We start from the raw sequence: 115,343 nt of genomic DNA on the forward strand, positions 1-115,343 counted from the left end.
TGGGAGCTTTTGAATGAAACGTCTGCTCGGCGCCTGCGCCCTGCTCTCTTTGCTGGCCGGTTGCGCCAGCACCGATGTCATCGACCCGCACGGTTACGACCAGACCGGCGTCGCCTCCTATTACGGTGCCAAGCACCACGGTAAACGCACCGCCAGCGGCGAAGCGTTCAACCAGAATTCCCTGACCGCCGCCCACCGCCAGTTGCCGTTCGGCACGCGGGTGAAGGTCACCAACCTGAAAAACGATGAATCCGTCGTGGTCCGCATCAACGACCGTGGCCCGCACACCCGTGGCCGTCTGATCGATGTTTCACGTGCGGCAGCCGAACAGCTCGGTATGCTGCGCAGTGGAACCGCCCGGGTCAGGATCCAGGCCCTCGACGACTGATGGAGCGTCCACCATTTTCGGACTGACCGACTTACCCTTGATCAGCGTGATCGAATTGCTCAGCGGGCTGTTCCTGCTGATCGCCGGCGCCGAGCTGATGGTGCGCGCCGCCGTGCGCCTGGCCGCGCGCCTGCATGTACGACCGCTGATCATCGGCCTGACGATCGTCGCCCTCGGCAGCAGCGCCCCGCAAATGGCCGTCAGCCTGCAAGCCGTGCAGGCGCACACGCCGGACATCGCCGTTAGCAGCGTGATCGGCAGCAGCATTTTCAACATTCTCGTCACCCTCGGCCTGTCGGCGCTGATCATTCCGCTGCGGGTGTCGCGGCAACTGGTGCGTCTCGACATCCCGTTGATGATCGGCGCCAGCCTGCTGGTGTTCGTGCTGGCGTGGAATGAAGAGCTCGGGCGCTTCGACGGCATTCTGTTGCTCGGTGCCCTGACGCTTTACCTCGGATTGTTGCTGCGCCAGTCGCGGCACTCAGCCCGCCCGCATTCCGATCAACCGCATGATCCGCAGGCGCCGTGGTTCACCAGCCTGCTGATGATTGTCGGCGGTCTGGGCATGCTGGTGTTCGCCGGGCACTTGCTGCTGGGTGCAGCCGTGGTCGTCGCCACTGACCTGGGATTCTCCGAGCGGGTGATTGGCCTGACCGTGGTCGCGGTCGGCACCTCGCTGCCGGAACTGGCCACATCGTTGATCGCAGCGCTGCGCGGTCAGCGGGACATTGCAGTCGGCAACGTGATCGGCGCCAACCTGTTCAACCTGCTCGGGGTGCTGGGCCTCACCGCACTGATCGCGCCGACGCCGCTGTCGGTTTCGCCGAACGCGCTGGATTTCGACCTGCCGGTGATGCTCGGCGTCGCCGCGCTGTGCCTGCCGGTGTTCTATTCCGGTTATCGCGTGACCCGGGCCGAAGGTTTGCTGCTGTTGGGTTTGTATCTGGCGTACGGGCTGCACGTGGTGTCGTTCACCACCGGCATGCCACTGGCCGGCAAACTCGAGCGATTGATGCTGTTTTATGTACTGCCGACGCTGCTGACGTTTCTGTTTTTCACGTCCGTACGCGCCTGGCGCCGCCAACACCACAAGAAGGATGTGCCATGACCGAATCGAAGAAATCCGGGGTTGAAGTCCGCCGTCAGGTAATGGGCGACGCGTTTGTCGACCGCGCGCTGGGCAACGCCACCGAGTTCACCCAACCGTTGCAGGATTTCGTCAACGAACACGCCTGGGGCGGCGTGTGGAATCGCGAAGGTTTGCCGCTGAAAACCCGCAGCCTGATCACCCTCGCTGCACTGACTGCGTTGAAGTGCCCGCAGGAATTGAAGGGCCACGTGCGCGGTGCGTTGAACAATGGCTGCACGATCGATGAGATCCGCGAAGCGCTGCTGCATTGCGCGGTGTACGCCGGCGTGCCGGCGGCGATCGATGCGTTCCGCGCGGCGCAGGAAGTGATCGACAGTTACCAGAAGCCCGAGTAACCGCCGGCCTTAGATCCACCCGCCCCACTGCAAGAAGAAGATCCCGATGTTGGTGGTGATCGCCGCCATCAACGTGGTCAGCACGATGATCGCCGCCGCCAATTCATGATTGCCCTGGGCCGCACGGGCCATGACAAAACTGGCGGCGGCGGTCGGGCTGCCGAAGTACAAAAACAGAATCCCCAGCTCCGCCCCGCGAAAGCCCCACAGCCATGCGCCCAGCGTGGCGATCACCGGCAGGCCGACCATCTTCACCAGACTCGAACTGAGCGCCATCTTGCCGCTCTTGCGCAGCGCCGCCAGCGACAGCGTGCCGCCAATGCAGATCAGCGCCAGTGGCAACGTGGTCTGCGCCAGATACTGACCGGAGGTTTCCAGCCAGCCCGGCAGACCGATCTTGAAATAAGCGAACGGCGCTGCCGCGATCACGCTGATGATCAGCGGATTGCTGACCACGCTTTTGCAGATGCTCCACGGGTCCGACTTGATCACTGGGCTGTAGACCGCCAGCACGATGGTCGACAGGGTGTTGTAGAACAGGATCACCAGCGCCGCGAGAATCGCCCCGAGGGAAATCCCGTAGTCGCCATACATGCTCGCCGCCAGCGCCAGGCCGATCACCCCGTTGTTACCGCGAAACGCGCCCTGGGTGTAGATACCGCGATCTTCACGCGGACAACGGAAAATCGCCCAGCCCCAGGCCACGGCAAAACTGACCAGCGTGGCCAGTGCGAAATAGATCAGCAGCGCCGGTTGCAGCGCGGCGTGCAGGTCAGCGTGCAGAATGCCGAGAAACAGCAGCGCCGGCATGGTGACGTTGAACACCAGCGACGATGCCGTGTGGATGAAGTTGTCGTTGATCCAGTCGATGCGCTTGAGCAGCACACCGAGAAACAGCATGGCAAACACCGGCGCGGTGATGTTCAGGGTTTCGAGGAAGATTGCCAGCATGCCGGGGAGCCTTGGAGGTGAGCGTCGTTAGGGAGCTAATGATAAGCCACTTTCACCCTGATCGTTCCCACGCTCTGCGTGGTAACGTCTCCTGTGACGCTCCGCGTCACGCTGTTGGGACGCGGAGCGTCCCCGGCTGCATTCCCACGCGGAGCGTGGGAACGATCAACGGGGTGGTCTCAGGTGATAGGCGCCGGATTGAACAACGTAATGTCGTTATGCAGCTTGTGCTTCTCCGCCCACGTCTGCTGCTTGCCGCTCGCCACATCCAGGTAGTAGTGGAACAACTCCCAGCCCAGTTCCTCGATGGACGCACGCCCGGTAGCAATCCGCCCGGCATCGATGTCGATCAGATCCGGCCAGCGCTGCGCCAGCTCCGTACGGGTCGAAACCTTCACCACCGGCGCCATGGCCAAGCCGTAAGGCGTGCCACGACCGGTAGTGAACACATGCAGGTTCATCCCCGCCGCCAGTTGCAACGTACCGCAGACAAAATCACTCGCCGGCGTTGCACAGAAAATCAAACCCTTCTGCTTGAACCGCTCACCCGGGCCGAGCACACCGCTGATCGCGCTGCTACCGGACTTCACGATCGAGCCCAACGACTTTTCGACAATGTTCGACAACCCGCCCTTCTTGTTGCCCGGCGTGGTGTTGGCGCTGCGATCCGCTTCACCCTTGGCCAGATAACGGTCGTACCAGTCCATCTCGCGCACCAGTTCCTCGGCAACGGTTTTGGACTGCGCCCGTGAAGTCAGCAGGTAAATCGCATCGCGCACTTCGGTGACTTCGGAAAACATCACCGTCGCGCCCGCCCGCAGCAGCAAGTCCGAGGCGTAACCCAGCGCGGGGTTGGCGGTAATGCCGGAAAACGCATCGCTGCCACCGCACTGCATGCCGAGGATCAGCTCCGACGCCGGCACGGTTTCGCGGCGACGCTGGTCGAGTTTCTTCAGGCGGACTTCGGCCAGTTCCATGATCTGCTCGATCATCTCGGTGAAACCGTGACTGGAATCCTGCAAGCGATACAGCCACGGCTCGCTCAGATCCACCGAGGCATCGTCCTCGTGCATCACCTGCCCGGCCTGCAATTTCTCGCAGCCCAGACCGATGACCAGCGCCTCGCCACCGAGGTTCGGGTTGCGCGCCAGATTGCGCACGGTGCGGATCGGGATGTAGGCGTCGGTGGCCGTGATGGCCACGCCGCAACCGTAACTGTGGGTCAGCGCCACCACGTCATCGACGTGCGGGTACCTGGGCAAGAGCTCGTCCTTGATCCGCTTCACCGCGTGATCCAGCACCCCGGTGACGCATTGCACGGTGGTGGTGATCCCGAGGATGTTGCGCGTGCCGACGGTGCCGTCGGCGTTGCGATAACCCTCGAACGTGAAGCCTTCCAGCGGTGCCTGCGCGGCCGGCACATCGGTAGACAGCGGCAGGCTGTCCAGCGGCGGCGCGGTCGGCATGCGCAGTTGATCTTCCTTGACCCAACTGCCACGGGGAATCGGCTGCAACGCGTAGCCAATGATCTGGCCGTAGCGAATCACCGTGCCGCCCTCGGGAATATCCACGAGGCTGACCTTGTGACTTTGCGGCACAAAATCCACCGTCACCAGGCCATCGGCAAATGCGGTGCCGGCCGGCACGCCCTGGTCATTGACCACAACCACTACGTTGTCCCGCTCGTGCAGGCGGATGTAGCGCGGCGAGTCAGAATGTTCAATCAACTGCATGACGCCGCTCCTCAGGAATGCGCTTGAGACAATTTACCAGCTGCTTCGGAACCACCGTTGGTTGGCGGCTCTTTCAGGACCACACGCTTGATCGGGCCGACGATCACCAGATAGCTGAACACCGCCACCAGCGCGTTGGCGCCGACGAACACCAGCGCCCATTTGAACGAACCGGTGGAGCTGATGATGTAGCCGATGACGATCGGGGTGGTGATCGACGCGATGTTGCCGAAGGTGTTGAACAGGCCGCCGCTCAGACCGGCGATCTGTTTCGGCGAGGTGTCGGACACCACCGCCCAGCCCAACGCGCCCACGCCTTTGCCGAAGAACGCCAGGGCCATAAAGCCGACCACCATCCATTCAACGTCGACATAGTTGCAGGCCACGATGCTGCTCGAAACCAGCAGACCGGCAATGATCGGCGCCTTGCGGGCGAAGGTCAGCGAATGGCCCTTGCGCAGCAGGTAATCGGAAATCACCCCGCCGAGGACACCGCCGATAAAGCCGCAGATCGCCGGCAACGAGGCAATGAAACCGGCCTTGAGGATGGTCATGCCGCGATCTTGCACCAGGTACACCGGGAACCAGGTCAGGAAGAAATAAGTGATGCCGTTGATGCAGTACTGGCCCAGGTACACGCCGAGCATCATGCGGTTGGTCAGCAACTGGCGGATGTAATCCCATTTCGGCCCGTCGGATTTTTTGCCTTTCTGGTCCATGTCGACCATGCCGCCGTTGTCAGCGATGTGCTTGAACTCGGCATCGTTGATGCGCGGGTGTTCACGCGGGCTGTAGATCACTTTCAGCCAGACCAGCGAGAAGATGATGCCGAGGATACCCATGACGATGAACACGTGCTCCCAGCCAAAGGAGAACACGATCCAGCCCATCAGCGGTGCGAACAGCACGGTCGCGAAGTATTGCGCGGAGTTGAAGATCGCCGAAGCGGTACCGCGTTCAGCGGTCGGGAACCATGCCGCGACGATACGGGCGTTGCCGGGGAACGATGGCGCCTCGGCCAGACCGACCAGGAAGCGCAACATGAACAGCGCGACGATGGCCGTGGACATGCCGAACTCACCGACGAAGCCTTGCAGCACGGTGAACAGCGACCAGGTGAAAATGCTCAGGGCATAGACTTTTTTCGAGCCGAAGCGATCGAGCAGCCAGCCGCCGGGAATTTGCCCGGCCACGTAGGCCCAACCGAAAGCAGAGAAGATGTAGCCGAGGGTGACCGCGTCGATGCCGAGGTCTTTTTGCAAACTGGAACCGGCGATCGCGATGGTGGCGCGGTCGGCGTAGTTGATCGTGGTCACCAAAAACAGCATGAGCAGGATCAAATAGCGGACGTGAGTCGGCTTGGACGATTGCATGTAGATGTACTCCCACTGATTATTTTTATGCGGGTAAAACATTCTTTGGTCTTGTGCCGCGCAGGGCCTCAGGCGAAGGCCCGGCGCGGGTGCAGCGATTTACGAACCGATGTAGCTGGTCTTCACGACCGTGTAGAACTCTTGCGCATAGCGGCCTTGCTCACGTGAGCCATAGGATGAACCCTTACGGCCACCGAACGGAACGTGGTAATCGACACCGGCGGTCGGCAGGTTGACCATCACCATCCCGGCCTGGGAATGACGCTTGAAGTGGTTGGCGTACTTCAGCGACGTGGTGGCGATACCCGCCGACAGACCGAATTCGGTGTCATTGGCCATGGCCAGTGCAGCGTCGTAATCGGCTACGCGGACGATGTTGGCCACCGGGCCGAAGATCTCTTCGCGGCTGATGCGCATCGACGCCTCGCTGTCGGCAAACAGGGTCGGCGCGAGGAAGTAACCCTCGGTGTCACAGGTCACCAGACCGCCGCCGCTGACAACACGTGCACCTTCGGACTGACCGATGTCGATGTATTTCAGGTCCTGTTCAAGCTGCGCTTGCGAGACCACCGGACCGATGTCGGTACCGGCCTTCAGCGCGTGGCCGACCTTGATCGACTTCATGCGCTCGGCCATGGCTTCGACGAACTTGTCGTGAATCCCGGCGGTAACGATCAAGCGGCTCGACGCGGTGCAACGCTGGCCGGTGGAGTAGAACGCGCTCTGCACCGACAGCTCGACCGCCTGCTTGAGGTCGGCGTCGTCGAGAATGATCTGCGGGTTCTTGCCGCCCATTTCCAGCTGAACCTTGGCCTGGCGCGACACGCAGTTGACCGCGATCTGACGCCCCACACCGACGGAACCGGTGAAACTGATGCCGTCGACTTTCGGGCTGTTGACCAGCGCTTCACCGACCACGCGGCCACTGCCCATCACCAGGTTGAACACGCCGGCCGGGAAGCCTGCGCGGGAGATGATTTCGGCCAGCGCCCAGGCGCAACCCGGCACCAGATCCGCCGGCTTCAACACCACGCAGTTGCCGTAGGCCAGGGCCGGGGCGATTTTCCACGACGGGATGGCAATCGGGAAATTCCACGGGGTGATCAGGCCGACTACGCCGAGGGCTTCGCGGGTGACTTCAACGTTGACGCCCGGGCGCACCGACGGCACGTAGTCGCCGGACAGACGCAGGCATTCACCGGCGAAGAACTTGAAGATGTTGCCGGCGCGGGTCACTTCGCCGATGGCTTCGGGCAGGGTCTTGCCCTCTTCCCGGGCCAGCAGGGTGCCGAGTTCTTCGCGGCGGGCGAGGATTTCAGTACCGACTTTGTCCAGCGAGTCGTGACGGGCCTGAATGCCCGAAGTCGACCACGCCGGGAACGCGGCGCGCGCGGCGTCGATGGCGGCGTTGACCTGAGCCAGGTCAGCCTTGGCGTAATCGCCGATGGTGTCGCTCAGCTCGGACGGGTTGATGTTGACCGAGTAATCGTTGCCGGCGACCCATTCACCGTTGATGTAGTTGTCATAGCGCTTGGTCACGAATCATTCTCCTGACGCAAAAGGCCGCTGATCGCTCAGCGGCCTTGTTTATAGAGTTGTGTTACTGCGCACCTTGCTTGTCGATCAGCGCGGCGAGCATTTCGTACTCTTCGCGGGTCAGGTCGGTCAGCGGCGCCCGCACCGGGCCTGCGTCATAGCCGGCGATCTTGGCGCCTGCCTTGACGATGCTCACGGCGTAACCGGCCTTGCGGTTGCGGATGTCCAGGTACGGCAGGAAGAAGTCGTCGATGATCTTGCCGACAGTGGCGTGATCTTCGCGGGCAATCGCGTGGTAGAAGTCCATCGCGGTTTTCGGGATGAAGTTGAACACCGCCGACGAGTAGACCGGCACGCCCAGGGCCTTGTAGGCCGCGGCGTAGACTTCGGCGGTCGGCAGACCACCGAGGTAGCTGAAGCGATCGCCGAGACGACGACGGATCGACACCATCAGTTCGATGTCGCCCAGACCGTCCTTGTAACCGATCAGGTTCGGGCAGCGCTCGGCCAAACGTTCCAGCAGCGGCGCGGTCAGGCGGCAGACGTTGCGGTTGTAGACCACCACGCCGATGTTGACCGATTTGCACACCGCTTCAACGTGGGCGGCAACGCCGTCCTGGCTGGCTTCGGTCAGGTAGTGCGGCAGCAGCAACAGACCTTTGGCGCCCAGACGCTCGGCTTCCTGAGCGTATTCGATGGCCTGGCGGGTCGAACCGCCGACACCGGCGAGGATCGGCACGCTGCTGGCGCAGGTGTCGACGGCAGTCTTGATGATTTCCGAGTATTCGCTGGCAGCCAGGGAGAAGAATTCACCGGTGCCACCGGCGGCGAACAGGGCTGAAGCACCGTACGGGGCCAGCCATTCCAGGCGTTTGATGTAGCCAGCGCGGTTGAAATCGCCCTGAGCATTGAAATCGGTCACCGGGAACGACAGCAGGCCGGCGGAGAGGATGGACTTCAGTTCTTGTGGATTCATTATTCGAACACCCTGGTAGCAACGTTTTTTTGTGAGTGGACCGTTCAGCCTTCGCCGAAGTTGTAGGTCATCGTACAACTTAAAAGATAACCGTCAACTGCATTTCATCGCTGGAGGGCATTTTTTGTCGGACAAGATTTCTTTTTGACGTAGGAGATTTCTCGACTAGGCTCGATTTAACTGTATATGCATACAGCTAAATAAGAATCCACCGACGACATATCAAGGAGAAAGAAATGTCCGGTCTACAAACAAAATGCCTTGAAAAACCCTCACCGGTCATCGCCCGATTCGATGATCTTTTTACTCCCGGCGGCATCACCTTCAGCGCCGAAAATCCACACCTGTTGCTGCACATCGCCGACTCGCACAGCGATGTCGAACCCGTGACCACTCCGCCCGCTCAAGCCTTGAAAGGCAAACCGCAGTTACGCTTCGAGGGCGCGGAACACACGGCTATCGGCGATAACACCCGGCTGCGCTTTGTTGAAAATGCCGAGCCGGTGCTTGCGCAAAACGTAGCGCTGCATCTGCCGAACGGGTTGGCGCTGACCTACGGCCAGGTGCTGGCGCTGGGTGGTGATTTCTATGGAATCGTCGACCGCCCGATCAACGAAGGGTCGACCCCGGCTGATCGCCTTCAGCGCTTCACGGCGGCCTTCGACACTCTCGCCACGCTGTCGGCCTCGAAGATCGAGGCGACGCAAATTCTCGCGATCATGCAAAAAGAGATCGACGCGGTTAAACAGGCGATCAAGGACGGCAAGCAACCTCATGAGGCTTACGACGCTTTGGGAGATACGTTGTCGGAAGAGTGGAACAAAATCACCGGCGGCGGCAGTTTTGTTTCGGCGCTGTTCCCGCTCGGTCGCTACCTGAAACTGGCAGCAAACAACGCCGACCACTTCGGCGAATGGGCCCGTCAGGCCTACATCGCCGGGCACACCGCCGCCCTGCAAACCGCCGCTGCCGCCCACGCCAGTCAGGACGAACTGCAATTGGAACGGGCCTACGCGATGAACGCGTTCGCCGACCACTACCTCACCGACCTGTTCTCTTCCGGGCATTTGCGAGTGCCGCGCAAGGCCATGGCCGCCGCCGTGACGCCGAGTGACCTGGGCTCGCTCATCACACGTTTCATGCATGACGAAGACAGCAAGTTCGGCCTCAAGGTGCGCAACGGCCATGGCGAGCAATGGCGGGCGTTCGGTGACAAGCGCTACTTCGACGCCACGGACGCCGACAACCGCAATCAGGTGACTCTCGCGGTGCAGGATTCGGCAGACGAGGTGTATGCCGCGTATTCAAGCGGCAATGTGCCGGCCACCTTCAACGCGCTGCAACGGCTGCCGGATCTGACGGCCGTGCTGGATCCGGCCAACAACTTCTCGCCACTGTTCCGCCTTCAGGGCAACAAAGTCCTGCGGCGCAAGGACGTCAACAACCTCAACGACACCGCCACCGTCGACGACTGGTGGGGCTGGAGCACTTACTTGCTGCTCAAGGACTATCACCCGACCGGCAACACGAATTAAGGAGCGATTCGATGACGATTAAATTGAAACTGGACCTGGCCTCGGGCCAATCGATGAAAGGTGCGCCGCTGCAATTGCTGCGCGACGGCGTGGCCATCGCCCGGGCGTCGGTGGACGCTCAGGGCCAGGCAACGTTCGACGTCAGGCCCGGCCCGGGCAAACTCGCGGTCAGGGTAGATCGTTCGATTCTGCCCAAGAGCTGAAATGCCCGGACAAGATTGCCCCGGCGCGCCTCATCGATTCGCCGGGTAAAGTGCGACGACTGCCGCGAAGGATCGCGGCAGATCTTTCAAGGAGAACGAAGCATGACGTTTGCCGCTGCACACCTTCCGCAATTCCCCGATCACGCCAGCGACTCGATCATCCTGCGGTTATCGACTCTGGATGACGACCTGATCGTTCAGGTACCCGATGGCCAGAACACACCGCCGAACTGGGATGTGTACCCGATCCTCGGCGATGATCCGGAAGAGCCTGAATGGCTGGGTTTGTCGGAGCCGACCGGCGTCTGGGATGACGCACTGGATGACATGGTCGGCATGACGGGAATTGAACTGAGCATCCCCAGATTCGAACTGGAAAAGTACCTGAACAGTACCGTTGAGCTGCGCTACAAGTTCGCCGATGAGTCCAGTCTGGAGCCGTGTTCCGAACCGTTGAAACTGTACATCGAAGCTTGATCGTCACGCATGACGGGATCAATGACGACCGTTTGTCGCCACTGTCATTTCTGACAGTGGCGCACCGGCACACAAAGAAGCTCAACTGGCGGGGTGCAATAAGATTGCACTCACCCCGGCTCAAGGAGAGTTTGTCATGCAGACACTGCAAGTATCACCTTTAAATCTACTTGCCCCAGCGGAAGCACCTCAGGCGCCAAATGGAGTGCTGGACACCCAAAAACTGGATGGCGTTTTTCTGCTCGATTTCTTTTATGAGGGGAAAGCAGCAAACCAACAGATCGACATAACAATTGAAGTCAAGCCCGACCGCTTTAGCCCCCCTATTCCATGGGGCACCAGATTTACGACCTCGACAGCCGGAAAGGAACAGGTCTCTCTGAATTCAAGAAGCCTTTTCGGCTATCAATTCAAAAGTGGGTCCGTAGTAATCAGCTACCTCGTAACGATAGACGGCCCCCCGCAACCATCAAAGGCATTACCGTTATCTATCGTCGACACCGCATGACGTTTTCCCGCCCTTCCAGAGTTCAACCCTGCGCCTGCGCCTCTTCATGCGCCTGACGCAGCCGTTCGCGGCTGTTGGTCAGGTGCAGGCGCATGGCCGCGCGGGCGGCATCGGAATCCTGGCGGGCGATGGCCTCGTAGATTTCCTCGTGCTCGCGGCTCAGGCGATTCATGTAGTGCTGCTGATCGTCATGGGCCAGACGCGCCGAGTTCAGGCGCGTGCGCGGAATGATGCTGGTGCCCAGGTGGGTCATGATGTCGGTGAAGTAGCGGTTGCCGGTGGACAGCGCGATTTGCAGGTGGAACTGGAAGTCCGACGCCACCGCATCACTGGCGTGGGCGACGCTTTCGTTCAGCGCATCGAGGGCAGCACGCATGGCGGCCAGTTGTTCGGCACTGCGACGCTGCGCGGCGAGGCCGGCGGATTCGGTTTCGAGGCTGATGCGGAGTTCGAGAATCGCCAGCACGTCACGCAGGGTGACCACGGTGGCGGGGTCGATCCGGAAGCCACTCGGGCTCGGTGTATCGAGCACGAAAGTGCCGATGCCGTGGCGGGTTTCAACCTGACCTGCGGCCTGTAGCCGGGAGATTGCCTCGCGCACCACGGTGCGGCTGACGCCATGGGCTTCCATGATTGCCGACTCGGTGGGCAATTTGTCGCCACGCTTGAGCAGACCATCGCGGATCTGCTCGGTCAGCACCGTCACCAGTTCCTGAGCCAGGCTGCGGCGCTTGCGAGGGAGGCGCGGGGTGTCGATCGGGTTTTCCATGGTCTGCGTTTGTCTCGAAATATCGGCTTGAGGGGCATCATAGCGCAAGCGGGTTGTACGATCACCGTCCTCTGTGGGAGCAAACTCCCACAGAGTCAGAGCCTGTCACGCGGTCACGGTCTGTTCCACCAAGTGCCCGCCATCGATCCGCACATGCCGTGGATGGAAGCGCTTGAGGCTGCTGCGATGGCCGACGCTGACGATGCTCAGGCCCGGCAACTGGTCGATCAGCGCCTGATACAGCGTGGCTTCGTCTTCTTCATCCATCGCCGATGTCGCTTCGTCCATGTACAGCCATTGCGGTGCATAGAGCAGCGCGCGGGCGAAGGCCAGACGTTGCTGTTCTCCCGGCGAGAGCATGCGCTGCCAGTGGTTGGCCTCGTCCAGTCGAGCCACCAGATGCGGCAGACGGCAGGTTTCCAGCACTTGTGCATAACGCTCAGGCGCGTAGGTGTCGCCCGGTTGTGGATAACTCAAGGCGTCGCGCAGGGTGCCGATCGGCAGATACGGTTTTTGTGGCAGGAACAGATAACGCGAGGCCGGCAAGCGAATACTGCCGTGCCCGGCTGGCCACAAATGGCCCATCGCCCGCAGCAGCGTGGATTTACCGCTGCCGGAGCGGCCACTGAGCATCACGCGGTCGCCCTGCTCCACGGTCATGTCGGCGCTGGTCAGCAGATGACGACCGTCGGCTAGATCTAGGCCCAGGTTATGAACCTTCAACTCATCGCCCTGATTCTGCACGTCGATGGCCGGTGCACGTTCTTCGTTGTCGGTCATGGCCTGGCGGAAACTCAGCAGACGATCACACGTGGCGCGCCACGCGGCGAGATCCGCATAAGCGTTGATGAACCAGCTGAAGTTCTCCTGCACGTTGCCGAATGCCGAGTTGATCTGCATCAGCTCACCCAGTTCGATCTTGCCGGTCAGGTAACGCGGGGCCGCGACGATGAACGGGAAGATGATTGCGATCTGGCCGTAACCCGAGGTGAAGAACGTCAGGCGCTTGGACACCCGCATGATGTCCCAGAAGTTGTGCCAGACCAGACCGAAGCGGTTGCTCAGGCGACGATTCTCGTTCGGCTCGCCGTTGTACAGCGCAATGCTCTCGGCGTTTTCACGCACCCGCACCATGGAGAAACGCAGGTCAGCTTCGAAGCGTTGTTGTTGGTTGTTCAGGCCGATCAGGCGTCGACCGATCAGGTGCGTCAGCCAGCTGCCGACCGCCGCGTACAGCAGCGCACACCAGAACATGTAGCCGGGAATCTCGATGCCGAACACCTCGATGCTGCCGGAGACGCCCCACAAAATGATCGAGAACGACACCAGGCTGACCACCGTGCGAATCAGGCCCAACGCAAGACTCAAGGTGTTGCTGGTGAAGGTATTGAGGTCTTCGGAAATCCGCTGGTCAGGGTTGTCGGTGTAGCCGCCCTGCTCCAGCTGGTAATAGTTTTTGTGCCCGAGCCAGCGCTTGAAATGGTTCTCGGTGAGCCAAGCCCGCCAGCGGATGGTCAGCATCTGCGTCAGGTACAGGCGATACACTGCGCCGAGGATCGCCACCGCCGCAATGCCGCAGAAATACAGGATTAACTGCCAGAACGCCGCCTCGTCTTTCTTTTGCAGGGCGTTATAGAAATCCTTGTACCAACTGTTGATCCACACCGAGATCGCCACGCTGAACAACGTCAGCGCGATCACGGCGATCAGCAACGTCCAGGCCTTGCCCTTCTCTTCGCTGCGCCAGTAAGGCGTGGTCATGGCCCACACCTTGCGAAAAAACTGCCCGCGCACAGTATCGTTGACCGCGGAATATTCAGCGTTCTGATTCATGGAAAAGGCTCGATAAAGAAAAGAACAGACACGCACCGATCATAGATGATCGGTGCGCTTTATCGCGAGGACTGGCGATGGTCGTTCAGCGCAGGTTCAGCGACGAACCGGGCGCTTCTGCAGTTTGCGCTGCAGGGTGCGGCGGTGCATGCCCAGGGCGCGGGCAGTGGCTGAGATGTTGCCTTCGTGCTCGGTCAGCACACGCTGGATGTGCTCCCACTGCAGGCGATCCACAGACATCGGGTTTTCCGGCACCAGGCTGTCGAGGTCGGCGTGTTCGGACAGCAGCGCTGCCAGCACATCGTCGGCGTCGGCCGGTTTGCACAGGTAGTTGCAGGCGCCGCGCTTGATCGCTTCAACCGCGGTGGCAATGCTCGAGTAACCGGTGAGGATCACCACGCGCATTTCCGGGTCCAGCTCCAGCAGTTTCGGCAGCAGGACCAGACCGGAGTCGCCGTCCATTTTCAGGTCCAGCGCGGCGTAGTCCGGCAGATCGGCCTGGGCGATGGTCAGGCCTTCCTCGGCGGAACCGGCGGTGCTGACGCGGAAACCACGGCGAGCCATGGCGCGGGCCATCACCCGGGTGAAGGTCGCGTCGTCATCGACCAGCAGCAAATGCGGCAGTTCTTCGCCTTCGACTTGGATTTCGTCACTCATGTTGCTCTCCTCGGGCGCCGTGGGGCAGGCGCAGCTCGGTGAGCGTGCCGCCTTCCTCATGACTATAGAGTTTCACTGAGCCGCCGGCACGTGTCACGCTGGCCTTGCTCAAAAACAGGCCCAGGCCGAAACCTTTGCCCTTGGTGGTAAAAAACGGTTTGCCGATCTGCTCGGCGATGGCCAGCGGCACACCGGCGCCATGATCGCGGATGCTGATGGTCAGGTCTTCGGCGGTCCAGTCCAGGGTCACCTGAAGGTTTTCCGGGCAGGCGTCGGCGGCGTTGTTCAACAGATTCAACAGGGCCTGGGTCAGATCCGGTGGCGGCGCCACGCGCGGCAACGGGCCCTGGCCCAGACGCTGGAAGCGATAACTGGCCTCCGGGCGCATCAGGTGCCAGCGGTTGAGCGCCTCGTCGAGCCATTCGGTGACGTCCTGCATCTCCACCGCCATCCGGCGATTGGCTTCGGCGGCGCGCACCAGTTGTTGCAGGGTCTCCTTGCAGAGCTTCACCTGATCCTTCAGCACCTTCAGGTCTTCCTGAAGCATTGGATCGTGATGATCCTGCTGCATTTCGTTGAGCAACACGCTCATGGTCGCCAGCGGTGTACCCAGTTCATGAGCGGCGCCAGCGGCCTGAGTCGCAACGGCCAGCAACTGCTGATCGCGCAGGCCTTCTTCACGGCGGATCGCCCGTAACTCCTCCTGCCGGCGCAGCTCTTCGGCCATGCGCGCGGCAAAGAAGGTGATCACCGCTGCCGCGAGGGCAAAACTCAGCCACATGCCGTAAATCTGCAGGTTCTCCCGGGCGACCGGCAGGGTTTCCAGCGGATAGAAATGCGTCAGCATCAGCGTATACAAGGCCAGCGCAATACCCGACAGCACCACCGAATACCGCCATGGCAGCGTCACCGCAGCGATGGTCAGCGGCACCAGATAATACGAAACGAACGGGTTGGTCGAACCACCGGAGAAATACAGCAAGGCACTGTGGATAACCAGATCGCAGGCCAGTTGCAACGCGTATTCGAGCTCGGTGACCGGCCACGAAGTACGCAGACGCACAGCGGTGAACACACACAGCAGAATCGAACAGCCGAGGGTCATCACCAGTTGCACCCACGGCAACGGCAACAGATCCAGCCAGTAGGCCAGGCCCACGGAACCGGCCTGCGCGGCGAGCACCAGGGTGCGGATGAAAGTCAGCCGCCAGAGGTTCTGGCGAGTGGCGGAAGTCAGTTGTACGGGGGCGAGCATGAGCTCTCCTGATGAGCGCTCCAGGCGGATCGCACGGAGTATAACCAAGGCGCGGGCTTGAGAGGCGAAAGTGCGGCAAACGACCACATGGCGCAAAGATTTTCTGCGGCTATAAGGGCGTCTTCGCGAGCAAGCTCGCTCCCACAGGGGAACGCGTCCCAAATGTGGGAGCGAGCTTGCTCGCGATTGGCTGCGCAGCAGCCACCAGCCATCTGTATAGAAGTTGTAACTGGGCGAACCGGATCATAAAAGCTAGAGTCTGATGGTTTCACGCAGGCCCCCGAACCATCACCTGCGCCCTCATCAAGGAGCTTTCATGCACACATTTCGCCGCAGCGCCGCCCTTCTCGCCCTGACCGTCGGCAGCGTCGCCAGCCTTCCGGCCCTGGCCGCCGATGAGCTGCACTACAACCAGATTTCCCTGCGCGCCGAAGTCAGCCAGGAAGTGGCCCGCGACCTGATGATCGTGACCCTCTACACCGAAGAACAAAACACTGACCCTGCCAAACTCGCCGCCGACGTCAGCACCACCATGAACAAGGCCCTGGCCCAGGCCAAGCAGGTCAAAGACATCACCCTGCGCCAGGGCAGCCGCAACAGCTACCCGATCTACGACACCAAGGGCCAGAAAATCACCGGCTGGCGCGAACGCGCCGAACTGCGCCTGGAAAGCGCCGACTTCGCCGCCCTGTCCAAACTCACCGGCGAGTTGCTGACCGACCTGAAAATGGGCGGCATGGACTTCGCCATCGCCGACCCGACCCGCAAGGCCAGCGAAGACAAACTGCTGAAAGAAGCCGTCACCGCCTTCAAGGCCCGCGCACAACTGGCCACCGACGCTCTGGGCGGCAAGGGCTACAAAATCGTCAACCTGAACCTCAACAGCAACGGCTTCCCACAACCGTACATGCGCGCCCCGATGATGATGAAAGCGGCTGGCATGGATTCCGCACCCGTGACGCCTGAAGTCGAAGCCGGCACCAGCCAGGTCAGCCTGACCGCTGATGGCTCGATTGAAGTGTTGATGCAGTGATTGAATGACGGCTGAATGAAAAACCGGCGATCAGTGATGAGCGCCGGTTTTTTTATGCCCGGGATTTGGGTTATCAGGTTTGCGGATCAACCCGATCCAGCGCGCGGCTCACTGCAAGCTCGGCCAGCATGATGATCTGCTGGATACCGAGCGCCGTACTGCGCTGCGGGCCCGAAAGCTCATTGGCGAAATTGCTGGCGATGGTATTGGCCGAGGCCAGGGATTCGCAGGCATTGGCCAGCAGGCTTTCGGTGTCGACGTTGGGCGTGACCATATACATCGTGCTCGGGCGCGGTTTGGAAGGGTTGGGGCAAAGATAGAAATCGAGGGCGCGTTTGATGGCTTCGCGGTTGCGAGCGAGGTCTTCGGCGCGCATGGCTTCTTCGAGGGGCGTGGGTGATTCGAGGGGTGGGTCGGGGACAACCTTGTTCATTGATTAACTCCTTGCTGACTTGAAGCCACCAAATGCCGTTCTCACGCGGCGAAGAGGTGGCAGCTATGTGCGGGGTGAGAAACCGGGCAAGGAGATTCCGGCCAGACCGAGGTCTGCCCGCACACGGCCGCCATAAATCAATTACAGGCAGCAAAAGCTGGCGGCAATTATGGTCGGACTGACGTTTTAATAACACTCACTTGCCAGGGTTCTCACACCCAATCACAGAGTTTTCTGCGACAACCAAAGACTAGGGATCGTGCTTCCGACGGACAACCTGAAAACCTTGTGGGAAGGTTCGGTGAATCCCACACATCTTTAAACATTCGAAAATGGAACGTGGAGCGTCCCGGGCTGCATTCCCACGCGGAGCGTGGGAACGATCAAACAGTCCGTAGTTGCCTTCAGCTTTCTGCTTTCCGCTTCTCGCTTCTCGCTTCCCACCACTCAACACGATGAGCGTTAGCTCGAGTACCGCTTTTGACGTGCCGGCCCCATCGGAAGGCTGAGTGGAGGGATTCATCCGGGGGGGGGAGCGCAGCGACCGTGCGGCGAAGCCGCATGCATCGAGAGGAGGTGCAGCGAAGCAAACCGTAGGCGATGCCCCCGGATGAATACCGGAACGAAGGAACCCCGAGCCCCAGCGAGGGGCCGAACGCCGGGGCCCAAGACCTTTGGTTACTTTGGGGCGTTTGCCAAAGTGACCCGCCGTAAGGGCGGAACCATAAGAAGCCGTTACCGCAGCAACGGATATGCCCCCAACCACCCCAGATATACCGAGACAGACACCTCACCTAGAAAAACGATATTTCCGCGTCCCCCAGCACCCCAGCTACCCTCCCCCACCACAACCACCTCAAAACCCACGGGCCAGACATGCAAAGACTCACCCTGAAACCACTCCTGATCACCCTCGCCCTGGCAACTACCGCACCCTTCGCAAACGCAGCAACAACCCTGGTGTACTGCTCCGAAGCCAGCCCCGCAGGCTTCGACCCCAGTCAATACACCAGCGGCACCGACTTCGACGCCTCCGCAGAAACCGTCTTCAACCGCCTAACCCAATTCAAACGCGGCGGCACCGAAATCGAACCCGGCCTGGCGACGAATTGGGACGTAACCCCGGACGGCCTCCAATACACCTTCCACCTACGCCAAAACGTAAAATTCCACACCACCGACTACTTCACCCCGACCCGAACCTTCAACGCCGACGACGTCCTGTTCACCTTCCAGCGCCTGCTCGATCCGGAGAACGCCTTCCGCAAGGCCTACCCCGCCGAATCCCCGTACTTCACCGACATGGGCCTGAACACCACGATCAAATCCGTGGAAAAGCTCGACGAAAACACCGTGCGCTTCAACCTGAACAACGTCGACGCCGCCTTCGTGCAAAACCTCGCCATGAGCTTCGCCTCGGTGCAATCGGCCGAATACGCCGCCCAACTGTTGAAAGAAGGTCACGCCGCCGACCTCAACCAGAAACCGGTCGGCACCGGCCCGTTCGTGTTCAAGCGCTACCAGAAAGACGCGCAGATCCGCTACGCGGCAAACAGGGATTACTGGAAACCCGAGGACGTGAAGCTCGACAACCTGGTGTTCTCGATCACTCCGGACGCCGCCGTACGCCTGCAAAAGCTCAAGACCGGCGAATGCCAGGTCAGCGGCTACCCGCGCCCGGCCGACATCGAAGTGATGGAAAAAGACCCGAATCTGCGAGTGTTGAAGCAGGCCGGTTTCAACCTCGGCTTCCTCGCCTACAACACTACCCACCCGCCGCTGGACCAGCTCAAAGTGCGCCAGGCACTCGACATGGCCATCGACAAACCGGCGATCATCAAGGCGGTTTACCAGAGTGCCGGGCAGCTGGCGCAAAACGCCTTGCCGCCAGCGCAATGGTCGTTCGATCCGAACATAAAAGACGCGCCGCACGACCCTGTCAAAGCCAAGGCGCTACTCAAGGAAGCCGGGGTTGCACCCGGTACAACCATCAACCTCTGGGCCATGACCGTGCAGCGCGCTTCGAACCCGAATGCGCGGATGTCGGCACAGATGATCCAGCAGGATTGGGAGAAGATCGGTATCAAGGCCAACATCGTCAGCTATGAATGGGGCGAGTACATCAAGCGCGCCAAGAACGGCGAACACGACGCGATGATCTACGGCTGGACCGGTGACAACGGCGACCCGGACAACTGGCTGGGCGTGCTTTACAGCTGCGCGGCGGTAAAGGGCAGCAACTACGCCAAATGGTGCGATCCGGTTTACGACAAGCTGGTTCAGCAGGCCAAGGTATCCACCGATAAATCGCAACGGGTAAAACTGTATCAACAGGCGCAACTGATCCTTAAACAGCAAGTGCCGATCACGCCGATCGCCAACTCCACGGTGTTCCAGCCGCTGCGCAAGGAAGTCACTGAATTCAAGATCAGCCCATTCGGTCTAACCCCCTTCTATGGCGTGGGTATAAATAAGTAACACCCGGCCCCAATCCGGCGCGCACAACGTGACCAGTGCACCGTTTTGGGGCTTCGTTTGCACCGTAAAAACCGTCCGCAAACGGTCAAATGCGTCAGAAGTTATACGGATGCGACATTAAGGTACGTTCGTGCCACGCTTTGACGCCGCCGAGCGCTCTGGATCTTGCATTGGGTATGGGCCCTGCATAAGTATCCGCAGGCACGACTCACGAGGTCGTACCTCACAACTAAAAAATGACAACAAATCATGAGGCCAACATGCTTAAACACGCGGTCATTCCGTTTTTAGTCGGCGCAGGCTTGTTAGCCTCCGCACCTTTCGCCACCGCTGCGACTAACCTGGTGTTCTGCTCCGAAGGCAGCCCGGCCGGTTTCGATCCAGGCCAATACACCACCGGAACCGACTTCGACGCCTCAGCCGAAACCATGTTCAACCGTCTGACCCAGTTCGAGCGTGGCGGTACCGCCGTGATTCCTGGTCTGGCGACCAAGTGGGACATCTCGGATGACGGCCTGACTTACACCTTCCACCTGCGCGAAGGCGTCAAGTTCCACACCACCCCGTATTTCAAGCCGACTCGTGAGTTCAACGCCGACGACGTGCTGTTCACCTTTAATCGCATGATTAACAAGGATGACCCGTTCCGTAAGGCGTACCCGACCGAATTCCCGTACTTCACCGACATGGGGATGGACACAAACATCACCAAGATCGATAAAGTCGACGACCACACCGTCAAGTTCACCCTGAAAGAAGTCGACGCCGCGTTCATCCAGAACATGGCCATGAGCTTCGCTTCGGTTCAGTCCGCCGAGTACGCAGCCCAGCTGCTGAAGGAAGGCAAGGCTGCCGACATCAACCAGAAGCCGATCGGCACTGGTCCATTCGTGTTCAAGAGCTACCAGAAAGACTCCAACATCCGCTACACCGGGAACAAGGACTACTGGAAGCCTGAAGACGTGAAGATCGACAACCTGATCTTCGCCATCACCACCGACCCGTCGGTACGTATCCAGAAGCTGAAAAAGAACGAATGCCAGGTCACCCTGTTCCCTCGTCCGGCCGACCTCGCGGCACTGAAAGCCGATCCTACGCTGAAGATGCCTGACCAGGCTGGTTTCAACCTGGGCTACATCGCCTACAACGTGATGGACAAGGTCAAGGGCAGCAACGAGCCTAACCCGCTGGCCGACCTGCGCGTTCGTCAGGCGCTGGACATGGCTGTGAACAAGCCACAGATCATCGACTCGGTTTACCAGGGCGCAGGCCAACTGGCTGTCAACGCCATGCCGCCGACCCAGTGGTCCTACGACACCACCATCAAGGACGCCAAGTACGATCCTGAGAAAGCCAAGCAGCTGCTCAAGGAAGCCGGCGTCAAGGAAGGTACCGAGATCGTCCTGTGGGCGATGCCCGTTCAGCGTCCGTACAACCCGAACGCCAAACTGATGGCTGAAATGCTTCAGTCCGACTGGGCGAAGATCGGCCTGAAAGTGAAGATTCAAAGCTACGAATGGGGCGAGTACATCAAGCGCTCCAAAGGTGGCGAGAACCAGGGCATGCTGATTGGCTGGAGCGGTGACAATGGTGATCCGGACAACTGGCTCAACGTGTTGTTTGGTTGCGACTCCCTGAGTGGCAACAACTTCTCCAAATGGTGCGACAAGAAATTCGACGGCCTCGTGAAAGAAGCCAAGCGCACCACTGACCAGGCCAAGCGCACCGAACTCTACAAAGAGGCGCAACACGTCCTCAAAGATGCAGTCCCTATGACACCTATCGCTCACTCGACGGTGTATCAACCCATGCGCGCCAACGTGCAGGACTTCAAGATCAGCCCATTCGGCTTGAACTCCTTCTACGGCGTCAGCGTCAGCAAATAAAGAAGCAGCGGCGACGTTTTCAGCGTCGCCGCTGTTTTTTTTGCCGAGAAGTCAGGAATTTGCCTACAGCCTTTTCCAACCGGTCTTACCAGATTGGTTTAGGACGTGTTGCCTTTTCCTACGAGTCTTTAGGACTCAGCGCATTTACTGCCAGACCCACGGCCCCTACCGTCGGGTTCTGACCAGTGACTGCGTGGGCTATCGGTTTTGCTGCCGTATTGGTTTGAGCTCAATGTCGCCACAACTTCCCTGGACGGGATCGCGGCGCATTGAAAAACACTAAGAAAAGAGGGAGCGTCATGCGCCATACCTTGGTTTTTTCCGCATTGCTGGGCGCCGGCCTGTTGGCCGCCACGTCCGCCAGTTACGCCGCCAGCAACAGCCTGGTGTTCTGCTCCGAAGGCAGTCCGGCCGGTTTCGATACCGCGCAGTACACGACGGCGACCGATAACGACGCCGCCGAGCCGCTGTACAACCGACTGGCCGAGTTCGAAAAAGGCGCGACCAATGTCGTACCGGGCCTGGCAACCAGCTGGGATATTTCCGAGGATGGTCTCAAGTACACCTTTCACCTGCGTGAAGGTGTGAAGTTTCATACAACGCCGTACTTCAAACCTACGCGCGATCTCAACGCCGACGACGTGCTGTTCACGTTTAACCGCATGCTCGATCCGCAACAGCCTTTCCGTAAGGCTTATCCGACCGAGTTTCCGTATTTCAACGGGATGAGCCTCAACAAGAACATCGCCAAGGTCGAAAAGACCGGGCCGCTGACCGTGCAGTTCACGCTCAACAGCGTCGACGCCGCGTTCATCCAGAACATCGCCATGAGCTTCGCCGCCATCCTGTCTGCCGAATACGCCGACAAGCTGCTGGCCGAAGGCAAGCCGAGCGACATCAACCAGAAGCCGATCGGCACTGGTCCGTTCGTGTTCAAGAGCTACCAGAAAGACTCGAACATCCGTTACACCGGCAACCCGCACTACTGGGATCAGAGCCGGGTGAAGCTGAAGAACCTGATTTTCGCGATCAATACCGACGCTTCGGTACGTGTGCAGAAGCTCAAGGCCGGCGAATGCCAGATCACCCTGCACCCGCGCCCTGCCGATGTGCCGGCACTGAAGAACGATCCGACACTGCAATTGATCGAGAAGCCGGGCTTCAACCTCGGCTACATCGCCTACAACGTGCGCCACAAGCCGTTCGATCAGCTCGAAGTGCGTCAGGCGCTGGACATGGCAGTGAATAAACAGGGGATTCTCAACGCTGTTTATCAAGGCGCCGGCCAACTGGCCGTCAACGCCATGCCGCCAACCCAATGGTCCTACGACGACACCATCAAGGACGCCGCCTACAACCCGGAAAAAGCCAAAGAGCTGCTCAAGGCTGCCGGCGTCAAGGAAGGCACCGAGATCACCCTGTGGGCGATGCCGGTACAACGGCCGTACAACCCGAACGCCAAACTGATGGCCGAGATGCTCCAGGCGGACTGGGCCAAGATCGGTCTGAAAGTGAAGATCGTCAGCTACGAATGGGGCGAGTACATCAAGCGCACCAAAAATGGCGAGCACGACATCAGCCTGATCGGCTGGACCGGTGACAACGGGGATCCGGACAACTGGCTCGGCACGCTGTACAGCTGCGACGCCATCGGCGGCAACAACTACTCCATGTGGTGCGATCCGGCTTACGACAAGCTGATCAAACAGGCCAAGGTCGTCACCGACCGTGACCAGCGCACCGTGCTCTACAAACAGGCCCAGCAACTGCTCAAGCAGCAAGTGCCGATCACGCCTGTCGCTCACTCGACGGTCAACCAGCCACTGAGCACCAAAGTCGAAGGGTTCAAAGTGAGCCCGTTTGGTCGCAACGTGTTTTCGGGTGTCAGCATCGATTAAACACAAAACCGATTAGCCGCAATGCTGAGGGGGCCGTCTACCCCCTCACGCAAGCGCTTTGCCGAAATTCGCCAATCAGGCCTTTTGCAAACGTTTGCGATGTGTGAATGAGTTCTAAACCAATAACCGGCCAACCCAAAAAAGCCGGCATAAAAAGAAAGTAAAGGAGCTTCACCCATGAAACTGAGCAATACCGCGATATTGGCCTTGGCCATCAGCAGCATCACCGCCACGGCTTACGCGGAAACCCAAAGCCAGGCGTTCACCCCGGTGACCGTCAACGAGAAGAGCGCCCAGGCTGAAGCCACCGGCTTCCTCGAAGGTCAGTCGATCAGCGGCTCGACCCGTAACTGGTACGCCAACGAACAACTGAAACGCGGCGGCAAATTCACCTATCGCAAGGATGGCGTGGCCACCCCGACCGACCGCCGTATCAACTGGGTGCAAGGCACCATCGTCAAGTACAACTCGGGCTTCACCGAAGGCACCGTCGGTTTCAGCACCGAAGTGGCGGCGTACAATGCCATCGCGCTGGAGCGTGATCGCGAGAACCTGGCGTCCAACAACGGTGGCGCACCGGGCACCCGTCCAGGCGCGGGCAACAACCGTACCCTGACCCGTGAAGGCGGCGAAGCCCAGGGCCAGTGGAGCAAAGTCGGCCTGGCCAACGTCAAGGCGCGCATCTCCAACACCACCCTGACCGCCGGCCGCATGAACTTCAGCAGCCCGCAGGTCGACGTGATCGGCAACCGTCCGCTGCCATCGAGCTTCGAAGGTGTTGCGATCCACAGCGAAGAGCTGAACAACCTGTCCTTCGACCTGGCCTCGTTCGACCGCGTTTCGCCGCGTACCGAAGAAAGCCTGAGCAAGTTCCGCTCCGAATACGGCGCGATCGATGCCGAAGCCGACCACGTCCACACCGGCGGCATCTCGTACCAGCCGTTCGCCAGCCTGACCACCAGCCTGTGGGGCACCCAGGCCGAAGACCTGTGGAACCAGTACTACTTCGGCGCCACCCACGTGCTGGGTGACAGCTCGGTTCTGGCTCTGACCACCGGTCTGAACTACTACAAGACCGTGGACGAAGGTAAGAAAAAACTGGGTGAAATCGACAACGATACCTACTCCCTGTCGTTCGGTCTGACTCACCAGGCGCATACCCTGACCTTCTCCTACCAGGAAGTGAACGGTAACGAGTACTTCGACTACCTGCACGAAACCAACGGCATCTACCTGGCCAACTCCCTGCTGTCGGACTTCAACGGCCCGAACGAGAAATCCTTCCAGGTGGCCTACGGTCTGAACATGGCCGAATACGGCGTGCCAGGCCTGAAGTTCAACATCTACCAGGCCCGCGGCTGGGGCATCGACGGCACTCACTACAAGGGTGGCGGCTACGATGGCGTGCAGTCGATGGACGGCGAGCACCACTATGAATACGGCATCGGTGCCGCTTATGCGGTACAGAGCGGTCCTCTGAAAGCCACCACCGTTCGTGCGACCTACACCGCGCACCGCGCGAGCGAGAACCAGGCTGACGGCAGCATCAACGAGTTCCGTCTGGTGACCACCGTTCCATTCAACATCCTGTAAAAACGCCAGCCGACGGCTGACTCAGTGACGAGTCGGCCGTTCGGCTTTTTGTCTTCAACCGATTGCAGAGGGTTCTTGATGAAAATGCTTCCCCTACGTGCGGCCATCGCGGCTGCGTTGCTGAGTGTCGCTGTCGGCGTCTCGGCCAAACCCTTGGTGGTCTGCACCGAAGCCAGCCCGGAAGGCTTCGATATGGTCCAGTACACGACTGCAGTCACTGCCGACGCGGTGGCCGAAACCATCTTCAACCGCCTGGCGGACTTCAAGCCCGGCACCACCGAAGTGATTCCGGCGCTGGCCGAGTCCTGGGACATCAGCGAAGACGGCCTGACCTACACGTTCCACCTGCGCAAAGGCGTCAAGTTTCACACCACCGAATATTTCAAGCCGACCCGCGACATGAATGCCGACGACGTGGTCTGGAGTTTCCAGCGTCAGCTGGACCCGAATCACCCGTGGCACAAGCTGTCGAGCGTGGGCTTCCCGTACTTTGAAAGCATGGGCTTCAAGGAACTGCTGAAAAGCGTCGAGAAAGTCGACGACAATACCGTCAAGTTCACCCTGACCCGTCGCGAAGCTCCGTTCCTGGCCGACATCGCCATGGCGTTCTCCTCGATCTACCCGGCCGAATACGCCGACCAGTTGCTCAAGGCCAACAAGACCGGCGACCTGAACAACAAACCGGTCGGCACCGGCCCGTTCATCTTCCAGCGTTACGCCAAGGACGCCCAGGTACGCTTCAAGGCCAACCCGGACTACTTCCGTGGCAAGGCGCCAGCTGACGCGCTGATCCTGGCGATAGCCACCGACAACAACGTGCGTTTGCAGAAGCTCAAGGCCAATGAGTGCCAGATCGCGTTGTATCCGAAACCGGATGACATCCCGAGCATCAAGAAAGACAGCAACCTGAAAGTCGATGAAATGGACGCAATGACCGTCTCGTACATCGCCATGAACACCACGCACAAGTACATCAGCGACGTGCGGGTGCGCAAAGCGATCGACATCGCCTTCGACAAGGAAGCCTACGTCAACGCCCTGTTCGGCAAAGGCAACGCCTCGGTCGCGGTCAACCCGTACCCGCCGACCCTGCTGGGCTACAACCACGACCTGAAGAACCCGCCACGTGACCTCGACGCCGCCCGCAAGCTGCTCAAGGAAGCCGGCGTACCGGAAGGCACCGTGTTTACCCTGTTTACCCGCAACGGCGGCGGCCCGACCAACCCGAACCCGATGCTCGGCGCGCAGATGATGCAGGCTGACCTGGCGAAAGTCGGGATCAAGATCGACATCCGCGTCATGGAATGGGGCGAGATGCTTAAACGCGCCAAGGCCGGCGAACACGACATGGTTTCGGCCGGATGGGCGGGCGACAACGGCGACCCGGATAACTTCCTGACGCCTATGCTCAGTTGCGAAGCCGCCAAGAACGGCGAAAACTACGCTCGCTGGTGCAACGAGAAATTCCAGGCCCTGCTCGACGAAGCACGGGCTAAAGTAGATCCGGCCGAACGCGCCAAACTGTATGAAGAAGCGCAAGTCATCTTCAATCAGGACCAACCGTGGATCAGCATGGCCCACACCCGCATGTTCACCGCAATGCGCAACAACGTAGAGGGTTATCACATCAGCCCTCTGACAACCAATAACTTCGCCACCACCCAGGTGAAGTAGATAAGAAACTCCCGGCGCCCCTGACCCCAGGGTCGCCGGGCACGCCTAACCGGCTGATGAGGTACCACACACGATGTTTAGTTTTATTGCCCGCCGACTGGGGTTATTGATCCCCACGTTTTTCGGCATCACCTTGCTGACTTTCGCGTTGATTCGCATGATTCCCGGCGACCCCGTGGAAGTGATGATGGGCGAACGTCGGGTCGACCCCGAAATGCACGCTCAGGCAATGGAACGCCTCGGTCTGAACAAACCGCTGTACGCCCAGTACCTGGACTACATCGGCAAACTGGCCCATGGCGACCTCGGCGAATCCCTGCGCACCCGTGAGAGCGTATGGACCGAGTTCACCTCCCTCTTCCCGGCGACCCTGGAACTGTCCATGGCCGCCCTGCTGTTCGCCGGCATCCTGGGCCTTCTGGCCGGGGTGATCGCGGCACTCAAGCGAGGATCCCTGTTCGACCACGGGGTGATGGGCATCTCCCTCGCGGGTTATTCGATGCCGATCTTCTGGTGGGGCCTGATCCTCATCATGTTCTTCTCGGTGAGCCTGGGCTGGACCCCGGTGTCCGGGAGGATCGACCTGCTTTACGACATCGAGCCGCGCACCGGCTTCATGCTGATCGACACCCTGCTGGCCGATGACATGGGCGCGTTCCTCGATGCCCTGCACCACCTGATCCTGCCGGCCATCGTGCTCGGCACCATCCCGCTGGCGGTGATCGCGCGGATGACCCGGTCGTCGATGCTCGAAGTACTGCGTGAAGACTACATCCGCACCGCCAAGGCCAAAGGCCTGTCGCCGTCGCGCGTGGTGTTCGTACACGGCCTGCGCAACGCGCTGATCCCGGTACTGACCGTGGTCGGCCTGCAAGTCGGCACCCTGCTGGCCGGTGCGGTCCTGACCGAAACCATCTTCTCCTGGCCCGGCATCGGTAAATGGCTGATCGAAGCCATTGGCGCCCGGGACTACCCGGTTGTGCAAAACGGCATCCTGTTAATCGCCTGCCTGGTGATTCTGGTCAACTTCGTGGTGGATATCCTCTACGGCTTTGCCAACCCACGCATCCGTCATCAGCGCTGAGGTCAATACCCATGAGCACTCCAACTTCCTCAGTAGTCACCGCCGCCACCGCCGTGGATCAAAGTCTGCTGTACCCGTCACCGTACAAAGAGTTCTGGCAGGCTTTCGCCAAGAACAAGGGCGCCGTCGCCGGCCTGCTGTTCATGCTGCTGGTAATTTTCTGCGCGATCTTCGCGCCGTGGGTCGCCCCGCATAACCCGAGCGAGCAATACCGCGACTTCCTGCTGACGCCGCCGGCGTGGCTCGAAGGCGGGCAGATGCAATTCCTGCTCGGCACCGATGAACTGGGTCGCGACCTGCTGTCGCGTCTGATCCAGGGTTCGCGCCTGTCGCTGCTGATCGGTCTGTCGTCGGTGGTGATGTCGCTGATCCCGGGGATCCTGCTGGGTCTGTTTGCCGGTTTCTTCCCGAAAATGGTCGGCCCGACCATCATGCGTCTGATGGACATCATGCTGGCCCTGCCATCGCTGCTGCTGGCCGTGGCGATCGTCGCCATCCTCGGCCCTGGCCTGATCAACACCGTGATCGCGATTGCCGTGGTTTCGCTGCCGTCCTACGTGCGTCTGACCCGTGCCGCCGTGATGGGTGAGCTGAACCGCGACTACGTGACCGCCGCGCGCCTGGCCGGTGCCGGTCTGCCGCGCCTGATGTTCATCACCGTGCTGCCGAACTGCATGGCACCGCTGATCGTTCAGGCGACCCTGAGCTTCTCCTCGGCGATCCTCGATGCCGCCGCCCTGGGCTTCCTCGGCCTCGGCGTCCAGCCGCCAACCCCTGAGTGGGGCACCATGCTGGCTTCGGCCCGCGACTACATCGAACGCGCCTGGTGGGTGGTGAGTCTGCCTGGTTTGACCATTTTGCTCAGCGTGCTGGCAATCAACTTGATGGGCGACGGCCTGCGCGATGCGCTGGACCCGAAACTCAAGAACGCCGCCTGAGGAGATTCCCATGTCACTGTTAGAAATCAAGAATCTCAACGTTCGCTTCGGCGACAAGAACGCCACCCCGGTCGTCGACGGCCTCGACCTGAAAGTCGACAAGGGCGAAGTTCTGGCGATCGTGGGCGAGTCGGGTTCCGGCAAGTCCGTGACCATGATGGCGCTGATGGGCCTGATCGAGCACCCGGGGATCGTCACCGCCGACTCGCTGAGCTTCGACGGCAAGAACATGCTCAAGCTGAACAACCGCCAGCGTCGGCAGATCGTCGGCAAAGACCTGGCGATGGTGTTCCAGGACCCGATGACCGCGCTGAACCCGAGCTACACCGTCGGTTTCCAGATCGAAGAAGTGCTGCGCCTGCACCTGAAAATGTCCGGCAAGCAAGCGCGCAAACGTGCGATCGAGCTGCTGGAAAAAGTCGAAATCCCGGGCGCCGCCAGCCGTATGGACGCCTACCCGCACCAACTGTCCGGCGGTATGAGCCAGCGTGTGGCGATTGCCATGGCGATTGCCGGCGAGCCGAAACTGCTGATCGCGGACGAGCCGACCACCGCACTCGACGTGACGATTCAGGCACAGATCATGGACCTGCTGCTGGCGTTGCAGAAAGAGCAGAACATGGGCCTGGTGCTGATCACCCACGACCTCGCCGTGGTGGCCGAAACCGCCCAGCGCGTGTGCGTGATGTACGCCGGTCAAGCCGTTGAAGTCGGTCAGGTGCCGCAACTGTTCGACATCCCGGCCCACCCGTACAGCGAAGCGCTGCTCAAGGCGATTCCGGAACACAGCCAGGGTGCCGAGCGTCTGGCCACTCTGCCGGGCATCGTTCCCGGCCGTTACGACCGCCCGCAAGGCTGTCTGCTGTCGCCGCGCTGCCCGTACGTGCAGGACAGCTGCCGCGCGCAGCGTCCGACCCTTGACCCGAAAAGCAACAGCCTCGCCCGCTGCTTCTATCCGTTGAACCAGGAGGTGGCGTAATGGCCGTCGTACTTACCGCCCGCGACCTGACCCGTCACTACGAAGTCTCCCGTGGCCTGTTCAAGGGCCATGCGACCGTACGCGCCCTGAACGGCGTGTCGTTCGAGCTGGAAGCCGGCAAGACCCTCGCCGTCGTCGGTGAATCGGGCTGCGGCAAATCCACCCTCGCCCGCGCCCTGACCTTGATCGAAGAGCCATCGTCCGGTTCCCTGAAAATCGCAGGCCAGGAAGTGGCCGGCGCCGACAAGGCTCAGCGCAAACAACTGCGCAAAGACGTGCAGATGGTGTTCCAGAGCCCGTACGCTTCGTTGAACCCACGGCAGAAAATCGGCGATCAACTGGCCGAACCGCTGTTGATCAACACCAACCTGTCGGCCGCCGAGCGTCGCGAGAAAGTCCAGGCGATGATGAAGCAGGTCGGCTTGCGTCCCGAGCACTACCAGCGTTATCCGCACATGTTCTCCGGCGGTCAGCGTCAGCGTATCGCGCTGGCCCGCGCCATGATGTTGCAACCGAAAGTGCTGGTGGCGGACGAACCTACTTCCGCACTGGACGTGTCGATCCAGGCGCAGGTGCTGAACCTGTTCATGGACATGCAGCAGGAGTTCAACACCGGTTACGTGTTCATCTCGCACAACCTGGCGGTGGTGCAGCACGTGGCGGATGACGTGATGGTGATGTACCTCGGTCGCCCGGTGGAAATCGGTCCGAAGCACGACATCTACGCCCGTCCTCTGCACCCGTACACCCAGGCGCTGCTGTCGGCGACTCCGACCATCCACCCGGATCCGGACAAGCCGAAAATCAAGATCGTCGGCGAGCTGCCCAACCCGCTGAACCCACCGCCTGGCTGCGCGTTCCACAAGCGCTGCCCGTACGCCACCGCGCGTTGCAGCAGCGAAGAGCCGGCCCTGCGCCAGCTCGACACGCGTCAGGTCGCGTGCCACTACGCCGAGCAATTCCTCGACGGCGCGGCATGAAAAAACCCGCCCCGTTTCCCGGGGCGGGTTGTTGATGAGTTGACCAAACCCCTTCTGCCCCGATTGCGCATCGATCGGGAAAGAAGGGGTTTTCTTTCGCCCGGAATCTACGTCTGGCTATCGCCTTCGTCCGGATCGTCGGTGTCCGGCTCATCGGTGGTCGAGTCGTCATCGTCGGCGCTGCCACCCTGACCCTGATCGCCCGGCTCGGACGCGGACTTGGCCAGCATCAGCGCGCTGTGCCCCACCTGCCCGCTGGAAGCCTGGGTATCGTGATCCTCGCACTCGGCCCAGGCCGTCGCGGTGCCGAGGGACAGCATCACCATCACTTTCAACAGCAGCAAAACGCGTAGCAACCTGTTTTTCATAGCCGAGTCCATCCTGTTCCAGGTGAGAAATTCATGCTGACCTGACGCTGATTGAAATCTAGTTCCGATCCGCCGGGTTCACCAGATAGGACGCTAACCACTGCCCGGAAATGCCATGCGTGGACAGACCGCTTTCGAATAACGCCCATAACCGGATCGGCTAAGCGAGGTCGTCTATCTGGAGCGCTTGATGAGCAGCCACTAAAAAGCCCCCGAGGCTTACGCAACGGGGGCTTTGGAGGGAACAGCTCAATGCTTAGTGGTGCTCACGGGTGGCACGGAATTTCACGTCCGGCCAGCGCTCTTCCATCAGGGCCAGGTTGACGCGGGTCGGTGCGAGGTAGGTCAGGTGACCGCCGCCGTCCAGTGCCAGGTTTTCCACGGCCTTGTTGGAGAATTCCTCGAGCTTCTTCTTGTCGCTGCATTCGATCCAGCGCGCGGAGTACACGGTGATCGGCTCGTAGGAGCACTCGACCTTGTATTCCTCTTTCAGGCGGCTGGCGACCACATCGAACTGCAGCACACCGACGGCGCCGAGGATGATGTCGTTGCTGCGCTCTGGGAAGAACACCTGGGTCGCGCCTTCTTCGGCCAGCTGTTGCAGGCCCTGGCGCAATTGCTTGGATTTCAACGGATCGCGCAGGCGTACGCGGCGGAAAAGTTCCGGGGCGAAGTGCGGGATACCGGTGAAACCCAGGGTTTCGCCTTCGCTGAAGGTGTCGCCGATCTGGATCGTGCCGTGGTTGTGCAGACCGATGATGTCGCCGGCGTACGCTTCTTCCAGTTGTTCACGCTCGGAGGAGAAGAACGTCAGGGCGTCGCCGATGCGCACGTCCTTGCCGGTACGCACGTGGCGCATCTTCATGCCTTTCTCGTACTTGCCGGAGCAGATACGCATGAAAGCGATGCGGTCGCGGTGTTTCGGGTCCATGTTCGCCTGGATCTTGAAGATGAAGCCCGAGAACTTCTCTTCCACCGGCTCCACGGTGCGCTCGTTGGCCACACGGGCCAGCGGGCGCGGCGCCCAGTCGACCACGGCGTCGAGCACGTGATCGACACCGAAGTTGCCCAGTGCCGTACCGAAGAACACCGGAGTCAGCTGACCGTCGAGGAACTCCTGCTGGTTGAACTCGTGGCAGGCGCCCTGCACCAGTTCCAGCTGCTCGAGGAAACGGTCGTACTCGTCGCCCAGATGCGCGCGGGCTTCGTCGGAGTCGAGCTTCTCGATGATCTTGGTTTCGGTGCGTTCGTGACCGTGACCGGCGGTGTAGACAATGATGTAGTCGTCGGCCAGGTGGTACACGCCCTTGAAGTCGCGGTAGCAACCGATCGGCCAGGTGATCGGCGCAGCCTTGATCTTCAGGACGGCTTCGATCTCGTCGAGCAGTTCGATCGGGTCGCGGATGTCACGGTCGAGTTTGTTGATGAAGCTGACGATCGGCGTGTCACGCAGACGGCAGACGTCCATCAGGGCAATCGTACGTGGCTCAACACCTTTACCGCCGTCGAGAACCATCAGGGCCGAGTCCACCGCCGTCAGGGTGCGATAGGTGTCTTCGGAGAAGTCTTCGTGGCCCGGGGTGTCGAGCAGGTTGATCATGTGTTCGCGATACGGGAACTGCATGACCGACGTAGTAATCGAGATGCCCCGCTGCTTTTCCATCTCCATCCAGTCGGATGTCGCGTGGCGGTCGGATTTACGGGATTTCACCGTACCGGCCACGGCAATCGCCTTGCCCATCAGCAAGAGCTTTTCGGTGATGGTGGTTTTACCGGCATCGGGGTGGGAAATAATGGCGAAAGTGCGGCGTTTCGCGACTTCGGCGGCCTGTCTGGTCATGGGAAATCGCCTGGCGGTGATTCAAAAAAGGGCGGCGATTATAGCCCAACTCGATTCAATAACCGAACCGTTGAGCACATTAAGGGTGGCCAAATGCTGCCTCAGATGGGAACCTTTTAAAGCACGGAGACGTCCATCCCCTGTTACGACAATTCGTCAGGGGCTGAAAAATCAGCAAGTTAGCCTGACGAGGCTGCGCTCATGGCTCGCTTTCAGACCGCTTTTGCCGGACTGAAAAAAAGCTGCTTCTCGCGAACGCTGACTTCGGCAGCCAGGAATGGCCTTGCCACACGGAGCAGCGCTCGCCGACTAAAAAAAAGGAGTCCGCCTGTGGCTATCCGCTATGGCAAAGGGCTGATGGGAGGTGCGGTGGTGATCGCGCTCCTGGCCCTGCTGGTCCACTGGATCGGCATCAACACGATCGAACACTACCGCGACGATTTGTTGTTTTACCTGCAAGCTCATCTGATTCTCGTCCTCGCTTCAATGCTGGCCGCCCTGGTCGTGGGCATCCCCGCCGGTATCTTCCTGAGCCGTCCGACCATGGTCGGACGCGCCGAACGCTTCATGCAGATCTTCAACATCGGCAACACCGTGCCGCCGCTGGCCGTGCTCGCAATTGCCCTGGGGATTCTCGGCATCGGCAGCGGTCCGGCGATCTTCGCTCTGTTCCTCGCCTCGCTTTTGCCGATTGTGCGCAACACCTATGAAGGCCTGAAAAACGTCCAGGGCTCGCTGAAAGAAGCCGCCGTCGGCATCGGCATGACGCCGCGCCAGGTGCTGTGGAAAGTCGAATTGCCCAACGCCGTGCCGATCATCGTCGGCGGTGTGCGGGTGGCGCTGGCGATCAACGTCGGTACGGCGCCGCTGGCCTTCCTGATCGGCGCCAACAGCCTCGGCAGCCTGATCTTCCCCGGCATCGCCCTGAACAATCAGCCGCAACTGCTGCTCGGCGCCGCGTGCACCGCGCTGCTGGCCCTGCTGCTCGATGGCGTGGTCACCCTCGCCAGCCGCCTCTGGCTGGAACGCGGTTTGCGCCCGTCTTAAGGCCTTGCGAAGGAATATTTATGAAAAGACTTAGTTTGATTCTGGGCTGCGTGCTGCTCTTCGCAGGCATCGCCCAAGCCGCCGACAAACCGGTGATTCGCCTTGGCGCCCGGGTATTCACCGAGCAGACCCTGCTCGCGGAAATCACCGCGCAATACCTGCGCAGCAAAGGCTACGACGCGCAGATCACCGGCGGCCTGGGCAGCAACCTGGCCCGCAGCGCCCACGAAACCGGACAGCTGGACATGCTCTGGGAATACACCGGCGTGTCGCTGGTGGCCTACAACCATGTCACCGAAAAACTCGACAGCGAACAGTCCTACGCCCGGGTGAAAGAACTCGACGCGAAAAAAGGCCTGGTCTGGCTCACGCCGTCGAAATTCAGCAACACCTACGCCCTCGCCCTGCCGAAAAAAGTGGCCGAGCAATACCCGCAAATCCACAACATCAGCCAGTTGAACGACGTGTTGAAGGCTGAAGCCAAGACCAATCACCTGGTCGCACTGGACACCGAGTTCGCCAACCGCTCCGACGGCCTGGACGGCATGGTCAAGCTGTACGACATGAACCTGACCCGCCAGAACATCCGGCAGATGGACGCAGGTTTGGTCTACACCGCCCTGCGCAACGGTCAGGTGTTTGCCGGTCTGGTCTACACCACCGACGGTCGCCTCAACGCGTTCGGTCTGAAGCTGCTGGAAGACGACAAGCATTACTTCCCGGACTACACCGCCGCGCCGGTGGTGCGTCAGGCCTATCTCGACGCGCACCCGAAACTGGCGGAGCAACTCAAGCCACTGGCCGAACTGTTCGACGACGAAACCATGCGCCAGCTCAACGCGCGGGTCGATGTCGATCACGAAAGCCCGTCGAAAGTCGCTGCCGATTTCCTGCGCCAGCATCCACTGAATTAAAGGAGGAAAAGTCATGGAATTCCTGAACGCCTTTTCCCACCTCGACTGGCAGCAGGTGATGCACCTGACCTGGCAGCACATCACCCTGGTCGGCATTGCCGTCAGCCTGGCGATTCTCATCGGCGTGCCGCTGGGTATCCTGATGACGCGCTTCCCGAGCCTCGCCGGTCCCTTGCAGGCCAGCGCCACGGTGCTGCTGACCGTGCCGTCGATTGCGCTGTTCGGCCTGCTGCTGCCGTTCTACTCGAAATTCGGCCAGGGCCTCGGCCCGATGCCGGCGATCACCGCCGTGTTCCTTTATTCACTACTGCCGATCATGCGCAACACCTACCTCGCCCTGACCGGCGTCGAACCGGGTATTCGCGAGGCCGCACGCGGCATCGGCATGACCTTCGGCCAGCGCCTGCGCATGGTCGAGTTGCCGATCGCAGTGCCGGTGATCCTCGCCGGCGTGCGCACCGCCGTGGTGATGAACATCGGCGTGATGACCATCGCCGCGACCATCGGCGCCGGCGGCCTCGGTGTACTGATCCTCGCCTCCATCAGCCGCAGTGACATGTCGATGCTCATTGTCGGCGCGCTGCTGGTCAGTCTTCTGGCGATCTTCGCCGACCTCATTTTGCAGTGGCTGCAACGTTCGCTGACTCCAAAAGGACTCCTCAAATGATCGAACTTCAAAACCTCAGCAAGACCTTCCAAAGCAACGGCAAAGATGTGAAAGCCGTGGACTCGGTAAGCCTGACCGTCAATGAAGGCGAAATCTGTGTGTTCCTCGGGCCATCGGGTTGCGGCAAAAGCACCACGCTGAAAATGATCAACCGCCTGATCAAGCCGACCTCGGGCAAGATCCTGATCAACGGCGAAGACACCACCGACCTCGACGAAGTGACCCTGCGCCGCAACATCGGTTACGTGATTCAGCAGATCGGTCTGTTCCCGAACATGACCATCGAAGAGAACATCGTGGTGGTGCCGAAACTGCTCGGCTGGGACAAACAGAAATGCCACGACCGCGCCCGCGAACTGATGAGCATGATCAAGCTTGAGCCCAAGCAGTATCTGCATCGTTACCCGCGTGAACTGTCCGGTGGCCAGCAGCAACGGATCGGCGTGATCCGCGCGCTGGCGGCAGATGCACCGCTGCTGCTGATGGACGAACCGTTCGGCGCGGTCGACCCGATCAACCGCGAGATGATCCAGAACGAATTCTTCGAGATGCAGCGTGCGCTGAACAAGACCGTGATCATGGTCAGCCACGACATCGACGAAGCGATCAAGCTGGGCGACAAGATCGCAATCTTCCGCGCCGGCAAGCTGTTACAGATTGACCACCCGGACACCCTGCTCGCCCATCCGGCGGACGATTTCGTCAGCAACTTCGTCGGCCAGGACAGCACCCTCAAACGCCTGCTGCTGGTGAAAGCCGAAGACGCCGCGGACAACGCGCCGTCGGTGAGCCCGGAAACCCCGGTGGCCGATGCGCTGGAGTTGATGGACGAGCATGACCGTCGCTATGTCGTCGTGACTGACGCGGAGAACAAGGCGCTGGGTTATGTGCGCCGTCGTGACCTGCATCGTCAGACCGGCACCTGTGCGCAATTCCTGCGCGAGTTCAACGCCACGGCCGCTTATGACGAGCATTTGCGCATCCTGTTGTCGCGCATGTACGAGTTCAATCGCGCCTGGTTGCCGGTGATGGATGCAGAGCGAGTGTTCCTCGGCGAGGTTACCCAGGAGTCGATTGCGGCGTACCTGAGTTCGGGTCGATCGCGCGGAATGAAGACCAATATCGTGTCACCGGCCGAGGCGGTGGCCTGATCAAAAGGAAAAGGGCTGTTCGACAGCCCTTTTTTTCGACCGCCGGAACCTGAAAGTCGTGATTTTTTTGCCGACGATGAGCCGGCAAGAAATATCAACACGCAAGAAGGCTGACCTCGTCCGCGAATGTCAGCCTTGACCGGCAACTTCCCCCTCACCTCCCCTTCTCGCCGCCAACGTCGCCGATGTTGAAGTGATCGTACTTATCTGAGACTTGGCACACATCAGCGTCGAACGTGCAGGTATTTTTAACACCTGAAAATTATTGCGGAACATCTGACCGTCATCTCGGTCGGCTACAAAGAGTGATATCCGCGACGCACGTCAGAAGCGTGCAAAAACGCGACATTTTTAGTTGATCTCAGGCCCCTCACGCCCTAAAGTTCGCGCCGAGCGTCCATGCTGGAAACGATCCATCCGGCTCAAGTACTGACGACGAGACAGCAAGGCCAAGGGAAAGAAAGCTTCATTTCCCATGGCCTTTTTGCTTTCGGCGACATGCCTTGGGAAGTAGGCGAACCAAAGTGGGGATACGGAGGACGTTCATTTGCACCCATTGATTAACTTTGTTTGCCAGTAGGAGAGCTCCCAGCATGTCGATCCAGGTCGAAGACTATTTCGCGCGCGAAACCTTTCAGAAAATGAAGGCGTTCGCCGACAAACAGGAAACCCCGTTCGTGGTGATCGACACCGCGATGATCGCCCAGGCCTATGACGACCTGCGCGCCGGTTTCGAATTCGCCAAGGTCTACTACGCGGTCAAGGCCAACCCGGCCGTCGAGATCATCGACCTGCTCAAAGAGAAAGGTTCGAGCTTCGACATCGCCTCGATCTATGAGCTGGACAAAGTGCTGAGCCGTGGCGTCAGCGCGGACCAGATCAGCTACGGCAATACCATCAAGAAATCCAAGGACATTCGCTACTTCTACGAGAAGGGCGTGCGTCTGTTCGCCACCGACTCGGAAGCCGACCTGCGCAACATCGCCAAGGCCGCACCGGGCGCCAAAGTCTATGTGCGCATCCTGACCGAAGGCTCGACCACGGCCGACTGGCCACTGTCGCGCAAATTCGGCTGCCAGACCGACATGGCCATGGACCTGCTGATCCTCGCCCGCGACCTGGGCCTGGTGCCATACGGCATCTCGTTCCACGTTGGTTCGCAACAGCGCGACATCAGCGTCTGGGACGCGGCGATCGCCAAGGTCAAAGTGATCTTCGAACGCCTGAAGGAAGAAGACGGCATCCACCTCAAGCTGATCAACATGGGCGGTGGCTTCCCGGCCAACTACATCACCCGTACCAACAGCCTGGAAACCTACGCCGAAGAAATCATCCGCTTCCTGAAGGAAGACTTCGGTGATGACCTGCCGGAAATCATTCTGGAGCCGGGCCGTTCGCTGATCGCCAACGCCGGCATCCTGGTCAGCGAAGTGGTGCTGGTCGCGCGTAAATCCCGCACCGCCGTCGAGCGTTGGGTTTATACCGATGTGGGCAAATTCTCGGGCCTGATCGAAACCATGGACGAAGCGATCAAGTTCCCGATCTGGACCGAGAAGAAAGGCGAGATGGAAGAAGTCGTGATCGCCGGCCCGACCTGCGACAGCGCCGACATCATGTACGAAAACTACAAGTACGGCCTGCCGCTGAACCTGGCGATCGGTGATCGTCTGTACTGGCTGTCGACCGGTGCGTACACCACCAGTTACAGCGCCGTAGAGTTCAACGGCTTCCCGCCGCTGAAATCGTTCTACGTGTAAGCGACGCTTCAACTGAAAAGGCCCATGCGTGCATGGGCCTTTTTTATTTGCGCAACCAGATCTCAAGATGGTTGAGCATTGTCATGAATTCATCGGCGCCCTCTTGGGTGGCGGCCAGGTGGAAATTCAACTCGCCGAGTTTCGACGCGCGCTCTGCCCTCAATAAGTCATTGAACAGCATGTCTATGCGCAAGCCGGTTTCTTCGAGAAACACGCTGATGGACGAACTCACGGAAGCCAATCCGCTAAACAACCCGGCAATATCAACTTTGTATTCTGCGGCTCTGACGAGCGGATCCGCTGACGAATAAGCCACGTCCCAAACCGGCGTCGTGCGCACTTCACGAAACAACTCCTCGACCACCGTCGGCTGGGTATGACACTGGCACGAGCGATGATCCATTGCTCTGCCAAATACCGACTTGAGACCGAACGACTCGTCATGCACCTCGGCGATGGTGTATTTCAGTTGGCGAATCGCCGCCCTCAGCGAGGAAAAACGAAGCGCCAGTTCGTGAACGAGGTCCGGGACATCGGTTGGGGGAAACAACTTCCAGGTCGGCGACTTGGATAAGCTGTACAACTTGAAATCCACCTGACTGAGAGGCTCGTTCCTTGAAGTATTGCGGGTGATTTCCAGCGTTTCGGCGGTGAACGTAGCGAGATCCGCGACGTAAGTACTGCACAGGCGCCGAACCTCTTCGGTGCGCTGCCAGAACGCCTGCAAGTAGCCTGCATTGAAGCTGGCGTTGTTCAAACGTGAATCGCTGGCCAGTACCGCCAATTGATGACCGCTGGCTCTGCGACGCTCAAACACCAAAGGAATGTTGTTGAAGGTGGGGTGAAGAGAACCGAGGAAACTTGTGTATCGATCCAGCACGCGTCGTTGCGCTGTGGAGAATTCATAGGCAAGTGTTTTCATGAGTGGCAGGGAAGCGGTGGACATGTCGCCCACCGCCTCGACTCCTTACTGCTGAACAGTTTTCAGGTACTGCCTGAAGTCGGCAATTCGGGTGATTGCTTCAGCTGTTCGCTGCTCGACCGGCTGCGACATGTCTTGCTTGAAGTCCCGGGCGAGAGACTCAATCCGGGTTACCAGATTCGAGAACTCATTCACGTATCCCCAGCGCTCGTCGTCGAGTTGGTCGAGGACTCGCACCAGCTGAATCTTTCCATCGATCTGTTCAATCTCGTTGATGAGCTTCTTCAACTGCGCCCTTAGATCAGCCGCTTTTTCCTTGAGCTTGTTGTAAGCCGCCAGCATGTTCAGATAGGAAATGGCCTCACCGATGCCAGAGATCATTTTTTTCAAGGTATCAATGGCGAACAGTGCAATCTGGACCTGCGGTGGCGCCAGCCCCAGGGCTTTCAGGTTATCCAGGGTCAATCGGGCCTCCTGACCGATTTTCTCTACCCCGGCTTTCGCGATCAGCTCAAGCGCTTCAGACACCGAATTCATCTGCTTCTCGAAATCGACGACTTTTTCTTCAGACTTGACCTTCAGTGCCTCCGTGAAAGCCCGATCCTGTTGCAGGGTTACGATCCATTGCGCCGAAGCCGACCGGTCATAGGCGGTACTCAAGCCGTTGTGGGTCATCTTCAAATCGGCCGCGTATTCGGCGACTTTCATCGAAACATTCTTGAGGTCGCTTTCCATTTCCTCGTGGATTTCATTCGCGTCTTCCGGGTAATCGATCAGTTCGATTTGAGCTGTCTTCAGTTTGTTCTGCGCACGTTCCAGATTGATCCCTGTCGTCTGGGCCTGATTACGAATTTCAAATGTGGCTTTCTGGATAGCGACTGTCAGCCCATTCATTGTGCGGACGGTACCCGGCAGATAATTGAACTGTTCGCCCAGCATTTGAGCAGTGACATTACTTGTTTGAACAGCCGCAGCGTAAGCGCGTAACGCAGCGCCATCAAAATCCGAAACGGCTGGATTATTATTTAGCGAGAACATCACTGCTTTACTCCTGAACATCGTGAAACTGCTTCCATACTCTTTATCTGCCGCCGCGAACACGCCCAGCAGTTGATCGGAACTCGCCCTGATCTGCTCCCACGGATCAATAATGCCGAGAATCTGGTTCTTGAACCTCCTCAGGGACGTTGCCTCCTGAAGCAGATCAACTTCTTTGACAGAGGCATATATATAGGTGCTCAGCGCATTCCATACCAGCATCAGGTTTTGCGTAGCGACTTCAGCCTCGATCGCTACATAGCCGAGGTTCTGCAAATCATCGCGCACTTTGTTCAGGGAACTCAGCGTCTGGTTTTTGCTGGCCATTACCTGGTTGGAGGTCTGTTGTTCCGCCTTCAACCGGTTTCGCTCCTTACGGATCTTTTCAGCCTTGACTCCCTGATAAATACCGAGAATCAAACCACCGATATTCAGGGTCGCTGCCGACCTGATCGCTTCTTGAACCAACTGATCATATTGCTTGTTCAGTTCATCGATTTCTTTCGAGCGCTGATCGATTTCGCCCTGCAGGGCCTGGATGTCTGCCTGATAGGTATTGCGCGACACGAACTCCAGTCGCAGCTTGATTTCCGGCAACACGATCTCGCGCATGTCAGCGCCGAAATTGTCGATTTCTGACCTGACATCTTCGGCCTTCGCGTGGCACTTCATGACTTTGTCCAGCATGTCATTGAGGTAGGCCTTGATTTCCGGAACATCGCCGGACGGCAAGCCCAGGTCGGGAAGCCCCGGAATCGTGCGCTTCAGCTGCAGATACTCTTCCGGCGTATTGATATCGAATTCTTCCAGGTATCTGGAGGCTTTCAGGTCATCGTAGATTGCTACGATGCCCTTACCCGTACGAATGATGTTGCCGGCAAAAATCTTCAGATCGGTACCCGTGAGCATGATTTTTTCACGCAGCGGGGACCAGCGCTTCGCGTGGTCGTAGGTGTACGTGAATGTCCGCAGGAAGTCTGTTGCCTTGAGACCAACGCCCCCTGCATCCCCGGCGCCATAGTTCAGATAAGCAACGACGTCCGCCAGCCGAACCGGAAGCGACAGCCCCAGAACCTCATACTTGCGCAGGCTGATAATCTGCTCTTTGGTTAATTGAATACCGGTTTCCCGATTGTATTCTTCACCCTCGCCGAGCGAAGCACTTACAAACATCCGAGGCGCTTTTGCGGCGGCCTCGACAATCTTGCTGTCCATCTTGAACTCCATAAGAGACTCCTTGTCTTCTTCGGATATTTAATAAAAGTCATTTTAGATACGACATCATCGTTCGACTCATTTCAACTTGAGCGCCGACATCGAAAAACAACCTTAGGACAGCAAGACAACAATCAACAAGCATTCAAATATTAGCAATCAAGACAAATAAGCCACTCACCCGAATACTTATCCGAAAACAGCCATATCAACTTGATAAAACCAACTAACCGCAGAATAAATAATTACAAAGCAACTAACTCTGCCAGCCGAAATTTATAAGCGTCGGCCATGGCGCGGATTTGCGGATGTTGTGCATTCAACAAGGACACACTGGCGACTCGCAGGAAATTCACATTGCCCGCGTCCAGTGCCTTGCGTAGCCAGCCAAGTGCGTCATCGATGCGCCCCTCGTCGGCAAGCACCGCGGCGTGGCTGAACTGCCCCCGAAAATCGCCGCCCTCGGCCGCACGCCGATACCAGTCACGTGCCGTTGGCAGATCTTGCGGACAGTGACGCCCCTCTTCCAGATACCGGCCCAACAGGTTCATCGACTTGGCATGTCCCGACTCTGCAGCGCGGCGGTACAGGGCAAGGGCTTGCGGCTGATTCTCGGGTGTTCCACGCCCGGTGGCGTGCAGGTTTGCCAAGTTGTACATCGCCCAATCCAGCCCCGCGTCGGCGGCCGTCTGGTAATGGCGCGCGGCGAGTTCGGCGCTGGCCACACAACCCCATCCGTGTTCATGGCAGCGGCCGAGCATGTTGCGCGCCATCAGATGACCTTGCCCTGCGGCGATTTCAAACCAGCGCAATGCCAGCGGCTGATCCTGAGCAATACCGTGACCATCGAGCAGGATCTGCCCGAGCAGCGCCTGCGCTTCCAGCACCCCCTCACCCGCCGCCAGCAGAATCGCCTGAGCCGCACGAGCCGGGCTTTCTTCGAGCATGGCGGTGAGGCGTTCACCGTCGAGGACTTCTTCGCGGCGTAACCGAAAGTCCGCCACTTACACCTCGACCCAGCGACGCAACAAGTTGTGATAGGTGCCGGTGAGGCGGATCAGCGACGGGTGATCGGGCATGTCGTGGGTGAGTTGCTGGATCGCACCGTCCATCTCGAACAGCAAGGCACGCTGGCTGTCTTCGCGCACCAGACTTTGCGTCCAGAAGAACGAGGCATAACGCGCCCCGCGAGTGACCGCATTGACCTTGTGCAGGCTGGTGCCGGGGTACAGCACCATGTCGCCGGCGGGCAGTTTCACCCGTTGGGTGCCGAAGGTGTCCTGGATTTCCAGCTCGCCGCCGTCGTAGTCCTCCGGCTCGCTGAAAAACAGCGTGGCCGATAGATCCGTACGTACGCGCTCGATGCTGCCCTTTGGCTGGCGCACCGCGTTGTCGATGTGGAAATCGAAACTGCCGCCCGCCGTGTAGCAGTTGAGTAACGGCGGAAATACTTTGTGCGGCAGTGCAGCCGACATGAACAGCGGGTTTTTCCACAGGCGTTCAAGCATCGCGGCGCCGATTTCCTTGGCCAGCGGATGGCCTTCCGGCAGCTGCAGATTGTGCTTGGCCTTGGCCGATTGATAGCCGGCGGTGATCTTGCCATCGGCCCAGTCAGCCTGTTCCAGAGCCTCGCGGATGCGCTGCACTTCTTCTTTCGCGAACAGCCCGGGGATGTGCAGCAGCATGGCAATGTCACCTGATGGCAAAGAGGCGGCAATGGTATTGATTCTTATTGGCTGTGTAAAACCCGCTAGACGAATGAACTGGCAAAAACCGTAAGGTTAAATTGTAAAGAATGTAAATTCAGTGCGAATAACAATGTTTCGCAATTGATACGAATACCTGTTTACCCTATATTCCGCCGCCTCAAATCCTTGGGGAGGGGAATAAAAATGGCACGTCAACAAGCACAATTACCGGTCAGCTCACCACGTCTGCTCGCTTCCGCCATCGGCGTGGCAATCACCGCCGGCTCCGCAGGCCACATGGTGTTCGCCGCCGAAAAAACCGACAGCAAAGCCACCGGCAATGCCATCGCCCTGGACGCCACCGCCATCACCGGCGAAGCCCAGGACTCGACGTCCTACCAGGTCGAGAAAGCCTCCTCGCCCAAGTACACCGCACCGCTGGTTGATACGCCGCGCTCGGTCACCGTTATCCCGCAACAAGTTCTGAAAGACACCGGCGCCCTGAATATGCAGGACGCGCTGCGCACCGTACCGGGCATCACCTTCGGTGCCGGTGAAGGCGGCAACCCGCAGGGCGACCGTCCGTTCATCCGTGGTTTCGACGCCCAGGGCGACACTTACCTCGACGGTGTGCGCGACACCGGCTCCCAGAGCCGCGAGATCTTCGCCGTAGAAAACATCGAAGTCAGCAAGGGCCCGAACTCCGCCATCGGTGGTCGCGGCGCGGCGGGCGGCAGCATCAACCTGGTGAGCAAGAAAGCGCACCTGGGCAACTCGTTCGACGGTGGCTTCACCTGGGGCTCCGACCAGACCCAGCGTTACACGATGGATGGCAACTACCAGTTCAGCGACACCGCTGCCGGCCGTCTGAACCTGATGAGCCACGAGAGCAACGTCGCCGGTCGCGACAAGGTCGACTATGACCGTTGGGGCATCGCGCCGTCCCTGGCCTTCGGCCTGGGCACCGACACCCGCGTCAACCTCGACTACTACCATCTCGAAAGCAACGACACGCCGGATTCGGGCATCCCTTACACGATTCCGGCCGGTGGCTCGGCGGCGCGCACCAAGTCCAACCCGGACAAGCCGTACGCCGGCGGCGATCACAGCAACTTCTACGGTCTGGATCGCGATTTCCGCAAGGGTCGCACCGACACCGCGACCTTCGCCATCGAGCATGACCTGAGCGACTCGCTGACCCTCAAGAACACCCTGCGTCACGGCACCAGCATGCAGGATTACATCCTGACCCAGCCGGACGACAGCAAGGGCAACGTGAACAACGGCAGCGTCTGGCGTCGTGCGAACACTCGCGTGAGCAACACCGAGACCACCACCAACCAGACCGATCTGTTCGGCAACTTCTACGTCGCCGGCTTCAAGAACAGCTTCTCCACCGGTGTCGAATACACTCGTGAGGAAAGCAGCAAATCCTCGTACAACGTCAACACCGACACCACGCCGCGTACCTCGGCCGTGACCACCAACTGCAACCCGGGCCTGATCGGCGCCGCCAGCGGCTACAACTGCACCTCGCTGTCGAACCCGACCCCGAACGATCCGTGGAACGGCGCGATCTCGCGCAACTACGCCGGCACCGACACCCAGTCCGATACCTACGCGCTGTATGTGTTCGACACCCTGGAGCTGTCCCAGCAATGGCTGGTGAACATGGGCCTGCGTTACGACCACTTCGAAACCGGCTACAAGACGTACACCAACGCTGGCCGCACCACCTCCAAGGGTTCGGACACCAGCGAGTTCGTCACCGGCCAGTTCGGCGTCGTCTACAAACCGGCAGAGAACGGCAGCATCTATGCGTCCTACGCCACCTCCGCCACACCGCCGGGCAACACCCTGGGTGAAGGTCAGGAAGGCAACCCGCTGGGCGGCACGCCAGATCGTAACGGCAACCTGCTCAAGAGCGACATGGAGCCGGAAACCACCAAGAACTACGAAATCGGTACCAAGTGGGATCTGCTGAACGATCGCCTGTCGCTGACCGCCGATATCTTCCGCACCGAGAAAGAAAACGCGCGTGTCCAGGTTGATACCACCTCGTACGAAAACGCCGGCAAGACTCGTGTACAAGGTATCGAGTTGTCCGCCAGCGGCAAGATCACCGACAAGTGGCAAGTGTTCGCCGGTTACGCCTACATGGACAGCGAACAGGTTGACGGCGGTGACCTGCCGGCCAACAAGGCCAACAACGGTAACGAGCTGCCTAACACGCCGAAAAACAGCGCCAGCCTGTGGACCACTTACCAGGTCACGCCGAAGCTGACCATCGGTGGCGGTGCGTTCTACGTGGATGACGTGTTCGGCAGCGTGGCCAACACCACCATGGTCGATTCCTACGTTCGCTACGACGCAATGGCGGCGTACAAGCTGAGCAAGAACGTCGACCTGCAACTGAACGTGCAGAACCTGACCAACGAAACCTACTACGACAAGGCCTTCTCGACTCACTTCGCCAACCAGGCGGCGGGCCGTACGGCATTGCTGAGCACCAACTTCCACTTCTGATCGAAGAGGGAAGTATCGAGCCCCGTTCATTCATTTGAGCGGGGCTTTTGTGCGTAATAAAGAACGTTTCTCGATAAGCCACGGCATAATGCACGCCGTGAACACAATTTCCGAACGGACAAGGCAAGCGACGTGTTGAAGAAAACCCTGTTCCAGTTGCACTGGTTTTTTGGCATCACTGCCGGGCTGGTGCTGGCCCTGATGGGCATCACCGGCGCTGCCTATTCGTTTCAGGACGAAATTCTCAAAGCCCTCAACCCCTCCGTGTTGCAGGTCGAGAAACAGGTCGCCGGCGTCCTGCCGCCCGCCGATCTGGTGGCGCAGATCGAAGCAGCCTCGGGCAAGAAAGTCTCGATGCTCTCGGTCGAGACCGAAAGCGGCAGCGCCGGGCGCGTCTGGTTCACCCCGCCCAAAGGCGAGCGCCGGGGCGAGATGCGCTACTTCGATCCCTACACCGCCGAGTTCAAGGGCGAGGCCACCGGCCAGGACTTCTTCGGCCTGATGCTGCAACTGCACCGGTTCCTCGCCATGGGCGATACCGGCCGCAACATCACCGGCGCCTGCACCCTCATGCTGCTGTTCTTCTGCCTGTCCGGCCTGTACCTGCGCTGGCCGCGCCAGTGGAACAGCTGGCGCGTGTGGCTGACCCTCGACTGGAAGAAAAAGGGCCGCAGCTTCAACTGGGACCTGCACTCGGTGTTCGGCACCTGGTGCATGCTGGTTTACCTGCTGCTGGCACTGACCGGACTGTCCTGGTCCTACGAGTGGTACAACAAGGGCCTGACCAAATTGCTTTCCGATGCGCCGCAAAACGAACGCGTGCGCGGCGGACGCGGCCCGGCCCCCGAAGGTCCGGCGCCGACTGCCGATTACGCCGCGATCTGGGTCAGCATCTACAGCACCGCTGGTCCAGGCCTCGCCTCCTACAACATTCGCATGCCGCCAGTGGCCGGCCAACCGGCGACCGTGTTCTATCTGCTCGACAGCTCGCCCCATGACCGCGCGCTGAACCAAATCACCCTCGACCCGGCCACCGGCGTCGTCAAACGCGTCGACCGCTACGCCGACAAAAGCTTCAAGGCGCAGTTGCTGACCAGCATTTATGCGTTGCACGTAGGCAGCTATTTCGGACTGGTCGGGCGGATCATCGTCACCGTCGCGGCCGTCTTGATGCCGCTGTTCTTCATCACCGGCTGGTTGCTGTACCTGGATCGCCGACGCAAGAAAAAGCAGATCAAGGATGCCCGCAAAGGCCTCGACCAACCGGCCGGCGATACACCGGCGTGGCTGATCGGTTTCGCCAGCCAGAGCGGTTTTGCCGAGCAACTGGCATGGCAGACCGCCGGCCAGTTGCAGGCAGCCGGATTGCCGGTGAAGGTGCAGCCGCTGGCGAATGTCAGCGAGCAGGATCTGCGCGAATCGAACAACGCGCTGTTCGTGGTCAGCACCTTCGGCGACGGCGAAGCGCCGGACAGCGCTCGCGGTTTCGAGCGCAAGGTATTGAAGAACGCCTCGACCCTCGACAGCCTCAACTACGCGGTGCTCGGCCTCGGCGACCGTCAGTATCAACATTTCTGCGGCTTCGCCCGACGCCTGCATCAATGGCTGGGCGAGCATGGCGGCAAGACCCTGTTCGCCCCGGTGGAAGTCGACAGCGGCGATCCTTACGCCCTGCGCCACTGGCAGACCCAACTCGGCCTGATCACCGGGCAAGCGCCGGTCGACACCTGGCAAGCGCCGAGCTACGAGAACTGGACGCTGGTGCGCCGCGAGCTGATGAACCCGGACAGCAGCGGATCCCCCGTCTTCCTGCTCGGCCTGACCGCGCCGACCTCCCGCAGCTGGCTGGCCGGCGATCTGGTGGAAGTGCTGCCACGCAACTGCCCGTGGGCGATCGAGCATTTCCTCGACGGCCTCGGCATCCGTGGTGAAACCAGCGTGAAGGTCAACTGCCTGGAAGAGTCGCTGGAAGTCGCCCTCGCCACCCGCCAGTTGCCCGAGCACCGCGCGCATCTGGTGGGCCTGCACGCCCAGGCGCTGGTCGATGCGATGGTGCCGCTGGCGATGCGCGAATACTCGATCGCCTCGATTGCCGCCGACGGTGTGTTGGAGCTGATCGTGCGTCAGGAACAGCATGCCGACGGCAGCCTCGGCATCGGTTCCGGCTGGCTGACCGAGCATGCTCCGGTCGGCGGCAGCATCAGCCTGCGGGTCCGCCGCAACAGCGGTTTCCATCTGCCGAACGCGCCGGTGCCGATGATCCTGCTGGGCAACGGCACCGGCCTCGCCGGGCTGCGCAGCTTGCTCAAGGCACGGATCGCCGACAATCAACAGCGTCACTGGCTGCTGTTTGGCGAACGCAATCGCGAGCACGATTTCCTCTGCCGTGCGGAGCTGGAAGAGTGGTTGATCAATGGCGATCTGGAACGCCTCGATCTGGCGTTCTCACGGGATCAGGCCGAGAAGATTTACGTGCAGGATCGCCTGCGCGAATCGGCCGGCGAGTTGAAGAAATGGCTGGCGGACGGTGCGGTGATCTACATCTGCGGCAGCCTTCAAGGCATGGCGTCGGGCGTGGATCAGGTGCTGAATGAAGTGCTGGGCGCTGACGAAGTCGAACGCCTGATCGAGCAGGGTCGCTATCGCCGCGACGTTTACTGACCACACACAACAAATGTGGGAGCGAGCTTGCTCGCGATGACGGTTTTACATTCAACACATTCGTTGTCTGTTACATCGCTATCGCGAGCAAGCTCGCTCCCACAAATTGTTTGCGGTGAACTCAGGCCGGTGACAGCTTCTGCTCAAACACCGCAACACCCTCCAGATCCCGCAACACCACGCTCATCTCCCCGCTCTGGCCGTCAATGTTCACCTCACCGAAAAACTGAAACCCGGCAAACGGCGAGGCGTTCTGTACCGCCGGCGCCTTCTCGAACACCACTTGCGGGCCAAAGGTCTTGTCCAGCGGATTGGGGCCGAAACTGCCGGCGTTCAACGGCCCTGCGACAAACTCCCAGAACGGTTCGAAATCCTGGAACGCCGCGCGATCCGGGTGGTAGTGATGTGCCGCGCAGTAATGCACGTCCGCCGTCAGGAACACGAAATTGCGCACCTGCTGCGCGCGCAAAAAGCCCAGCAGTTCGGCGATTTCCAGCTCACGTCCCTGCGCCGGACCTGGGTCGCCGTTGGCCACCGCTTCCCAGCGCGCAACACCGGGGCTGACCTCGCCATCCGGCACGCCAAGACCGATCGGCATGTCGGCGGCGATGACTTTCCACTGGGCTTTCGAGGCCTTCAATCCGCGTTTGAGCCAATTCAGTTGCTCGCGTCCGAGGAACGGTTTTTCCGCCCCGAGGTTGTCGTCGTTGGCGCCGCGATAACTGCGCATGTCGAGCACGAACACATCAAGCATCGGCCCGTAGCTCAGCTTGCGATAGATGCGCCCGCCGCCATCGGCGGCCTGCAAACGCATCGGCGAATATTCGAGCCAGGCCTGACGCGCTCGGCCGACCAGGGTGTGGATATTTTTTTCCTGATAGCGCTCGTCGAGCTGCTTGCCCGGCGACCAGTTGTTGACCACTTCATGGTCGTCCCACTGCCAGATCTGCGGCACTTCGGCGTTGAAGCGGCGGACGTTTTCGTCCATCAGGTTGTAGCGATAATTGCCGCGATAATCGTCGAGGGTCTGGGCGACCTTGCTCTTGGCTTCGGTGGTGAGGTTGCGCCAGATCCGGCCACCTTCCGTGGTCAGTTGCGCCGGCACCGGGCCGTCGGCGTAGATGGTGTCGCCGCTGTGGATAAAGAAGTCTGGCAGGCGCATGCGCATGGCTTCATAGATGCGCATACCGCCGATATCGGGGTTGATGCCGAAGCCCTGGCCGACGGTGTCGCCGCTCCACACGAAGCGGATATTGCGCCGCGCCGTCGGTGCGCTGCGCAAATGGCCGAGCCACGGTTCGCTGGCGACGCCGGTGCGGGCGTCCTTGAAATACACGCGGTAGAAAATCGCCTGATCGGCGGGCAACCCGGTGAGTTCGACGCGGGCGGTGAAATCGCTGCGAGCGTCGGCCAGCGCGGAAACGACCCGGCGCGGATGGCGGAACTGGCTGCGGGTGTCCCACTCCACCACCATCTGCGCCGGGCGGTCGGCGCGGCTCCAGATCATCGCGCGGTCGCCCTGCAAGTCGCCGGATTGCACGCCGTCAGTGAGTTGCGGTCGATCCTTGACCGACGCGATCACAGCCGGCGCCAGCCCCGGCATCAGCAGTCCGGCGCCGACGGCTTGCATCACGCGCCGGCGACCGGGATTGAAATCGCTCATGGTGTTCTCCCTGAAAAAAGGAAAACTTAAGCACGGGATCATGAATTGGGGATGACAACCTGTTTCCTGTGGGAGCGGGCTTGCTCGCGAAAGCGTCGTGTCAGCCGACATCGACTGCGCAGATACACCGCATTCGCGAGCAAGCCCGCTCCCACAAAGAATGGTGTCAGGCCTTCGCGGGCTCCAACGCCAGTTCCACGGCCTCCGGCCGCTTGACCAGCGCATACACCACCGCGGTCAGCAGACTGCCCGCGACAATCGCCAGCAGGTACAACAGCGCATGGTTGATCGCATTCGGAATCGCCAGCACGAACAGGCCACCGTGCGGCGCCATCAGCTTGCAGCCGAAGTACATCGACAACGCACCGGTCAGCGCACCGCCGGCAATGCTTGCCGGGATCACCCGCAACGGGTCTTTCGCGGCAAACGGAATCGCCCCTTCAGAGATGAAGCACAACCCGAGCACCAGCGCCGCTTTACCCGCCTCGCGTTCAGTCTGGGCGAACTTGCGCCGGGCGATGAACGTGGCGATACCCAGACCAATCGGCGGCACCATGCCGGCAGCCATGGTCGCGGCCATCGGTGCATAACTCTGCGAGGCCAGCAGCCCCACCGAGAACGCATACGCGGCCTTGTTGATCGGCCCGCCAAGGTCGACGCACATCATGCCGCCCAGCAGCACACCGAGCAGAATCGCGTTGGTGGTGCCCATGCTGTCGAGGAAATGCGTCAGCGCCGCAAGCATCCCGGCCACCGGTTTGCCGACCACGTAAATCATCACCAGCCCGGTGAACAGACTGGCAAACAACGGGATGATCAGAATCGGCTTCAGCGCTTCCAGACTTTGCGGCAGCGCCACATACCGACTGATCGCCTTGGCCGCGTAGCCTGCGATAAAACCGGCAACGATCCCGCCAATGAAACCGGCGCCCAGGGTGCTCGCCAGCAAACCACCGATCATGCCCGGCGCGAGACCGGGACGGTCGGCAATCGACCAGGCGATGTAACCGGCCAACAACGGCACCATCAATTTGAACGCGGTCTCGCCACCGATCTGCATCAGCGCCGCCGCCAGCGTGCCTTCTTCCTTGAACGCAGTGATACCGAACACGAACGACAAGGCGATCATCAGACCGCCCGCCACCACCATCGGCAGCATGAATGACACACCGGTCAGCAAGTGTTTGTAGACGCCGCTTTTCTCTTGTTTGGCCGGGGCCTTGCCGTCGCTCGCAGCGCTTTCCTGCTTGCCTTCGGCCAGGGCTTTTTTCAGCGTGGCTTCGGACTGCTTCAAGGCAATGCCGGTGCCGCAGCGGTAGATTTTTTTGCCGGCGAAACGCTCGGTGGCGACTTCAATGTCGGCCGCCAGCAGCACCACGTCAGCTTCGGCGATGGCTGTCGCGCTCAGCGGATTTCGCGCGCCGACCGAGCCCTGGGTTTCGACTTGCAGATCAAAGCCCAGACGCTTGGCGGCTTGCTGCAAGGCTTCGGCGGCCATGAAGGTATGAGCGACGCCGGTCGGGCACGCAGTGACAGCGACCAGACGTGGTGCTTGAGCACTGGCAACCACGGGCGGCGTTTCGGCAGCGACGTAAACCTCGGCCTCGACGGCGCCACGCCGCAGTACTTCTTCGACATCCTGCAGGGCTTGCGCCGGCGCGATCCGAAAGACTTTCTTGCCGATGAACCGGGTCATGTCCACAGGTCCCGTGGCGACCAGCAACACCCATTCGGCGGCCTCGATGGTGGCCGCCGACAACTCGCGTTCCGGGTGCGCGGCATCCACGACTTCGACGCTGGTGCTCCAGCCCTGACGCTGGGCCGCGGCATCCAGCAGCCGGGCGCACAGCACACTGGTGACCATGCCGTTCGGGCAGGCCGTGACAATGGCTAACTTCATGACAAACCCTCTTATTGTTCTGTCAGGGGGCGCACGCGCACGCCCTGTTCGAGCTGCGCCAGTTGCGCGGCATCGTGAATACCGAAACCGATCTGGGTCACCGCCTGCGCCGCAATCGCGGTGGCCGTGCGCAGGGTTTGTTCCGGCGTGTCGGCGCTGAGCAGACCGTGGAGCATGCCGGCCAGCAACGAATCGCCGGCACCGACCGTGCTGGCGACGCTGACCTTCGGCGGCGTCGCATGCAGCGCCGAGCCGACGCTGAACCAGTTCACACCGTCGGCACCGTGGGAGATCACCACATGCTCGATGCCCTGAGCGTGCAGCCGATTGGCTGCCTCGGCCTGAGACGCGTGGGACACCACTTCACAGCCCAGCGCATCGGCCAGTTCTTCGGTGTTCGGTTTGATCAGCCACGGACCGGCCTTGAGCGCCGCACGCAAGGCGTCGCCGCTGGTGTCCAGGGCGACTTTCAGACCCAACGCTTTCAAGCGCTCGACCAGTTCGCGCAACCACTGTGCAGTGACTCCGCGCGGCAAACTGCCGGCGACCACCACCGCGTCATGCCCCGGCGCGATCTGCACCAGACGCTCCAGCAACGCCTGTTGCGCCACTACGCCGACCACCGGCCCCGGACCGTTGATGTCGGTGATGCGACCGTCCTGTTCCGCGACCTTGATGTTGCTGCGGGTCTCGCCGGGCACCCGGATAAACGCATCGGTGAAGCCACGTTTGGCGAACAGGGTTTCGAAGGCTTGCAGATTGTCTTCGCCGAGGAAGCCGCTGACCGTCAGTTGATGACCGAGGTCGGCCAGCACTTGCGCGACGTTGACGCCCTTGCCGGCGGCGTGGGTGTGCATCTCGTCGCTGCGGTTGACCTGACCGGCCTCAAGACGTGGCAACTGCACCGTGAGGTCCAGCGCCGGGTTGAGGGTCAGGGTGAGAATCTTGGCCATTACAGGGCCTCCACTAATGCGCGCACTTCGTTGGCGCTGCCCACGGCCAGGGCTTGTTGAGCAAGGTTTTGCGTTTGCGTCAGGCTGAGTTCGCGGATGCGCGCCTTGACCTCGGCGATGCTGCGCCCGGAGACGCTCAGTTCATCCACACCAAGGCCAACCAGCACCGGCACCGCCAGCGGATCCGCCGCCAATTCGCCGCACACACCGACCCATTTGCCATGGGCATGGGCCGCGCGCACGGTGATGTCGATCAGTTGCAGCACCGCCGGGTGCAGGCCGTCAGCCTGGGCGGACAGGGTCGGATGACCACGGTCGATCGCCAGCGTGTACTGGGTCAGGTCGTTGGTGCCGACGCTGAAGAAATCCACCTCTTTGGCCAGCACCGGCGCCAGCAGTGCGGCGGACGGCACTTCGATCATGATCCCCAGTTGCAGATCGGCCACCGGGATTTCCAGGCGCAGGCGTTCGGTCATGTCGCGGGCCTGACGCCACTCTTCGACGCTGCCGACCATCGGGAACATGATCCGCAATGGACGGTTGTCCGCCGAACGCAGCAAGGCGCGCAATTGCGCTTCCATGATCTGCGGACGCTGTAAGGTCAGGCGAATCCCGCGTACGCCGAGGAACGGGTTTTCTTCCTTGGCGATCGGCCAATACGGCAGCGGTTTGTCGCCGCCGACATCGAGGGTGCGCACCACCAGCGGCCGACCGGCGAGGCCGTCGAGGACGCGGCGGTACTCGGCTTCCTGAGTCGCCTCGTCCGGTGCCTGTGGATGAGCCATGAAAATCAGTTCGGTGCGCAGCAGGCCGATGCCTTCGGCGCCCTGCTCCACCGCGCTGATCACACCGGCGCTTTCGCCGATGTTGGCGAACACTTCCACGGCGTGGCCGTCGGTGGTGTGCGCCGGTTGATGGCGTTGTTCGGCGGCGGCTTTCAGGCGTTGTTCGCGGGTGTCGCGTTCTTCGCTGGCGCGTTGCAGGGTCGCGGCATCCGCGTCCACATGCAGGCGACCGCGCTGGCCGTCGAGCAGCAACGGCGTGCCCGGTTTCAGCAGCAACACTGCAGCGCCCGCGCCGACCAGCGCCGGAATCCCCAGCGCGCGGGCCACGATGGCGCTGTGCGCTGTAGCGCCGCCACGGGCGGTGAGAATCCCCGCGACCCGTGCCGGATCCAGACGTGCAACGTCGGACGGGCCGACCTCATCCATCACCAGAATGTACGGTTGCTCGGGCTCGGCGGGCGTCTGCACACCACACAGTTGCGCCAACACCCGGCGACCAATGTCGCGCAGATCGGCGGCACGTTCGGCGAGCAACGCGTCCTGCAACGCTTCCTGTTGTTTCGCGGCGGCCTCGATCACGGCCATCCAGGCTGCTTCGGCGCTTTCGCCCTGCTTGAGGCGAGTGTCGACTTCGTCGGTGAGTTCCGGGTCGTCGAGCATTTCCTGGTGGGTGATGAAAATCTCGCGGATGGCCTTGGCCTTGCTGCGTTCGATCAGGCCTTGAATGTCCTGACGCACGTCGGCCAGCGCTTGCTTGAGACGCTCGCGCTCGATGGCGGCAGACTCGCCGCGCAACGGGTAATCGATGGTTTGCTGGACTTGAATGTGCGCCGGGCCGATGGCGATGCCGGGGGCCGCGGGAATCGCTTGCAGCAGGCTGCCGGAAGCCGGAGCGCTCAGAACTTCTGCGATGTCGGCGATCACTTCACGCTGCTGACTCACGGCCGGCAGTGGCTCGACTTCTTCGCCGAGGCCTTCTTCAATGGCAGCCAACAATGCCGGTAACGCATCGGCGGCGATGCTCGGTTCGGCGATGATTTCCAGCACCTGGCCGCGACGGGCGCCAAGGCTCAGCAGTTTGCTCAGGCTCTTCACCGATACGGCGCTGTCCTGACCGTCGACGATGCGCACACGGATTTCACCGTCAAAACTTTTCGCCAGTTGCGCAAGGATTTTCGCTGGCCGCGCGTGCAGACCATGAGCGTTGGCCAGCGCGATCCGCGCGCTCGGCCAGTCGGCCGGCAACTCGCCGCCGAGCACTTCGAGGACTTTTCGGCTGCTGGTGGCGCGGCCCAGTTCATGGCCGCGACCTTCGATCAGCAACGCGCACAACCGCTCGAGCAACGCCTGATGCGCTTCGCCAAGACTGGCCAGACAGAACAGACCGCTGAGCGGCTGGCCGAGGTAGCGCATCGGTTTGTCCGGGGTGACGAACGCCAGGCCCGGACGCTTCACGGTCTGCTCGCTGTGCAGCCACCACAGGCCATCGCCCAGCGGCAACGCTTCGACCTGCTGCAACACGCCGGCGAACCCGTTGCTCACGCAATCGGCCTGGCGCAGCAGACGCGCACCGCGCCAGACCAGCTCTTCGAAATCGTCGGCGGAAACCCCGAGGCCGATCATCTGCGCATCCAGCGCCAGCTCTTGGGGCGCGCCTTGCAGCAGTTTCAGCAGCGCTTCCGGCGAACTCGCGCGGCGCAGGGCCTGGCCCAGATCGGTCTCGCCGAGGGCGCGGGTCAGCAGTTGCAGCAGGCGCAGGTGTTCGTCGGATTTGGCGGCGATGCCGATGGCCAGATAAACGATCTGGCCGTCGCCCCAGTCCACGCCGTCGGGAAACTGCATCAGGCGCACGCCGGTGGCGAACACCTGATCGCGGGTTTCGGGCGTGCCGTGGGGGATCGCAATGCCTTGCCCGAGGAAGGTCGAGCCCTGAGCCTCCCGGGCCTGCAGGCCAGCGAGGTAGCCGTCGGCGACCAGACCATCGGCGACCAGATGACTGGCCAGCAATTGCAAAGCGGCGGGTTTATCCACAGCCGACTGGCCCATGGATATCTGCTCTACAGTGAGCTCGAGCATGCGATCTCCTTTTTGGCGCGGTGGCGCGCCAGGTATTGTTTTGAATGGTTGCAGCTTAGGCGCTATGGGCCATCCTTTTCAGGAGGCAGTTTTGGCGGTTTCACGGCAGAACCGGCCAAAGGCGTCTAAAACGTAGAAAATACGCTTGCTGAAACGTTTAATCTAGATTGATCGGCACGTTACTCGATAATGTCCCATCCTTGAAGTCCAACTTGTCGGATGCGCTGAGACAATGGTCGCCTGCCTGAATCGGGTAGGATTGGCGAAAATGTCGCGGCAAGCTCGAAAAAACAAGGAAATCCCGGGTTGAAACTCAGTGATATCGCGCGGTTGGCCGGAGTGTCCGTGACCACCGCCAGCTACGTCATCAACGGCAAGGCCGAACAGCAACGCATCAGCACCGCCACCGTCGAGCGGGTGCGGGCGGTGGTCGATCTGCACGGCTTTACCCCCAATCCACAGGCAGCCGGGCTGCGCAGTCGGCACACCCGGACACTGGGTTTTATCCTGCCGGATCTGGAAAACCCCAGTTACGCGCGGATCGCCAAACTGCTGGAGCAAGGCGCACGGGCACGCGGCTATCAGCTGCTGATCGCCAGCTCCGACGATGCACCGGACAGCGAGCGGCAACTGCTGCAACTGTTCCGCGCCCGACGCTGCGATGCGTTGATCGTCGCCAGTTGTCTGCCGGCCGGTGACGACAGTTATCGCCAGTTGCAGGCCAAGGGTTTGCCGATCATTGCCATCGACCGGGTGATGGATGCCGAGCATTTCTGCTCGGTGGTCAGCGACGACCGCGAAGCCAGCCTGCACCTGACCGAAAGCCTGCTCGACCCGCAGCCGAAACAGATCGTGCTGCTGGGCGCCCGCCCGGAACTGAGCATCAGCCAGGAACGTGCGGCCGGGTTCAAACAGGCTTTGGCCGGATTCAAGGGCGAAGTGCTGATCGAGCACGCCGAGTCCTTCAGCCGCGAGTGCGGCAAGCAGTTGATGGAAGAACTCCTGCAACGCCTCGGGCATTTGCCGGACGCGCTGGTGACCACGTCCTACGTGCTGTTGCAGGGCGTGTTCGACGCGCTGCATGACTTCCCGCTGAAAAACCGCCCGCTGCGCCTCGGCACATTCGGCGACACCCAGTTGCTCGACTTCCTGCCGCTGCCGGTCAACGCCATGGCCCAGCAGCACCAGTTGATCGCCGACAAGGCGCTGGAACTGGCGCTGGCCGCCGTCGAGCAATCGGACTACCAGCCTGGCGTGCAGGCCATTGCCCGTACCTTCAAGCAGCGTATTCACCGAGACTGAGCCGTGGAGCTGATCGACAGCCACACCCATCTGGACTTCCCCGACTTCGACGCCGACCGCGCGGCGCTGCTGAGCGAAAGCCGCGCCCTCGGGGTGCGGCGAATGGTGGTGCTCGGGGTCTACGAGGGGAACTGGCAACGGGTGTGGGATCTGGTGCAAAGCGACGCCGATCTGTACGCGGCGTTCGGTTTGCACCCGGTCTACCTCGATCAGCATCGGCCTGAAGACCTGAATGCACTGGGCGATTGGCTGACACGGCTAAAAGGTCATCGGCAGCTGTGCGCGGTCGGCGAAATCGGCCTGGATTACTTCATCGAAACCCTCGACCGCGAGCGCCAGCAAGCGCTGTTCGAAGCGCAACTGCAACTGGCGGCGGACTTCCAGTTGCCGGCGCTGATCCACGTGCGGCGCAGCCATGCGGCGGTGATTGCCACGCTCAAGCGCTTCAAGCTCAAGCGCGCCGGCATCATTCACGCCTTCGCCGGCAGCCGTGAAGAAGCGCGGGAATACATCAAGCTCGGTTTCAAACTCGGCCTCGGTGGTGCACCGACCTGGCCGCAGGCGTTGCGCATGCACCGGGTACTGGCCGATTTGCCGCTGGATTCGGTGGTACTGGAAACCGACTCACCGGACATGGCGCCCGCCATGTTCCCCGGCGTGCGCAATACGCCGGCGCATTTGCCGGCGATCTGCGCCTCACTCGCCGCCTTGATGAACATAGATCCGGAACGACTGGCCGCCGCCAGTACGGCTAACGCTTGCCAACTGTTTCACTGGTAAACAGTCGGCAGAACACGTCAGACCCGGAAAGCGCTGATCAGCTGTTTCAACTCAACAACCTGCGCCGACAACGCACGGCTGGCGTCTTCGGTCTGATGCGCGCCTTCTGCGGTGCGCTCGCCGGCACGGTTGATCTCGACGATGTTCTGGTCGATATCGTGGGCGACGGCGGTCTGCTGCTCGACGGCGGCGGCGATCTGCTGGTTCTGGTCGACGATCATGCCGACAGCGCCGAGGATGTTTTCCAGCGCCTGCTGGACTTTTTCCGACTGCCCCACCGTGCCGTTGGCCATCTGATGGCTGACGCCCATGGCCTTCACTGCCGCGCCGACGCCGCCGTGGAGTTTGGCGATCATCTGCTCGATTTCTTCGGTCGATTGCTGAGTGCGTTTGGCCAGCGTCCGGACTTCGTCAGCGACCACGGCAAAACCACGCCCTTGCTCACCGGCCCGCGCGGCCTCGATCGCGGCGTTGAGCGCCAGCAGGTTGGTCTGCTCGGCGATGCTCTTGATCACTTCAAGAACGCGACTGATCGACTGGCTGTCGCTGGCCAACTGGTTGATCACCAGCACCGATTGATCGATTTCGCTCGCCAGTGCCGCGATGCTGCCCTGCTGCGATTCCACCAACCCGCGACCACTGATGGTTTCGTCGTTCACGCTGTGGGCGCTGCTGACCGCTGCCGCTGCACTGCGTGCCACCTCCAGCGACGTCGCCGACATCTGGTTCATCGCGGTGGCCACTTGTTCGATCTGCGTGCGTTGCCCGGCGACCGCCTGATTGCTTTGCGCCGAGACGTTTTCCACTTGCCCCGCCTGTCGCTCGACCTCGCCAACGGTGTGGCCGACCCGTTCGATCAGGTCATGGATTTTGCGCACCGTACCGTTGAACACTTCGCCCAACTCGCCGAGTTCATCACGGCTGTTGGCGCGGAAATTTACTGTCATGTCGCCTGCCGCGACTTTATCCATCATGGCGCCGAGGTTTTTCAGGGTGGCGCGGGTCGACGCATAGAAGCCGCCGTAGAGATAGAAAATCAACACGAACACCACCGACAACGCCACGGCTTGCAGCACCATGTGCGTGCGGTTTTGCCCCAGACGCTGCTGCAACTGGGTGTCGAGGAATTTCAGGGTGGCGTCGTTGAGCTGATAGGTCTGGTCCATCAGCCCGGTGACCTGGTCATAAAACGCCTGCCACGGGGCGTCGAGCGTTTCGGCCATCACCACTTGCTCTTCGATCAGGGTGCTGGCCTGTTTCAGCGTGGCCTTGCTGGCCTCCGCCGGGGTGCTCAGGGAGTCACGGGCGGCTTTGCTCGAACCCAGCGCGTCCTGCAATTTCAGGCCATATTCGGCCTGAAGTTTTTCGATCTGCACCAGCAACTCGTCGAAGCGGGTGCTCGACGAACTGTTGAGAAAGCCCTGGCCCAATGAATACGAGCCCATCGCCCGACCTTCGCCCAAGGCCTGGGTGACGGCCGGCGTAGTCGCAGTGATCAGCTCGCTGAGCTGGCGTATGTCGCCCTGATTGTCGCGACTCAACCCGGCCTGGCTGGCCACGATCTGGCTGAAAACCTGCGCATTGCCCAGCAGTTTGCCGATCAGCGCACTTTTGCTTTGCAGGGAGTTTTCCGCTTGCTGGTTCTTGAACGCAGCGATCATTTCATCGCGCTTGGTCTCGAAGAATTTGATCTGCTCAGGATCCTCGGTCATGGGCGTCAGCCCTTGCAGGCGCGCCAGGACGTTTTGCTCAAGGCCGGTGATCTGCGCCTCGACATTGCCGGCTTTGCCGGATTGGCCGAGGGTGACGTTGATCTGCACCAGATTGTTGAGGGTTTCCAGATCCCGGCGCAGGGTCAGGCTGCTGCCCAGCAGGTCGAGGCTCTGCAGCTCCACCCGGGTGCCCTGGAATTCGCGGTAGGAATCGCGCACCAGATAGAAATTGGTCACCAGCATCGGCACCAGGAACAGCACGCTGATCAGGCTGAACTTCATGCCGAAGCTCAAGCGGTTCATCAGCGAGACGGCGGGATAGAGCAAGCTCTTCACTGGAAGTCTCCCTTGGTTTTTCTTGTTTTTATTGGCAGGCGCGGGGCGACAGCAGATAGCCACTATCGGGCGCCATCTCTGTATAGCTCAAATCGAAGGGAGGTTTTGTAACTTAAGGTTAACGAGGGGGATTGCCCCCCTCGTCACTTGAACGACCTACGCCAGCACTGTCCACAGGGCAAAGCCTGCATACCACAGCACCGCCGCCCGCAGCAGCAGTTCCCACAGGCAGTCGAGGGTGTTGATGCCTTCGGGACCGACAGCGGCCGGCGGGATTTCCCCGGCAGCCAGCCCGACCCTGTTGATCAGTTGCGCAGCGCTGATGTTCCAGTTCAGCAGTTCGTGCAGCATCACCCGGCTGACCGCGACGAAATTGCCGACCAGGGCAAGGCTCGCCGCCAGCAGACGCACCGGCACCCAGTCGAAGGCATGACGCAGTTGCCCGGCCCGTTCGGCCACCGCCGGGTTCTGGGCGTGTTCTTCCGCCAGCGCCAGCAAGCGATAGCTCAGCGCCGCGACCGGGCCGAGCAGGAAGTACCAGAAAATCACCGCAAAGAAACTCTGGTAGGCCTGCCACAACAGATGACGTTGCACTTGCTCCAGCAATTGTTCGCCGCTTTCGGCGCAGATGTTCAGATCTCGCTTGGCCACATGGGCAGCGGCCTGCAGGTCCTCACGGCGCCAGGCGTCGCGAAACGGTCCGAGCTCGCCGAGCAGGTCACCCCGCCCCAGGCTGTAAATCACCACCAGCAAATGCACCGGCAACGCCAGCAGACCGTAGGCCACCGGGTCCAGCACCACCAGCAGCAATCCCAGCAGCGCCACCGGCAACAGCACCAGGACGGTCAACACCAGCCACGGCTGTTTGGCCAGCCCGCCGATTTCCAGCTTGTGCAGTTCGCGAATCCATCCGCCATCGCGTTGAACCCGTTGGCGCAGGGCCGAGAACTTCTCGATCCATACCGCCAGCAGTAACACCAGAAAACTCATTGTCCTTCCTCTTGTGCCAGGGCGGCGCGGTAGCGTGCCCAGTCGAATGCGGGTCCGGGGTCGGTTTTGCGTCCGGGGGCGATGTCGCTGTGCCCGCAGATGCGCTCGACAGTGATCGCCGGAAACGCTTTTTGCAAATGGCGGGTCAGCAGGATCAACGCCTGATACTGCGCATCGGTGAACGGCAGATCATCGGTGCCTTCCAGCTCGATGCCCACCGAAAAATCGTTACAGGTTTCCCGTCCCTCGAACACCGAAACACCGGCATGCCAGGCACGCTCAAGACAGGAGACAAACTGGGTGACCTTGCCGTCACGTTCGATCAGAAAATGCGCGGACACGCGCAGGTCGGCGATCCCGGCAAAGTAGGGATGTTCCGTGACATCCAGACGATTCTGGAAAAATTCCTGCACCTTGCCGGTGGCGAACTGCGCCGGTGGCAGGCTGATGTTGTGGATGACCAACAGGGAGACTTCGCCCGCCGGGCGTTCATTGAAGTTGGGCGAAGGGCAGACCTGCACCCCGTGACACCACCCGCTTGCGGGATCCAACTGCATACCGATTCCTTCAACGCCGACTGTGTTGGCGACCAGTATGCCGTGATCGGCCCCCGGCGCGCGATCACTTGCCGCGATTGAGCCGACGCAGATTGCCGAGCACCGACTCCAGCGCCCGGTCGAACAGCAAGGTGTCGTCCAGCGCCCGCACCGCGCCACGACGAAACGCCAGGGCCAGTTCAGTGCGGTCGCGCTCCAGCACTTTCATCCCGGTGCGGTCGACAAACACGTACTTGTTGGTAGCCTCGATGATCGCCGCCAGTTTGCAGCGCAGGGTGTGCTCTTCGTCTTCTTCGAACGCCACCCAACTGCCCAGGCGCAACTGATCGACCTGACGCAAACCTGCGTCGTCGGCCGGTAAACGCGCCGGCGTGCGTGGCTGGAGGCCGTCGTCGGCCATCTGCAAGACAATCGCCTGCGACACTTCGATCATTTCCGGCAATGCGGTTTGATCCGGCTCGCTGGACGGTTCGAGCAGGCGCACATGCAGCGCTTCCAGCTCACTGAAAAAGCCGCTGGTGGCAAACGGATCGAAGGCCGAACTGCTCAGGCCGTCGCGCAATGACTTGAGCAACCCCGGCACCAGCGCCAGCAGACGCAAGCCGGCTTCGGCGCCGTCGTGGCGCTGCACGCTCCAGATCAATTGCTCCATGGTCTGCACGTCGGCCTGCCATTCGGCAGACTGATCGCCGTGCTTGAGGCAAGTCAGCAGCAACACCTTGCTCCAGGCCTCCTGCACGAACGTCACCACCGACGGTGGCAGGACTTTGCCCAGCAACGCCTGATTCAGCGCCTGCTCGACACGCTGGCGGGCCAGTTCGGTTTTCGCCCGGCCCTCTTCGGCATCGCGCAAACGCTGTTCAAGCAATTCGCTGCGGCGACGCTCGTCACTGGTGAACGCGAGGAAGTCCGCCAGCAACTCGGAAAAAATCGCCGGGTCATCGACGAAGTCTGTCAGCAGGCGCTGCACCACTTGCTCGATGCGCAGGTAGAGGCTGTCGCGCGCATTACCGTCGCACTCGCCCCAGCCCATCGCCGCTTCGGCGATTTCATTGAGCAGGCGACGCGCCGGGTGGCTGCTGCGGCTGAAGAAGCTTTTGTCGATCACCGCGACCTTCAACATCGGGATCTGCAACCGGGCGATCAGCGCCTTGAGCGAATCCGGCAGGTTGCGATCATCGAGGATGCAGTCGAAGACCATGGCCACCAGATTGATCACGTCCTCGTCCGCCCCGCCGACGATTCGTGATTTGCCGCTGCGCACGCTGACCCGGGTCAGCAACTGTTCAAGCTGATGACGCAGATCGAAGTCGTCCTGCACCGCCAGCGCCGGTACATATTGCTGCAAGTGCGAGAGCAGGCGCAGCAGGTCGCGGGTGGAAATCGGCTGCGCCGGGGCGCTGGGCTCAAGGGTCGGCGCGACCGTACCGCGCACGTGCAGCAGCAGCTCCTGCAACGCGGCGAAGACCTCCTGCACGCCCGCATCCGTCTGGGTTTTGTCGACGCCCTCGAATTCGCTCTGCACGCTGGCCACGGCCTGATCGATGGCGCGACGGGCCGGTGCCGGCTTGAGCTCGGGCAACACGCCCGTGGCGATCAGCAGTTGATTGGCTTCGGCGTAGAGTTGATCGGTATCGGCCAGCACATACCGCTCGAACAGTTTGAGCAGGATCAGTTTGACCTTGATCTCCACCCCCAGATTGCGCCCCGCCTGCAGGAAGTATTCGCAAAGCATCGCCGGGCCCAGCGGGTTGTATTGATCGTCCAGGGTCTTGCCCAACAGCGCATTGAATCGCGCGGTCAGTTGATCGAGGGCGACCCCGTCGCGATTCAGCACGCGGCCGACCATGGTTTCGACCGCGACATTGCGCTCCATGTCATCGGTTCGCGCGGTTGTGTCCTCATGCTGCAAGGCGTGAGAAAGCACGGTGGGGACGGGATCGAATTGAGTGAGGCCGACAAAGGCTTCGAAGAATTGCTCGAGAAACCCGCGCTCGATGTTCTTGCGCTTGAGGCGCAGGTCGCGCATGGCTTCGAAAAAGATGTTCTGCTCGATGTCGTTACGCGCCCGGTCGGCCATTTCGAACAGAGTGTCGTCGGCGTTATCGAACAGTTCCTGCAAACCGTTGCGCAGGCGCTGGGCAGCCTTGTCGCGAACCTGAAGCAGAATCACAGGCAGGCGGGCGAGCGGCGAGTGAGTCGCCTGATCGGTAGTGGCCTTGTGCAGAGGCACTACATTCCCGTCGTTGTGCATCCAAGCCTCCTGAAACGGTGATTTGCCGACGTCAAACTCATGGCGTCAAATGCAAGGCGGATTATCTTGCAAAAGATGTCCCCGGCGCCAGAGCCGTCAGGGTTTCCCCTATGCGCCGACACCTTGCAGTGACCACGACAGAAACGGGTTTGCTCAAAGAAAATCGACCGGATGCAGCGCTGCGTGGCTGTTCTCGCCTTGGGTTGGCCGACGCCATGCCCCTATAATCGGGCCACTTAGTTTGTGGAGCCCGTTATGCCGAATCTACGTCTCGCCGATTTGACCGCCGAAATCGAAGCCAACGTGCGCCGTGCGTTGCTCGAAGACATCGGCAGCGGCGACATCACCGCGCAACTGATCCCGGCCGAACGCCTGGCCAAAGCCACCATCATCACCCGCGACGCCGCCGTCATCAGTGGCACGGCCTGGGTCGATGCGGTGTTTCGCCAGCTCGATCCACGGGTGGCGGTGCATTGGCAGGTGCGCGATGGCGAACGGGTTTCGCCGAACCAGCCGCTGTTTCATCTGGAAGGCCCTGCCCGTTCACTGCTGACCGGTGAGCGCAGCGCCCTGAACTTCCTGCAATTGCTGTCGGGCGTGGCGACCCGCGCACAGTACCTGGCGGACTTCGTTGCCGAGACTTCGGTGAAACTGCTCGACACCCGCAAGACCCTGCCGGGCCTGCGTCTGGCGCAGAAATACGCGGTCACCTGCGGCGGTTGCCATAACCATCGCATCGGTCTGTACGACGCGTTCCTGATCAAGGAAAACCACATTGCCGCCAGCGGTGGCATCCCGCAGGCCATTGCCGCTGCACACAAGATCGCCCCGGGCAAGCCGGTGGAAATCGAAGTGGAAAGCCTGGAAGAGCTGAAAGAAGCGCTGGCCGCCGGTGCCGACATCATCATGCTCGACGAACTGAGCCTCGATGACATGCGCGAGGCCGTGCGCCTGAACGGCGGCAAGGCAAAACTGGAAGCCAGTGGCGGCATCAACGAAAGCACGCTGCTGCCGATCGCCCAGACCGGGGTGGATTACATTTCGATCGGCGCGATGACCAAGGATGTGAAGGCCGTGGACCTGTCGATGCGCCTGAGCATCTGAGCCGACCACGCAATAAAAAACGCCAGCCTTTCGAGGCTGGCGTTTTTGTTTCAGACCACCAGATTGTTCATCTCGCAGTATTCATCCCACTCGACGCCCAACACTTCGGCCGCTTCCTTGTGCAGTTCCAGACGCTTGGCCTCGAACTCCTCAGGCGTGCTGGTGTACTTGAGGGTCAACTCCCAAGGTTGCAGGCCCTGGGCTTCGGCTTCGTCTTCGAACGCCCACTGGATCTGGTCTTTCTGATCATCGGGACTCAGGTCCTTGATCTCTTCCTTCAGATCCGGAACATCCAGGATGTATTTTCTAAGCGCTTCTTCGTGACGTTGCTCTTGAGTTAATTCGGTCATGGCGTTCTCGCTGATCATAGGAATGGAGGATGGATCTGGATCATCAAGGATCTCTCTGACGCGGACTGTCCGGCCTTCGGAACCATTCGGGATCATCTGAAAACTGCTGGGCGATGCTCATGCAGACTACGAATATAGGACGTTTGGCGAGCGAATTACACGGGACTTTACATCTCTCGCACAAAAAGTTGACCGGGGGAACATAAAACCGGATTTCGAGGGGGGGAGCAGGAAGAAGGGAAAAGCGAAGTGGTGCCCGAGACAGGAATCGAACCTGCGACCTTCGCGTTACGAGTGCGCTGCTCTACCGGCTGAGCTACACGGGCGGTGGGCTAAACCTAGCACTGGTCTTGCAGGTCGGCAACTTCGTCGAATGACTCGATATTTCACGGACAAAAAAATGCCCCGCCGTTTTCATGGCGGGGCATTTTATTGCGCTAAAGCGGCGGGGTGATTAAACGCCCGAAGCCTTGGCAGCTGCCACGTCTTTGATGGACAGCTTGATACGGCCGCGGTTGTCCACGTCCAGTACCAGCACTTCCACTTCCTGGCCTTCTTTCAGGATGTCGGTCACTTTCTCTACGCGAGCGTCGCTCAGCATCGAGATGTGAACCAGACCGTCCTTGCCCGGCAGGATGTTGACGAATGCGCCGAAGTCGACGATGCGCTCAACCTTGCCGACGTAGATCTTGCCGATCTCGGCCTCTGCGGTGATGCCCAGAACGCGCTGACGTGCTGCTTCAGCCGCTTCCTTGGTTTCGCCGAAGATCTTGATCGAACCGTCGTCTTCGATGTCGATCGAAGCCTTGGTTTCTTCGCAGATCGCACGGATGGTCGCGCCACCTTTACCGATAACGTCACGGATCTTGTCGGTGTCGATCTTCATCGCGATCATGGTCGGAGCGTTGGCCGACAGTTCGGTACGCGACTGGCCGATGATCTGGTTCATCTGGCCGAGGATGTTCAGGCGCGCTTCCAGGGCTTGGCCCAGAGCGATTTCCATGATCTCTTCGGTGATGCCCTTGATCTTGATGTCCATCTGCAGCGCGGTCACGCCTTTGGCGGTACCGGCTACTTTGAAGTCCATATCGCCCAGGTGGTCTTCGTCACCCAGGATGTCGGTCAGGACGGCGAACTTCTCGCCTTCTTTAACCAGACCCATGGCGATACCGGCAACCGGTGCCTTCATCGGAACACCAGCGTCCATCAGGGCCAGGGAAGCGCCGCAAACGGAAGCCATCGAGCTCGAACCGTTGGATTCGGTGATTTCCGATACCACACGGATGGTGTAAGGGAACACGTCAGCGGCTGGCAGCATGGCCGAAACCGAACGACGGGCCAGACGGCCGTGACCGATTTCACGACGACCGGCGCCACCCATGCGACCACACTCGCCCACCGAGAACGGAGGGAAGTTGTAGTGCAGCATGAACGGGTCTTTTTTCTCGCCTTCCAGAGTGTCCAGCAGTTGTGCGTCACGGGCGGTGCCCAGAGTCGCGACTACCAGAGCCTGGGTTTCGCCACGGGTGAACAGTGCCGAACCGTGGGTCTTCGGCAGAACGCCGACTTCGATGTTCAGCGGACGTACGGTGCGGGTGTCGCGACCGTCGATACGTGGCTTGCCGTTAACGATGTTTTCGCGAACGGTGCGGTATTCGATTTCGCCGAAAGCAGCTTTGACGTCGGAAGCCGAAGGTTGGCCTTCTTCACCGGACAGCTTGGCAACAACCTGGTCACGCAGCTCGCCCAGACGCGCATAACGGTCGGCCTTGATGGTGATGGTGTAAGCCTGGGAGATCGCTTCGCCAAACTCGGAACGGATAGCAGCCAGCAGCTCGGTGGCTTCTGGAGCAGGTGCCCAGGTCCAGGTTGGCTTGGCCGCTTCGGCAGCCAGTTCTTTAACGGCGTTGATTACGACCTGGAACTCGTCGTGAGCAAACAGTACCGCGCCCAGCATCTGGTCTTCGGTCAGCTCTTTGGCTTCCGATTCAACCATCAGCACGGCGTCGGAAGTACCGGCAACAACCATGTCCAGGCTCGAGGCAGCTTGCTGCTCGTAGGTCGGGTTCAGCAGGTAGCCGGTGCTTTCGTGGAAAGCAACACGAGCGGCACCGATCGGGCCGTCGAAAGGAATGCCGGAGATCGCCAGGGCAGCCGAGGTACCGATCATCGCAGCGATGTCCGGATCGGTCTTCTTGCTGGTGGAAACGACGGTGCAGACAACCTGCACTTCGTTCATGAAACCTTCAGGAAACAGCGGACGGATCGGACGGTCGATCAGTCGGGAAGTCAGGGTTTCTTTCTCGGAAGGACGGCCTTCACGCTTGAAGAAACCGCCAGGGATCTTACCGGCAGCGTAAGTCTTTTCCTGGTAGTGAACGGACAGAGGGAAGAAGCCCTTGCCCGGATCGGCTTGCTTGGCACCGACTACGGTCACCAATACGCTGACGTCGTCGTCAACGGTGACCAATACTGCGCCGGAGGCCTGACGGGCGATACGGCCAGTCTCGAGGGTAACGGTCGACTGACCGAACTGGAATTTTTTGATTACCGGGTTCACGGTGTCCTACCTTCTTTGTGGCTCTTGGGGGAACTGGTTTCTTGCGAAATTCTTGGGCAATGTCGGGAATCGGCCCAACGCCTGTCCAGGGTAAAACGTGTATCCAGATAAAACTTGAGGCTGGGAGCCTGCCGGACGCCGGCGGAAACCCGCTGACGTCTGACAGACAACCAACCTCATAGCGCAATCGCTGATTAGCGACGCAGACCCAGGCGAGCGATCAGAGCGCTGTAACGGCTCACGTCCTTGCCTTTCAGGTAGTCCAGCAGCTTGCGACGCTGGTTAACCATGCGGATCAGACCACGACGGGAGTGGTGGTCTTTACCGTTGGCCTTGAAGTGACCTTGCAGTTTGTTGATGTTGGCGGTCAGCAGTGCAACTTGCACTTCTGGCGAACCAGTGTCACCAACAGCTTGCTGGTAGTCGGCAACGATTTGAGCTTTTTCTTGAACGTCGAGAGCCATGAGGCAATCCTTTTATCAGGAAACTGTTTCAAAAACAGTTTCAACAGGCCAGGGACAAATCCCTGTATCTATAAATGAGTAGTGACCGTGCCTGTTGACAGCCACACTCGCCGGCCTGCTGTTACACAGACCGGTTTCCGGTCATTCTGACCGAATCAGTCGACGCGGCGCGATGCGCCCGTCTTCGCTCACTTCACCGATACCGATGAAGCGACCGTTGTGATCCTGTACCCGCACCATGCCAAACTTCGGAGCATCCGGGGCACGTACCGGCTGGCCGTTGAGCCAGTAGAACGCGCTCGCTTCCGAGAACTGCAGCAACGGCCAATCCTGCAGGCCGCTGTCCGATGGCATCAGGAAGCGGTCGACCGCTTCATTGCCGCCTTCGGCATGTACCGCTTCCAGCTCTTCGAGGGTCACGGTCTGCGCCAGGGTGAAAGGCCCAGCCTGGGTACGACGCAGTTCAGCGACGTACGCACCACAACCGAGTTGCTCACCGATATCCTCCACCAGGGTGCGAATATAGGTGCCCTTGCTGCAATCCACCGCAAGACGCGCAGTATCGCCTTCGAAGGCCAGCAATTCCAAGCGCGCAATAGTAACAGAACGCGGTTCGCGCTCCACTACTTCGCCTGCACGGGCCAACTTGTACAACGGCTGGCCATCACGCTTGAGAGCGGAGTACATCGGCGGTATCTGACTGATTTGCCCACGAAATTTCGGCAGAACCGCTTCAATGTCGGCCTGACCAACGGTCACCGGACGCTCCTGCAAAACCTCGCCTTCGGCATCCGCCGTGGTGGTGGTCTTGCCCAGTTGCGCCAGGGTTTCGTAACCCTTGTCGGAATCGAGCAGGTACTGCGAGAACTTGGTCGCCTCGCCAAAGCACAGCGGCAAAACACCGGTGGCCAGTGGGTCGAGACTGCCGGTGTGACCGGCCTTCTCGGCGTTGAGCAGCCAGCGAACCTTCTGCAACGCGGCGTTGGAGGTGAACCCCAGCGGCTTGTCGAGCAGGATGATGCCGCTGACGTTACGACGGATACGTTTGACCTGAGCCACCGAGTTACTCCTTGGTGTCTTCGGGTTCTGCCGCAGCCACGTGCTGATTGTCCTCAGCCACGGCGCGCTCGATCAGGGCCGACAGGTGCGCACCACGCACGACGCTTTCGTCGTAGTGGAAATGCAATTGCGGCACGCTGCGCAGCTTCATTTCGCGGGCCAGCTGCATGCGCAGGAAACCGGCAGCTGCATTGAGCACCTTGATGCTTTGCGCGATGTCTTCAGCATTGTCCTGCCCCATCACGGTGATGAAGATCTTCGCGTGACCGACGTCACGGCTGACTTCCACAGCGGTAATGGTGACCAGGCCGACGCGCGGGTCTTTGACTTCACGACGGATCAGCTGGGCCAGCTCACGCTGCATCTGATCGCCGATACGTTGGGTACGGCTGTATTCTTTTGCCATGATTTGTTACCTGTTACTGCCCCGCGGTGAAACCCGCAAGGTCTGAAAGCGGCAAACGCCCGGCCTGACAAAAGCCAGACCGGGCGTTGCGTTTAGAGTCCTGACGCCGTGCCGCGCACTTGCATGCGGCGGCCCGACGTGGCCCTTGAAGTGCGCGAGTCAGAGGCTGCGAGCAACCTGAACCTTCTCGAAGACTTCGATCTTGTCGCCGACTTTGACGTCGTTGTAGCTCTTCACGCCGATACCGCATTCCATGCCGGCACGTACTTCGGAAGCGTCATCCTTGAAGCGGCGCAGGGATTCCAGCTCGCCTTCGAAGATAACGATGTCTTCACGCAGTACACGGATCGGACGGTTACGGTGAACAGTACCCTCGATCACCATGCAGCCGGCGATGGCGCCGAACTTAGGCGAACGGAATACGTCACGGACTTCGGCCACACCGAGGATGTTCTCGCGAACATCGCTGCCAAGCATACCGGTCAGGGCTTTCTTGACGTCTTCGATGATGTCGTAGATCACGTTGTAGTAACGCATGTCCAGACCTTCCTGCTCGACGATCTTCCGTGCGCCGGCATCGGCACGCACGTTGAAGCCGAACAGTACAGCGTTGGAAGCCAGTGCCAGGTTGGCATCGGATTCGGTGATACCACCGACGCCGCCACCGACCACGCGCACTTGCACTTCGTCGTTGCCCAGGCCGTTCAGAGCGCCCTGCAAAGCTTCCAGCGAACCACGGACGTCGGATTTGAGGACGATGTTGAGCGTCTTCTTCTCTTCCTGACCCATGCTTTCGAAGATGTTTTCCAGCTTGCCGGCGTGAGCGCGAGCCAGTTTGACTTCGCGGAACTTGCCTTGACGGAACAGAGCCACTTCACGGGCTTTCTTCTCGTCGGCAACCACGCTCATCTCGTCGCCGGCGTCAGGCGTACCGTCCAGGCCGAGGATCTCGACCGGAATGGCCGGGCCCGCTTCCTTGATCGGCTTGCCGTTCTCGTCGAGCATGGCGCGCACGCGGCCATAGTTCGAGCCGACCAGCACCATGTCGCCTTGACGCAGCGTACCGTCCTGAACCAGAACAGTCGCCACCGGGCCACGGCCCTTGTCCAGACGCGATTCAACCACGACACCACGGCCAGGAGCCGAAGGAGTGGCGGTCAGTTCGAGAACTTCAGCCTGCAGCAATACAGCTTCAAGCAGTTCGTCGACGCCGGTACCCATCTTCGCGGAGACCGGAACGAATGGAGTGTCGCCACCCCAGTCTTCAGAGGTCACGCCGTGGGCCGACAGTTCGCTACGGATGCGATCGAGATCTGCACCCGGCTTGTCGATCTTGTTCACCGCAACTACCAGCGGAACGCCAGCAGCAACAGCGTGCTGAACAGCTTCGATGGTTTGTGGCATCACACCGTCGTCCGCCGCAACCACCAGGATCACGATGTCGGTCGCCTTGGCACCACGGGCACGCATGGCGGTAAACGCGGCGTGACCAGGGGTGTCGAGGAAGGTGACCATGCCGCGTTCGGTTTCAACGTGGTATGCACCGATGTGCTGGGTGATACCGCCGGCTTCGCCAGCAGCTACCTTGGCACGACGGATGTAGTCGAGCAGCGAGGTCTTACCGTGGTCAACGTGACCCATTACGGTCACAACCGGCGCACGAGGAACCGCTTCACCTTCGAACTTCAGGGACTCGGCCAGGGAATCTTCCAGGGCGGTGTCGCTGACCAGGGTCACTTTGTGGCCCAGTTCTTCGGCTACCAGTTGAGCAGTTTCCTGATCAAGCACCTGGTTGATGGTCGCTGGAGTACCCAGTTTGAACATGAACTTGATGATTTCGGCAGCCTTCACCGACATCTGCTGAGCGAGATCGCCAACAGTGATGGTTTCGCCGATCTTCACTTCACGCACGACAGGGCCGGTAGGGCTCTGGAAACCGTGGGCGTTGCGTTTCTTCAGCTTGGCCTTGCCGCGACCGCCGCGACGGAAGCCATCGCTTTCTTCGTCGGTAGTGCGTGGCGCCACACGTGGAGCCGGAGCCTTTTCCTTGACCGATGCGCGATGCGGAGCGTTTTTGCGCTCGCCATCACCACCGCCACGACGGTTGTTGTCGTCGGCACGTGGTTTGTCCGGACGGCGCTGTTCGTCACGCTTGCGAGTGTCGGCAGCTGGGGCAGCAGCCACAACCGGCGCGGCTTCGCGCACAGGTTCGGCCACTGGCGCAGGTGCAGCGACGGCTTCGGCAGGAGCGGACGGCGCAGCAGGCTGGCGACGCGCTTCTTCTTCGGCGCGAACGCGAGCTTCTTCTTCAGCCTTCTGACGGGCAGCATTTTCTACTGCGCGACGTTCATCCAGTTCACGCTTGCGCTCGGCTTCGATTTCTTCCGGGCTACGCTGTACGAAAACTTTCTTCTTGCGGACTTCAACGCTGATGCTTTTGCTGCCAGCCACACGCAGGGTGCTGGTGGTTTTACGCTGCAGCGTGATCTTGCGTGGTTCTTCCACTTTCGCCTTGTGGCTGCTTTTCAAGTGGGTCAGCAGGGATTGCTTCTCACTGTCAGTCACATTTTCTTCGGCGGCGGTGTGCGGCAGACCTGCCTCACGCATCTGCTGCAACAGGCGCTCTACCGGTGTTTTGACCTCATCGGCCAGTTGTTTCACCGTGACTTGCGTCATGCACTTCTCTCCTCAGGCCGCGCCTAATTACTCGAACCAGTGGGCTCGGGCGGCCATGATCAACTTGCCGGCACGATCATCGTCAATGCCGTCGATGTCGAGCAGGTCGTCAATAGACTGCTCGGCCAGGTCTTCGCGGGTAATTACGCCGCGCACCGCCAGTTCCATCGCCAAATCCTTGTCCATACCCTCAAGCGAGAGCAGGTCTTCGGCCGGATGGGCGTCTGCCAGCTTTTCCTCAGTAGCGATGGCTTTGGTCAACAAGCGATCCTTGGCACGAGCGCGAAGCTCGTTGACGATGTCTTCGTCAAAGCCGTCGATGTTGAGCATTTCTTCCAACGGTACGTAGGCAATCTCTTCCAGGCTGGTGAAGCCTTCGTCTACCAGCACCTGAGCCAGTTCTTCGTCGACTTCCAGCTCGTCGATGAAGTTGCGCAGGATGTCGCCGGTTTCCGCTTGTTGCTTAGCCTGGATGTCCGATTCGGTCATCACGTTCAGGGTCCAGCCAGTCAGCTGGCTCGCCAGACGCACGTTCTGACCACCACGACCGATGGCCTGAGCCAGATTGTCTGCGCCAACGGCGATGTCCATGGCGTGGGCATCTTCGTCAACGATGATGGCCGCCACTTCTGCCGGCGACATGGCATTGATCACGAACTGGGCCGGGTTGTCGTCCCACAGGACGATGTCGACACGCTCGCCACCCAACTCGCCCGACACGGCCTGGACGCGCGAACCGCGCATACCGATACACGCGCCTTGCGGGTCGATGCGTTTGTCCTTGGAGCGGACAGCGATCTTGGCCCGCGAACCCGGATCACGGGATGCGGCCATGACTTCGATCAGGCCTTCAGCGATTTCCGGCACTTCGATACGGAACAGCTCGATCAGCATTTCCGGCGCGGTACGCGACAGGATCAGCTGAGGGCCGCGGTTCTCGGTGCGGATTTCCTTGAGCAGCGCACGCAGACGCACGCCAACACGGAAGGTTTCGCGAGAGATGATGTCTTCACGGGCCAGCAACGCTTCAGCGTTATTACCCAGGTCGACGATCACGTTGTCGCGGGTCACTTTCTTCACGGTGCCGGAGATGATTTCTCCCAGGCGCTCGCGATAAGCGTCAACCACTTGAGCGCGCTCGGCTTCGCGCACTTTCTGCACGATGACCTGCTTGGCGGTCTGCGCAGCGATGCGGCCGAACTCGATGGACTCGATCTTTTCTTCAACGACGTCGCCAACCTTGGCGCCAGGGTGCGTTTCAGCAACCTTGCTCGGCCAGGTTTCGATGGCCGGATCATCGAGATCATTCTCTTCGACGACCGTCCAGCGACGGAAAGTTTCGTAAGAACCGGTGTGGCGGTTGATTTCCACACGCAGATCAACTTCGTCTTCAAAACGCTTTTTGGTAGCAGTGGCCAGAGCCAGCTCCAGCGCTTCAAAAATTACGCTTGCCGGTACACCCTTTTCATTGGATACCGACTCAACAACCAGCAGTACTTCTTTGCTCATCGTACGCCTCGCCTTTCGCAAGCCATTGGATCCGCGGGATCCGCGTCTCAGTCAAAACTGGGAATAATGTTGGCCTTGTCGATCATATCGATCGGCAACAGGAACTCATGGTCATCTACCTGCACCACGACGTCCTGCTCTTCTACACCGCGCAGAAGGCCCTGAAAGTTGCGTCGACCTTCAAAAGGCGAGCGCAGCTTGATCTTCACTTGTTCACCGACATATTTGGCAAACTGCTCAAGAGTGAACAGTGGGCGTTCCATGCCTGGCGAGGAAACTTCAAGGGTGTATTCAACGGAGATCGGATCTTCAACATCCAGCACACCGCTGATCTGACGGCTGACGATGGCGCAATCGTCCACCAGTACGCCGCCTTCCTTATCGATATAAACGCGCAACATTGAGTGGCGACCTTGAGCCGAAAACTCAATACCCCAGCATTCATAGCCTAGGGCCACGACCACCGGGGCCAGCAAGGCCTGCAACTCTTCTAGCTTGCTCGACACCTGAACCCCCTCGTGCATGTATGTGCATGCTATGCAAAATAAAAAAATGGGCGAAACGCCCATCCTTGAAACGCCGTCGAATAGCGGCGTTGAAAGTGTCCAGCTAACAAAAAGCCCCTTAAAAGGGGCTCCTTAAACTGGTTGCGGGGGCCGGATTTGAACCGACGACCTTCGGGTTATGAGCCCGACGAGCTACCAGACTGCTCCACCCCGCGACAAAGCTGGGGCGGAAGTATACGACCGATCCCTTATAGGGTCAATGTAACCTTCCACCTGCAAGAAAGCCCGCAACAGCGGGCTCTCCTGACTAATTGGTACCGAGAAGGGGACTCGAACCCCTACACCCTATGGGCACAACCACCTCAAGGTTGCGTGTCTACCAATTCCACCACCTCGGCAATACTACGTTTGAAACCCTTCTTACTTCTGCTCTTGAGCTGGAGGTACGTCAGTCGCTGGAGTAGCCGACTTTTGCTCTTGAAGCACCGGGACATCATCAGAAGCCGGTTGTTGCTTTGGAACTTCCAACACTGCCGGGTTTGGCAAACCTGCCTGAGTCAGCTGATGAGCCTTCTCTTTAGCAAAGTAACCTAACCCCAAGCTGGTTATGAAGAAACCGGCGGCAAGTATAGCAGTAAACTTACTAAGAAAGGTAGAGGAACCTTGGCTTCCGAACACAGTATTTGAAGCACCTGCTCCGAAAGACGCGCCAGCGTCCGCACCCTTACCCTGCTGCAGCAAAACCAGAGCAACTACGCCCAATGCACCCAGCAGATGAAAAACGACTACGACTGTTTCCAGCATTTTTTCAGTTTCCCGCGGCGCGACAAATCGCACCGAACTCATCTGCATTCAGGGAAGCTCCACCAATGAGCCCCCCATCGATATCCGGCATGCCGAACAGTTCGACCGCATTGGCCGCCTTCACGCTGCCGCCGTATAGAAGCCGCACACCTCGTGCCACTTCAGAATTCTCTGCCGCCAACTGCTCGCGAATGGCCTTATGCACATCCTGAGCCTGTTGCGGCGTTGCAGTCAGCCCGGTGCCAATCGCCCAGACCGGCTCGTAAGCGATCACTGCGTTGGCAAAAGCACCGACACCCAGCTCCTCGATGATGCTGCCCAGCTGACGCCCGACAACTTCAAGAGTTTTTCCGGCTTCACGTTGCTCCAGGGTCTCCCCTACACACAACACCGGAATCAAGCCACACGCCTGTGCCGCTGCGAACTTGCGATTCAGCATTCCGTCTCGCTCGCCCATGATCTGGCGGCGCTCGGAGTGCCCGACAAGCACCAGGGAACAACCTGCATCCACCAACTGACTCGGCGCAATCTCGCCCGTCAACGCACCTTGCATGGATTCCACCGCAGAGTTCTGCGCACCGACCGAAATCGATTTACCTTTCAAGCCATCAATCACTTGATTGATATACAAGCAAGGCGGGAATACCGCGACATCAACACCGCTTGGCAAGGCCAGATGACGAAGGCCGTTGATCAGCTCAGCGACGCTGGCGCGGGTACCGTGCATCTTCCAGTTACCAGCTACCATAGGGCGACGCATGCTGTACCTCGTCGGTCAAAGTGGGCGCAGATGTTACCCAACACAATCATGGCTGGCAAGCCGAATCAGGCAGAAACTTCAGTTACCAGTTTTGCCAGTTCTTCGGCATAGCCACGAACCTGAGTTTCGTCCTCGCCTTCGACCATCACACGCACCAGAGGCTCTGTCCCGGACTTGCGCAAAAGCACACGACCACGACCCGCCATCGCCTCGGTCACACGCTTGCTGGCTTCCTTGACAGCCGGATGTTCAAGCGGGCTGTCGCCACCACCGAAACGCACATTGATAAGCACCTGAGGACACTTGCGCAGGGCCTGGCGAGTTTGCGCCAAACCTTCGTTACGGGTTTTCAACGCCATCAAAACCTGCAACGCCGCGATGATCGCATCGCCAGTCGTCGTGTGATTGAAGCAGACAACATGTCCGGAGTTCTCGCCCCCGATCAGCCAATCGCGCTCCAGCAATTCGGCAATCACATAGCGGTCGCCGACATTTGCCCGGACAAAAGGAATCCCCAGATCCGCAAGAGCCAGCTCCAGCCCCAGATTACTCATCAGCGTACCGACCACACCGCCCTGCAACTTGCCTCGCTCATGCAGATCGCGCGCAATAATGAAGATCAGCTCATCGCCGTCAACAATCGCACCCGTGTGATCAACCATCAACACCCGGTCGCCGTCGCCATCGAATGCGATCCCAAGGTCAGCGTGCTCGGACAGCACCGCCGCCTGCAACTGCCCCATATGAGTGGAGCCACAGTTATCGTTGATGTTCAGACCGTTAGGCTGCGCAGACAGCACCACGACTTCGGCGCCCAGCTCGCGAAAAACGCTAGGTGCGACCTTGTAGGTTGCTCCATGCGCACAGTCGATGACGATCTTGAGACCGGCAAAACTGGTGTTGGTCGGTACGCTGCTTTTGCAGAATTCAATATATCGACCGGAAGCATCGTTGATTCGCGAGACCTTGCCGATCTTGCTCGACTCGACGACCGTCATAGGGGTGTCGAGCAGCTCTTCGATCATCAACTCCAACTCATCCGGCAGCTTGGTACCTCTGCCGGAGAAAAACTTGATGCCGTTATCGTCATGCGGGTTGTGCGATGCGCTGATCACGATTCCGGCCTCGGCCTGAAATGTACGCGACAGGTAGGCAATTGCCGGAGTCGGCATCGGGCCCAGCAGCATCACATCGGCACCTGCGGATGTCAGGCCAGCTTCAAGGGCCGATTCGAACATGTAGCCGGAAATCCGCGTGTCCTTCCCGACCAGCACCTTGCAGGCACCCATCTTGCGAAAGGCCATACCGGCAGCCCAGCCGAGTTTGAGCATGAAGTCAGGAGTAATCGGATATTCCCCGACGCGACCACGAATGCCGTCAGTACCAAAATATTTCTTGCTCATAAGTGCTCCATCATTCTTATTCGGCTGATTCCACGGCTGCGAGCATTCGCACCACGTCCACCGTTTCCGCCACATCATGGACGCGCAATATACGCGCACCTTTCACCGACGCCAGTGCAGCCAGTGCCAAACCACCGTATAGACGCTCACCCACCGGGCGATTCAATGCATGACCGATCATGCTTTTGCGCGAAACGCCCACCAACAGTGGCCGCCCCAGCGCATGCAGGGCTTCCATATGCTTGAACAAGCTTAGATTGTGCTGCAGGGTTTTGGCGAAGCCGAAACCCGGATCAAGAATGATCCGCTCGGTCGGAATACCTGCCAACTCACACTGAGCCATGCGTTCGGCAAGAAACTCACCCACTTCCCGGGTGACATCCTGGTAACGCGGATCATCCTGCATGTCGCCAGGCTCGCCGAGCATATGCATCAGGCATACAGGCAACCCGGTGGCAGCAGCAGCATCCAGCGCGCCATCCCGCCGTAGCGAACGAACGTCGTTGATCAAACCGGCACCCAACCGCGCAGTTTCGCGCATGACCGCCGGAGTGGACGTATCGACCGATATGACCACATCCAGTTCGCGGTTGATCAGCTCGACGACGGGAGCGACACGCTCCAGCTCCTCCAATGGAGAAACCGCCCGCGCGCCGGGCCGGGTTGACTCCCCGCCCACATCGATCAGCGTTGCACCCGCCGCAACCATGGCTTCGGCATGACGCAAGGCCGCATCGAGCTGGCTGTATCGGCCACCGTCGGAAAAAGAATCGGGAGTGACATTGAGAATGCCCATGACATGCGTCCGGGCCAAATCAAGAACCCGGTTGCCGCAAGGCAACCGGGTCAGGGACTGTACAGAAGTCATTTCAAACCTTAAACGTCGGCAGCCGGGCCGCCAATCGGTGTTTCCGGACGCTCGCCCTGAATGACAGGAGGCGTGCCAGTACCGGTACCGCCCGACCAGTCGCGAGGCTCGCGAGGTGTACGACCGGCCATGATGTCGTCGATCTGCTCGGCATCGATCGTCTCGTACTTCATCAGGGCATCCGCCATCGCATCGAGCTTGTCGCGATTGTCCGTAAGGATCTGCTTGGCGGTGCCGTAGCACTGATCGATGATGCTGCGTACTTCGGAGTCGATCAGCTTGGCTGTCTCACCGGAGAAGCTGGCGTTCTGACCGCCACCACCGCGACCGAGGAATACTTCACCCTCTTCTTCGGCGTACATCAACGGACCGAGTTTTTCCGACAGGCCCCACTTGGTCACCATGTTCCGCGCAATCTGACTCGCACGCATGATGTCGTTGGAAGCACCAGTCGTCACACCATCAAAGCCCAAAGTCATTTCTTCGGCAATGCGGCCGCCGTACAGCGAGCAGATCTGACTGATCAGCGCACGCTTGGACAGGCTGTAGCGATCTTCTTCCGGCAGGAACATGGTCACACCCAGCGCACGACCGCGCGGGATAATCGACACCTTGTAGACCGGATCATGCTCGGGCACGACGCGACCAACAATGGCGTGGCCAGCCTCGTGATAAGCGGTGTTCTGCTTTTCCTTCTCGGACATGACCATGGATTTGCGCTCGGCGCCCATCATGATCTTGTCTTTGGCCAGTTCGAATTCCTTCATTTCGACGATTCGCTTGCCGGCACGGGCAGCGAACAGCGAAGCCTCGTTGACCAGGTTCGCCAGATCGGCACCGGAGAAGCCCGGAGTACCACGCGCGATAACGGCCGGAGCAACATCGTCACCCATTGGCACCTTACGCATGTGAACCTTGAGGATCTGCTCGCGACCACGGATGTCCGGCAAGCCGACCACCACCTGACGGTCGAAACGACCCGGACGCAGCAGAGCCGGGTCCAGTACATCAGGACGGTTGGTTGCAGCGATGACGATGATGCCGTCATTCATTTCGAAACCGTCCATCTCAACCAGCAACTGGTTGAGAGTCTGTTCGCGCTCGTCGTGACCGCCACCCATGCCGGCGCCACGATGGCGACCAACGGCGTCGATCTCGTCGATGAAGATGATGCATGGAGCGTGTTTCTTGGCCTGTTCGAACATGTCACGAACGCGGCTGGCACCGACACCGACAAACATTTCGACGAAGTCGGAACCGGAAATGGTGAAGAACGGCACCTTGGCTTCGCCGGCAATCGCCTTGGCCAGCAAGGTTTTACCGGTACCCGGAGGACCGACCATCAGCACGCCGCGAGGAATGCGACCGCCCAGACGCTGGAACTTGCCCGGATCACGCAGGAACTCGACCAGCTCGCCCACTTCTTCCTTGGCTTCGTCGCAACCGGCAACGTCAGCCAGGGTGGTTTTCACCTGATCTTCGGACAGCAGACGCGCCTTGCTCTTGCCAAAGCTCATCGGCCCGCCCTTGCCGCCCGCACCGCCCTGCATCTGGCGCATGAAGAACATGAACACCGCGATGATCACCAGGATCGGGAAGCTGGCCACCAGAAGCTGGGTCCAGATGCTTTGCTGTTCAGGCTGCTTGCCTTCGACAACAACGTGGTTGTCGACCAGATCGCCGATCAGGCCATTGTCCTGGATTGCCGGACGAATGGTCTTGAAGCTGTCGCCATCGTTGCGTTTGCCGGTAATCACATAGCCGTCGACGGCCACGCGTTCGACCTTGCCATCCTTGACCTGCTGGATGAAGTCGGAATAGTTGAGGGTCTGCGGCTCGTTAGGGCTGGAGAAGTTGTTCATCACCGTCACCAGGACAGCCGCGATGATCAACCACAGGATCAGATTCTTTGCCATATCGTTCAATTAACTACCCTCTGAAGCAAGCTCCGCTACTGGCGCGCGCTTCGCATGATATTCACCGGCCTAACTTACTACATTACCTACAGCTCTGGCAGGCGCCGTCTGTAACCCTTTGTGAAACACTTTCTACACAATATTCGCTTATGCGCGCGGGGCGAAATACGAAAAACCTATCACCCCGCCAAAAAACCTCGTTTTACTCGCTACGACCGCGGTAGCCCCAAGCCAGCATGTACTGCTCGCGAGAGCTGCCACGAGAGGAGTCCGGCTTGATCATCTGGATCTTGTCGAACTTCTTGCGAGCGTCCTTCAGGTAAACATCGAACCCTTCGCCCTGAAAAATCTTGATCACGAAATTGCCACCCGGCTTGAGTATCCGCTCCGCCAGATCAAGCGCCAGCTCGCAAAGAAACATGGCTTTTGGCATGTCCACTTCAGGCGTACCACTCATATTGGGGGCCATATCGGAAATCACAAGGTCCACCTGCGAATTACCCACAGCCTCAAGGATCTGAGCGAGCACTGCATCCTCGGTGAAGTCACCCTGGATGAAAGTCACGTCCGGAATGCTGTCCATTTCCAGGATGTCCGAGGCGATCAGTCGCCCCTGACCACCGATGAGCCGGCTGGTGACCTGCGACCAGCCGCCAGGCGCCGCGCCGAGGTCGACGACGTTCATGCCCGGACGGATCAGTTTGTATTTCTCCTGGATCTCCAGAAGCTTGTAACTCGCACGCGAGCGGTAGCCATCCTTCTGCGCTTGCTTCACATAGGGATCATTGACATGTCTTTTCAGCCAACCAAGGCTTGTCTTGGAACGCGCCATTGGGCACCTCGTTGATTAGGGTCGTGATTAATTGGGCGGATCCACGAGCCCTCGGGTAAAATGGCCGCCATTTTACAGAATCCAGACGAAAGGGTCAGATTATGCCGCTCACTCCAGAGCAGAAGAAACAGTACAAATCCATCGGCCACCACCTGAAACCAGTTCTGACTGTGGCTGACAACGGTTTGACTGAGGGTGTTTTAGCCGAACTCGAACGCGCATTGGCAGATCACGAGCTGATCAAGATCAAGCTCAACATTCTCGATCGCGAGGCGCGCCTGGCGTCCGTTGCAGAGCTGTGCAAGACCGGCAAGGCCGATCTGGTTCAAGTCATCGGCAAGATGGCACTGATTTACCGCAAGAACTTCAGCGTCAACAAGCAGCTGTCGAACGTCCATCGCTTCAAGTGATGGCAAGGGTCAAGGGTGTGCTTCGCGCACCCTGCCACTCCGTCCCGGCACCGGCTGCAATACCAGCACCAACCCGGAAAAACCCAACACAAGAAAGCTGAACACCTGCCAGCGCTGCGCATCCGGCCAGCCGACACGCACTGCGACAAACATCGCACACGCATACAACGCCATCAGCAACACCTGCCCGCGAAAATCCCGCCATAGACTGGCAAGGCCCTCGGCCTGTACCAGCACCAAAGCCTGAAATATCACGCACGCGACGGCAAAACCCACCACCGCCACTTCAAACGTACTTGCAACCTCATCGATCAGCAGCGGCGCCAGGCCAATTTGACCCAGCACCGGGCGCAGACCGAGATGTACCAGCCACAGGCCACCGACCCACAACATCTGGGCCAGTTGCCAGAGCATCGCGCCCGCATGCAGCGGGCGCCCACCCTCAGATGTGACGGACTTCGACAATCTCGTACTCGATATCGCCACCTGGCGTTTTCACGACGACCGTATCGCCCTCTTCCTTGGCAATCAAGGCGCGAGCGATCGGCGAGCCGACCGAAATCTTGCCGAGTTTGATGTCCGCCTCATCCTCACCCACGATCTGGTAAGTGACGCTTTCATCAGTCTCGACGTTGGCGATTTCGACGGTAGTGCCGAAAATCACTTTGCCGGTGTGCGGAATGGTCGTCACATCGATGATCACCGCGTTCTGCAGGCGACCTTCGATATCACGGATCCGCGCCTCGACCATGCCTTGCTGTTCGCGCGCGGCATGGTATTCAGCGTTTTCTTTCAAGTCACCCAACTCGCGGGCCGTACCGATGTCCTGGCTGAGCTTCGGACGAACGACCTTGGTCAGGTGAGCATGCTCTTCTTCCAGGGCTTTGGAGCCCTGGACGGTCATTGGGTATTTATTCATGCCTTCAATCCTGCGTGTAGATCCTGCAAGCGGCGTACGGTCTTCTCGGGACCGAACTTAAGCGCTTCACAGATAGCTTCGCCAGCAGCAATGGTGGTGGTGCAGTAAATCTTGTGCTGCAAGGCGTTACGGCGAATGGAATAGGAATCGGCGATCGACTGGCGACCTTCGGTGGTGTTGATGATCAGGGTGACTTCGTCATTCTTGATCATGTCGACCACGTGCGGACGACCCTCGGTCACCTTGTTCACGCGACGCACTTTCAGACCTGCGGCTTCGATCAGCTTGGCAGTGCCGGCAGTGGCGACGACTTCGAAGCCCAAGTTGATCAGATCACGAGCCACGCCTGCAACCAGCGGCTTGTCATCGTCGCGTACGCTGATGAATGCGGTACCGCCGGTCGGCAGCACTTCGCTGGCACCCATCTGGGCTTTGGCAAAGGCTTCGCCGAAGGTGTCGCCGACGCCCATCACTTCACCGGTGGACTTCATCTCTGGGCCGAGGATCGGGTCAACGCCAGGGAATTTGGCGAATGGGAACACCGCCTCTTTCACGCTGTAGAAGTTCGGAATGATTTCCTTGGTGAAGCCGATTTCCTTCAGGGTTTTACCGGCCATCACGCGAGCCGCGATCATCGCCAGGGAAACACCGATGCACTTCGACACGAACGGTACGGTACGGGAAGCACGCGGGTTGACTTCGATGACGTAGATGTCTTCGCCTTGCAGCGCCAACTGAACGTTCATCAGGCCGACCACGCCGAGCTCCAGGGCCATTTTCTTGACCTGTTCGCGCATCTCGTCCTGGATGTGCGCCGGCAGCGAGTACGGCGGCAGCGAGCACGCGGAGTCACCGGAGTGAACGCCCGCCTGTTCGATGTGCTGCATGATCGCGCCGATCACTACGTCCTTGCCGTCGCAGACCGCATCCACGTCCATCTCGATGGCGCAGTTGAGGAAGTGGTCGAGCAGCACCGGGCTGTCGTTCGACACTTGCACCGCGTCACGCAGGTAACGCTTGAGTTCTTCTTCCTTGTAGACGATTTCCATCGCCCGGCCGCCCAGTACGTAGGACGGACGCACCACCAGCGGGTAACCGATCTTCGCGGCAGCGCGAACAGCTTCGTCTTCGCTGCGCACGGTGGCGTTTGGCGGCTGACGCAGGTTCAGACGCTCGACCATTTGCTGGAAGCGCTCACGGTCTTCGGCACGGTCGATGGCGTCAGGGCTGGTGCCGATGATCGGCACGCCGGCTGCTTCCAGGGCGCGAGCCAGTTTCAGAGGAGTCTGACCACCGTACTGGACGATCACGCCTTTCGGCTTCTCGACGCGGCAGATTTCCAGCACGTCTTCCAGGGTCACTGGTTCGAAGTACAGACGATCGGAAGTGTCGTAGTCAGTGGAAACGGTTTCCGGGTTGCAGTTGACCATGATGGTCTCGTAACCGTCATCGCGCAGCGCCAGTGCCGCGTGTACGCAGCAGTAGTCGAACTCGATGCCCTGACCGATACGGTTCGGGCCACCGCCGAGGATGATGATCTTGTCGCGACCGGACGGCGCAGCTTCGCACTCTTCCTCGTAGGTCGAGTACAGGTAGGCGGTGTCGGTGGCGAACTCAGCCGCGCAGGTGTCGACGCGCTTGTAGACCGGGAACACTTCCAGCTTGTGGCGGTGAGTGCGCAGGTTCTTCTCGGTGACGCCCAGCAGCTTGGCCAGACGCTGGTCGGAGAAACCTTTGCGCTTGAGCTTGTACATCAGGTCGCGGTCGATAGCGGACAGACCGAGGGTCTTGACCTTTTCTTCGTCCTTGATCAGATCTTCGATCTGTACCAGGAACCACGGATCGATCATGTTCATGCCGAAGATTTCTTCGACGGTCATGCCAGCGCGGAAGGCGTCCGCCACGTACCAGATACGCTCGGCGCCCGGCACGGTCAGTTCGCGCTTGAGCACGCTCATGCTTTCCGGGTTGCTCAGGTCGACCTTCTCGTCCAGACCGCAAACACCCACTTCCAGACCGCGCAGAGCTTTCTGCAGGGATTCCTGGAAGGTACGGCCGATGGCCATGACTTCACCGACCGACTTCATCTGAGTGGTCAGGCGCGCGTCAGCGTTGGCGAACTTCTCGAAAGCGAAGCGCGGCAGCTTGGTCACGACATAGTCGATGGACGGCTCGAAGGACGCCGGGGTACGGCCGCCAGTGATGTCGTTCTGCAGTTCGTCGAGGGTGTAACCGACTGCCAGCTTGGCCGCGATCTTGGCGATCGGGAAGCCGGTGGCTTTCGAGGCCAGAGCCGACGAGCGGGATACACGCGGGTTCATTTCGATCACGACCATGCGGCCAGTGTCCGGGCAGATGCCGAACTGAACGTTGGAACCGCCGGTCTCGACGCCGATCTCGCGCAGTACCGCCAGCGAGGCGTTACGCAGGATCTGGTATTCCTTGTCGGTCAGGGTCTGAGCCGGGGCAACGGTGATCGAGTCACCGGTGTGCACGCCCATCGGGTCGAAGTTTTCGATCGAGCAGACGATGATGCAGTTGTCCTTTTTGTCGCGGACAACTTCCATTTCATATTCTTTCCAGCCGATCAGCGATTCGTCGATCAGCAGCTCTTTGGTTGGCGACAGGTCCAGACCACGGGCGCAGATTTCTTCGAACTCTTCACGGTTGTAAGCGATACCGCCACCGGTGCCGCCCATGGTGAAGGACGGACGGATGATGCACGGGAAGCCCAGGCGCTCGAGCACCGCGTTGGCTTCTTCCATGCTGTGGGCGATACCGGAACGCGGGCATTCCAGGCCGATGGCTTTCATCGCCTTGTCGAAACGCGAGCGGTCTTCAGCCTTGTCGATGGTGTCGGCGTTGGCACCGATCATCTCTACGCCGAACTTCTCCAGAACGCCTTCGCGCTCCAGGTCCAGGGCGCAGTTCAGAGCAGTCTGGCCGCCCATGGTTGGCAGCACGGCATCCGGACGCTCTTTTTCGATGATCTTGGCAACGGTCTGCCACTTGATCGGCTCGATGTAGGTGGCGTCGGCCATGTCCGGGTCGGTCATGATGGTGGCCGGGTTGGAGTTCACCAGGATGACGCGGTAACCCTCTTCGCGCAGGGCTTTGCAAGCCTGGGCGCCGGAGTAGTCGAATTCGCAGGCCTGGCCGATAACGATCGGGCCAGCGCCGAGAATCAGGATGCTTTTAATGTCTGTACGTTTTGGCATGGGTTTGTCACTCAAATCCGCAGGTCAGTCGGCAAGCCGTCTTGATCGATTTCTGAAGTCCCGAGGGGGCCGCCGGTTCCGGGGCCGCCCTCGGGGGGCTTCTCGCTACAGTCTCAAGGCGAGCGCTTAGCGTCGCTTGGCCATCTCGTTGATGAAGCGGTCAAACAGAGGGGCAACATCGTTCGGGCCCGGGCTCGCTTCAGGGTGACCCTGGAAGCTGAACGCGCTCTTGTCGGTACGCTCGATGCCTTGCAGGGTGCCGTCGAACAGCGATTTGTGGATCGCGCGGACGTTGGCTGGCAGGGTTTCTTCGTCTACCGCAAAACCGTGGTTCTGGCTGGTGATCATCACGACGCCAGTGTCCAGATCCTGAACCGGGTGGTTGGCACCGTGGTGACCGTGGCCCATTTTCAGGGTCTTGGCGCCGGAGGCCAGAGCCAGCAGCTGGTGACCGAGGCAGATGCCGAAGACCGGAATTTCGGTTTCCAGCACTTCCTTGATTGCCTTGATCGCGTAGTCACATGGCTCCGGATCACCAGGGCCGTTGGACAGGAACACGCCGTCCGGTTTCAGAGCCAGTACGTCGGCAGCCGGGGTTTGTGCCGGAACGACAGTGACGCGGCAGCCGCGCTCGACCAGCATGCGCAGGATGTTGACCTTGACGCCGTAGTCGTAGGCAACCACGTGGTATGGCAGCTCGGAGGCTTCGATGGTCGCGTGGCTATCGGTTTTCAGATCCCAGACAGTGGAGCGCCATTCGTATTGGGTCTTGGTGCTGACGACTTTCGCCAGGTCCATGCCCTTCAGGCCCGGGAAGCCTTGCGCCGCGGCGATGGCCGCTTCTTCGGAGATGTTGTCGCCGGCCATGATGCAGCCGTTCTGTGCGCCTTTTTCACGCAGGATGCGGGTCAGGCGGCGGGTGTCGATACCGGCGATCGCCACAACATTATTGGCTTTCAGGTAATCGGACAGGGACATCGTGTTACGCCAGTTGCTCGCTACCAGCGGCAGGTCACGGATGACCAGGCCAGCGGACCAGACGCGGTCGGACTCGGCGTCTTCCGGCGTGGTGCCGGTGTTGCCGATGTGCGGGTAAGTCAGGGTAACGATCTGTTGGGCGTAGGAAGGATCGGTAAGGATTTCCTGATAGCCGGTCATTGCGGTGTTGAACACCACCTCACCAACGGTCTGACCGTCGGCTCCAATGGCTTCGCCGCGAAAAATGCTGCCATCAGCAAGGGCGAGTATGGCTGGCTTAGTCAAGAAGACCTCCCGTAAATAACGCATGAAAGGGCAATCGCAGGTTGTAAAAAAGCGGAGTGACGTATGGACACGTCACCCCGCTTCTTCACTGAATTATTCTGCGCGCTTTTAGTGGACACACTAAAGCTGTAGCTTACAGAAAAAGGGATTTTTGGTCTACCGCCAATGAGGCCGAAAGGCCGGAGAATGCGACAGGGCGTCGCTCGGCGGAGTAAAACCGGCGCAAACAGGGCGTTTGCGCCGGCTTCAGAACATCTCAATGCAGGTCGAGCACGTCCTGCATGTCGTATAAACCAGGCTCACGAGCATCCAGCCACAACGCTGCACGCACCGCGCCCTTGGCGAACGTCATGCGACTCGAAGCCTTGTGCGTGATCTCCAGTCGCTCGCCCTCGCAGGCGAACAATACCGTGTGATCACCCACCACATCACCACCGCGAACAGTGGCGAAACCGATGGTTTCGCGCTCACGAGCACCGGTGTGGCCTTCACGACCATAGACCGCGACTTTCTGCAGATCACGATCCAGCGCATTGGCGATCACTTCACCCATGCGCAGGGCCGTACCCGACGGCGCATCAATCTTGTGCCGGTGATGGGCTTCGATGATTTCGATGTCCGCATCATCCGCCAACACCCGTGCCGCCATGTCGAGCAGCTTCAGCGACAGATTGACGCCGACACTGAAGTTGGCAGCGAACACGATCGGAATATCCTTGCCCGCTTCAGCCAGCAACTGCTTCTGCGCAGCGTCCAGCCCGGTCGTGCCGATCACCATCGCCTTGCCGGCCTTGCGGCAGAAGGCCAGGTTTTTCAGCATGACTTCCGGCAGGGTGAAGTCGATCAACACATCGAACTCTTCCGCCACCGACTCCAGATTCCCGGACAGCGGCACACCGATTCGACCGAGCGAAGCCAGCTCACCGGCATCCACACCGATCAGCGTACTGCCAGGGCGGACAATCGCGGCCGTCAGACCGGTCAACGGCGCGCGTTGCTGCACCGCCTCGACCAGAATCTTGCCCATGCGCCCGGCAGCGCCCATCACAGCTATACGTCGCATGCCGACTCCTTACAGATCGCCGAAGAAGCGTTTCACACCGTCGAACCAACCGGTGGTTTTCGGGGAGTGACTGTTGTCATCCGCCAAGGAGCTGCGGAACTCTTCCAGCAGTTCACGCTGACGACGGTTCAGATTGACCGGTGTTTCGACGGCCACACGGCACATCAGGTCGCCCGCACCACCGCCTCGCACTGGCGCAACGCCTTTGCCGCGTACGCGGAACTGCTTGCCGGTCTGAGTCCCTTCCGGAATCTTCAGTTTGACGCGACCGTCGAGGGTCGGAATTTCCAGTTCGCCGCCCAGGGCTGCGTCGACGAAGCTGATCGGCACTTCGCAGAACAGGTGCTTGCCGTCACGCTGAAAGATGTCGTGCTCGCGGACGTTGATCACCACGTACAGGTCGCCGGTCGGGCCACCCTGAGTGCCCGCTTCGCCTTCGCCGGACAGACGAATGCGGTCGCCAGTGTCGACACCGGCCGGCACTTTGACGGAGAGGGTTTTGTACTCTTCAACGCGACCGTCACCGTGGCAGGAATCGCACGGATCGGAAATGATCTTGCCCTGGCCATGGCAGCGCGGGCAGGTCTGCTGCACCGAGAAGAAGCCTTGCTGCATGCGCACCTGACCGATGCCGCCGCAAGTCGGGCAAGTCGAAGGCGACGAGCCTTTCTTGGCACCCGAACCATCGCAAGGCTTGCAGTTGACCAGTGTCGGAACGCGGATATTCACGGTCGTGCCGCGCACCGCTTCTTCCAGGTTCAGCTCCAGGGTGTAGCGCAAATCGCTGCCACGCTGGGCGCCGCCACGGGAACCGCCGCGACCGCCACCGAAGAAGTCACTGAAGACATCGCCGAAGATGTCGGAGAAGTTCTGACCGCCGAAGCCTGCACCGCCGCCACCCATGCTCGGGTCGACGCCGGCATGACCGTACTGGTCGTACGCTGCACGCTTGCTGGAATCGGACAGCACTTCGTAGGCTTCGTTGGCCTCTTTGAACAGCTCTTCCGACGCTTTGTCATCGGGATTACGGTCCGGGTGATGCTTCATCGCCAGACGGCGATAGGCCTTTTTCAGGTCTGCTTCGCTTGAGCCGCGCTCAACACCCAACACTTCGTAATAGTCACGCTTAGCCATAAGTTCTTCATACTCTTGAGGACGTTCGGCAAACCCCTCCTGAGCTTCGCCAAACTCGTTGAGCCCCAATACAGGCCCGGACCCAACTCACGTCAATTCAACGATCCTGGTCTTTGATTCATGCGGTACTTTCGGCGCGAAAAGCAGGAGCATCTTCGGCCATACCACCAGCATCCGAACCTTGTCGCATGCTGTAAAAATTCGCGTATTCCAGATACGCCAACGCGGGAGCAAGCTCCCGCGCGGCGACATCCTACCAGTCAGTGCCCAAAGGCAGTCAACCGGCCGACCAACAACTTACTTGTGGTCTTTGACTTCTTCGAACTCGGCATCGACAACATCGTCAGCCTTTTCAGCTTTCTCGTCGTGCGGTGCCGCGCCTTCAGCAGGCTGAGCCTGTTCGGCGTACATCTTCTGGGCAACCGGCGCAGAGACTTTCGACAGCTCTTCAACCTTGGCGTCGATGGCAGCCTTGTCGTCGCCTTTGACGGCGGCTTCCAGGGCAACCACGGCCGCTTCGATTGCAGTCTTCTCTTCTGCAGTCACTTTGTCGCCAGCGTCAGCGATCATCTTGCGAGTCGAGTGAACCAGTGCATCACCCTGGTTACGGGCAGCGGCCAGCTCTTCGAACTTGCGGTCTTCCTCGGCATTTGCCTCGGCGTCACGCACCATGCGCTCGATTTCTTCGTCGGACAGACCGGAGTTGGCCTTGATCACGATCGACTGGGTCTTGCCGGTAGCCTTGTCCTTCGCACCTACGTGCAGGATGCCGTTGGCGTCGATGTCGAAGGTCACTTCGATCTGCGGCACGCCACGTGGAGCTGGTGGAATGTCGGCCAGGTCGAACTTGCCCAGGGACTTGTTCTGTGCGGCTTGCTTGCGCTCGCCTTGCAGGACGTGAATGGTCACGGCGCCCTGGTTGTCGTCGGCAGTCGAGAACACTTGCGACTTCTTGGTAGGAATCGTGGTGTTTTTCTCGATCAGCGCGGTCATCACGCCACCCATGGTTTCGATACCCAGGGTCAGCGGGCTGACGTCGAGCAGCAGAACGTCTTTCACGTCACCGGCCAGAACGGCGCCCTGGATGGCAGCACCCATGGCAACGGCTTCGTCCGGGTTCACGTCTTTACGTGCTTCTTTACCGAAGAAATCGGTAACCAGCTTCTGAACCAGCGGCATACGGGTCTGACCGCCGACCAGGATCACGTCGTTGATCGCGCCAACATCCAGACCTGCGTCTTTCATGGCGATGCGGCAAGGTTCGATGGTGCGCTGAACCAGGTCTTCAACCAGAGCTTCGAGCTTGGCACGCGAGATCTTCACGTTCAGGTGCTTAGGACCGGTGGCGTCTGCAGTGATGTACGGCAGGTTCACGTCGGTCGACTGAGCAGACGACAGCTCGATCTTGGCTTTCTCGGCAGCTTCTTTCAGACGCTGCATCGCCAGCGGGTCACCCTTCAGGTTCATGCCGCTTTCTTTCTTGAATTCGTCGACGAGGTAGTCGATCAGACGAATGTCGAAGTCTTCACCGCCCAGGAACGTGTCACCGTTGGTGGCCAACACTTCGAACTGGTGCTCGCCGTCAACTTCAGCGATCTCGATCACGGAAACGTCGAAAGTACCGCCACCCAGGTCATAAACGATCACGGTGTGATCGCCCTTGGCCTTGTCCATACCGTAAGCCAGAGCGGCTGCGGTTGGTTCGTTGATGATACGTTTTACGTCCAGACCCGCGATGCGGCCGGCGTCTTTGGTCGCCTGACGCTGACTGTCGTTGAAGTAGGCCGGAACGGTGATCACCGCTTCGGTCACTGCTTCGCCGAGGTAGTCTTCGGCGGTCTTCTTCATCTTCTTCAGAATTTCAGCCGAGATTTGTGGCGGAGCCATTTTCTGGCCGTTCACTTCAACCCAGGCGTCACCGTTGTCAGCCTTGGCGATCTTGTAAGGAACCATCTGAATGTCTTTCTGTACCACTTCTTCTTCGAAGCGGCGACCGATCAGACGCTTTACCGCGTACAGGGTGTTGTGCGGGTTGGTCACTGCCTGACGCTTGGCGGACTGGCCGACCAGGATTTCGCCATCGTTGGCGTAAGCGATGATCGACGGCGTGGTACGCGCGCCTTCGGCGTTTTCAATAACTTTGGCTACGCCGTTTTCAAGAATGGAGACGCAGGAGTTGGTAGTCCCCAGGTCGATACCGATAATTTTGCCCATGTTCACTCTCCCGAAACTTTGGATTTGGTTGCCGCAGTGGTTGTGGCCAACTGCGGTAGCACTTAAACGCTTGACTTCTAAATGGGGGCCTTGCGGCTAATTTCAAGCCTTCTCGTCAATCGAAGGCGAAACTGGCGCCGGCGCCTTGCTGACCACGACCATTGCCGGACGCAGCAGGCGACCGTTGAGCTGGTAGCCCTTCTGGAACACCTTCAGAATGCTGTTCGGCTCAAGGTCTGCACTTTCCTGCATGGCCATTGCCTGATGTTCCACGGCGTTGAACGGCTCGCCTTCCTGCGGGGCCACAGCGACAAGCTGATAGCGCGCAAGGGTGTCGTGAAACATTTTCAGGGTCAGCTCGATGCCTTCACGCATCGGACGGATGCTCTCGTCATCCGGGTTCGACAGCTCGAGGCCCCGCTCCAGGCTGTCGACGATCGGCAGCAGGTCGCCGGCGAATTTTTCCAGCGCAAACTTGTGCGCCTTTTCGACGTCTTGCTCGGCACGGCGGCGGACGTTCTGCAGATCGGCAGCTACGCGCAGCGATTGATCCTGCGCGGCGGCCAATTGCTCTTCGAGCACTTGTACACGGGTCGCCAGGTCATCACCCGAAGCCTCGGGCGCCTGATTGGCTTCTGGATTTTGCGTATCTACTGTCTGTTCGTCAGCCATAGAATTCTCCTTTCAATATCGTCCGCGAGTTCGATTCGCGCTTCTGCCCCGGTATATGGGGCCGCAAAATCAGGCTTCAAGGGCTGACAATGATTAACCCTACAAAAAAGTGCTGCATTGTCATTCCCGGGCGCGATAAGCATTTGATCGGATCATCCCCATCGAGCTAAGCGAGGGCATTGTCAGTCCGAAACAAAACACTGTATAAATAACCAGACCTGAAGCCTGGGAGCGGCCTTTATGCTGGTGCACCTGTCCGTACACAACTACGCCATCGTTGAACATCTCGATCTCGAACTCGATCGCGGCATGAGCGTGATTACCGGGGAAACCGGCGCCGGCAAATCGATCATGCTCGATGCCCTGGGCCTGACGCTCGGTGATCGCGCCGACAGCGGCGTGGTTCGACCGGGCGCCGACAAGGCCGACATCCTGGCGACCTTCGATCTGGCCGACATCCCCGAGGCCAGCGCCTGGCTGGCGGAACGTGACCTGGAAATCGACGGTCCGTGCATCCTGCGCCGGGTCATCACTTCCGAAGGTCGCTCACGCGGCTATATAAATGGCACGCCCTGCCCGCTCGGCGACCTCAAGGCGCTCGGCGAGCTGCTGATCGACATCCACAGCCAGCACGAACACCAATCCCTGCTCAAGACCGACACCCACCGGCGCCTGCTCGACGAGTACGCCGGGGCCACCGATCTGGCGCGACAGGTGCATCTGGCCGCCCAGCGCTGGCGCCAGACTCGTCAGGAGCTGGAACGCCTTTCCAATTCCGGCGACGAACAGCGCGCGCGCCATCAACTGCTCAGCTACCAGCTCGAGGAACTGGAAAACCTCGGTCTCGGTGAAAACGAGCTGGAAGAGCTGGAGCAGGAACACAAGAACCTGACCAACGCCGAAACCCTGCTCGGCATCTGCCGACAAGTGGTCGAGCAATGCAGCGAAAGCGATTCCGGCAACGTCCTGAATGCCCTGACGGCCAGCCTCAATCGCCTGTCGAGCGTGAACAATTCGGTCAGCGCGCTGGGTGAAGCGAGCAGCCTGCTGACCAGTGCGCAGATCCAGGTCGAAGAAGCCGTTGGCGAACTCAATCGCTTTCTCGACAACTTCGATGCCGATCCGGCGCGCCTTCAATATTTGGAAGAACGTCTGGACTCCATCTACACACTGGCACGCAAACACCGTATTCAGCCGACCGAAGTGGCGGAGATGCAGCAGAAACTGCTCGACGAAATCGAAGCCCTGGACGCCAACGATGAATCCATCGAACGCCTCGCCGAAGAACTCGCATCCTATGCACGCCACTATCAGGAAAAGGCCCGGGAACTGAGCGAGCTGCGTCACCAGGCGGCCGGCAGTCTGGCCAGCGCGGTGGAGCAGGAGATTCAGCGCCTGGGCATGCCCGGCGGTCGCTTCACCATCGAATTGCGCGCCAACAACAGCAGCGAACTGCAACCCAATGGCCTGGAACAGGTCGAGCTGCTGGTCAGCGCCAACCCGGGCCAGCCTTTGAAGGCTTTGGCCAAAGTGGCGTCCGGCGGTGAGCTGTCACGGATCAGCCTGGCCATCCAGGTGATTACCGCCCAGACCTCTCGCGTACCGACGCTGGTGTTCGACGAAGTGGACGTGGGCATTGGCGGTCCGACGGCCGAAATCGTCGGCCAGTTGTTGCGTCGCCTCGGAGATCGCGGACAGGTACTGACGGTCACACACTTGCCACAAGTCGCGGCGCAGGGGCACCAACATCTGTTCGTGCACAAGGTGCGAGGCGAGCAGGCCACTCACACGGCCGTTTCGAAGCTGAGCAAGAATGACCGTATAGAAGAAGTCGCGCGGATGCTTGGCGGCATCGATCTGACCAAAGAGTCCTTGGCGCACGCGAAAAAGATGGTCGTTACCGCAAAGGTTTAAGCACCGCAGAAAGCACGAAGGCGACCCTTGGGTCGCCTTCGCTCGTTTCGCGAACCTGAAATTCGCGCGACATGCTTACTTTTTCTTGCGTACGTACAGCACCAGGTTGTGATCCACCAACTCGACACCGTGCTCCTCGGCGATTGCCTTCTGGAGTTTTTCGATTTCGGTGCTGACGAATTCGATAACCTCACCGGATTCCACGTTGACCATATGGTCGTGGTGGCCACCGTCGGCCAATTCGAATACCGCGTGGCCGCCGTCGAAGTTGTGACGGACCACGAGGCCAGCCGCTTCGAACTGGGTCAGAACACGGTAAACCGTGGCCAGACCGACGTCCTCGCCAGCTTCCATCAACGCCTTGTAGACGTCCTCGGCACTCATGTGACGCTGCTCTGTAGAGTCGAGCATTTGCAGGATCTTGACCCGTGGCAGGGTCACTTTGAGGCCGGCTTTGCGTAGTTCGCTATTTTCAACCATGGTCAGCTTTCTCGCGATGCTGCTTCGCAGCTTCTCTTAATGCGGGTATGATCGGCGTTTACGTTGTCCCAGCCAAGATAGTGGAAGTCGCCCACCGATGCAAAACACCAAGCTCTTGCTAACCAGTTTCACCTTTGTGGGACTGCTCGCACTCGCCGGTTGTTCATTCCCCGGGGTTTACAAAATCGACATCCAGCAGGGCAATGTCGTCACGCAGGACATGATAGACCAGTTACGCCCGGGAATGACCCGGCCGCAAGTACGGTTTATCATGGGCAACCCTCTGCTTGCCGACACGTTCCATGCCAACCGCTGGGATTATCTGTACAGCCTGCAACCTGGTGGCGGTGAACGCCAGCAGGAACGCATGAGTGTCATTTTCGACTCGAATGACCGCCTTGTCAGCCTGTCCGGTGACTTCATGCCGGGCGTCAGCCGTGACGAAGCCATTCTCGGCAAGGACAGTGGCACCAGCATGACCACTCCTGCTGAAAACGTCGAGCAGCCGAAACCGGAAAAACCGGCCAAGCCAGGCTCCTTGCTGGATCAGATCCAGAAGGACGTCGATGGTGTGGAAACCGTTCCGGTTCCAACGCCAGAACCGCTGGACACCTCGCCGCAATAATTTGCGACGCAATAAAAAACCCGGAAATACCGGGTTTTTTATTGCCTGCCATTTGGCCAGCCTACTGATTTCGCGCCTTGGCTTCGGCAGCCTTGGCGGCACGCAGACGACGCACTTCTTTCGGATCGGCCAACAACGGTCGATAGATCTCGATGCGATCGCCTTCCTGAACCTGTCGAGCATCCGGATCAGCGATCACTTTACCGAAGATCCCCAAAGGGCAGCTCTGCAGATCCAGCTCCGGAAATTCAGCGTCAATCCCGGACGCCATCAGCGCCGCACGCACCGTCGCACTCTCGGCGACACTGATTACACGCATAACCTGACGATCAACGGCGGCATACACCACTTCGATTTCAATCACCGGCTCAACCATGCATCTGCTTGGCACGCTGGCAGAACGCATCCACCAGCGTATTGGCCGCCTGATTGAACAAAGGACCGAGCGTCGCACGGACCAGCGGACCGGCGTAGTCGAAAGACAGATCCAGACTGATCTTGCAGGCCTTTTCGTTCAACGCCTTGAACACCCAGACACCGTGCAGCTGATTGAACGGCCCCTCCTCCAGGTTCATCTCGATCGACTGCCCCGGCACCAGCGTGTTGCGCGTCACGAAGTGCTGACTGAGGCCGCCCTTGGCCACGCCGACACTGGCGCGCATATGCTCAGGCGAGCTTTCCAGAACCTCAGCAGACGAGCACCACGGCAAAAACTCCGGGTAACGCGCCACGTCATTGACCAGGTCGTAGAGAAATTGCGCCGGGTAAGGCAGCAGCGCCGATCGTTGAATATGTGTCGTCATGTAAGCGTCACTTCCAGAGCTGGGCGGCAAACACTACAAGAATGCCGATGGGCGCCACATAGCGCATCAAGAACAGAGACAGGGCGAACAGCGCCGGACTGCGAATCGACAATTCGTCACGCACCGCTTCACGCCCCATCACCCAACCGGCAAACAGCACGAAGCACAGTCCGCCGAGTGGCAACATGATCCGCGAGGTGAAGAAGTCGATCACGCCAAAGAAGTCCAGGCCACCGGCCGCACCCCATTGGTAGAGATGGAACACCCCGCCATCGTTCACGAAAAATTTGGCTTCCTTCCAGATATTGAAGGAAAACACCGTGCCCAGGCCGACGAACCAGCAGGTGAACGCCAACCAGAATGTCACCCAGGCACGACTGATTTTAGTCCGCTCGACCAGATAGGCGACCATCGGCTCCAGCAGAGAAATTGCCGAGCTCCAGGCGGCAATGGCCACCAGAACGAAGAACACCACGCCCATCAACTGGCCGAAAAGCACGTTACCGAAAGCAAATGGCAGACTGACGAACATCAGCCCCGGGCCCTCGCTCGGGTTCAAACCGCCGGCGAACACAATCGGAAACAAGGCCAGACCGGCCACCAGCGAAACGAAGGTATCAAGCAGCGCCACTCCCACGACCGTGCCGGACAGCGAGGCTTCCTTGGTCATGTAGGCGCCGTAGATCATGATCGACCCCACGCCCACGCTCAGCGAGAAGAACGCGTGGCCCATGGCCGGCAGCAAGCCGTCGAGGACTTTTTCCGGGTGGAAGTCGAACATGAAGTGCACGCCTTCCATGAAATGCCCGGTGGTCATGCTGTAACCCAGCAACACCAGCACCATCACGAACAGCAGCGGCATCATGATCCGCAGGCTACGCTCGAGACCGGCGACCACACCTTTGGCGATCACCACAGCCGACAACAGCATGAAAACCGTGTGCCACAGCGTGATGCGCCACGGGTCGGCGATGACATTACCGAAGTACGCCCCGACCTGATCGGCCGTCGCACCCTGGAAGTCCCCGCGCCCCATATCAATGATGTAATCCAGCGACCAGCCGCCGACCACACTATAGAAAGACAGGATCAGCAACGCCGTGATCATCCCGGCGAACGCGCCCCATGACCATTTGCCAGAGTGCCCGGCTTCCAGCGCCAGCACCTTCAGGGCATTCGCCGGACTCTGACGGGCACGCCGGCCGATCAGGGTTTCAGCGAGCATCACCGGAATGCCGATCAGCGCGATACACGCCAGAAACATCAGCACGAAGGCGCCGCCACCGTAGACCCCGACCATGTAGGGGAATTTCCAGATGCTGCCCAATCCCACGGCCGAACCGGTCGCGGCGAATATGAAAACCCAGCGGCTAGCCCAACTGCCGTGGACAGAAACCTTGTCTGTCGACATCGTTTATCACGCCCAAGCGTTAGAAAAAGAGGCCGCATTGTCCGGGATTCACTCAACCTGCTCAAGCACGCAGCATCACCGTAGCCGACAGCCGTTTATCTCCATATAATGCCGCCCCTATGGCTAAACAGAAGAAACACCCAACAGGGACCATCGCGCAAAACAAAAAGGCGCGACACGATTACTTCATCGAGCACAAGTTCGAGGCTGGTCTGGTCCTGGCCGGCTGGGAAGTAAAAAGTCTGCGGGCAAGCAAACTGCAACTGGTCGACAGTTACGTGTTGCTCAAGGATGGCGAAGCCTGGTTGCTCGGCAGCCACATCACGCCTCTGATGACCGCAAGCACCCACGTCATTGCCGACCCGGTGCGTACCCGCAAGCTGCTGCTCAACCGCCGCGAGCTGGACAAGCTCGCCGCCGCCGTGCAGCAGAAGGGTTACGCCTGCGTGTGCCTGTCCTGGTACTGGAGCAAGCACATGGTCAAGTGCGAGATCGCACTGGGCAAGGGCAAGAAGGAATACGACAAGCGTGATACCGAACGCGAACGCGACGCCGGTCGCGAGTTGCAGCGTGCGGTGCGCAACAAGGGCAAGGAAGACTGATTCTTCTGCCCGAATGACCGTTCCCGCGCCCGGCACGGGAACGGTCATGCCTACATCCCTTTGCGCCGCTCGGCGCGAGCCATGCGTTGCACTTCCTGCCGCACCTCTTCCAGCACTTCCTGCACATACAGAATGTGTCGACTGGACACTTCACGCGCCTGTTCCGCGCGCCCCTCGATAATCGCCAGATACAATTCCCGATGCTGCGTGATCAGCATGTCGCGGGTTTCCGTGCGCTGCTTGTACATGCCACCGATGTTGGTCACCACGTTGCGCTTGAGCAGATCGAACAAGCCGCGAATGGTGTGCAGCAACACCGCGTTGTGACTGGCTTCGGCAATCGCCAGGTGAAATTTCGCATCCGCCGCGCCCTCTTCCGCCCGGCTCACTTCATCATGACGCGAATAGCAGTCCTGTAACTCTTCAAACGCAGCCGTCAGTCGTTCGCGATCCACATCCGTGGCGCGCAATGCTGCGTAATAGGCACACGATGCCTCCAGCGTGTGGCGAAATTCCAGCAGATCGCGCTGCGCCTCGGGATTGCTTTCCAGCAATTGCAGCAGCGGATCGCTGAACGTCGAACCGAGGCTTTCCACGACATAGTTGCCACCGCCCTGCTTGCTGACCAGCAAACCCTTGGCCGCAAGCTTCTGAATCGCCTCGCGCAACGATGGCCGGGAAACGCCGAACTGTTCCGCCAGCGCCCGCTCGGCCGGCAGACGTTCGCCGGACTTCAGCGTGCCCTCGAGAATCATCCCTTCCAGTCGCTCGACAATGTCGTCAGACAAACGGCGCTGACGTATCTGATCAAACCCCATCACTCAACTCTCCACCATCCCGACCGCTCGCCGGGCTCTCTATTCTGGCCTATCGGCGCGTTGCCGACACCTGCCAGATGACACTTGGGCGACCGGATCAGATCGAGCTCTGCACCGGTGATTCGACAAAAGTTTTAGGGCGGCAAATTGACACACCGATATCAAGGCTTTTACCCTAGCCAACAGCGATTGTAAATTGGTCTTACCAATTAACCAAGAACGCTGACAGTGCCTGACCAACAACAATTAGGGGCCACCCCATATGCAAACCTGGCAACAGCTCTACAGCCCGCTCGGCAGTCTCGGCGTGTCCGCACTCGCGGCCGTCATCCCCATCGTTTTCTTCTTCCTCGCCCTGGCGGTGTTCCGCCTCAAAGGTCATGTAGCCGGCAGCATCACGCTCGCCCTGGCCATCGCCGTGGCGATCTTCGCGTTCCGGATGCCGGTGGACATGGCGTTTGCCGCCGCCGGATATGGCTTCGCCTATGGTCTGTGGCCGATTGCCTGGATCATTGTGGCGGCGGTGTTTCTGTACAAACTCACGGTCAAGAGCGGTCAGTTCGAGGTCATCCGCAGCTCGGTGCTGTCGATCACCGATGACCAGCGTCTGCAGGTGCTGCTGATCGGTTTCTGCTTCGGCGCATTCCTGGAAGGTGCCGCCGGTTTCGGTGCGCCAGTGGCGATTACCGCTGCGCTGCTGGTAGGCCTGGGCTTCAACCCGCTGTACGCCGCAGGCCTGTGCCTGATCGCCAACACCGCACCGGTTGCGTTCGGCGCATTGGGGATTCCGATCATCGTGGCCGGGCAAGTCACCGGCATCGACGCGTTCAAGATCGGCGCCATGACCGGCCGCCAGCTGCCGCTGCTGTCGCTGTTCGTGCCGTTCTGGCTGGTGTTCATGATGGACGGCCTGCGCGGCGTGCGTGAAACCTGGCCAGCCGCACTGGTTGCCGGCCTGAGCTTCGCCGTCACCCAATACTTCACTTCGAACTTCATCGGCCCGGAACTGCCGGACATCACGTCGGCCCTGGCCAGCCTGATTTCGCTAACCCTGTTCCTGAAGGTCTGGCAGCCGAAACGTGCCGCCGGCCAGCACATTGCCGGTGCCGTTTCCGCTTCGGTAGTGACTGCCAGCGTCGGCGGTTTCGGCCAGAAGCGCACCACCGTCGCTTCGCCTTACAGCCTTGGGGAAATTTTCAAGGCGTGGTCGCCGTTTCTGATCCTCACCGTGCTGGTGACCATCTGGACCCTCAAGCCCTTCAAGGCCATGTTCGCCGCCGGCGGTTCGATGTACGCCTGGGTGTTCAACTTCGCGATCCCGCACCTGGATCAACTGGTGATAAAGACCGCACCGATTGTTGCCGCTCCGACCGCGATTCCAGCCGTGTTCAAACTCGACCCGATTTCCGCGACCGGCACGGCGATTTTCTTCTCCGCGCTGATCTCGATGCTGGTGCTGAAGACCAACTTCAAAACTGGTCTGACCACTTTGAAAGAGACCTTCTACGAACTGCGCTGGCCGATTCTGTCGATCGGCATGGTGCTGGCGTTTGCCTTCGTCACCAACTATTCCGGCATGTCCTCGACCATGGCTCTGGTGCTGGCGGCGACTGGCGCGGCATTCCCGTTCTTCTCGCCGTTCCTCGGCTGGCTCGGCGTATTCCTGACCGGCTCCGATACCTCATCCAACGCCCTGTTCAGTTCGCTGCAAGCGACCACCGCGCACCAGATCGGGGTCAACGACACCTTGCTGGTGGCGGCCAATACCAGCGGCGGCGTGACCGGCAAGATGATCTCGCCACAATCGATCGCCGTGGCCTGCGCCGCGACCGGTCTGGTGGGCAAGGAATCCGATCTGTTCCGCTTCACCCTCAAGCACAGCCTATTCTTTGCCACGATCGTCGGCCTGATCACTTTGGCTCAGGCCTACTGGTTCACCGGCATGCTGGTGCATTAAGACTACAAGCGACATGGAAATAACCGACGCCGGTTCGTGATTCCGGCGTCAGCAATTCACAACCCGGTCTGTAAGGCTGCTGAAAGCAACGCGCTCTATATTCAGCAGCCTCAACAGACGGATAACCGGGCCCACCCGGAGACACGCCTGATGAGCGAGCTTTTTTACAACGCTGTGCCCAACGCCACTCGCGTCGCACCGCCACTGCCCGAACCCCGGCAATATCCCAGCGAGAAACCGTCGCGGGTCTACCTGTTCGGCACGTGCGTGGTCGACCTGTTCTACCCGGAAGCCGGGATGGACGCGATCCACTTGCTGGAGCGCGAAGGCATCCGGGTCGATTACCCGCAAGGGCAGAGCTGCTGCGGACAACCGGCCTACACCTCGGGTTACACCGAGCAGGCACGGACGGTGGCACGCTCGCAACTGGCGCTGTTTGCCGGGGACTGTCCGGTGGTGGTGCCGTCGGGTTCGTGCGCCGGGATGATCCGCGAGCATTACGCCGACTTGTTCAAGGACGAGCCGGAAACGCTGAAACAGGTTCAGGCCCTCGCGGCCCGCACCTACGAGTTGGCCGAGTTCCTGCTGTTCGTCTGCAAGGTGCAGCTCAAGGACAACGGCGAGCCGGTAAAAGTGGCGCTGCACACTTCGTGTTCGGCGCGACGGGAAATGAACACCCACCTGCACGGCCGCGAGTTGTTGGCGCAGTTGAGCAACGTGGAACGGGTCAACCACGATCACGAAAGCGAATGCTGTGGCTTCGGTGGGACATTCAGCGTCCGTATGCCAGACATTTCCGGCGCGATGGTGGCTGACAAGACCCGGGCGTTGAAGGAATCCGGCGCGCATCAGGTACTCAGTGCCGACTGCGGCTGCTTGATGAACATCAACGGCTCGCTGGAAAAACAGCAGGAAGCGCTGCGCGGGCAACACCTGGCGAGCTTCCTCTGGCAACGAACCGGAGGTGCGCGATGAGCACTTCCACGATTATTCCTACGGTTGCCGTAGAAGAAGATTTCCGCACCCGGGCACACAACGCCCTGGGCGATTCGCAGTTACGGAACAACTTCCGCACCGCGATGGACTCACTGATGACCAAGCGGGCAGCGGCTTTCAGCGACGCCCACGAAAGAGAACACCTGCGTGAACTGGGCAATGCAATCCGTGCCCGCGCGCTCTCCAAGTTGCCCGACCTGCTCGAGCAACTGGAACAGAACCTGACCCGCAACGGTGTGACAGTGCACTGGGCGGAAACGGTGGACGAGGCCAATGGCATCGTCCTTTCGATCATCCGCGCTCACGAGGCGCGGCAAGTGATCAAGGGCAAATCGATGGTCAGCGAAGAGATGGAGATGAACCATTTCCTCGAGGCTCGGGACATTGAATGTCTGGAGTCCGACATGGGGGAGTACATCGTCCAGCTCGACCACGAGAAGCCTTCACACATAATCATGCCGGCAATCCACAAGAATGCCGGTCAGGTCGCGTCCTTGTTCCACGACAAACTTGGCGTGGAATACACCAAGGACGTTGACCAACTCATTCAGATCGGTCGCAGGGTCCTGCGGCAGAAATTCTTCGAAGCGGACATCGGCGTCTCCGGCGTCAACTTCGCCGTGGCCGAAACCGGCACCCTGCTGCTGGTGGAAAACGAAGGCAACGGCCGCATGACCACCACCGTGCCGCCGGTGCACATCGCTGTCACCGGCATCGAAAAGGTCGTGGAAAATCTGCGCGACGTGGTGCCGCTGCTGTCATTGCTGACCCGCTCGGCGCTGGGCATTCCGATCACCACCTACGTCAACATGATCTCCGGCCCGCGCAAGGAACACGAACTCGACGGCCCGCAGGAAGTGCATCTGGTACTGCTCGACAACGGTCGCAGCCAGGCGTTTGCCGACAGTGAATTGCGCCAGACACTGAACTGCATCCGCTGCGGCGCCTGCATGAATCATTGCCCGGTCTACACCCGCGTCGGCGGCCATACCTACGGCGAGGTTTACCCCGGCCCGATCGGCAAAATCATCACCCCGCACATGGTCGGCCTGGCGAAAGTCCCGGATCACCCGAGCGCATCTTCGTTGTGCGGAGCCTGCGGTGAAGTGTGCCCGGTGAAGATTCCAATCCCCGCGTTGCTGCGTCGCCTGCGCGAAGAAAACGTCAAAGCCCCCGACAGTCCTCATCAAGTGATGCGCGGCCAGGGCAGCAAATATTCGCGCAAGGAACGTTTTATCTGGAACGCCTGGGCGAAGCTCAACAGCTCGCCGACCTTGTATCGACTGTTTGCGTTTTTTGCCACACGCCTGCGCGCATTGGCGCCGAACAATGTCGGCCCGTGGACGCAGAATCACAGCGCGCCGAAACCTGCCGCCCGCTCACTGCATGACATGGCTCGCGAACACCTGGCCAAACAAGGAGACCGTCGATGAGCGCCAAGCAAAACATCCTCGGCAAGTTACGGAAAAGCCTGACCGGCACCACGCCGATTGCCGACAACTTCGACGTCGATCTGGTGACCCAGCCCTACACCTACAGCGCCGAACAACGCATCCCGCAAGTGCGCAAACTGATGGAAGCGGTGCACACCGAAATCCACCTGACTTCCGCTGATGCGTGGCCGGCGCTGCTGGCGCAATTGCTGCGCGACCGTCAGTTACCGAGCTTGCTGATTGCACCGACTACACCTCACGGGCAGCGCATCACACAACACTGGGCGAACAATCCTGATCTGCCGGCGCTGAAGTCTTACGACCGCCCGATGGAGGAATGGAAAGCCGAGTTGTTCAACGACACCCCGGCCAGCCTGACCGGCACCCTCGGCGCGATTGCCGCCACCGGCAGCCTGATTCTGTGGCCGACCCGCGAAGAACCACGGTTGATGAGCCTGGTGCCGCCCGTGCATTTCGCCCTGCTCAAGGCCAGCCAGATCCGCGACAATTTCTATCAGGTGCAGCAGGAATTCGAGTGGGCACAAGGCATGCCGACCAATGCGCTGCTGGTGTCCGGCCCGTCGAAGACCGCCGACATCGAACAAGTCCTGGCTTACGGCGCCCACGGCCCGAAAGACCTGGTGGTGTTGATCCTGGAGGACCAATGACCTTACCGGCGACTTTCCTGCGCGATGCGCAGCAACTGATTCCTGCCGAACGCCGTTTCGACGATCCGCTGTCGACCCTGGCCTTCGGCACCGATGCCAGCTTCTACCGGTTGATTCCGCAACTGGTGATCCGCGTCGAGTCCGAAGATGAAGTGGTGGCACTGCTGAAACTGGCCCAGCGCGATCAGGTTCCGGTGACCTTCCGCGCCGCTGGCACCAGTCTGTCCGGACAGGCGATCAGCGATTCGGTGTTGATCGTGCTTGGGGATAACTGGAACGCGCGTGAGATCCGAGGGCAAGGCACGCAAATCCGCCTGCAACCGGGCGTCATCGGCGCCCAGGCCAACGCATGGCTGGCGCCATTCGGACGCAAGATCGGCCCGGATCCAGCCTCGATCAACGCGTGCAAGATCGGCGGCATCGTCGCCAACAACGCCAGCGGCATGTGCTGCGGCACTGCGCAAAACACCTATCACACGCTGGCCGGGATTCGTCTGGTGCTGGCCGACGGCACGCGACTCGATACCGAAGATGCCGCCAGTGTCGCGGCGTTTCGAGTCAGCCACGGTGACTTGCTGGAACGTCTGGCGACTTTGGGCCGCGAGACCCGCGCCAATGCCGAACTGGCCGCGCGAATTCGCCACAAATACCGTTTGAAAAATACCACCGGCCTGTCGCTCAACGCCCTGGTGGATTTCGATGAGCCTGTGGATATCTTGAGCCACTTGCTGGTCGGCTCCGAAGGCACTCTCGGTTTCATCAGCGCCGTGACTTACGACACGGTGATCGACCATCCGAACAAGGCCTCGGCGCTGATCGTATTCCCGGATGTGGAAACCTGCTGCAACGCCGTCACCGTGCTGAAAAGCCAACCGGTGTCGGCCGTGGAACTGCTCGACCGCCGCAGTCTGCGCTCGGTGCAGGACAAACCCGGCATGCCGGATTTCGTACAGCAGCTGTCGAACAATGCCTGCGCGTTGTTGATCGAATCCCGCGCCGCCTCTTCCACTTTGCTGCAGGAACAACTGGCGCAGATCATGGCGTCGCTCAATGGCTTCCCGGTGGAAAAGCATGTCGACTTCACCGAAGACCCGGTCGAAAACGCCCGCCTCTGGGCGATCCGCAAAGACACCTTTCCCGCCGTCGGCGCCGTGCGCAAGACCGGCACCACGGTGATCATCGAAGACGTCACCTTCCCGGTGGAGCAACTGGCGATCGGCGTGAACCGCCTGATCGAGCTGTTCGATAATCACGCCTACGACGAAGCGATCCTTTTCGGACACGCACTGGAAGGTAATCTGCACTTCGTCTTCACCCAAGGCTTCAACAGCCCGGAAGAAGTCGCACGCTATCAGGCGTTCATGGACGACGTGGCGCAACTGGTGGCCGTGGAGTTCGGCGGTTCGCTGAAGGCGGAACACGGCACCGGGCGCAACATGGCGCCCTTCGTCGAACTCGAATGGGGCACCGACGCCTATCAATTGATGTGGCAGCTCAAACGCCTGCTCGACCCCAACGGCATTCTCAATCCGGACGTGGTGCTCAGCGAAGATCCGCAGATCCACCTCAAGCACCTGAAACCGCTGCCAGCGGCCGACGAGATTGTGGATAAATGCATCGAGTGCGGTTTCTGCGAACCGGTCTGCCCCTCGAAAGGCCTGACCTTGAGCCCACGCCAGCGCATCGTAATCTGGCGCGATATCCAGGCGCGAAAACGTGCCGGAATCGACACCACCGAACTGGAAAAAGCCTACGACTACCAAGGCATCGATACCTGCGCCGCGACCGGTTTGTGTGCGCAACGTTGTCCTGTAGGCATCAACACCGGCGAGCTGGTGAAAAAGCTGCGCGGCCGTCAAGCCACGCATACGAAAACCGCCAACTTGATCGAAGGAAATTTCGCCACCACCCTGCAAGGTGCGCGTTTCACCCTGCATGTGGCCAACGGTGCGCGAATGTTGTTGGGGGCACCGCGTCTGGCGAAGCTTTCAGCGACCCTGACGCGGCTCTCCAAAGGTCAGGTGCCGCTGTGGACCAACGCGATGCCGCAGCCGGAAAAAGCCATTCGCTTCAGCCCGGCCGTGTCTGACGAACGCCCGCGTGTTGTGTATCTGGCGGCCTGCGTCTCGCGAGTAATGGGGCCGGCAGCGGGCGACAAAGAGCAGATGTCGTTGTACGACAAAACCCGTGGCCTGTTGGAAAAGGCCGGTTATCAGGTGGTGTTCCCGGACAATCTGGACAACCTCTGCTGCGGCCAGCCCTTCGCGTCCAAAGGCTATGCCGAGCAGGCTGAACACAAGCGTCAGGAGCTGATCAGTGCATTGCTCCAGGCCAGTCGCGGCGGGCTCGACCCGATCTATTGCGACACCAGCCCCTGCACGTTGCGGCTGGTGCAGGATGTGGGAAATGTTCGCCTGGATCTGTATGACCCTGTGCGATTCATCCGTACGCATCTGATGGACCGGCTCGAGTTCACCCCGCAGGAAGCACCGATTGCCGTTCACGTGACCTGCAGCACTCAGCACCTTGGGGAAAGCCAGGCGCTGATCGACCTGGCGCGCAAATGCAGCAAGAACGTTGTGATCCCGGAAGGCATTCACTGCTGTGGTTTCGCCGGCGACAAGGGTTTCACCACGCCGGAGCTCAACAGCCACTCACTGCGAACGCTCAAGGATGCGGTGCAACAATGCAGCGAAGGGATTTCCACCAGCCGCACCTGTGAGATCGGTCTGACGCAACACGGTGAAATCGACTACCACGGTCTGGTGTATCTGGTGGACCGGGTAACCCGGGCCAAAGCCCCCGCAACCGCCCTCTGAAGAAAAATAGAACCCTTGCGAGCGACCGCAGTCCACAGAACAGGCCCCGAACAATCGGGGCTTGTCCTCCATTCGGTTGCCCGTCCTGACGGCCAGCGAAGTCTGGATCCCTCAGTTCAAGGAGATTCATATGAAACGTTCTGTACTGTTAGGTCTGTTCGTTACTGCCTCGATGATGGCGTCTGCTTCGTTCGCCGCCGACAAGCCCGCCGATCTGTGTGATGCCAATCTGCAAACCATCAACAACGCCAAGGCCCAGGCAATGGCCTCACCCGACCTGAATCAACGGGTAGAAGCCAGTGTGCAAAAGGCCCAGGCACTCAAGGCCCAGGGCAAGATCGACGAATGCGTGGCCGAAACCCAGCAAACCATTCTGGAAATCCGCAAAACCAGCGGAACCAACAACTGATCGAAGCTCAGGCCAACCTTCGGGTTGGCCTTGTGAGCCGTTTGGCGTACACTGCGCAGGCTTGTTGCTCACAAGATACACAGAGCACCAGGCTCGGGGCCGTTTAGGATTCGACGCCGGTTGCGAAACTCTAGGTGCATGCCGACTTGGTAACAGAAGTCGTAAATCCACTGTTGCAACTACTTATAGTTGCCAATGACGACCAATACGGTGCTGCTCTCGCTGCTTAATTGCAGCTGACATGCACTCCTGGTACCTTCGGGTCCAGCAATCATCAGGGGATGTCTGTAAACCCAAAATGATTGTCATATAGAACAGAATCGCCGTGCAGTACGTTGTGGACGAAGCGGCTAAAACTTACACAACTCGCCCAAAGCACCCTGCCCGTCGGGTCGCTGAGGGTTAACTTAATAGACACGGCTACGCATGTAGTACCGACAGCGGAGTACTGGCGGACGGGGGTTCAAATCCCCCCGGCTCCACCATTTCATCATCTAAAGACGTCCACGGACGTCTTTTTTTGTGCCTGTAATTCAGTAAATACGCGGCCTCCAGCGCTTTTGCGGTCTTCTGAGATTTTTTGAGTTCCAGCCATTCGGGTATTCCAAACGGTATTCCAGCCCATCCGGTGCTAATCTTTGGAATACCGAATCAGTGCCTGAGGAAAATCTCATGCCTGCTCAAACGCTCCGCCTCTCCGATCGACAGCTCAAGGGAGTCAAACCCGCGTCCAAGGATTACGTCCTCACCGACGGTGACGGTTTGCAGCTCCGTGTGCGCAGCAACGGCTCTCTGCTGTGGAATTTCAATTACCGTGAACCGGTGACCAAGAACCGCATCAACATGGGCTTGGGCACCTACCCAGAGCTCTCGCTGGCGAACGCCCGAAAGATCGCGGTCGAAGCACGCGAGCTGCTCGCCCAAGGCATCGATCCGAAGGTGCAGCGCGATACGCTGAATGAGGCCAAGCGCGCAGAAACGGAACACACCTTCGAGAACGTGGCCACCGCCTGGTTCGAGCTGAAGAAAGACTCGGTCACGCCGGCCTACGCCGAGGACATTTGGCGCTCGCTCACGCTGCATGTATTTCCAGACCTGAAAACAACGCCGCTTTCAAAAATCAGCGCACCAATGGTCATCGAACTGCTTCGACCAATCGAGGCCAAAGGCAGCCTCGAGACAGTGAAGCGATTGAGCCAACGGCTCAACGAGATCATGACCTATGGGGTCAATTCAGGACTGATCTTTGCGAACCCCCTCAGTGGCATTCGCGCAGTCTTCAAGAAACCCAAGAAACAGAACATGGCCGCGCTACGACCCGATGAGCTTTCCGAGCTCATGATCGAAATCGCAAACGCCAGCATCAAGCGGATCACCCGCTGCCTGATCGAATGGCAACTGCACACCATGACCCGCCCTGCCGAAGCGGCTACCACCCGATGGGCAGACATCGACTTCGACAAACGCATCTGGACCATCCCTCCGGAGCGCATGAAAAAGCGTCGTCCGCACACCGTCCCACTGACCGAACAGGCACTCGCGTTACTGGAGACGCTCAAGCTCCACAGCGGCCACAGGGAATACGTGTTCCCGGCAGATAGAAACCCGCGCACCCACGCCAACAGTCAGACCGCCAACATGGCGTTGAAACGCATGGGCTTTCAGGACCGCTTGGTCAGCCACGGCATGCGCTCCATGGCCAGCACTATCTTGAACGAACATGGGTGGGATCCGGAGCTAATCGAAGTCGCGCTGGCGCATGTCGACAAGGACGAAGTCCGAAGCGCTTACAACCGAGCGGACTACATCGAGCGCCGGCGTCCGATGATGGCTTGGTGGAGTGAGCACATCCAGAAAGCGGCCACTGGCAACCTGTCGGCATCTGCGATCAATCAAACCAGGGACCACAACGTCGTGCCGATACGGTGAGCGCTCACCGAACGCCGCAGGTAACCGAAAATGACTCCCAAGATAGAGTGATGGTTGATTTGGCGACAGCGGCGACACTGGCGACAACCCGCGTAATTCCTGGTCTGCAGCATGGCGACAGGTGTGGCGACTGTCGCCATTGCAAGCCTCGATCTTGGGGCTTTCTCGGCCAAGCCCACGCGAGCGGGAAGGCTCCGCATTCCCACTCGCATGGGCTCACATTAAAAACCGACGAACGACCACCCGGCCATGGAAAACCACCGGCCGCCAAGGTCTTCCAGCGCTACCAATGGACGCAAGAGTCACCCCCAAAATACGGTTGACCGCCAGCAGAACGAGCGCTAAACCAGAACCGTTCCAGCGCTGTCCTCGACAGCACCCAGGTAGCCAGAACCTTTGAGGCTACGCCACATCGTGGTGGTTCTCCCCAAGTGCGATTAGCGTCCGGCGGCTCGCACGCTCACAGTGATGTGATGGATGCCTACTTCTACCAGAGTGCCACTGCGGCAGCTCATACCCCTTTATAGCTGCCCTGCAGCAACCTATCCGATTGGCCATTTCCTTGCGCCAACCTGTTGCCCGTCTCTTTGCCCCTAAAGAGACGGGCGCTCCTACCACTGCTGCAGCCCTGCTCACACGGGCCTTTGCGGCTTTCCCCCTCGTGACAATCGGCGTGACAAACACCGAATGCTTACTCGCCACAGCGATGCCGATGATGGTGCCGCAGCCCAAGGAATGGACTGCACCTGACTGACAGTCAGGCATGCCCCAGTCATCGCCTCACTGCCTTCACCTGACTCAGGATCTCGCGGCCGGTCTCGTCAGCCAATGCAGCCTCCACCCGCCCACTTCTTCGGAAGTGCTCAGGAGGCCAGATCATGAGATGCCCAAGCTCCCGGTCGTAAGGAGCCGCCAGTCCCGCGTGAGAGGACAACCCTCACAGGTCGCAGGGGCCTTGATCCCTGATAACACTCAACAACCGTGGCGGGATGAGTGAGGACGAAGTCGATAATCTCAGGAGAATAGCGATGCAACTGTGCGAAGCGTTCGAGCCACCACAACCATTGCTGGAATACCAGCAGGCGCCACTGCCCTACCCCGTCGAAGCACTCGGAGAACTGTTGGGTCCTACGGTCCAACGACTGGCCGAAGTGATCGGCGTGCCCTGCGCCATGGCTGCACAATCGGTGCTGGCCAGCGCTGCTCTGGTGAGCCAGGGTCATGCCAATGTCCAACTCGATGGCCGAACCTATCCATTGTCCCTCTACCTACTGACGGTGGCGTCCTCGGGGGATCGAAAAAGCGCAGTGGACCACCTGGCACTGAAGGCGGCGCGCGACTGGGAGCGGCAGCAGTGGACCTTGTATGCGGAAAAGCTCAAAGCCTATCGCGCCGCTACCAGCATCATGGCCAAACCCAATACCTCAAAGAAACACGCGGAGGCGGAAGGCGGTGAGTTATCCGAACCGGTACCGCCAAGACTGATCATTACCGAGCCCACCATCGAAGCCTTGATCAAAAGCCTGTGCCATGGCTTACCCAGCATGGGTTTATTCAATGATGAAGGTGGCCAATTCTTGGGCAGCAGCACCATGAGCAAAGAGAACTTGCTCAAGGCAATCACCACCTTGTCGTCACTGTGGGATGGCAGCCCCATCGACCGGGCGCGCTCCATGGCCGGAGAAAGCCTGCGTGCCTATGATCGCCGCCTCAGCCTGCATTTGATGCTACAGCCTTACTTGGCCAACCAGCTACTCAAAGACCCGGTGACCAATGGCCAAGGCATCTTGGGCCGATGCCTGATCAGTTGGCCCGAACGTCTGGTCGGCCGGCGCTTGTACAAAGCAGTCGACCTGACGCGAGATACCAAGGTCCAGCGCTACCAAACGCGCATCATCTCCCTGCTGGACAAGCCATTGTCGCTGCACAAAGACGGTTCACTTAACCCCGCCAGGCTGGAACTGACGCCCAGCGCTCGCACTGCCTGGATTGATATTCATGACACCATCGAATGCCAGTCTGGCGAGTTCGGTGAGCTGTCGGGCGTCCAATCCGTCGCAGGAAAAGCGGCGGCTAATGTGCTGCGCATCGCCGGTGTGCTCGCGGTAATTGAAGATGCGAATGTAGTGAGTGAAGCCCATATTCAACGCGCCTCAACACTGATGGATTACTACCTGGCGGAGATCCAACGCCTGACCGAACAAGAGCCAATCAACACTTTACGTGAGGAAGCGGATCGACTGCTTCGCTGGCTGACGCAAAAAGGCTGGACCCAATTCACCATCCGCGATCTCAATCGCAACGGCCCTCGCTTTGCCCGCAAGAGCAGCCATCACACCGCCACACTGCTCGTCGAGCTGATCACGCATAACTGGCTGAACAGTCGCGATGCCAAAACTTTCGAGGTCCGCCATGTTTCGCCTCAATGACGCGGTGCGCCGCTACCAGGCGCAACATCAATCGCAGCCAGATTTGCGGCATGTCGCCGCCTCTGTCGCCACTTTGTCGCCACGTGCCAGGCCAGAAACGACGCGGGTTGTCGCCACTGTCGCCGCTGTCGCCACACCACCAATTGACCCTGCCAACCTCGCTCTGCTGATCGAGCAACTGCGTGAGGAGGGGGCACTGCTGCAGCACCAGGAGAACGCCCTTCTGATCCGCCCGACACACTGGCGACAGATGGACAGGCTCAGCCCTCACTGGAAAGCCCTATTGCTCTTTCTGCAAGGCAACGAAAACGGTGATGATGATGGCTCTGGTCGGTCGGCGTGATGGTCGTAACTTTGGCTATGGCCGCCAGCTGAGCTACGCCGGCCCACAAGCGCTCAAGGATCTGTTTGCCGGCGGCCACTTCGCCACGGTTAAAGCGCATAGCGATCGCTGGCAAGCGTTCGTGCGTTGGTGTCGGTCAGAGGAAGGCCCCGGTTACAACGATGCGCGCCAGATTAATAGGCAGACGCTGCAAGACTACGCCGCTTACCTACGCCAACAGATCCAGCAAGGTGAACTCTGCATCGCGACCGCGCAGAACCGCCTGAGCAGCGTCAACCGTACCCTCACTGCGCTGCGCGGTGATCAGAACGTGAGGATCGCCAGCCCGAGCCAGGCGTTAGGCCAGCAGCGCTCAAACGTACGCACCCGTGCGCCGGATGGCCAAGACCACCAACAGGTGCAGCGAGTACTCGAGGCGCTCGGCGAACAGCAATACAAGCGGGTGGCCGCGATTGTTCTGTTGGCCCGAACAACCGGTATGCGCCTGCGCGAAGCGATCCTGGCTGACCTGCCGCGACTGCAACGCGAAGCCGAACACTTGGGCCGTATCAACATCCAGGACGGCACCAAAGGTGGGCGCTCGGGGGCATCAGCACCGCGATGGGTCATAGCCAATGAAGCGGTGAAGGCGGCGCTGCAGTTTGCTCGTCATGCGGCACCGACCGGCAGCCGCAACTTGCTTGCCCGAAACGAAAGCTACGCCGCGTTCCTGCAACAGACCGTGCTCCCCACCCGCGAAACGCTGCATAAACAAGAGCTGAAGGGTTTTCATGAACTGCGGGCAGCCTACGCCTGCGAGCGTTACGAGCAGCTCAGCGGCCACGCCGCACCGATCAATGGTGGCCACTGCTATCGCATTGACCGCGACCTTGATCAACAGGCGCGCCAACAGATCAGCATGGAGCTCGGGCATAGCCGGATCGATGTAGTTTCCGCCTACATTGGAGGAAGAGCGTGGCCAAGTCCTTCGATATGACGCTGTTCCTGAGCGGCGTACTTCATGGCTCGAATGCCACCCAGCAACGCCACCTACGGCAAGCTCGAATCATGCAAGCGGCCATCCAACAACGATGGCAGCGAGAAAATCCGTGGACCTGGCAACTCAAGCATGTGCGCTGGTTTCTGACTCAGCATCTGAAAGACCATTCCAATGCTACCAAGTATTACTATCGACTCACCGTCATGCTGATCTGGAATCGAATGGGTAAGGTCCAAAACGCAGGAGGTGCCCTTAGGGGAATAGCACTCTTCACCCAAAGCTCACCGCCAAAATAAGGCAGTGATTATGGACTTGAGTGCGCGCAAGGAAAGGCTCTCCGGTCGGCCTAGCGAGATCAGGGGCGAGTCAACGCGGCGCTCCTAGCAGAACCGGTAAAACCTACTACTCGGATAACTACTTCTGCATCAAATCCTGCAGAAACTCCGACTCCGGCTGGACAGCCGAAACATACAGTTGATCGCGGGCACGGGTGCAAGCCACATATAGCAACTGGCGTTCGGTGTTATAGATTTCGGTCAGCTCGACCTCGTCGGCAGCAGTGTCGATGCGCATTTGTGAAGGAATGATTTCATCATCGCAAGCCATCACCGCGACCACGCGAAATTCCATGCCTTTGGCCAAATGCATGGTGGTGATGCTTACAAATCCTTCTTCCGTTGCCATATCCTTGCCAAGCACACGCCCTTGTAGGCCAGCGGCCTTTACCGCTGCCTGTGCGCGTGAGAGTTCGTCTTCAGATCGGACAAAGACGCCAATTTCCTGCGGCAGTACTCCACAGCCGTTGCATTGCTTCAACCATACGCCAACGGCTTGGCTTTCTGCATCTGCATCGATATAGCCGCGAATGGTCGGCTCCGGCCCATTGAACACGGAAATCGTGCCCTTGCGGCTTTCGACGTTGCCGTCTACGTCGGATACCTCGGGGTCGAGCAGGCGGTCAGCCTGCGAGCGAATCTGGTGTGAGGTGCGGTAATTGATATTGAGCGTACGTGAACGGCCACGTACATCCACGCCCACAGATTTCCACGAGAATGGCGTTTGAAAAATGCGTTGGCCAAGGTCGCCGGCGAAGAAGAGTGCGTTAGCGCGGTTGCCGGCAATCGCTGCGAGGAAGCGCAATTGCTGTACGCTGATGTCCTGAGCCTCATCTACCACGATGCAATCAAATACAGGATGTTTGCGCTTGGGCATGACTTCGGCAAGCTTGGCGAACATTTCGGCGGTAGTTATCTTACCGGCTTGTTTCAACTGCTTCTGCACCTGAGCGAACGCTTGCCAATACAAGACGCGCTGCGCTTCAGGCAAGCGGGTCTTTCGGCCCAGCCTTTTAGCGTCCCGGTAAGTCTCCCATTCATCGGCCTGCCAGGTGTCTACTACATCATCCCATTCGGACAGCAGGAACGTAGTACTGGCTTTCAGGCCAGCGACCTGCGCAGCCGCAGCTTTAAGCAGTGAGGAAATTTCATCCCGGCTAGCGAATGCCGGCTTACCGAACTCCGCCGAATATAAGCGAATTCCAATGGCGTCCATCGCGGCCACGTCGATGCGTTCGCCGAGCTTGGGGGTATTCCAGATCAGCCGGTACAAATTGCCTCGTAGCGCATTGGCCAGCGTATCCGAGAAAGTGGAAAGCAGCACGCGCGCGTCCTCATCCTTACGGGCGAGATGAACTGCGCGGTGCAACGCCACCACGGTCTTGCCGGTGCCGGCTGAGCCGGACACGCGCGCCGCACCGTTGTAATTTCGATCGACCAGTTGACGCTGTGCCGGGTGCAGGAACACCGTCCACTTGTCCCACGGGTACTCTAGGGCACGGGCTAGCTCGTCCATATCGGACATGACGCGGAAGCGACGTTGTGCATCCGGATGTTGGAATGGATCAGCTCCCTTATCCGCCACTTCCGGCAATGCTGGTGTGCCACCCGTTGCCAATTCGAGCAGGGCTTCAGCCGCTTCGACGGGCAGATGGTCAGCCAGTTCCAGCAGCGAATCCTCGTCGGTGGCCATCACATCAACAAGCCATTCCTGCGGGACGCCATAGGCTAGTAATTTAGCCTCGCTGTATTTTGCGAACAGTTTCGGCTTATTAGGCTTTGCCGGCGTATTGTCCACTGTGTACTTAGGAACGAAAATTTCTTCGACACGCTCACGGATTTCGACAAGCTGTGCCGCGCCGGTAGTCGGATGTACTTCAAGCTTGCGTCGCTCGGCCCATTGATAGGCCCTGTCGTGGTGGTCGACGTAGCACAGCAGCAGGCTGCCCGTTGTCTTATGAACGATCACGCGTATGTCGCGACTGACTCGCACCGACCAAAAATTCGGGTCTTTAGCTCTTTCAAGTTTGTGAAAGCTCATGCCGTTGCCGCTCGGATCAACCTGCAAATCGAACGCGGTGGTCTTGGCTGCCTTCTGCTCATCGCCGGTCAAGCGGGCGAGGCTGGTGGTAAACGTATCAGCGATGCGGAATTCCATCAGTTCACCTTAAATACCTTCATCACCTCATCGCCGAGGTGATTGATGACTTTCACCGCAAACCGGCCGTTGCTCGGTTTCGGGAAAGGGCGCGATGTGTCGGAGTTGAGTGTCGCCCAAGCGTCGCGATCGATTTCAGCCTTGAGAGTAGTTTTCAGGGCCTTATATGGGTCGTTCGCTCCTAGGAAGTAAGCATGGCGCACGAAGAAGGACTCCTCGTTATAGTCGGTGTCCAGGAACCAGCAGGCGATGCCGTCCGCACCGTCGCTTCTTACTTCACCGGTGCTGGGGTGAAACACATCCACTCCGTTAATGCGCACCACCAGTTGCTCGTCGGCAGGGACCTCGATAACGTCGCGCTTGCCATC

Annotated in this window: 95 protein-coding genes, 3 tRNA genes and 1 other RNA gene (1 of these 99 running past the window's edge); 43 read left to right on the forward strand and 56 right to left on the reverse strand. The window is 59.8% G+C overall.

The window, feature by feature from the left end; translation table 11 throughout:
- Nucleotides 1–13 precede the first annotated feature (13 nt).
- Genes K5E37_RS15545 through K5E37_RS15555 form a run of 3 tightly spaced genes read left to right on the forward strand, consistent with a single transcriptional unit; the run spans nt 14 to nt 1,873 of the window.
- Nucleotides 14–388 carry a septal ring lytic transglycosylase RlpA family protein gene (locus K5E37_RS15545; RefSeq protein ID WP_201819026.1) on the forward strand — a complete coding sequence of 125 codons (375 nt, stop codon included), beginning with the start codon at nt 14–16 and terminating at the stop codon, nt 386–388.
- Between the two features lie 46 nt (nt 389–434).
- Nucleotides 435–1,496, forward strand: a complete 1,062-nt coding sequence (locus K5E37_RS15550) for a calcium/sodium antiporter (RefSeq protein WP_085608070.1) — start codon at nt 435–437, stop codon at nt 1,494–1,496.
- The gene (locus K5E37_RS15555) at nt 1,493–1,873 is read left to right on the forward strand and encodes a carboxymuconolactone decarboxylase family protein (protein ID WP_007953619.1); all 381 of its coding nucleotides are present in this window, start codon (nt 1,493–1,495) and stop codon (nt 1,871–1,873) included. Before K5E37_RS15550 ends, K5E37_RS15555 begins: the two co-directional genes overlap by 4 nt.
- 9 nt (nt 1,874–1,882) lie before the next feature.
- Here K5E37_RS15555 and K5E37_RS15560 read toward each other — a convergent pair whose 3' ends face one another.
- The 5 genes from K5E37_RS15560 to kdgD all read right to left on the reverse strand — a co-directional run bounded on the left by K5E37_RS15560 (nt 1,883) and on the right by kdgD (nt 8,442).
- Entirely contained in the window at nt 1,883–2,824 is a 942-nt protein-coding gene (locus K5E37_RS15560) for an AEC family transporter (protein ID WP_064382550.1), read from the reverse strand.
- 179 nt (nt 2,825–3,003) lie between these two features.
- On the reverse strand, nt 3,004–4,557 hold the full coding sequence (gene garD / locus K5E37_RS15565) for a galactarate dehydratase (RefSeq protein WP_221534372.1): 1,554 nt from the start codon (nt 4,555–4,557) through the stop codon (nt 3,004–3,006).
- An 11-nt stretch (nt 4,558–4,568) separates the two neighbouring features.
- Complete coding sequence (locus tag K5E37_RS15570; RefSeq protein WP_221534373.1) at nt 4,569–5,930, reverse strand: MFS transporter; 1,362 nt, start codon at nt 5,928–5,930, stop codon at nt 4,569–4,571.
- Between the two features lie 99 nt (nt 5,931–6,029).
- The gene (locus K5E37_RS15575; protein ID WP_221534374.1) at nt 6,030–7,469 is read right to left on the reverse strand and encodes an aldehyde dehydrogenase family protein; all 1,440 of its coding nucleotides are present in this window, start codon (nt 7,467–7,469) and stop codon (nt 6,030–6,032) included.
- Between the two features lie 61 nt (nt 7,470–7,530).
- The gene (kdgD, locus tag K5E37_RS15580) at nt 7,531–8,442 is read right to left on the reverse strand and encodes a 5-dehydro-4-deoxyglucarate dehydratase (RefSeq protein WP_007953624.1); all 912 of its coding nucleotides are present in this window, start codon (nt 8,440–8,442) and stop codon (nt 7,531–7,533) included.
- A 236-nt stretch (nt 8,443–8,678) separates the two neighbouring features.
- Between kdgD and K5E37_RS15585 the strand changes: the two genes are divergently transcribed.
- The 4 genes from K5E37_RS15585 to K5E37_RS15600 all read left to right on the forward strand — a co-directional run bounded on the left by K5E37_RS15585 (nt 8,679) and on the right by K5E37_RS15600 (nt 11,165).
- Complete coding sequence (locus K5E37_RS15585) at nt 8,679–9,977, forward strand: phospholipase (protein ID WP_221534376.1); 1,299 nt, start codon at nt 8,679–8,681, stop codon at nt 9,975–9,977.
- A gap of 11 nt (nt 9,978–9,988) precedes the next feature.
- Nucleotides 9,989–10,180 carry a hypothetical protein gene (locus tag K5E37_RS15590; RefSeq protein ID WP_221534378.1) on the forward strand — a complete coding sequence of 64 codons (192 nt, stop codon included), beginning with the start codon at nt 9,989–9,991 and terminating at the stop codon, nt 10,178–10,180.
- 102 nt (nt 10,181–10,282) lie between these two features.
- Nucleotides 10,283–10,657: a hypothetical protein gene (locus K5E37_RS15595; RefSeq protein WP_221534380.1), complete on the forward strand. Its 375-nt coding sequence runs from the start codon at nt 10,283–10,285 to the stop codon at nt 10,655–10,657.
- Nucleotides 10,658–10,793: 136 nt separating this feature from the next.
- Nucleotides 10,794–11,165: a hypothetical protein gene (locus K5E37_RS15600; RefSeq protein ID WP_221534382.1), complete on the forward strand. Its 372-nt coding sequence runs from the start codon at nt 10,794–10,796 to the stop codon at nt 11,163–11,165.
- Between the two features lie 22 nt (nt 11,166–11,187).
- Here K5E37_RS15600 and K5E37_RS15605 read toward each other — a convergent pair whose 3' ends face one another.
- The 4 genes from K5E37_RS15605 to K5E37_RS15620 form a co-directional block, all read right to left on the reverse strand.
- Entirely contained in the window at nt 11,188–11,934 is a 747-nt protein-coding gene (locus K5E37_RS15605) for a FadR/GntR family transcriptional regulator (protein ID WP_085608064.1), read from the reverse strand.
- 105 nt (nt 11,935–12,039) lie between these two features.
- Nucleotides 12,040–13,767: an ABC transporter ATP-binding protein/permease gene (locus K5E37_RS15610; RefSeq protein WP_085685681.1), complete on the reverse strand. Its 1,728-nt coding sequence runs from the start codon at nt 13,765–13,767 to the stop codon at nt 12,040–12,042.
- Nucleotides 13,768–13,863: 96 nt separating this feature from the next.
- Nucleotides 13,864–14,424 carry a response regulator transcription factor gene (locus K5E37_RS15615; RefSeq protein WP_003221630.1) on the reverse strand — a complete coding sequence of 187 codons (561 nt, stop codon included), beginning with the start codon at nt 14,422–14,424 and terminating at the stop codon, nt 13,864–13,866.
- Nucleotides 14,417–15,679 carry an ATP-binding protein gene (locus tag K5E37_RS15620; RefSeq protein WP_011332442.1) on the reverse strand — a complete coding sequence of 421 codons (1,263 nt, stop codon included), beginning with the start codon at nt 15,677–15,679 and terminating at the stop codon, nt 14,417–14,419. Before K5E37_RS15620 ends, K5E37_RS15615 begins: the two co-directional genes overlap by 8 nt.
- 316 nt (nt 15,680–15,995) lie before the next feature.
- Here K5E37_RS15620 and K5E37_RS15625 point away from each other — a divergent pair, with 316 nt between their 5' ends.
- Nucleotides 15,996–16,712 (forward strand): SIMPL domain-containing protein, encoded by a 717-nt coding sequence (locus K5E37_RS15625; RefSeq protein ID WP_085729587.1) that lies wholly within the window; start codon nt 15,996–15,998, stop codon nt 16,710–16,712.
- A gap of 73 nt (nt 16,713–16,785) precedes the next feature.
- Here K5E37_RS15625 and K5E37_RS15630 read toward each other — a convergent pair whose 3' ends face one another.
- Nucleotides 16,786–17,145 carry a DUF6124 family protein gene (locus K5E37_RS15630; RefSeq protein ID WP_221534384.1) on the reverse strand — a complete coding sequence of 120 codons (360 nt, stop codon included), beginning with the start codon at nt 17,143–17,145 and terminating at the stop codon, nt 16,786–16,788.
- Between the two features lie 876 nt (nt 17,146–18,021).
- Between K5E37_RS15630 and K5E37_RS15635 the strand changes: the two genes are divergently transcribed.
- The 9 genes from K5E37_RS15635 (at nt 18,022) to K5E37_RS15675 (ending at nt 30,655) form a co-directional block, all read left to right on the forward strand.
- Nucleotides 18,022–19,623: an ABC transporter substrate-binding protein gene (locus tag K5E37_RS15635; protein ID WP_221534385.1), complete on the forward strand. Its 1,602-nt coding sequence runs from the start codon at nt 18,022–18,024 to the stop codon at nt 19,621–19,623.
- A 260-nt stretch (nt 19,624–19,883) separates the two neighbouring features.
- Entirely contained in the window at nt 19,884–21,509 is a 1,626-nt protein-coding gene (locus tag K5E37_RS15640; RefSeq protein WP_221534386.1) for an ABC transporter substrate-binding protein, read from the forward strand.
- A 299-nt stretch (nt 21,510–21,808) separates the two neighbouring features.
- Nucleotides 21,809–23,407, forward strand: a complete 1,599-nt coding sequence (locus tag K5E37_RS15645; RefSeq protein ID WP_085608058.1) for an ABC transporter substrate-binding protein — start codon at nt 21,809–21,811, stop codon at nt 23,405–23,407.
- 177 nt (nt 23,408–23,584) lie between these two features.
- Nucleotides 23,585–25,000 carry an OprD family porin gene (locus K5E37_RS15650; protein ID WP_007953663.1) on the forward strand — a complete coding sequence of 472 codons (1,416 nt, stop codon included), beginning with the start codon at nt 23,585–23,587 and terminating at the stop codon, nt 24,998–25,000.
- A 78-nt stretch (nt 25,001–25,078) separates the two neighbouring features.
- Nucleotides 25,079–26,674, forward strand: a complete 1,596-nt coding sequence (locus tag K5E37_RS15655) for an ABC transporter substrate-binding protein (RefSeq protein WP_007953664.1) — start codon at nt 25,079–25,081, stop codon at nt 26,672–26,674.
- A 73-nt stretch (nt 26,675–26,747) separates the two neighbouring features.
- A complete protein-coding gene (locus K5E37_RS15660; protein WP_007953665.1) occupies nt 26,748–27,758 on the forward strand; it encodes an ABC transporter permease subunit in 1,011 nt (336 codons plus the stop codon).
- 11 nt (nt 27,759–27,769) lie between these two features.
- A complete protein-coding gene (locus K5E37_RS15665) occupies nt 27,770–28,696 on the forward strand; it encodes an ABC transporter permease subunit (protein WP_085608057.1) in 927 nt (308 codons plus the stop codon).
- A gap of 10 nt (nt 28,697–28,706) precedes the next feature.
- Nucleotides 28,707–29,675 (forward strand): ABC transporter ATP-binding protein, encoded by a 969-nt coding sequence (locus K5E37_RS15670; protein WP_007953667.1) that lies wholly within the window; start codon nt 28,707–28,709, stop codon nt 29,673–29,675.
- A complete protein-coding gene (locus K5E37_RS15675) occupies nt 29,675–30,655 on the forward strand; it encodes a peptide ABC transporter ATP-binding protein (RefSeq protein ID WP_007953682.1) in 981 nt (326 codons plus the stop codon). Before K5E37_RS15670 ends, K5E37_RS15675 begins: the two co-directional genes overlap by 1 nt.
- Nucleotides 30,656–30,762: 107 nt before the next feature.
- On the opposite strand, the gene K5E37_RS15680 is transcribed toward K5E37_RS15675, so the two are convergent.
- Together K5E37_RS15680 and K5E37_RS15685 are read right to left on the reverse strand one after the other, a co-directional pair.
- A complete protein-coding gene (locus K5E37_RS15680; protein WP_221534387.1) occupies nt 30,763–31,023 on the reverse strand; it encodes a hypothetical protein in 261 nt (86 codons plus the stop codon).
- Between the two features lie 256 nt (nt 31,024–31,279).
- The gene (locus K5E37_RS15685) at nt 31,280–32,863 is read right to left on the reverse strand and encodes a peptide chain release factor 3 (RefSeq protein ID WP_221534388.1); all 1,584 of its coding nucleotides are present in this window, start codon (nt 32,861–32,863) and stop codon (nt 31,280–31,282) included.
- Between the two features lie 357 nt (nt 32,864–33,220).
- Between K5E37_RS15685 and K5E37_RS15690 the strand changes: the two genes are divergently transcribed.
- The 5 genes from K5E37_RS15690 to K5E37_RS15710 all read left to right on the forward strand — a co-directional run bounded on the left by K5E37_RS15690 (nt 33,221) and on the right by K5E37_RS15710 (nt 38,399).
- Nucleotides 33,221–33,910 carry an ABC transporter permease gene (locus tag K5E37_RS15690; RefSeq protein ID WP_172667905.1) on the forward strand — a complete coding sequence of 230 codons (690 nt, stop codon included), beginning with the start codon at nt 33,221–33,223 and terminating at the stop codon, nt 33,908–33,910.
- A 20-nt stretch (nt 33,911–33,930) separates the two neighbouring features.
- A complete protein-coding gene (locus tag K5E37_RS15695) occupies nt 33,931–34,824 on the forward strand; it encodes a glycine betaine ABC transporter substrate-binding protein (protein WP_221534389.1) in 894 nt (297 codons plus the stop codon).
- Nucleotides 34,825–34,837: 13 nt separating this feature from the next.
- Complete coding sequence (locus K5E37_RS15700) at nt 34,838–35,491, forward strand: ABC transporter permease (RefSeq protein WP_007953690.1); 654 nt, start codon at nt 34,838–34,840, stop codon at nt 35,489–35,491.
- On the forward strand, nt 35,488–36,642 hold the full coding sequence (locus tag K5E37_RS15705) for a betaine/proline/choline family ABC transporter ATP-binding protein (protein ID WP_007953692.1): 1,155 nt from the start codon (nt 35,488–35,490) through the stop codon (nt 36,640–36,642). Before K5E37_RS15700 ends, K5E37_RS15705 begins: the two co-directional genes overlap by 4 nt.
- Before the next feature lie 593 nt (nt 36,643–37,235).
- Nucleotides 37,236–38,399, forward strand: coding sequence for a type III PLP-dependent enzyme (locus K5E37_RS15710; RefSeq protein ID WP_007953693.1), 1,164 nt, complete (start codon nt 37,236–37,238; stop codon nt 38,397–38,399).
- Nucleotides 38,400–38,442: 43 nt separating this feature from the next.
- Here K5E37_RS15710 and K5E37_RS15715 read toward each other — a convergent pair whose 3' ends face one another.
- The 4 genes from K5E37_RS15715 to K5E37_RS15730 all read right to left on the reverse strand — a co-directional run bounded on the left by K5E37_RS15715 (nt 38,443) and on the right by K5E37_RS15730 (nt 43,259).
- On the reverse strand, nt 38,443–39,345 hold the full coding sequence (locus K5E37_RS15715) for a hypothetical protein (protein WP_260404269.1): 903 nt from the start codon (nt 39,343–39,345) through the stop codon (nt 38,443–38,445).
- A 21-nt stretch (nt 39,346–39,366) separates the two neighbouring features.
- Entirely contained in the window at nt 39,367–41,586 is a 2,220-nt protein-coding gene (locus K5E37_RS15720) for an alpha-xenorhabdolysin family binary toxin subunit A (protein ID WP_221534393.1), read from the reverse strand.
- A gap of 233 nt (nt 41,587–41,819) precedes the next feature.
- A complete protein-coding gene (locus K5E37_RS15725) occupies nt 41,820–42,578 on the reverse strand; it encodes a tetratricopeptide repeat protein (protein WP_221534394.1) in 759 nt (252 codons plus the stop codon).
- Complete coding sequence (locus tag K5E37_RS15730) at nt 42,579–43,259, reverse strand: Fe2+-dependent dioxygenase (protein ID WP_007953697.1); 681 nt, start codon at nt 43,257–43,259, stop codon at nt 42,579–42,581.
- Nucleotides 43,260–43,466: 207 nt separating this feature from the next.
- Between K5E37_RS15730 and K5E37_RS15735 the strand changes: the two genes are divergently transcribed.
- Nucleotides 43,467–45,788: a TonB-dependent siderophore receptor gene (locus tag K5E37_RS15735; protein ID WP_221534395.1), complete on the forward strand. Its 2,322-nt coding sequence runs from the start codon at nt 43,467–43,469 to the stop codon at nt 45,786–45,788.
- 132 nt (nt 45,789–45,920) lie between these two features.
- Nucleotides 45,921–48,449, forward strand: a complete 2,529-nt coding sequence (locus K5E37_RS15740; protein ID WP_221534396.1) for a sulfite reductase flavoprotein subunit alpha — start codon at nt 45,921–45,923, stop codon at nt 48,447–48,449.
- Between the two features lie 121 nt (nt 48,450–48,570).
- Here K5E37_RS15740 and K5E37_RS15745 read toward each other — a convergent pair whose 3' ends face one another.
- The 4 genes from K5E37_RS15745 to ptsP all read right to left on the reverse strand — a co-directional run bounded on the left by K5E37_RS15745 (nt 48,571) and on the right by ptsP (nt 55,826).
- Nucleotides 48,571–50,112: an alkaline phosphatase gene (locus K5E37_RS15745; RefSeq protein WP_221534397.1), complete on the reverse strand. Its 1,542-nt coding sequence runs from the start codon at nt 50,110–50,112 to the stop codon at nt 48,571–48,573.
- 166 nt (nt 50,113–50,278) lie between these two features.
- Nucleotides 50,279–52,012 (reverse strand): PTS fructose-like transporter subunit IIB, encoded by a 1,734-nt coding sequence (locus K5E37_RS15750; protein WP_221534398.1) that lies wholly within the window; start codon nt 52,010–52,012, stop codon nt 50,279–50,281.
- Between the two features lie 11 nt (nt 52,013–52,023).
- Nucleotides 52,024–52,965 carry a 1-phosphofructokinase gene (pfkB, locus tag K5E37_RS15755; RefSeq protein WP_221534399.1) on the reverse strand — a complete coding sequence of 314 codons (942 nt, stop codon included), beginning with the start codon at nt 52,963–52,965 and terminating at the stop codon, nt 52,024–52,026.
- Nucleotides 52,965–55,826: a phosphoenolpyruvate--protein phosphotransferase gene (gene ptsP / locus K5E37_RS15760; RefSeq protein ID WP_221534400.1), complete on the reverse strand. Its 2,862-nt coding sequence runs from the start codon at nt 55,824–55,826 to the stop codon at nt 52,965–52,967. The genes pfkB and ptsP overlap by 1 nt, the downstream gene beginning before the upstream one ends.
- A gap of 306 nt (nt 55,827–56,132) precedes the next feature.
- Between ptsP and cra the strand changes: the two genes are divergently transcribed.
- Together cra and K5E37_RS15770 are read left to right on the forward strand one after the other, a co-directional pair.
- Nucleotides 56,133–57,128 (forward strand): catabolite repressor/activator, encoded by a 996-nt coding sequence (gene cra / locus K5E37_RS15765; RefSeq protein ID WP_074691885.1) that lies wholly within the window; start codon nt 56,133–56,135, stop codon nt 57,126–57,128.
- A 3-nt stretch (nt 57,129–57,131) separates the two neighbouring features.
- Nucleotides 57,132–57,908: a TatD family hydrolase gene (locus tag K5E37_RS15770; RefSeq protein ID WP_221534401.1), complete on the forward strand. Its 777-nt coding sequence runs from the start codon at nt 57,132–57,134 to the stop codon at nt 57,906–57,908.
- 17 nt (nt 57,909–57,925) lie between these two features.
- Here the strand turns inward: K5E37_RS15770 and K5E37_RS15775 are convergent, their stop codons facing one another.
- The 4 genes from K5E37_RS15775 to K5E37_RS15790 form a co-directional block, all read right to left on the reverse strand.
- The gene (locus tag K5E37_RS15775) at nt 57,926–59,956 is read right to left on the reverse strand and encodes a methyl-accepting chemotaxis protein (RefSeq protein ID WP_221534403.1); all 2,031 of its coding nucleotides are present in this window, start codon (nt 59,954–59,956) and stop codon (nt 57,926–57,928) included.
- Nucleotides 59,957–60,112: 156 nt separating this feature from the next.
- Entirely contained in the window at nt 60,113–60,946 is an 834-nt protein-coding gene (gene ampE / locus K5E37_RS15780) for a regulatory signaling modulator protein AmpE (protein ID WP_221534405.1), read from the reverse strand.
- The gene (gene ampD / locus K5E37_RS15785) at nt 60,943–61,503 is read right to left on the reverse strand and encodes a 1,6-anhydro-N-acetylmuramyl-L-alanine amidase AmpD (protein WP_085608039.1); all 561 of its coding nucleotides are present in this window, start codon (nt 61,501–61,503) and stop codon (nt 60,943–60,945) included. The genes ampE and ampD overlap by 4 nt, the downstream gene beginning before the upstream one ends.
- A 64-nt stretch (nt 61,504–61,567) precedes the next feature.
- Nucleotides 61,568–63,757: a DUF1631 domain-containing protein gene (locus K5E37_RS15790; RefSeq protein ID WP_221534406.1), complete on the reverse strand. Its 2,190-nt coding sequence runs from the start codon at nt 63,755–63,757 to the stop codon at nt 61,568–61,570.
- A gap of 255 nt (nt 63,758–64,012) precedes the next feature.
- On the opposite strand from K5E37_RS15790, the gene nadC reads away from it, so the two are divergent.
- A complete protein-coding gene (gene nadC, locus K5E37_RS15795) occupies nt 64,013–64,861 on the forward strand; it encodes a carboxylating nicotinate-nucleotide diphosphorylase (RefSeq protein ID WP_007953729.1) in 849 nt (282 codons plus the stop codon).
- 50 nt (nt 64,862–64,911) lie between these two features.
- Here nadC and K5E37_RS15800 read toward each other — a convergent pair whose 3' ends face one another.
- The 17 genes from K5E37_RS15800 to rlmE form a co-directional block, all read right to left on the reverse strand.
- Entirely contained in the window at nt 64,912–65,211 is a 300-nt protein-coding gene (locus K5E37_RS15800; protein WP_127796895.1) for a DUF6388 family protein, read from the reverse strand.
- 250 nt (nt 65,212–65,461) lie between these two features.
- Nucleotides 65,462–65,537 (reverse strand) — tRNA-Thr (locus K5E37_RS15805).
- Between the two features lie 128 nt (nt 65,538–65,665).
- Nucleotides 65,666–67,771, reverse strand: coding sequence for a polyribonucleotide nucleotidyltransferase (gene pnp, locus K5E37_RS15810; protein ID WP_007953735.1), 2,106 nt, complete (start codon nt 67,769–67,771; stop codon nt 65,666–65,668).
- 194 nt (nt 67,772–67,965) lie between these two features.
- Nucleotides 67,966–68,235, reverse strand: a complete 270-nt coding sequence (gene rpsO, locus K5E37_RS15815) for a 30S ribosomal protein S15 (protein ID WP_011332409.1) — start codon at nt 68,233–68,235, stop codon at nt 67,966–67,968.
- A gap of 141 nt (nt 68,236–68,376) precedes the next feature.
- Complete coding sequence (gene truB, locus K5E37_RS15820; RefSeq protein WP_007953739.1) at nt 68,377–69,294, reverse strand: tRNA pseudouridine(55) synthase TruB; 918 nt, start codon at nt 69,292–69,294, stop codon at nt 68,377–68,379.
- A gap of 4 nt (nt 69,295–69,298) precedes the next feature.
- Complete coding sequence (gene rbfA / locus K5E37_RS15825) at nt 69,299–69,700, reverse strand: 30S ribosome-binding factor RbfA (RefSeq protein ID WP_007953741.1); 402 nt, start codon at nt 69,698–69,700, stop codon at nt 69,299–69,301.
- A 159-nt stretch (nt 69,701–69,859) separates the two neighbouring features.
- The gene (infB, locus tag K5E37_RS15830; protein WP_007953742.1) at nt 69,860–72,376 is read right to left on the reverse strand and encodes a translation initiation factor IF-2; all 2,517 of its coding nucleotides are present in this window, start codon (nt 72,374–72,376) and stop codon (nt 69,860–69,862) included.
- 27 nt (nt 72,377–72,403) lie between these two features.
- The gene (gene nusA / locus K5E37_RS15835; RefSeq protein WP_003221546.1) at nt 72,404–73,885 is read right to left on the reverse strand and encodes a transcription termination factor NusA; all 1,482 of its coding nucleotides are present in this window, start codon (nt 73,883–73,885) and stop codon (nt 72,404–72,406) included.
- 47 nt (nt 73,886–73,932) lie between these two features.
- Nucleotides 73,933–74,391, reverse strand: coding sequence for a ribosome maturation factor RimP (rimP, locus tag K5E37_RS15840; protein WP_039769696.1), 459 nt, complete (start codon nt 74,389–74,391; stop codon nt 73,933–73,935).
- Nucleotides 74,392–74,529: 138 nt separating this feature from the next.
- Nucleotides 74,530–74,606, reverse strand: a tRNA-Met gene (locus tag K5E37_RS15845).
- A 97-nt stretch (nt 74,607–74,703) separates the two neighbouring features.
- Nucleotides 74,704–74,789: transfer RNA gene (locus K5E37_RS15850), tRNA-Leu, on the reverse strand.
- Nucleotides 74,790–74,811: 22 nt separating this feature from the next.
- Nucleotides 74,812–75,195 carry a preprotein translocase subunit SecG gene (gene secG, locus K5E37_RS15855; protein WP_011332406.1) on the reverse strand — a complete coding sequence of 128 codons (384 nt, stop codon included), beginning with the start codon at nt 75,193–75,195 and terminating at the stop codon, nt 74,812–74,814.
- Nucleotides 75,196–75,199: 4 nt separating this feature from the next.
- Nucleotides 75,200–75,955, reverse strand: a complete 756-nt coding sequence (gene tpiA / locus K5E37_RS15860; protein WP_007953744.1) for a triose-phosphate isomerase — start codon at nt 75,953–75,955, stop codon at nt 75,200–75,202.
- A gap of 65 nt (nt 75,956–76,020) precedes the next feature.
- Nucleotides 76,021–77,358 (reverse strand): phosphoglucosamine mutase, encoded by a 1,338-nt coding sequence (glmM, locus tag K5E37_RS15865; protein ID WP_007953745.1) that lies wholly within the window; start codon nt 77,356–77,358, stop codon nt 76,021–76,023.
- A 16-nt stretch (nt 77,359–77,374) separates the two neighbouring features.
- Nucleotides 77,375–78,226, reverse strand: coding sequence for a dihydropteroate synthase (gene folP / locus K5E37_RS15870; RefSeq protein WP_085608036.1), 852 nt, complete (start codon nt 78,224–78,226; stop codon nt 77,375–77,377).
- Nucleotides 78,227–78,234: 8 nt separating this feature from the next.
- Nucleotides 78,235–80,142, reverse strand: coding sequence for an ATP-dependent zinc metalloprotease FtsH (ftsH, locus tag K5E37_RS15875; RefSeq protein WP_011332403.1), 1,908 nt, complete (start codon nt 80,140–80,142; stop codon nt 78,235–78,237).
- 202 nt (nt 80,143–80,344) lie between these two features.
- On the reverse strand, nt 80,345–80,974 hold the full coding sequence (rlmE, locus tag K5E37_RS15880; protein WP_007953751.1) for a 23S rRNA (uridine(2552)-2'-O)-methyltransferase RlmE: 630 nt from the start codon (nt 80,972–80,974) through the stop codon (nt 80,345–80,347).
- Between the two features lie 101 nt (nt 80,975–81,075).
- Here rlmE and K5E37_RS15885 point away from each other — a divergent pair, with 101 nt between their 5' ends.
- On the forward strand, nt 81,076–81,384 hold the full coding sequence (locus K5E37_RS15885; protein WP_007953753.1) for a YhbY family RNA-binding protein: 309 nt from the start codon (nt 81,076–81,078) through the stop codon (nt 81,382–81,384).
- Between the two features lie 9 nt (nt 81,385–81,393).
- Here the strand turns inward: K5E37_RS15885 and K5E37_RS15890 are convergent, their stop codons facing one another.
- The 8 genes from K5E37_RS15890 to grpE form a co-directional block, all read right to left on the reverse strand.
- The gene (locus K5E37_RS15890; protein WP_221534462.1) at nt 81,394–81,798 is read right to left on the reverse strand and encodes an MFS transporter; all 405 of its coding nucleotides are present in this window, start codon (nt 81,796–81,798) and stop codon (nt 81,394–81,396) included.
- 28 nt (nt 81,799–81,826) lie between these two features.
- Complete coding sequence (greA, locus tag K5E37_RS15895; RefSeq protein ID WP_007953757.1) at nt 81,827–82,303, reverse strand: transcription elongation factor GreA; 477 nt, start codon at nt 82,301–82,303, stop codon at nt 81,827–81,829.
- Entirely contained in the window at nt 82,300–85,521 is a 3,222-nt protein-coding gene (gene carB / locus K5E37_RS15900) for a carbamoyl-phosphate synthase large subunit (protein ID WP_007953758.1), read from the reverse strand. Before carB ends, greA begins: the two co-directional genes overlap by 4 nt.
- 126 nt (nt 85,522–85,647) lie before the next feature.
- Nucleotides 85,648–86,784 carry a glutamine-hydrolyzing carbamoyl-phosphate synthase small subunit gene (carA, locus tag K5E37_RS15905; protein ID WP_007953761.1) on the reverse strand — a complete coding sequence of 379 codons (1,137 nt, stop codon included), beginning with the start codon at nt 86,782–86,784 and terminating at the stop codon, nt 85,648–85,650.
- Between the two features lie 256 nt (nt 86,785–87,040).
- A complete protein-coding gene (gene dapB / locus K5E37_RS15910; protein ID WP_221534408.1) occupies nt 87,041–87,847 on the reverse strand; it encodes a 4-hydroxy-tetrahydrodipicolinate reductase in 807 nt (268 codons plus the stop codon).
- Between the two features lie 9 nt (nt 87,848–87,856).
- The gene (gene dnaJ, locus K5E37_RS15915; RefSeq protein WP_007953765.1) at nt 87,857–88,981 is read right to left on the reverse strand and encodes a molecular chaperone DnaJ; all 1,125 of its coding nucleotides are present in this window, start codon (nt 88,979–88,981) and stop codon (nt 87,857–87,859) included.
- A 297-nt stretch (nt 88,982–89,278) separates the two neighbouring features.
- Nucleotides 89,279–91,195 (reverse strand): molecular chaperone DnaK, encoded by a 1,917-nt coding sequence (dnaK, locus tag K5E37_RS15920; protein WP_221534410.1) that lies wholly within the window; start codon nt 91,193–91,195, stop codon nt 89,279–89,281.
- Nucleotides 91,196–91,297: 102 nt separating this feature from the next.
- Entirely contained in the window at nt 91,298–91,867 is a 570-nt protein-coding gene (gene grpE, locus K5E37_RS15925) for a nucleotide exchange factor GrpE (RefSeq protein WP_221534412.1), read from the reverse strand.
- A gap of 240 nt (nt 91,868–92,107) precedes the next feature.
- On the opposite strand from grpE, the gene recN reads away from it, so the two are divergent.
- On the forward strand, nt 92,108–93,781 hold the full coding sequence (recN, locus tag K5E37_RS15930) for a DNA repair protein RecN (protein WP_221534415.1): 1,674 nt from the start codon (nt 92,108–92,110) through the stop codon (nt 93,779–93,781).
- Nucleotides 93,782–93,856: 75 nt separating this feature from the next.
- Here the strand turns inward: recN and fur are convergent, their stop codons facing one another.
- Entirely contained in the window at nt 93,857–94,261 is a 405-nt protein-coding gene (fur, locus tag K5E37_RS15935; RefSeq protein WP_007953774.1) for a ferric iron uptake transcriptional regulator, read from the reverse strand.
- Nucleotides 94,262–94,358: 97 nt separating this feature from the next.
- Here fur and K5E37_RS15940 point away from each other — a divergent pair, with 97 nt between their 5' ends.
- Nucleotides 94,359–94,886, forward strand: a complete 528-nt coding sequence (locus K5E37_RS15940) for an outer membrane protein assembly factor BamE (protein ID WP_221534416.1) — start codon at nt 94,359–94,361, stop codon at nt 94,884–94,886.
- A 61-nt stretch (nt 94,887–94,947) separates the two neighbouring features.
- Here the strand turns inward: K5E37_RS15940 and K5E37_RS15945 are convergent, their stop codons facing one another.
- The 3 genes from K5E37_RS15945 to K5E37_RS15955 are packed head-to-tail and all read right to left on the reverse strand — an operon-like array spanning nt 94,948 to nt 97,100.
- The gene (locus K5E37_RS15945) at nt 94,948–95,262 is read right to left on the reverse strand and encodes an RnfH family protein (protein WP_221534418.1); all 315 of its coding nucleotides are present in this window, start codon (nt 95,260–95,262) and stop codon (nt 94,948–94,950) included.
- The gene (locus K5E37_RS15950; protein ID WP_003221509.1) at nt 95,255–95,689 is read right to left on the reverse strand and encodes a type II toxin-antitoxin system RatA family toxin; all 435 of its coding nucleotides are present in this window, start codon (nt 95,687–95,689) and stop codon (nt 95,255–95,257) included. Before K5E37_RS15950 ends, K5E37_RS15945 begins: the two co-directional genes overlap by 8 nt.
- Before the next feature lie 7 nt (nt 95,690–95,696).
- The gene (locus tag K5E37_RS15955; RefSeq protein WP_007953780.1) at nt 95,697–97,100 is read right to left on the reverse strand and encodes a sodium-dependent transporter; all 1,404 of its coding nucleotides are present in this window, start codon (nt 97,098–97,100) and stop codon (nt 95,697–95,699) included.
- Between the two features lie 119 nt (nt 97,101–97,219).
- Here K5E37_RS15955 and smpB point away from each other — a divergent pair, with 119 nt between their 5' ends.
- Nucleotides 97,220–97,702, forward strand: a complete 483-nt coding sequence (gene smpB, locus K5E37_RS15960) for an SsrA-binding protein SmpB (protein WP_007953781.1) — start codon at nt 97,220–97,222, stop codon at nt 97,700–97,702.
- 50 nt (nt 97,703–97,752) lie between these two features.
- Here smpB and K5E37_RS15965 read toward each other — a convergent pair whose 3' ends face one another.
- Entirely contained in the window at nt 97,753–98,520 is a 768-nt protein-coding gene (locus K5E37_RS15965; RefSeq protein ID WP_007953782.1) for an FCD domain-containing protein, read from the reverse strand.
- Between the two features lie 262 nt (nt 98,521–98,782).
- On the opposite strand from K5E37_RS15965, the gene K5E37_RS15970 reads away from it, so the two are divergent.
- The 12 genes from K5E37_RS15970 to K5E37_RS16025 all read left to right on the forward strand — a co-directional run bounded on the left by K5E37_RS15970 (nt 98,783) and on the right by K5E37_RS16025 (nt 112,778).
- Complete coding sequence (locus tag K5E37_RS15970; RefSeq protein ID WP_221534420.1) at nt 98,783–100,477, forward strand: lactate permease LctP family transporter; 1,695 nt, start codon at nt 98,783–98,785, stop codon at nt 100,475–100,477.
- Nucleotides 100,478–100,627: 150 nt separating this feature from the next.
- Nucleotides 100,628–101,452, forward strand: a complete 825-nt coding sequence (locus K5E37_RS15975; RefSeq protein WP_221534423.1) for a (Fe-S)-binding protein — start codon at nt 100,628–100,630, stop codon at nt 101,450–101,452.
- Complete coding sequence (locus K5E37_RS15980) at nt 101,449–102,906, forward strand: LutB/LldF family L-lactate oxidation iron-sulfur protein (protein WP_221534424.1); 1,458 nt, start codon at nt 101,449–101,451, stop codon at nt 102,904–102,906. Before K5E37_RS15975 ends, K5E37_RS15980 begins: the two co-directional genes overlap by 4 nt.
- A complete protein-coding gene (locus tag K5E37_RS15985) occupies nt 102,903–103,574 on the forward strand; it encodes a lactate utilization protein (protein ID WP_221534425.1) in 672 nt (223 codons plus the stop codon). The genes K5E37_RS15980 and K5E37_RS15985 overlap by 4 nt, the downstream gene beginning before the upstream one ends.
- The gene (locus K5E37_RS15990) at nt 103,571–106,393 is read left to right on the forward strand and encodes an FAD-binding and (Fe-S)-binding domain-containing protein (RefSeq protein ID WP_221534426.1); all 2,823 of its coding nucleotides are present in this window, start codon (nt 103,571–103,573) and stop codon (nt 106,391–106,393) included. The genes K5E37_RS15985 and K5E37_RS15990 overlap by 4 nt, the downstream gene beginning before the upstream one ends.
- A 130-nt stretch (nt 106,394–106,523) precedes the next feature.
- Nucleotides 106,524–106,802 (forward strand): hypothetical protein, encoded by a 279-nt coding sequence (locus K5E37_RS15995; protein ID WP_007953788.1) that lies wholly within the window; start codon nt 106,524–106,526, stop codon nt 106,800–106,802.
- 95 nt (nt 106,803–106,897) lie between these two features.
- Nucleotides 106,898–107,287, forward strand: a transfer-messenger RNA (tmRNA) gene (ssrA, locus tag K5E37_RS16000).
- A gap of 187 nt (nt 107,288–107,474) precedes the next feature.
- Nucleotides 107,475–108,731: an integrase domain-containing protein gene (locus K5E37_RS16005; RefSeq protein ID WP_221534427.1), complete on the forward strand. Its 1,257-nt coding sequence runs from the start codon at nt 107,475–107,477 to the stop codon at nt 108,729–108,731.
- A gap of 1,028 nt (nt 108,732–109,759) precedes the next feature.
- Nucleotides 109,760–111,160: a YfjI family protein gene (locus K5E37_RS16010; protein ID WP_221534464.1), complete on the forward strand. Its 1,401-nt coding sequence runs from the start codon at nt 109,760–109,762 to the stop codon at nt 111,158–111,160.
- On the forward strand, nt 111,144–111,503 hold the full coding sequence (locus K5E37_RS16015; protein WP_221534428.1) for a hypothetical protein: 360 nt from the start codon (nt 111,144–111,146) through the stop codon (nt 111,501–111,503). The genes K5E37_RS16010 and K5E37_RS16015 overlap by 17 nt, the downstream gene beginning before the upstream one ends.
- Entirely contained in the window at nt 111,481–112,479 is a 999-nt protein-coding gene (locus tag K5E37_RS16020) for an integrase domain-containing protein (protein WP_221534466.1), read from the forward strand. Before K5E37_RS16015 ends, K5E37_RS16020 begins: the two co-directional genes overlap by 23 nt.
- Complete coding sequence (locus tag K5E37_RS16025) at nt 112,458–112,778, forward strand: hypothetical protein (protein WP_311776182.1); 321 nt, start codon at nt 112,458–112,460, stop codon at nt 112,776–112,778. Before K5E37_RS16020 ends, K5E37_RS16025 begins: the two co-directional genes overlap by 22 nt.
- Before the next feature lie 118 nt (nt 112,779–112,896).
- Here K5E37_RS16025 and K5E37_RS16030 read toward each other — a convergent pair whose 3' ends face one another.
- Nucleotides 112,897–114,975: a UvrD-helicase domain-containing protein gene (locus tag K5E37_RS16030; RefSeq protein WP_221534429.1), complete on the reverse strand. Its 2,079-nt coding sequence runs from the start codon at nt 114,973–114,975 to the stop codon at nt 112,897–112,899.
- Nucleotides 114,975–115,343 carry the 3' end of a site-specific DNA-methyltransferase gene (locus K5E37_RS16035; RefSeq protein ID WP_260404268.1) on the reverse strand. 2,505 nt of this gene lie beyond the right edge of the window, so the window shows 369 of its 2,874 coding nt (coding positions 2,506–2,874); the start codon falls outside the window, past its right edge; its stop codon occupies nt 114,975–114,977. Before K5E37_RS16035 ends, K5E37_RS16030 begins: the two co-directional genes overlap by 1 nt.

It is taken from the genome of Pseudomonas sp. RIT778 (assembly GCF_019718735.1).
Taxonomy (GTDB): domain Bacteria; phylum Pseudomonadota; class Gammaproteobacteria; order Pseudomonadales; family Pseudomonadaceae; genus Aquipseudomonas; species Aquipseudomonas aphyarum.

Bases quoted from the DNA above. Each gene is read 5' to 3' on its own strand.
- smpB (WP_007953781.1), top strand. From the start codon at position 97,220: ATGGCTAAACAGAAGAAACACCCAACAGGGACCATCGCGCAAAACAAA.
- K5E37_RS15700 (WP_007953690.1), top strand. From the start codon at position 34,838: ATGGAATTCCTGAACGCCTTTTCCCACCTCGACTGGCAGCAGGTGATG.
- rbfA (WP_007953741.1), bottom strand. From the start codon at position 69,700: ATGGCAAAAGAATACAGCCGTACCCAACGTATCGGCGATCAGATGCAG.
- K5E37_RS15790 (WP_221534406.1), bottom strand. From the start codon at position 63,757: ATGCACAACGACGGGAATGTAGTGCCTCTGCACAAGGCCACTACCGAT.
- K5E37_RS15990 (WP_221534426.1), top strand. From the start codon at position 103,571: ATGACCTTACCGGCGACTTTCCTGCGCGATGCGCAGCAACTGATTCCT.
- dnaJ (WP_007953765.1), bottom strand. From the start codon at position 88,981: ATGGCTAAGCGTGACTATTACGAAGTGTTGGGTGTTGAGCGCGGCTCA.
- K5E37_RS15600 (WP_221534382.1), top strand. From the start codon at position 10,794: ATGCAGACACTGCAAGTATCACCTTTAAATCTACTTGCCCCAGCGGAA.
- nusA (WP_003221546.1), bottom strand. From the start codon at position 73,885: ATGAGCAAAGAAGTACTGCTGGTTGTTGAGTCGGTATCCAATGAAAAG.
- kdgD (WP_007953624.1), bottom strand. From the start codon at position 8,442: ATGAATCCACAAGAACTGAAGTCCATCCTCTCCGCCGGCCTGCTGTCG.
- pfkB (WP_221534399.1), bottom strand. From the start codon at position 52,965: ATGGCCAAGATTCTCACCCTGACCCTCAACCCGGCGCTGGACCTCACG.
- fur (WP_007953774.1), bottom strand. From the start codon at position 94,261: ATGGTTGAAAATAGCGAACTACGCAAAGCCGGCCTCAAAGTGACCCTG.
- rpsO (WP_011332409.1), bottom strand. From the start codon at position 68,235: ATGGCTCTCGACGTTCAAGAAAAAGCTCAAATCGTTGCCGACTACCAG.
- K5E37_RS15560 (WP_064382550.1), bottom strand. From the start codon at position 2,824: ATGCTGGCAATCTTCCTCGAAACCCTGAACATCACCGCGCCGGTGTTT.
- K5E37_RS15985 (WP_221534425.1), top strand. From the start codon at position 102,903: ATGAGCGCCAAGCAAAACATCCTCGGCAAGTTACGGAAAAGCCTGACC.
- K5E37_RS15645 (WP_085608058.1), top strand. From the start codon at position 21,809: ATGCGCCATACCTTGGTTTTTTCCGCATTGCTGGGCGCCGGCCTGTTG.
- K5E37_RS15745 (WP_221534397.1), bottom strand. From the start codon at position 50,112: ATGAGCGATTTCAATCCCGGTCGCCGGCGCGTGATGCAAGCCGTCGGC.
- recN (WP_221534415.1), top strand. From the start codon at position 92,108: ATGCTGGTGCACCTGTCCGTACACAACTACGCCATCGTTGAACATCTC.
- K5E37_RS15715 (WP_260404269.1), bottom strand. From the start codon at position 39,345: ATGTCCACCGCTTCCCTGCCACTCATGAAAACACTTGCCTATGAATTC.
- ampD (WP_085608039.1), bottom strand. From the start codon at position 61,503: ATGCAGTTGGATCCCGCAAGCGGGTGGTGTCACGGGGTGCAGGTCTGC.
- ftsH (WP_011332403.1), bottom strand. From the start codon at position 80,142: ATGGCAAAGAATCTGATCCTGTGGTTGATCATCGCGGCTGTCCTGGTG.
- K5E37_RS15975 (WP_221534423.1), top strand. From the start codon at position 100,628: ATGAGCGAGCTTTTTTACAACGCTGTGCCCAACGCCACTCGCGTCGCA.
- tpiA (WP_007953744.1), bottom strand. From the start codon at position 75,955: ATGCGTCGCCCTATGGTAGCTGGTAACTGGAAGATGCACGGTACCCGC.
- K5E37_RS15995 (WP_007953788.1), top strand. From the start codon at position 106,524: ATGAAACGTTCTGTACTGTTAGGTCTGTTCGTTACTGCCTCGATGATG.
- infB (WP_007953742.1), bottom strand. From the start codon at position 72,376: ATGACGCAAGTCACGGTGAAACAACTGGCCGATGAGGTCAAAACACCG.
- nadC (WP_007953729.1), top strand. From the start codon at position 64,013: ATGCCGAATCTACGTCTCGCCGATTTGACCGCCGAAATCGAAGCCAAC.
- folP (WP_085608036.1), bottom strand. From the start codon at position 78,226: ATGACTTCTGTACAGTCCCTGACCCGGTTGCCTTGCGGCAACCGGGTT.
- K5E37_RS15940 (WP_221534416.1), top strand. From the start codon at position 94,359: ATGCAAAACACCAAGCTCTTGCTAACCAGTTTCACCTTTGTGGGACTG.
- K5E37_RS15800 (WP_127796895.1), bottom strand. From the start codon at position 65,211: ATGACCGAATTAACTCAAGAGCAACGTCACGAAGAAGCGCTTAGAAAA.
- K5E37_RS15945 (WP_221534418.1), bottom strand. From the start codon at position 95,262: ATGGTTGAGCCGGTGATTGAAATCGAAGTGGTGTATGCCGCCGTTGAT.
- K5E37_RS15750 (WP_221534398.1), bottom strand. From the start codon at position 52,012: ATGAAGTTAGCCATTGTCACGGCCTGCCCGAACGGCATGGTCACCAGT.
- K5E37_RS16030 (WP_221534429.1), bottom strand. From the start codon at position 114,975: ATGGAATTCCGCATCGCTGATACGTTTACCACCAGCCTCGCCCGCTTG.
- K5E37_RS15605 (WP_085608064.1), bottom strand. From the start codon at position 11,934: ATGGAAAACCCGATCGACACCCCGCGCCTCCCTCGCAAGCGCCGCAGC.
- K5E37_RS15630 (WP_221534384.1), bottom strand. From the start codon at position 17,145: ATGAACAAGGTTGTCCCCGACCCACCCCTCGAATCACCCACGCCCCTC.
- secG (WP_011332406.1), bottom strand. From the start codon at position 75,195: ATGCTGGAAACAGTCGTAGTCGTTTTTCATCTGCTGGGTGCATTGGGC.
- K5E37_RS15680 (WP_221534387.1), bottom strand. From the start codon at position 31,023: ATGAAAAACAGGTTGCTACGCGTTTTGCTGCTGTTGAAAGTGATGGTG.
- K5E37_RS15635 (WP_221534385.1), top strand. From the start codon at position 18,022: ATGCAAAGACTCACCCTGAAACCACTCCTGATCACCCTCGCCCTGGCA.
- K5E37_RS15650 (WP_007953663.1), top strand. From the start codon at position 23,585: ATGAAACTGAGCAATACCGCGATATTGGCCTTGGCCATCAGCAGCATC.
- K5E37_RS15620 (WP_011332442.1), bottom strand. From the start codon at position 15,679: ATGCTCGCCCCCGTACAACTGACTTCCGCCACTCGCCAGAACCTCTGG.
- K5E37_RS15595 (WP_221534380.1), top strand. From the start codon at position 10,283: ATGACGTTTGCCGCTGCACACCTTCCGCAATTCCCCGATCACGCCAGC.
- K5E37_RS15670 (WP_007953667.1), top strand. From the start codon at position 28,707: ATGTCACTGTTAGAAATCAAGAATCTCAACGTTCGCTTCGGCGACAAG.
- K5E37_RS15695 (WP_221534389.1), top strand. From the start codon at position 33,931: ATGAAAAGACTTAGTTTGATTCTGGGCTGCGTGCTGCTCTTCGCAGGC.
- rlmE (WP_007953751.1), bottom strand. From the start codon at position 80,974: ATGGCGCGTTCCAAGACAAGCCTTGGTTGGCTGAAAAGACATGTCAAT.
- K5E37_RS15690 (WP_172667905.1), top strand. From the start codon at position 33,221: ATGGGAGGTGCGGTGGTGATCGCGCTCCTGGCCCTGCTGGTCCACTGG.
- K5E37_RS15720 (WP_221534393.1), bottom strand. From the start codon at position 41,586: ATGGAGTTCAAGATGGACAGCAAGATTGTCGAGGCCGCCGCAAAAGCG.
- grpE (WP_221534412.1), bottom strand. From the start codon at position 91,867: ATGGCTGACGAACAGACAGTAGATACGCAAAATCCAGAAGCCAATCAG.
- K5E37_RS15885 (WP_007953753.1), top strand. From the start codon at position 81,076: ATGCCGCTCACTCCAGAGCAGAAGAAACAGTACAAATCCATCGGCCAC.
- K5E37_RS15980 (WP_221534424.1), top strand. From the start codon at position 101,449: ATGAGCACTTCCACGATTATTCCTACGGTTGCCGTAGAAGAAGATTTC.
- K5E37_RS15625 (WP_085729587.1), top strand. From the start codon at position 15,996: ATGCACACATTTCGCCGCAGCGCCGCCCTTCTCGCCCTGACCGTCGGC.
- K5E37_RS15685 (WP_221534388.1), bottom strand. From the start codon at position 32,863: ATGACCAGACAGGCCGCCGAAGTCGCGAAACGCCGCACTTTCGCCATT.
- ptsP (WP_221534400.1), bottom strand. From the start codon at position 55,826: ATGCTCGAGCTCACTGTAGAGCAGATATCCATGGGCCAGTCGGCTGTG.
- glmM (WP_007953745.1), bottom strand. From the start codon at position 77,358: ATGAGCAAGAAATATTTTGGTACTGACGGCATTCGTGGTCGCGTCGGG.
- garD (WP_221534372.1), bottom strand. From the start codon at position 4,557: ATGCAGTTGATTGAACATTCTGACTCGCCGCGCTACATCCGCCTGCAC.
- K5E37_RS15890 (WP_221534462.1), bottom strand. From the start codon at position 81,798: ATGCTCTGGCAACTGGCCCAGATGTTGTGGGTCGGTGGCCTGTGGCTG.
- K5E37_RS15970 (WP_221534420.1), top strand. From the start codon at position 98,783: ATGCAAACCTGGCAACAGCTCTACAGCCCGCTCGGCAGTCTCGGCGTG.
- dnaK (WP_221534410.1), bottom strand. From the start codon at position 91,195: ATGGGCAAAATTATCGGTATCGACCTGGGGACTACCAACTCCTGCGTC.
- K5E37_RS15555 (WP_007953619.1), top strand. From the start codon at position 1,493: ATGACCGAATCGAAGAAATCCGGGGTTGAAGTCCGCCGTCAGGTAATG.
- K5E37_RS16010 (WP_221534464.1), top strand. From the start codon at position 109,760: ATGCAACTGTGCGAAGCGTTCGAGCCACCACAACCATTGCTGGAATAC.
- K5E37_RS15585 (WP_221534376.1), top strand. From the start codon at position 8,679: ATGTCCGGTCTACAAACAAAATGCCTTGAAAAACCCTCACCGGTCATC.
- K5E37_RS15615 (WP_003221630.1), bottom strand. From the start codon at position 14,424: ATGAGTGACGAAATCCAAGTCGAAGGCGAAGAACTGCCGCATTTGCTG.
- K5E37_RS15660 (WP_007953665.1), top strand. From the start codon at position 26,748: ATGTTTAGTTTTATTGCCCGCCGACTGGGGTTATTGATCCCCACGTTT.
- K5E37_RS15735 (WP_221534395.1), top strand. From the start codon at position 43,467: ATGGCACGTCAACAAGCACAATTACCGGTCAGCTCACCACGTCTGCTC.
- K5E37_RS16005 (WP_221534427.1), top strand. From the start codon at position 107,475: ATGCCTGCTCAAACGCTCCGCCTCTCCGATCGACAGCTCAAGGGAGTC.
- K5E37_RS15730 (WP_007953697.1), bottom strand. From the start codon at position 43,259: ATGCTGCTGCACATCCCCGGGCTGTTCGCGAAAGAAGAAGTGCAGCGC.
- K5E37_RS16015 (WP_221534428.1), top strand. From the start codon at position 111,144: ATGTTTCGCCTCAATGACGCGGTGCGCCGCTACCAGGCGCAACATCAA.
- dapB (WP_221534408.1), bottom strand. From the start codon at position 87,847: ATGCGACGTATAGCTGTGATGGGCGCTGCCGGGCGCATGGGCAAGATT.
- K5E37_RS15590 (WP_221534378.1), top strand. From the start codon at position 9,989: ATGACGATTAAATTGAAACTGGACCTGGCCTCGGGCCAATCGATGAAA.
- K5E37_RS15710 (WP_007953693.1), top strand. From the start codon at position 37,236: ATGTCGATCCAGGTCGAAGACTATTTCGCGCGCGAAACCTTTCAGAAA.
- K5E37_RS15570 (WP_221534373.1), bottom strand. From the start codon at position 5,930: ATGCAATCGTCCAAGCCGACTCACGTCCGCTATTTGATCCTGCTCATG.
- K5E37_RS15545 (WP_201819026.1), top strand. From the start codon at position 14: ATGAAACGTCTGCTCGGCGCCTGCGCCCTGCTCTCTTTGCTGGCCGGT.
- K5E37_RS15955 (WP_007953780.1), bottom strand. From the start codon at position 97,100: ATGTCGACAGACAAGGTTTCTGTCCACGGCAGTTGGGCTAGCCGCTGG.
- K5E37_RS16020 (WP_221534466.1), top strand. From the start codon at position 111,481: ATGGCTCTGGTCGGTCGGCGTGATGGTCGTAACTTTGGCTATGGCCGC.
- K5E37_RS15965 (WP_007953782.1), bottom strand. From the start codon at position 98,520: ATGGGGTTTGATCAGATACGTCAGCGCCGTTTGTCTGACGACATTGTC.
- K5E37_RS15665 (WP_085608057.1), top strand. From the start codon at position 27,770: ATGAGCACTCCAACTTCCTCAGTAGTCACCGCCGCCACCGCCGTGGAT.
- ampE (WP_221534405.1), bottom strand. From the start codon at position 60,946: ATGAGTTTTCTGGTGTTACTGCTGGCGGTATGGATCGAGAAGTTCTCG.
- K5E37_RS15655 (WP_007953664.1), top strand. From the start codon at position 25,079: ATGAAAATGCTTCCCCTACGTGCGGCCATCGCGGCTGCGTTGCTGAGT.
- K5E37_RS15640 (WP_221534386.1), top strand. From the start codon at position 19,884: ATGCTTAAACACGCGGTCATTCCGTTTTTAGTCGGCGCAGGCTTGTTA.
- K5E37_RS15610 (WP_085685681.1), bottom strand. From the start codon at position 13,767: ATGAATCAGAACGCTGAATATTCCGCGGTCAACGATACTGTGCGCGGG.
- K5E37_RS15675 (WP_007953682.1), top strand. From the start codon at position 29,675: ATGGCCGTCGTACTTACCGCCCGCGACCTGACCCGTCACTACGAAGTC.
- greA (WP_007953757.1), bottom strand. From the start codon at position 82,303: ATGAATAAATACCCAATGACCGTCCAGGGCTCCAAAGCCCTGGAAGAA.
- carB (WP_007953758.1), bottom strand. From the start codon at position 85,521: ATGCCAAAACGTACAGACATTAAAAGCATCCTGATTCTCGGCGCTGGC.
- K5E37_RS15705 (WP_007953692.1), top strand. From the start codon at position 35,488: ATGATCGAACTTCAAAACCTCAGCAAGACCTTCCAAAGCAACGGCAAA.
- K5E37_RS15950 (WP_003221509.1), bottom strand. From the start codon at position 95,689: ATGACGACACATATTCAACGATCGGCGCTGCTGCCTTACCCGGCGCAA.